At 60.8% G+C, this 115,343-nt stretch carries 97 protein-coding genes and 4 pseudogenes (1 of these 101 running past the window's edge); 44 read left to right on the top strand and 57 right to left on the bottom strand.

The features are described 5' to 3' along the window. A protein-coding gene (locus M5B44_RS25935) for a glutathione S-transferase N-terminal domain-containing protein (RefSeq protein ID WP_248740990.1) crosses the window boundary here: on the bottom strand, positions 1-531 show its 5' portion. The gene continues 93 nt to the left of window position 1, outside the view; the window shows 531 of its 624 coding nt (coding positions 1-531); the start codon lies at positions 529-531; the stop codon falls past the left edge of the window. Positions 532-618: 87 nt separating this feature from the next. After that, positions 619-1,707: a DUF1615 domain-containing protein gene (locus M5B44_RS25930; protein ID WP_248740989.1), complete on the bottom strand. Its 1,089-nt coding sequence runs from the start codon at positions 1,705-1,707 to the stop codon at positions 619-621. A gap of 184 nt (positions 1,708-1,891) precedes the next feature. Here M5B44_RS25930 and M5B44_RS25925 point away from each other — a divergent pair, with 184 nt between their 5' ends. Next, a complete protein-coding gene (locus tag M5B44_RS25925; RefSeq protein WP_248740988.1) occupies positions 1,892-3,427 on the top strand; it encodes an FAD-dependent oxidoreductase in 1,536 nt (511 codons plus the stop codon). A gap of 4 nt (positions 3,428-3,431) precedes the next feature. Here M5B44_RS25925 and hemB read toward each other — a convergent pair whose 3' ends face one another. Beyond that, positions 3,432-4,406: a porphobilinogen synthase gene (gene hemB, locus M5B44_RS25920; RefSeq protein WP_085648205.1), complete on the bottom strand. Its 975-nt coding sequence runs from the start codon at positions 4,404-4,406 to the stop codon at positions 3,432-3,434. Between the two features lie 144 nt (positions 4,407-4,550). Beyond that, entirely contained in the window at positions 4,551-5,249 is a 699-nt protein-coding gene (locus tag M5B44_RS25915; protein ID WP_248740987.1) for a glutathione binding-like protein, read from the bottom strand. Positions 5,250-5,533: 284 nt separating this feature from the next. Between M5B44_RS25915 and M5B44_RS25910 the strand changes: the two genes are divergently transcribed. Continuing rightward, positions 5,534-6,208 carry a histidine phosphatase family protein gene (locus M5B44_RS25910; RefSeq protein WP_134827463.1) on the top strand — a complete coding sequence of 225 codons (675 nt, stop codon included), beginning with the start codon at positions 5,534-5,536 and terminating at the stop codon, positions 6,206-6,208. A gap of 31 nt (positions 6,209-6,239) precedes the next feature. Here M5B44_RS25910 and mnmH read toward each other — a convergent pair whose 3' ends face one another. The 3 genes from mnmH to M5B44_RS25895 form a co-directional block, all read right to left on the bottom strand. Beyond that, complete coding sequence (mnmH, locus tag M5B44_RS25905) at positions 6,240-7,343, bottom strand: tRNA 2-selenouridine(34) synthase MnmH (protein WP_248740986.1); 1,104 nt, start codon at positions 7,341-7,343, stop codon at positions 6,240-6,242. Then, positions 7,343-8,377 carry a selenide, water dikinase SelD gene (gene selD, locus M5B44_RS25900; RefSeq protein WP_248740985.1) on the bottom strand — a complete coding sequence of 345 codons (1,035 nt, stop codon included), beginning with the start codon at positions 8,375-8,377 and terminating at the stop codon, positions 7,343-7,345. Before selD ends, mnmH begins: the two co-directional genes overlap by 1 nt. Before the next feature lie 98 nt (positions 8,378-8,475). Continuing rightward, positions 8,476-18,996 (bottom strand): autotransporter-associated beta strand repeat-containing protein, encoded by a 10,521-nt coding sequence (locus M5B44_RS25895; RefSeq protein ID WP_248740984.1) that lies wholly within the window; start codon positions 18,994-18,996, stop codon positions 8,476-8,478. Between the two features lie 408 nt (positions 18,997-19,404). On the opposite strand from M5B44_RS25895, the gene M5B44_RS25890 reads away from it, so the two are divergent. Both M5B44_RS25890 and M5B44_RS25885 read left to right on the top strand, forming a co-directional pair. Next, positions 19,405-20,364, top strand: a complete 960-nt coding sequence (locus M5B44_RS25890; RefSeq protein WP_102622591.1) for a nucleoside-specific channel-forming protein Tsx — start codon at positions 19,405-19,407, stop codon at positions 20,362-20,364. 14 nt (positions 20,365-20,378) lie between these two features. Then, positions 20,379-21,401 (top strand): purine-nucleoside phosphorylase, encoded by a 1,023-nt coding sequence (locus M5B44_RS25885; protein WP_248740983.1) that lies wholly within the window; start codon positions 20,379-20,381, stop codon positions 21,399-21,401. 66 nt (positions 21,402-21,467) lie between these two features. Here M5B44_RS25885 and M5B44_RS25880 read toward each other — a convergent pair whose 3' ends face one another. The 3 genes from M5B44_RS25880 to M5B44_RS25870 form a co-directional block, all read right to left on the bottom strand. Continuing rightward, positions 21,468-22,424 (bottom strand): quinone oxidoreductase family protein, encoded by a 957-nt coding sequence (locus M5B44_RS25880; protein ID WP_248740982.1) that lies wholly within the window; start codon positions 22,422-22,424, stop codon positions 21,468-21,470. 30 nt (positions 22,425-22,454) lie between these two features. Continuing rightward, on the bottom strand, positions 22,455-22,628 hold the full coding sequence (locus M5B44_RS25875) for a DUF1427 family protein (protein WP_085712525.1): 174 nt from the start codon (positions 22,626-22,628) through the stop codon (positions 22,455-22,457). A gap of 89 nt (positions 22,629-22,717) precedes the next feature. Further along, entirely contained in the window at positions 22,718-23,506 is a 789-nt protein-coding gene (locus M5B44_RS25870; RefSeq protein WP_248740981.1) for an AraC family transcriptional regulator, read from the bottom strand. A 137-nt stretch (positions 23,507-23,643) separates the two neighbouring features. Here M5B44_RS25870 and M5B44_RS25865 point away from each other — a divergent pair, with 137 nt between their 5' ends. Continuing rightward, the gene (locus M5B44_RS25865) at positions 23,644-23,871 is read left to right on the top strand and encodes a DUF6555 family protein (RefSeq protein WP_064597962.1); all 228 of its coding nucleotides are present in this window, start codon (positions 23,644-23,646) and stop codon (positions 23,869-23,871) included. 38 nt (positions 23,872-23,909) lie between these two features. Then, positions 23,910-24,182, top strand: a complete 273-nt coding sequence (locus tag M5B44_RS25860; RefSeq protein WP_248740980.1) for a hypothetical protein — start codon at positions 23,910-23,912, stop codon at positions 24,180-24,182. A 23-nt stretch (positions 24,183-24,205) separates the two neighbouring features. Here M5B44_RS25860 and M5B44_RS25855 read toward each other — a convergent pair whose 3' ends face one another. From M5B44_RS25855 to M5B44_RS25845, 3 genes are all read right to left on the bottom strand, one after another. Further along, entirely contained in the window at positions 24,206-24,373 is a 168-nt protein-coding gene (locus tag M5B44_RS25855) for a metallothionein (RefSeq protein WP_085686659.1), read from the bottom strand. Between the two features lie 408 nt (positions 24,374-24,781). Further along, on the bottom strand, positions 24,782-25,237 hold the full coding sequence (locus M5B44_RS25850) for a DMT family transporter (RefSeq protein WP_248740979.1): 456 nt from the start codon (positions 25,235-25,237) through the stop codon (positions 24,782-24,784). Between the two features lie 4 nt (positions 25,238-25,241). Beyond that, complete coding sequence (locus M5B44_RS25845) at positions 25,242-25,730, bottom strand: DMT family transporter (protein WP_114884216.1); 489 nt, start codon at positions 25,728-25,730, stop codon at positions 25,242-25,244. Positions 25,731-25,841: 111 nt separating this feature from the next. Here M5B44_RS25845 and M5B44_RS25840 point away from each other — a divergent pair, with 111 nt between their 5' ends. Next, positions 25,842-26,777, top strand: coding sequence for a LysR family transcriptional regulator (locus M5B44_RS25840; RefSeq protein ID WP_248740978.1), 936 nt, complete (start codon positions 25,842-25,844; stop codon positions 26,775-26,777). Positions 26,778-27,002: 225 nt separating this feature from the next. On the opposite strand, the pseudogene M5B44_RS29130 reads toward M5B44_RS25840, so the two are convergent. The 3 genes and pseudogenes from M5B44_RS29130 to M5B44_RS25830 all read right to left on the bottom strand — a co-directional run. After that, positions 27,003-27,596 (bottom strand): annotated as a pseudogene (locus M5B44_RS29130) (methyl-accepting chemotaxis protein); the annotation flags it as partial. Between the two features lie 312 nt (positions 27,597-27,908). Continuing rightward, positions 27,909-28,685: pseudogene (locus M5B44_RS29125) on the bottom strand (cache domain-containing protein); the annotation flags it as partial. Positions 28,686-28,811: 126 nt separating this feature from the next. Beyond that, positions 28,812-30,131 (bottom strand): Na+/H+ antiporter family protein, encoded by a 1,320-nt coding sequence (locus M5B44_RS25830; protein WP_085712531.1) that lies wholly within the window; start codon positions 30,129-30,131, stop codon positions 28,812-28,814. A gap of 314 nt (positions 30,132-30,445) precedes the next feature. Here M5B44_RS25830 and M5B44_RS29120 point away from each other — a divergent pair. Next, positions 30,446-31,735 (top strand): annotated as a pseudogene (locus M5B44_RS29120) (HAMP domain-containing protein); the annotation flags it as partial. A 102-nt stretch (positions 31,736-31,837) separates the two neighbouring features. Further along, the gene (locus M5B44_RS29115; RefSeq protein WP_371321017.1) at positions 31,838-32,593 is read left to right on the top strand and encodes a methyl-accepting chemotaxis protein; all 756 of its coding nucleotides are present in this window, start codon (positions 31,838-31,840) and stop codon (positions 32,591-32,593) included. Between the two features lie 200 nt (positions 32,594-32,793). On the opposite strand, the gene M5B44_RS25820 is transcribed toward M5B44_RS29115, so the two are convergent. From M5B44_RS25820 to M5B44_RS25805, 4 genes are read right to left on the bottom strand one after another with little or no spacing between them, the layout of a single operon-like run. Then, positions 32,794-34,107, bottom strand: coding sequence for a sensor histidine kinase (locus M5B44_RS25820; protein ID WP_248740976.1), 1,314 nt, complete (start codon positions 34,105-34,107; stop codon positions 32,794-32,796). Further along, complete coding sequence (locus M5B44_RS25815) at positions 34,104-34,772, bottom strand: response regulator transcription factor (protein ID WP_114884224.1); 669 nt, start codon at positions 34,770-34,772, stop codon at positions 34,104-34,106. The genes M5B44_RS25820 and M5B44_RS25815 overlap by 4 nt, the downstream gene beginning before the upstream one ends. A gap of 3 nt (positions 34,773-34,775) precedes the next feature. Then, entirely contained in the window at positions 34,776-35,102 is a 327-nt protein-coding gene (locus tag M5B44_RS25810; protein ID WP_085712535.1) for a PepSY domain-containing protein, read from the bottom strand. After that, entirely contained in the window at positions 35,102-35,413 is a 312-nt protein-coding gene (locus M5B44_RS25805; RefSeq protein ID WP_085712536.1) for a PepSY domain-containing protein, read from the bottom strand. The genes M5B44_RS25810 and M5B44_RS25805 overlap by 1 nt, the downstream gene beginning before the upstream one ends. 147 nt (positions 35,414-35,560) lie before the next feature. On the opposite strand from M5B44_RS25805, the gene M5B44_RS25800 reads away from it, so the two are divergent. The 6 genes from M5B44_RS25800 to M5B44_RS25775 all read left to right on the top strand — a co-directional run bounded on the left by M5B44_RS25800 (position 35,561) and on the right by M5B44_RS25775 (position 41,443). After that, on the top strand, positions 35,561-36,640 hold the full coding sequence (locus M5B44_RS25800; protein ID WP_192552053.1) for a patatin-like phospholipase family protein: 1,080 nt from the start codon (positions 35,561-35,563) through the stop codon (positions 36,638-36,640). Positions 36,641-36,726: 86 nt separating this feature from the next. Next, positions 36,727-37,083 (top strand): 6-carboxytetrahydropterin synthase QueD, encoded by a 357-nt coding sequence (queD, locus tag M5B44_RS25795; protein WP_007955941.1) that lies wholly within the window; start codon positions 36,727-36,729, stop codon positions 37,081-37,083. Positions 37,084-37,167: 84 nt separating this feature from the next. Next, complete coding sequence (locus M5B44_RS25790) at positions 37,168-37,980, top strand: alpha/beta fold hydrolase (RefSeq protein ID WP_248740975.1); 813 nt, start codon at positions 37,168-37,170, stop codon at positions 37,978-37,980. Positions 37,981-38,150: 170 nt separating this feature from the next. Next, positions 38,151-39,422 (top strand): cytosine permease, encoded by a 1,272-nt coding sequence (gene codB / locus M5B44_RS25785; RefSeq protein WP_248740974.1) that lies wholly within the window; start codon positions 38,151-38,153, stop codon positions 39,420-39,422. Between the two features lie 14 nt (positions 39,423-39,436). Further along, positions 39,437-40,672, top strand: a complete 1,236-nt coding sequence (gene codA, locus M5B44_RS25780) for a cytosine deaminase (RefSeq protein ID WP_248740973.1) — start codon at positions 39,437-39,439, stop codon at positions 40,670-40,672. Between the two features lie 114 nt (positions 40,673-40,786). Continuing rightward, on the top strand, positions 40,787-41,443 hold the full coding sequence (locus M5B44_RS25775) for a carboxymuconolactone decarboxylase family protein (protein WP_134827481.1): 657 nt from the start codon (positions 40,787-40,789) through the stop codon (positions 41,441-41,443). A 153-nt stretch (positions 41,444-41,596) separates the two neighbouring features. Here M5B44_RS25775 and M5B44_RS25770 read toward each other — a convergent pair whose 3' ends face one another. After that, on the bottom strand, positions 41,597-42,589 hold the full coding sequence (locus M5B44_RS25770) for a diaminopimelate epimerase (RefSeq protein WP_248740972.1): 993 nt from the start codon (positions 42,587-42,589) through the stop codon (positions 41,597-41,599). Between the two features lie 196 nt (positions 42,590-42,785). On the opposite strand from M5B44_RS25770, the gene M5B44_RS25765 reads away from it, so the two are divergent. Beyond that, a complete protein-coding gene (locus M5B44_RS25765; RefSeq protein WP_248740971.1) occupies positions 42,786-43,937 on the top strand; it encodes an MFS transporter in 1,152 nt (383 codons plus the stop codon). Positions 43,938-43,979: 42 nt separating this feature from the next. Here M5B44_RS25765 and M5B44_RS25760 read toward each other — a convergent pair whose 3' ends face one another. The 4 genes from M5B44_RS25760 to M5B44_RS25745 form a co-directional block, all read right to left on the bottom strand. Continuing rightward, positions 43,980-46,403, bottom strand: coding sequence for a TonB-dependent siderophore receptor (locus M5B44_RS25760; protein WP_248740970.1), 2,424 nt, complete (start codon positions 46,401-46,403; stop codon positions 43,980-43,982). Between the two features lie 98 nt (positions 46,404-46,501). Then, a complete protein-coding gene (locus M5B44_RS25755) occupies positions 46,502-47,485 on the bottom strand; it encodes a FecR family protein (RefSeq protein ID WP_248740969.1) in 984 nt (327 codons plus the stop codon). Between the two features lie 40 nt (positions 47,486-47,525). Further along, a complete protein-coding gene (locus tag M5B44_RS25750; RefSeq protein ID WP_045121794.1) occupies positions 47,526-48,026 on the bottom strand; it encodes a sigma-70 family RNA polymerase sigma factor in 501 nt (166 codons plus the stop codon). Between the two features lie 110 nt (positions 48,027-48,136). Further along, positions 48,137-48,850, bottom strand: coding sequence for a class I SAM-dependent methyltransferase (locus M5B44_RS25745; protein ID WP_248740968.1), 714 nt, complete (start codon positions 48,848-48,850; stop codon positions 48,137-48,139). A 180-nt stretch (positions 48,851-49,030) separates the two neighbouring features. Here M5B44_RS25745 and M5B44_RS25740 point away from each other — a divergent pair, with 180 nt between their 5' ends. Genes M5B44_RS25740 through M5B44_RS25730 form a run of 3 tightly spaced genes read left to right on the top strand, consistent with a single transcriptional unit; the run spans position 49,031 to position 52,949 of the window. Beyond that, the gene (locus M5B44_RS25740) at positions 49,031-50,200 is read left to right on the top strand and encodes an aromatic ring-hydroxylating oxygenase subunit alpha (protein WP_248740967.1); all 1,170 of its coding nucleotides are present in this window, start codon (positions 49,031-49,033) and stop codon (positions 50,198-50,200) included. Between the two features lie 39 nt (positions 50,201-50,239). After that, a complete protein-coding gene (locus M5B44_RS25735) occupies positions 50,240-51,901 on the top strand; it encodes a choline dehydrogenase (RefSeq protein ID WP_248740966.1) in 1,662 nt (553 codons plus the stop codon). Between the two features lie 13 nt (positions 51,902-51,914). Then, complete coding sequence (locus tag M5B44_RS25730; protein ID WP_248740965.1) at positions 51,915-52,949, top strand: GlxA family transcriptional regulator; 1,035 nt, start codon at positions 51,915-51,917, stop codon at positions 52,947-52,949. A 1-nt stretch (position 52,950) separates the two neighbouring features. Here the strand turns inward: M5B44_RS25730 and M5B44_RS25725 are convergent, their stop codons facing one another. From M5B44_RS25725 to M5B44_RS25710, 4 genes are all read right to left on the bottom strand, one after another. Continuing rightward, positions 52,951-53,679 carry a class II aldolase and adducin N-terminal domain-containing protein gene (locus M5B44_RS25725; protein WP_248740964.1) on the bottom strand — a complete coding sequence of 243 codons (729 nt, stop codon included), beginning with the start codon at positions 53,677-53,679 and terminating at the stop codon, positions 52,951-52,953. 145 nt (positions 53,680-53,824) lie between these two features. Further along, the gene (locus tag M5B44_RS25720; protein WP_248740963.1) at positions 53,825-58,294 is read right to left on the bottom strand and encodes a hemagglutinin repeat-containing protein; all 4,470 of its coding nucleotides are present in this window, start codon (positions 58,292-58,294) and stop codon (positions 53,825-53,827) included. A gap of 94 nt (positions 58,295-58,388) precedes the next feature. Continuing rightward, positions 58,389-60,116 carry a ShlB/FhaC/HecB family hemolysin secretion/activation protein gene (locus tag M5B44_RS25715; protein ID WP_248740962.1) on the bottom strand — a complete coding sequence of 576 codons (1,728 nt, stop codon included), beginning with the start codon at positions 60,114-60,116 and terminating at the stop codon, positions 58,389-58,391. A 105-nt stretch (positions 60,117-60,221) separates the two neighbouring features. Continuing rightward, positions 60,222-61,355, bottom strand: coding sequence for an MFS transporter (locus M5B44_RS25710; protein WP_248740961.1), 1,134 nt, complete (start codon positions 61,353-61,355; stop codon positions 60,222-60,224). A gap of 97 nt (positions 61,356-61,452) precedes the next feature. Here M5B44_RS25710 and M5B44_RS25705 point away from each other — a divergent pair, with 97 nt between their 5' ends. The 3 genes from M5B44_RS25705 (at position 61,453) to M5B44_RS25695 (ending at position 65,024) form a co-directional block, all read left to right on the top strand. Beyond that, a complete protein-coding gene (locus M5B44_RS25705; protein WP_248740960.1) occupies positions 61,453-62,217 on the top strand; it encodes an AraC family transcriptional regulator in 765 nt (254 codons plus the stop codon). 96 nt (positions 62,218-62,313) lie between these two features. Then, the gene (locus tag M5B44_RS25700; protein ID WP_248740959.1) at positions 62,314-63,435 is read left to right on the top strand and encodes an HlyD family secretion protein; all 1,122 of its coding nucleotides are present in this window, start codon (positions 62,314-62,316) and stop codon (positions 63,433-63,435) included. After that, positions 63,432-65,024, top strand: coding sequence for a DHA2 family efflux MFS transporter permease subunit (locus M5B44_RS25695; RefSeq protein ID WP_248740958.1), 1,593 nt, complete (start codon positions 63,432-63,434; stop codon positions 65,022-65,024). Before M5B44_RS25700 ends, M5B44_RS25695 begins: the two co-directional genes overlap by 4 nt. A 4-nt stretch (positions 65,025-65,028) precedes the next feature. On the opposite strand, the gene M5B44_RS25690 is transcribed toward M5B44_RS25695, so the two are convergent. Further along, complete coding sequence (locus tag M5B44_RS25690; protein ID WP_248740957.1) at positions 65,029-65,469, bottom strand: carboxymuconolactone decarboxylase family protein; 441 nt, start codon at positions 65,467-65,469, stop codon at positions 65,029-65,031. 229 nt (positions 65,470-65,698) lie between these two features. On the opposite strand from M5B44_RS25690, the gene M5B44_RS25685 reads away from it, so the two are divergent. The 4 genes from M5B44_RS25685 to M5B44_RS25670 all read left to right on the top strand — a co-directional run bounded on the left by M5B44_RS25685 (position 65,699) and on the right by M5B44_RS25670 (position 70,065). Then, positions 65,699-66,205 (top strand): sigma-70 family RNA polymerase sigma factor, encoded by a 507-nt coding sequence (locus tag M5B44_RS25685; RefSeq protein WP_192552064.1) that lies wholly within the window; start codon positions 65,699-65,701, stop codon positions 66,203-66,205. Beyond that, positions 66,205-67,164: a FecR domain-containing protein gene (locus tag M5B44_RS25680; RefSeq protein WP_248740956.1), complete on the top strand. Its 960-nt coding sequence runs from the start codon at positions 66,205-66,207 to the stop codon at positions 67,162-67,164. The genes M5B44_RS25685 and M5B44_RS25680 overlap by 1 nt, the downstream gene beginning before the upstream one ends. A 99-nt stretch (positions 67,165-67,263) precedes the next feature. Next, entirely contained in the window at positions 67,264-69,687 is a 2,424-nt protein-coding gene (locus M5B44_RS25675; protein ID WP_248740955.1) for a TonB-dependent receptor, read from the top strand. 81 nt (positions 69,688-69,768) lie between these two features. Then, on the top strand, positions 69,769-70,065 hold the full coding sequence (locus tag M5B44_RS25670; RefSeq protein ID WP_134827502.1) for a hypothetical protein: 297 nt from the start codon (positions 69,769-69,771) through the stop codon (positions 70,063-70,065). A 58-nt stretch (positions 70,066-70,123) separates the two neighbouring features. Here the strand turns inward: M5B44_RS25670 and M5B44_RS25665 are convergent, their stop codons facing one another. The 3 genes from M5B44_RS25665 to M5B44_RS25655 form a co-directional block, all read right to left on the bottom strand. Further along, positions 70,124-71,695: a diguanylate cyclase gene (locus M5B44_RS25665; RefSeq protein WP_248740954.1), complete on the bottom strand. Its 1,572-nt coding sequence runs from the start codon at positions 71,693-71,695 to the stop codon at positions 70,124-70,126. Positions 71,696-71,883: 188 nt separating this feature from the next. After that, positions 71,884-72,657: an aldolase gene (locus M5B44_RS25660; RefSeq protein ID WP_248740953.1), complete on the bottom strand. Its 774-nt coding sequence runs from the start codon at positions 72,655-72,657 to the stop codon at positions 71,884-71,886. Positions 72,658-72,688: 31 nt separating this feature from the next. Then, positions 72,689-73,393: a haloacid dehalogenase type II gene (locus M5B44_RS25655; RefSeq protein WP_248740952.1), complete on the bottom strand. Its 705-nt coding sequence runs from the start codon at positions 73,391-73,393 to the stop codon at positions 72,689-72,691. Between the two features lie 110 nt (positions 73,394-73,503). Between M5B44_RS25655 and M5B44_RS25650 the strand changes: the two genes are divergently transcribed. Further along, entirely contained in the window at positions 73,504-74,361 is an 858-nt protein-coding gene (locus M5B44_RS25650; RefSeq protein ID WP_248740951.1) for a LysR substrate-binding domain-containing protein, read from the top strand. Positions 74,362-74,382: 21 nt separating this feature from the next. Here the strand turns inward: M5B44_RS25650 and M5B44_RS25645 are convergent, their stop codons facing one another. The 3 genes and pseudogenes from M5B44_RS25645 to M5B44_RS25635 form a co-directional block, all read right to left on the bottom strand. Then, the gene (locus tag M5B44_RS25645; protein WP_248740950.1) at positions 74,383-74,718 is read right to left on the bottom strand and encodes a hypothetical protein; all 336 of its coding nucleotides are present in this window, start codon (positions 74,716-74,718) and stop codon (positions 74,383-74,385) included. A gap of 188 nt (positions 74,719-74,906) precedes the next feature. Next, positions 74,907-75,011: pseudogene (locus M5B44_RS25640) on the bottom strand (PAAR domain-containing protein); the annotation flags it as partial. Positions 75,012-75,149: 138 nt separating this feature from the next. Next, positions 75,150-75,815 carry a ribonuclease T2 gene (locus M5B44_RS25635; protein WP_085712570.1) on the bottom strand — a complete coding sequence of 222 codons (666 nt, stop codon included), beginning with the start codon at positions 75,813-75,815 and terminating at the stop codon, positions 75,150-75,152. Between the two features lie 170 nt (positions 75,816-75,985). Here M5B44_RS25635 and M5B44_RS25630 point away from each other — a divergent pair, with 170 nt between their 5' ends. The 6 genes from M5B44_RS25630 (at position 75,986) to M5B44_RS25605 (ending at position 81,263) form a co-directional block, all read left to right on the top strand. Next, positions 75,986-76,468, top strand: coding sequence for a hypothetical protein (locus M5B44_RS25630; protein WP_114884309.1), 483 nt, complete (start codon positions 75,986-75,988; stop codon positions 76,466-76,468). 95 nt (positions 76,469-76,563) lie between these two features. Then, entirely contained in the window at positions 76,564-78,276 is a 1,713-nt protein-coding gene (locus M5B44_RS25625; RefSeq protein ID WP_248740949.1) for a copper resistance system multicopper oxidase, read from the top strand. A gap of 11 nt (positions 78,277-78,287) precedes the next feature. Further along, positions 78,288-79,145, top strand: a complete 858-nt coding sequence (locus M5B44_RS25620) for a copper resistance protein B (RefSeq protein ID WP_248740948.1) — start codon at positions 78,288-78,290, stop codon at positions 79,143-79,145. A gap of 31 nt (positions 79,146-79,176) precedes the next feature. Continuing rightward, a complete protein-coding gene (copC, locus tag M5B44_RS25615; RefSeq protein WP_248740947.1) occupies positions 79,177-79,551 on the top strand; it encodes a copper homeostasis periplasmic binding protein CopC in 375 nt (124 codons plus the stop codon). 3 nt (positions 79,552-79,554) lie between these two features. Beyond that, entirely contained in the window at positions 79,555-80,418 is an 864-nt protein-coding gene (gene copD / locus M5B44_RS25610; RefSeq protein ID WP_248740946.1) for a copper homeostasis membrane protein CopD, read from the top strand. A 59-nt stretch (positions 80,419-80,477) separates the two neighbouring features. Beyond that, complete coding sequence (locus M5B44_RS25605) at positions 80,478-81,263, top strand: transporter substrate-binding domain-containing protein (protein WP_248740945.1); 786 nt, start codon at positions 80,478-80,480, stop codon at positions 81,261-81,263. 48 nt (positions 81,264-81,311) lie between these two features. On the opposite strand, the gene M5B44_RS25600 is transcribed toward M5B44_RS25605, so the two are convergent. The 3 genes from M5B44_RS25600 to M5B44_RS25590 form a co-directional block, all read right to left on the bottom strand. After that, complete coding sequence (locus M5B44_RS25600; protein ID WP_085712578.1) at positions 81,312-81,527, bottom strand: hypothetical protein; 216 nt, start codon at positions 81,525-81,527, stop codon at positions 81,312-81,314. A gap of 111 nt (positions 81,528-81,638) precedes the next feature. Then, entirely contained in the window at positions 81,639-82,337 is a 699-nt protein-coding gene (locus M5B44_RS25595) for a hypothetical protein (RefSeq protein ID WP_248740944.1), read from the bottom strand. Between the two features lie 108 nt (positions 82,338-82,445). Next, positions 82,446-82,808, bottom strand: a complete 363-nt coding sequence (locus M5B44_RS25590) for a DUF6124 family protein (RefSeq protein ID WP_248740943.1) — start codon at positions 82,806-82,808, stop codon at positions 82,446-82,448. A 1,093-nt stretch (positions 82,809-83,901) separates the two neighbouring features. Here M5B44_RS25590 and M5B44_RS25580 point away from each other — a divergent pair. After that, complete coding sequence (locus M5B44_RS25580; protein ID WP_248740942.1) at positions 83,902-85,215, top strand: hypothetical protein; 1,314 nt, start codon at positions 83,902-83,904, stop codon at positions 85,213-85,215. 107 nt (positions 85,216-85,322) lie between these two features. Here the strand turns inward: M5B44_RS25580 and M5B44_RS25575 are convergent, their stop codons facing one another. Next, positions 85,323-85,616, bottom strand: a complete 294-nt coding sequence (locus M5B44_RS25575; RefSeq protein ID WP_248740941.1) for a hypothetical protein — start codon at positions 85,614-85,616, stop codon at positions 85,323-85,325. 899 nt (positions 85,617-86,515) lie between these two features. Between M5B44_RS25575 and M5B44_RS25570 the strand changes: the two genes are divergently transcribed. Next, the gene (locus M5B44_RS25570; protein WP_248740940.1) at positions 86,516-87,070 is read left to right on the top strand and encodes a hypothetical protein; all 555 of its coding nucleotides are present in this window, start codon (positions 86,516-86,518) and stop codon (positions 87,068-87,070) included. 439 nt (positions 87,071-87,509) lie between these two features. Here the strand turns inward: M5B44_RS25570 and M5B44_RS25565 are convergent, their stop codons facing one another. Further along, a complete protein-coding gene (locus tag M5B44_RS25565) occupies positions 87,510-88,007 on the bottom strand; it encodes a DUF6392 family protein (RefSeq protein ID WP_248740939.1) in 498 nt (165 codons plus the stop codon). A gap of 151 nt (positions 88,008-88,158) precedes the next feature. Continuing rightward, positions 88,159-88,860: a hypothetical protein gene (locus M5B44_RS25560; protein ID WP_248740938.1), complete on the bottom strand. Its 702-nt coding sequence runs from the start codon at positions 88,858-88,860 to the stop codon at positions 88,159-88,161. A gap of 176 nt (positions 88,861-89,036) precedes the next feature. Between M5B44_RS25560 and dusA the strand changes: the two genes are divergently transcribed. Together dusA and M5B44_RS25550 are read left to right on the top strand one after the other, a co-directional pair. After that, positions 89,037-90,032 (top strand): tRNA dihydrouridine(20/20a) synthase DusA, encoded by a 996-nt coding sequence (dusA, locus tag M5B44_RS25555; protein ID WP_248740937.1) that lies wholly within the window; start codon positions 89,037-89,039, stop codon positions 90,030-90,032. 75 nt (positions 90,033-90,107) lie between these two features. Further along, a complete protein-coding gene (locus M5B44_RS25550) occupies positions 90,108-90,488 on the top strand; it encodes a DUF2388 domain-containing protein (protein WP_248740936.1) in 381 nt (126 codons plus the stop codon). Here M5B44_RS25550 and M5B44_RS25545 read toward each other — a convergent pair whose 3' ends face one another. Continuing rightward, the gene (locus M5B44_RS25545) at positions 90,489-91,319 is read right to left on the bottom strand and encodes an undecaprenyl-diphosphate phosphatase (RefSeq protein ID WP_248740935.1); all 831 of its coding nucleotides are present in this window, start codon (positions 91,317-91,319) and stop codon (positions 90,489-90,491) included. A gap of 506 nt (positions 91,320-91,825) precedes the next feature. Between M5B44_RS25545 and M5B44_RS25540 the strand changes: the two genes are divergently transcribed. The 3 genes from M5B44_RS25540 to M5B44_RS25530 all read left to right on the top strand — a co-directional run bounded on the left by M5B44_RS25540 (position 91,826) and on the right by M5B44_RS25530 (position 95,280). Further along, positions 91,826-92,566: a winged helix-turn-helix domain-containing protein gene (locus M5B44_RS25540; RefSeq protein ID WP_248740934.1), complete on the top strand. Its 741-nt coding sequence runs from the start codon at positions 91,826-91,828 to the stop codon at positions 92,564-92,566. 292 nt (positions 92,567-92,858) lie between these two features. Continuing rightward, a complete protein-coding gene (locus tag M5B44_RS25535) occupies positions 92,859-93,503 on the top strand; it encodes a winged helix-turn-helix domain-containing protein (RefSeq protein WP_085713181.1) in 645 nt (214 codons plus the stop codon). Between the two features lie 382 nt (positions 93,504-93,885). After that, positions 93,886-95,280: an undecaprenyl-phosphate glucose phosphotransferase gene (locus M5B44_RS25530; protein ID WP_085713180.1), complete on the top strand. Its 1,395-nt coding sequence runs from the start codon at positions 93,886-93,888 to the stop codon at positions 95,278-95,280. 289 nt (positions 95,281-95,569) lie between these two features. Here the strand turns inward: M5B44_RS25530 and M5B44_RS25525 are convergent, their stop codons facing one another. The 6 genes from M5B44_RS25525 to galE form a co-directional block, all read right to left on the bottom strand. Further along, the gene (locus tag M5B44_RS25525) at positions 95,570-97,648 is read right to left on the bottom strand and encodes a YjbH domain-containing protein (RefSeq protein WP_248740933.1); all 2,079 of its coding nucleotides are present in this window, start codon (positions 97,646-97,648) and stop codon (positions 95,570-95,572) included. Continuing rightward, positions 97,645-98,409: a capsule biosynthesis GfcC family protein gene (locus M5B44_RS25520; protein WP_248740932.1), complete on the bottom strand. Its 765-nt coding sequence runs from the start codon at positions 98,407-98,409 to the stop codon at positions 97,645-97,647. Before M5B44_RS25520 ends, M5B44_RS25525 begins: the two co-directional genes overlap by 4 nt. Beyond that, positions 98,406-99,071 (bottom strand): YjbF family lipoprotein, encoded by a 666-nt coding sequence (locus M5B44_RS25515; RefSeq protein WP_139831917.1) that lies wholly within the window; start codon positions 99,069-99,071, stop codon positions 98,406-98,408. The genes M5B44_RS25520 and M5B44_RS25515 overlap by 4 nt, the downstream gene beginning before the upstream one ends. 12 nt (positions 99,072-99,083) lie before the next feature. Continuing rightward, positions 99,084-100,199, bottom strand: coding sequence for a polysaccharide export protein (locus tag M5B44_RS25510; protein ID WP_114884344.1), 1,116 nt, complete (start codon positions 100,197-100,199; stop codon positions 99,084-99,086). An 89-nt stretch (positions 100,200-100,288) separates the two neighbouring features. Next, a complete protein-coding gene (locus M5B44_RS25505) occupies positions 100,289-100,525 on the bottom strand; it encodes a hypothetical protein (protein ID WP_003226528.1) in 237 nt (78 codons plus the stop codon). Between the two features lie 228 nt (positions 100,526-100,753). Continuing rightward, positions 100,754-101,770 (bottom strand): UDP-glucose 4-epimerase GalE, encoded by a 1,017-nt coding sequence (gene galE, locus M5B44_RS25500; protein ID WP_248740931.1) that lies wholly within the window; start codon positions 101,768-101,770, stop codon positions 100,754-100,756. Positions 101,771-102,151: 381 nt separating this feature from the next. Here galE and galU point away from each other — a divergent pair, with 381 nt between their 5' ends. Further along, on the top strand, positions 102,152-102,985 hold the full coding sequence (galU, locus tag M5B44_RS25495) for a UTP--glucose-1-phosphate uridylyltransferase GalU (RefSeq protein WP_007951629.1): 834 nt from the start codon (positions 102,152-102,154) through the stop codon (positions 102,983-102,985). 32 nt (positions 102,986-103,017) lie between these two features. After that, a complete protein-coding gene (locus M5B44_RS25490; protein WP_134827554.1) occupies positions 103,018-103,428 on the top strand; it encodes a mannose-1-phosphate guanylyltransferase in 411 nt (136 codons plus the stop codon). A gap of 4 nt (positions 103,429-103,432) precedes the next feature. On the opposite strand, the gene M5B44_RS25485 is transcribed toward M5B44_RS25490, so the two are convergent. From M5B44_RS25485 to M5B44_RS25450, 8 genes are read right to left on the bottom strand one after another with little or no spacing between them, the layout of a single operon-like run. Continuing rightward, on the bottom strand, positions 103,433-104,569 hold the full coding sequence (locus tag M5B44_RS25485; protein WP_248740930.1) for an SGNH/GDSL hydrolase family protein: 1,137 nt from the start codon (positions 104,567-104,569) through the stop codon (positions 103,433-103,435). After that, entirely contained in the window at positions 104,569-105,621 is a 1,053-nt protein-coding gene (locus tag M5B44_RS25480; RefSeq protein ID WP_248740929.1) for an acyltransferase family protein, read from the bottom strand. Before M5B44_RS25480 ends, M5B44_RS25485 begins: the two co-directional genes overlap by 1 nt. Before the next feature lie 12 nt (positions 105,622-105,633). Continuing rightward, the gene (locus tag M5B44_RS25475) at positions 105,634-106,737 is read right to left on the bottom strand and encodes a hypothetical protein (protein ID WP_248740928.1); all 1,104 of its coding nucleotides are present in this window, start codon (positions 106,735-106,737) and stop codon (positions 105,634-105,636) included. Further along, positions 106,728-107,960 (bottom strand): phosphoribosylaminoimidazole carboxylase, encoded by a 1,233-nt coding sequence (locus M5B44_RS25470; protein ID WP_248740927.1) that lies wholly within the window; start codon positions 107,958-107,960, stop codon positions 106,728-106,730. Before M5B44_RS25470 ends, M5B44_RS25475 begins: the two co-directional genes overlap by 10 nt. Continuing rightward, a complete protein-coding gene (locus M5B44_RS25465) occupies positions 107,957-109,069 on the bottom strand; it encodes a polysaccharide pyruvyl transferase family protein (protein ID WP_248740926.1) in 1,113 nt (370 codons plus the stop codon). Before M5B44_RS25465 ends, M5B44_RS25470 begins: the two co-directional genes overlap by 4 nt. Positions 109,070-109,083: 14 nt before the next feature. Beyond that, complete coding sequence (locus tag M5B44_RS25460; RefSeq protein WP_318653959.1) at positions 109,084-110,166, bottom strand: glycosyltransferase; 1,083 nt, start codon at positions 110,164-110,166, stop codon at positions 109,084-109,086. 41 nt (positions 110,167-110,207) lie between these two features. Next, positions 110,208-112,436, bottom strand: a complete 2,229-nt coding sequence (locus M5B44_RS25455) for a polysaccharide biosynthesis tyrosine autokinase (protein ID WP_248740924.1) — start codon at positions 112,434-112,436, stop codon at positions 110,208-110,210. 38 nt (positions 112,437-112,474) lie between these two features. Then, a complete protein-coding gene (locus tag M5B44_RS25450) occupies positions 112,475-112,915 on the bottom strand; it encodes a low molecular weight protein-tyrosine-phosphatase (protein ID WP_085713166.1) in 441 nt (146 codons plus the stop codon). Between the two features lie 303 nt (positions 112,916-113,218). Here M5B44_RS25450 and M5B44_RS25445 point away from each other — a divergent pair, with 303 nt between their 5' ends. Together M5B44_RS25445 and tal are read left to right on the top strand one after the other, a co-directional pair. After that, positions 113,219-114,163 (top strand): glycosyl hydrolase family 5, encoded by a 945-nt coding sequence (locus M5B44_RS25445; RefSeq protein ID WP_248740923.1) that lies wholly within the window; start codon positions 113,219-113,221, stop codon positions 114,161-114,163. Between the two features lie 192 nt (positions 114,164-114,355). Beyond that, positions 114,356-115,282 carry a transaldolase gene (gene tal / locus M5B44_RS25440; RefSeq protein ID WP_114884366.1) on the top strand — a complete coding sequence of 309 codons (927 nt, stop codon included), beginning with the start codon at positions 114,356-114,358 and terminating at the stop codon, positions 115,280-115,282. Positions 115,283-115,343: the final 61 nt, after the last annotated feature.

Here is a 115,343-nt window from a genome sequence, read left to right as displayed (position 1 = left end):
CAAGTGTTCGCGGGTGCCGGCCCAGCGCGTGACCACGGCCGCCAACACATCCAGCGCGCCCGGTGTTTCATCGTCCAGGTACAGCTCGGCGGAAAACTGGTCGGCGAACACTTCCCACATCCAGTGCAATCGCTCCCGGGCGCCGGCCATCAGGTTCTGCCGCGATGCTTCGTCCGGCATCACCAGCCAGCGCTCGGGGTAATCGATGACGCCGATGACTCCGTAGCAATTGCTGACGATGTACACCAGTCCGCGAATGGCCTGGTCACGATCAGCGGTATCGGCCGGCAGCAGGCCTGACTTGGGAAAGCTCAGCCCCAGGTGAATCAGGATCGCCGCGCTTTCGGTCAGGGCGCTGCCATCGGGCAGTTGCAGGGTCGGAATCTGCTTGAGCGGATTGAGCCTGGCCAGTTCCTGCGCCGCTTCGGCGCTGGCTTCGGTGTCGATGAAGCGATAAGCGATCTGGCACAGTTCGAGCGCGGCCTCGATGGCCGCTGCCCCTGAATTCCTGTGGCCGTAAAGTTGATACATGTTCCCCCCTCGAAATAGCGACTCCCGTCTGCTCAGGAGTGTAGAAGGCGCGGCGGATATCGCCGCCGCGAGCCGATGACCGAGTCGTCAGTCCCGGGCCATGCAACGCCGATAACGCTCGTCGACCCGTTTGGCGAACCACGCGGTGGTCAGTTTGCGGGTGATCTTCGGGCTTTGCAGGACAATCCCCGGCAGCACCGCTCGCGGCAATGATTTGCCTTCGGCCTTGTCCGCCAGTTCGAAGACCCGTTGATACAGCTTGGTCTCTTCGAATCCCAGGGTGTTGCCCTTCTCTAACTGATCGCGGATCTGCGGATTTCGCATGCCCAATGACTTGCCTAGCGTGCGCACCGCCATTTCGGTGGTGCCCGGCATGATCGAGTCGTAGCGGATCAGGTCGCCATCCAGCGCCAGCGGCACACCCGACACACGACTGACCGCATTCTGAAACGCCGCGTTGCGACTGGCGTACCACCCGGCGTTGAAGTCGGCGAAGCGGTACAGCGGCTCGCGATAACTCACCGGATACCCCAGCAAATGAGCGATGCCGAAGTACATGCCGCCTCGGCGGGTGAACACTTCGTGGCGAATCGTGCCGTTCACCGGATACGGATAACCCTTGGCGTGCTGCTCGGCGAATTCGATGCTGACCTGCATCGGCCCGGCGGTGTGCACCGGGTTGAAACCGCCAAACAGCGTGCGCCCCATCGGCACCATGCCGATGAAGTCATCGAAAATGGCGCTCAGGTCTTTCTCGGTACGTGCTGCGCTCAGGCGTTCGCTGTAGCTCTTGCCGTTGGGCGAGCGCACCTGCAAGGCGCCACTGACCAGCAGGCTCGGGATGTGCACTTTGGCGGCACGCCGGTCGATCTCGTCGCGGGCGATCTTGCCCAGGCCGGGTACCGGCGGATCGACCTGAAAGGTGGACTCCTGCTCGGCGACGGCCAGCACCGAACACAGGTTTTGCGTGGTCGGGCTGATGCCCTGGGCGGCGAACGCGGTGTAGATGTCCGTGGCCCAGCCCTGGCGGTCGGCGGTTTTCGCCGGCAGCAGGCGCACGATCTGCGCCTTGACCTCGGCCGGTGCGCGCGGGGCCGGCTCCTGGCTGCGCTGCCCGGCGCAACCGGCCAGCACCAGCAGCGCGGCGAGGCTGAGAAATAATCGAGGGCTTTGCATAACGCTCCATAAAGTCCGTTGAGCCGGGTTTACCCTACGCCCAATCCCGGGTTGCAGGATAGGACTGCGGGCCGGCGGCGCTGTTCCATCGCCCCGTTTGGCAGGCCAACTGGCCGTGCCCGCCCGCTGATCCATACTTGCTGCTGCACACTCAGTGGCAAAGGGCACGCGAGGAGGACAGACCATGAACCGCAGTGACGTTCTGATCATCGGCGCGGGCCCCACCGGACTGGTACTGGCCCTGTGGCTGAGCAAACTGGGCGTGCGCGTGCGCATCCTCGACAAGACCTCCGGCCCAGGCACCACCTCGCGAGCGCTGGCGGTGCAGGCGAGAACGCTTGAACTGTACCGGCAACTGGACCTCGCCGAAGCCGTGGTGCGCAACGGGCATCGGGTGGCGGCGGCGAATTTCTGGGTCAAGGGCAAACCCGTGGCGCAGCTGCCGCTGAACCGGATCGGCGAAGGCCTGACGCCGTATGCCTTTCTGGAAATCTACCCGCAGGACGAACACGAGCGGTTGCTGATCGACCGTCTCGAAGACTACGACGTGACGGTCGAGCGCAACACGACGCTGGAGAGCTTCACGGAAAACGGCGACGGCCTCACCGCCCATTTGCGTCTGCCGGATGGTGAACAGGAGATTTGCCAGGCCTGTTACCTGGCCGGTTGTGACGGCGCCCGGTCGGTGGTGCGCAAGACCCTCGACACCGGTTTCCCCGGTGGCACCTATCAGCAGATTTTTTACGTTGCCGACGTAAAGGCCAGCGGCCCGGCACTCAACGGCGAATTGCATCTGGATCTGGACGAAGCAGATTTTCTCGCGGTGTTCCCGCTGGCCGGCGAAGGTCACGCGCGACTGATCGGCACCGTGCGCGACGAACGTGCGGATCGCGCCGAAACCCTGGAATTTTCCGATGTCAGCAGCCGCGCCATCGAACACTTGAACGTGCACATCGAGGACGTCAACTGGTTCTCCACCTACCGCGTGCATCACCGGGTGGCGGATCACTTTCGCAAGGGCCGGGCGTTTCTGCTTGGCGACGCGGCCCACGTGCACAGCCCCGCCGGCGGTCAAGGCATGAACACCGGCATCGGCGATGCAATCAACCTGGCGTGGAAACTCGCGGCGGTGCTCGGCGGCGCAGCCACGCCAAAGTTGCTCGACAGCTACGAAACCGAGCGCATCGCCTTCGCCCGGCGCCTGGTGTCGACTACCGACAAGGTCTTCAGTTTCGTCACCGCCGAAGGGCGAATGGCCGATCTGTTGCGCACACGGCTGGCACCGTTCGTGATCCCGAAAATGGCCTCATTCGAGACCAGCCGCGAATTCCTGTTTCGCACGGTGTCGCAAATCACCGTCAACTATCGGGGCATGGCACTGAGTGAAGGCGTGGCCGGGCACGTCCACGGCGGCGACCGCTTGCCTTGGGCCCATGATGGCGAGGGGGACAATTACGAACCGTTGCGCAACCCGTGCTGGCAGGTGCATGTGTACGGCGACACCAGCGACGAGATGATCGCCTGGTGCAATGAGCATCACTTGCCGCTGCACGTGTTCGACTGGCGCCCGGCGTTTGAAACGGCGGGACTGGGGCGCAACGGCTTTTACCTGCTGCGCCCGGACACCTACGTGGCGATTGCCGACAACAGCGCGGATCCGAAGGTGATCGAGCGGTACTTCCGTGATCACGGGATCCGGCCGTTTTTCAATTGCCCCTGAAAGATCAGATCCCGGCCAGCGCCAGGTCCATCGCAAAGTAAGTGAAGATCAGATCCGCACCGGCGCGTTTGATCGCACCGAGGCTTTCGCGTACCACGCGGTCTTCGTCGATGGCCCCGGCCTGGGCGCCGAACTTGATCATCGCGTACTCGCCGCTGACCTGATACGCCGCCAGCGGCAGGTTCGAGGCTTCGCGGATGTCGCGGATGATGTCGAGGTACGCGCCGGCCGGTTTGACCATCAGCGCATCGGCACCTTCCTGCTCGTCGAGCAACGATTCGCGCAGGGCTTCGCGGCGGTTCATCGGGTTCATCTGATAGCTTTTGCGATCGCCCTTCAGCGCGCTGCCACCGGCCTCGCGGAACGGGCCGTAGAGCGCCGAGGCGAATTTGGTCGAGTAGGCCATGATCGGAATCTGCGTGAAGCCGGCATCGTCCAGTGCCCGGCGAATCGCCCGCACCTGGCCGTCCATTGCCGCCGACGGCGCGATCACGTCGGCACCGGCACGGGCGGCGGCCACGGCTTGCTTGCCGAGGTTGATCAGGGTCTGGTCGTTGTCGACTTCATGGTTGTGCATCACGCCGCAATGGCCGTGGTCGGTGTACTCGCAGAAGCAGGTGTCGGACATCACGATCATTTCCGGCACCGCGTCCTTGGCGATCCGCGACATGCGCGACACCAGACCGTTTTCGCGCCAGGTGTCGCTGCCGTTGGCGTCCAGGTGATGGGACACGCCGAAGGTCATCACCGACTTGATCCCGGCACGGGCATAACGCTCGATCTCGCCGGCCAGTTTGCGCTCCGGAATGCGCATCACACCGGGCATGCTTTTGATCGGCACGAAGTCGTCGATCTCTTCTTCAACGAAGATCGGCAGCACCAGATCGTTAAGCGAAAACTCGGTTTCCTGGAACAGGCTGCGCAGGCTCGCATTGCGGCGCAGACGGCGTGGACGTGCTTCGGGGAACTGACTGGACATGGGGCCTTTCCTGAAAAACGGGCAGATGAGACGAAAGTCGTAGGGGGCGAAGCTTATGCCTTGCGGGGGACGGGGTACAAACCTGGATCAATCAACAGTGCATTACCGGGCACGCAATAATGTGCGCACCCGGCTCACACCGACTTATGAAGGGATGGTCAACCCGCGCACCACCGCCGGCCGTGCCAGAAAACGCTCCAGCACCCGGGTGACGTTCGGGAAGTCCTTGATGCCGACCAGATCGCCCGCCTCATAGAACCCGATCAGGTTGCGCACCCACGGGAACGTGGCGATGTCGGCGATGGTGTAGCGCACGCCCATGATCCAGTCGCGCCCTTCGAGGCGGGTGTTGAGGACGCTGAGCAGGCGTTTGCTTTCGTCGACGTAACGGTCGCGGGGACGCTTGTCTTCGTAATCCTTGCCGGCGAATTTGTTGAAGAAACCGAGCTGGCCGAACATCGGGCCGATGCCGCCCATCTGGAACATCAGCCACTGAATGGTTTCGTAACGCAGCGCGCCTTCCTGGGCCAGCAACTGGCCGCTTTTGTCGGCGAGGTAAATCAGGATCGCGCCAGACTCGAACAACGGCAGCGGTTTGTCCTCCGGGCCGTGAGGATCGAGGATCGCCGGGATCTTGTTGTTCGGGTTCAGCGACAGGAATTCCGGGGACATCTGATCATTGGTGTCGAAGCCCACGCGGTGCGGCTCGTAGGGCAGACCGATCTCTTCGAGCATGATCGAGACCTTGACGCCGTTGGGGGTCGGCAAGGAATAGAGCTGAATCCAGTCAGGGTATTGCGCCGGCCATTTCTGGGTGATCGGGAACGCGGACAGATCGGTCATGTGTAGCATCCAGTCACAAAATGAAAGGCCTGAGCATAATCCACGTTTTCCGCGCTGGCTCGGGTTCTTTTTGTCGCTTTCTTAATTCCGCAACATCCTGTCGCTAACCTCCACTCAAGCCGTTCAGCGTTGCCTTTAGAGTGCGTCCCGGCAATCGGATCGAACCAAAAGGCCTGTGAGGGCTCCAAGAAAGCCAATCAAGACAGGGAAGACACCCGGCTCCGGCAGCCCGTGGTGCAGAGGTTTGTCAGCCTTAACCAAACACGCTGAAGAATCCTTATCTCATGACGAACTTGATGAAAGTCGCCAGACGCTTCAAACATCGCGCCTACGTTGCCCTGCCCTCGCTGCTGGCGATGAGCGCGCTGTTCCTGTCCCTCGAATCCAGCGAAAGCCGCGCGCAACCGGTGGACGGCACCCAGACCCTGATCTTCCTGCGCCACGGGGAAAAACCTGCCGGGGGCCTCGGCCAGCTCAACTGCCAGGGCCTGAACCGCGCCATCGAGCTGTCGACCCTGCTGCCGGAGAAATTCGGCAAGGCCGACTACGTGTTCGCCGCCAACCCGACGCGCAATGTCGAGGAAGGCGAGCTGGACAACTCCTACAGCTACATCCGCCCGCTGATGACCATCAGCCCCGCCGCGATCAAGCTCGGCCTGCCGGTGAACATCGAGTTCTCGGCCAATGACACCAGCGACCTGGCCCGGGAACTGATCGCCGACAAGTACCACAACTCGATCATCTACACCGCGTGGTCACACGGCTACCTGCCGGAGCTGATCAACAAGGTCGCCGGCAAGGCGGTGGGCGAGAAACAGACCATCACCGAAGACTGGGAATCCGGCGACTATGACTCGCTGTACGTGCTGACCCTGACCTGGCACAACGGCAAGGCCAGCCTGCAGAGCCACAGCTACAAGCAGGGGCTGGACAACGGCAAGGTCACTTGCCCGACCTGAGTTTTGTGGAGCCCCTGCCGGGGCTCTCGCTTCAAGGCTTCTGATTCAACCGCTGGCGCAGATACTCGATCACTGCCCCGCACTCCCCGGCAAACTCGATCCGCGCGCCCTTCTTCTCGCGCTGAAACACATACATCGGGTCGTAATATTCACGCAGCAACCCCTCGATCCAGCCCCGGTGCAAGTCCACCGAACCGCTGCGCCCCTGCTCGGCCAGTGCGTCTTCCATCAACAGCAGCATCCGCCGATGGCGTTCGCCGCCCAGACGTTTCTGCACATTGTTCAGGCTCTCGAGCAGGCGTTCAGAGAACAGCGCAAAACCCTGCTCGCCATGCACCGTCGAAAACTCGGCCGACAGGTCCACCACGTAATCGCGCAGGATCCGCTGCACCCGATCCTCGAAGCTGTCTTCCAGCCAGACCATCGGGTACTGCTGCATACCCTGATACAACGGCAGCGGCAGCGCGCAACTGCCCACCACCCGGCTCTCGTCTTCAAGGACGAACTGATCGATACCGGCGTCGCGTTTCTTGAGGAGGTCGATGGCCAGGCGGTTTTCGAAGTCGATGTTCGACGGCTGACCGGTGGCGCGCTTGCCGAAGCTGGAGCCGCGATGGTTGGCGTGTCCTTCCAGATCCAGGCTGTTGCGCAATTGCACCAGCAGTTCGGTCTTGCCGGTGCCGGTCATGCCGCCCAGCAGCACGAAATCACATTGGGTCAACGCTTGTTCAAGGGTGTCGATCAGGAAGTTGCGCAGGGCCTTGTAGCCGCCACCGATGCGCGGATAGTCGATCCCGGCCTCGCTCTTGAGCCACTGCTGGGTGATCTGCGAGCGCAGGCCACCGCGAAAGCAATAGAGATATCCGTCTGGATGGGCCCGGGCGAATTCGGCCCAGGCCTCGATGCGTTCAGCCTTCACCGCACCGGACACCAGATGGTGGCCCAGTTCGATGGCGGCCTGCTGGCCATGCTGTTTGTAGCAGGTGCCGATCTTTTGCCGTTCGAGGTCATTCATCAGCGGCAGATTGACCGCCCCGGGGAACGCGCCCTTGTGAAACTCGACCGGCGCGCGGGCATCCATCAGCGGCCGGTCGTTGAGGAAAATGTCGCGGTAATCGGTGCAGTCGCGGAGCATCAAATCACCTCGACTGCGTGGGTCTGTCGCTCGACCATTTCGCCGATCGGCGACAGGTTCAGGCCCAGCTCTGCGGCCACTGCGAGGAATTCGGCGTTGCCTTCCGGGGTCACGGCCAGCAGCAGGCCGCCGCTGGTCTGCGGATCGCACAGCACCCGCTTGTGCAGTTCCTGAACGCGCCCGAGCTTGCTTGAATAGCTGCCGAAATTGCGCAAGGTGCCGCCGGGGACACAGCCCTGATCAAGGTAGTACTCGACGCTGTCCAGACGCGGTACGCGGTCATAGGCGATGCGCGCGGTGAGGTGGCTGCCGTCGGCCATTTCCACCAGATGCCCAAGCAGCCCGAAACCGGTGACGTCGGTCATCGCGGTAACCCCGGACAACTTGCCGAAACGACTGCCGGGCTTGTTCAGCGTACACATCCAGTCCCGGGCCACGCCGATGTCGGCGTTACGCAGCTTGCCCTTCTTTTCCGCGGTGGTGAGGATGCCGATGCCCAGCGGTTTGGTCAGGTACAGCAGGCACCCGGCGGTGGCGGTGTCGTTGCGCTTCATGAAGCGCTTTTCCACCAGACCGGTGACGGCCAGGCCGAAGATCGGCTCCGGCGCATCGATCGAATGGCCACCGGCCAACGGAATACCCGCCGCGTCGCATACCGCGCGACCACCGCGAATCACTTCTCGCGCCACTTCCGGCGCCAGCACGTTCACCGGCCAGCCGAGAATCGCAATGGCCATCAACGGGTCACCGCCCATGGCGTAGATATCGCTGATGGCGTTGGTCGCGGCGATACGGCCGAAGTCGAACGGGTCATCGACGATCGGCATGAAGAAGTCGGTGGTCGACACCACACCGCGTTCGGCATCGATTTCATACACCGCCGCGTCATCGCGCGAGGCGTTGCCGACCCACAGTTTCGGGTCGAGGTTCTGCGCGCCGCTGCCGGCGAGAATCACTTCCAGCACCTGCGGCGAAATCTTGCAGCCGCAACCGGCACCGTGGCTGTATTGGGTCAGACGGATGGGTTCGCTCATGGGGCAACCTCTGGCTGGGAATGGGGCGGATTCTAGCAGAGGGGATTGCCGAGCAAAAAAAACCGCCCTTTCGGGCGGTCAAAGTGCTTCGACCACGATCAGAAGCTTTGGCTGAAGCTGATGGTCATTGCGCTGTCGTTGTTGTCGCTGGACACCTGGCCCGAATAGCCGATGCCGAGCTTGCCGGTCGGGCTGATCTGGAAGTCCACGCCGGCTTCGAGCAGCGCACTGTCCTTGGCGATCGGCACACCCTGGGTGCTGAACGACGCGCCGCCGTCGATGAAGGTCAGGTCGGCATCCGGCTTGGTGTCGCCGTAGGCATGCCGCCAGCCGATGGCTGCGCGCGGGGTCAGTTGACTGCCGTTGGCCAGGGTCACCAACTTGCCGATGCGCACACCGAGGGTCGAGTAGGTGATGTCCTGATCGGCATCGCCTTTCAGGCGCCCCACTCCGCCTTTTTCCTTGGCGGTGTCGCTGTCGTAGTTGACGTAGGCCAGGCCGGCGAACGGTTCGATGGCCACGCCGGCTGCATTGATGGCGTAACCCACTTCACCGAACACCTGGGCACTGCGGGCATCGTAGTCAGCCTTCAGACGGTCGTTGTAGGCACCGACGCTGACGTCGCGTTTGGTCTCGATGCTGTGCCAGCTGTAAGCCGCGCCGAGGCGCACGGCCAGGGCATCGAACTGCGAACTCAGATACGCCGCCAGGTGGTAGCTGTCGACCTTGGCATCGGAGTTGCGATCATGGGCGTTGAGGTTGCCGCGGGTGTAGCCCGCGGCCATCCCGGCGCGCCATTGATCGTCGAGCTGCTTGTCGGTGCCGAGCATGAAACCGCCGAGGCTGCGATCGACTTTCGCCGTGTTGCTGTCGCCGCCCATGTCGCCCCAGGCACCGATGGCACGGGCCCAGCCGACCATTTCACCGTGGCAACCGTTGCTGCTCAGCTGGGTGTCGCTCGGTGCCAGGGTCCGGCGTGGATCGTCCGATGCGCTGCAAGTCGGTTGACGCATCCGGTCATTGACCGCTTCACGCACGAAACGTGAATCCTCGAGGACCGCGCTGGCGGTGCTGGCATGGATTTCCCCCGACAGACTGTCGAAAGCGTGACGCGCACCGGCCACGCTGAGGTTGACGATTTCGTTCTGCAACGCAGCGCCCGCCGGACCGTTGCGCATCAACGCCGAAGCGGTGTTGCGCTGGTTGCGGGTGGCGGCAACGTCGGCGAACGAATTGCCGTTGCGGCTGACCACCAGGTTCACCGCGTCAGGGCTGTACACCAGCGCCGTATCGAGGAACGCGTATTGCGGCAGATCCGCGGCGCTGAACGTGCCATTCACGCCACCGCCGGCGGTGATCAGCGAGTACACAGTGTTGCCGGTGAACGGCGCCAGGCTGTTCACCTGCAGGCCACCGCCCAGGGTTGCCGTGCCGCCGACGGCCAGAGGCGTCGCGGTTGGCGAACTGACCGTCAGGGCCAGCACGCCGTCCGGGGCGTTGGTCAGGTTGCCCGCCACACTCAAGGTACCGTCACCGCCACCGGAGGCCACCACACCGTGGTTGACCACCGAGCCGACGCTGCCGTTACCGCTCAGGGCTGCGCCGTTGGCCACGGTCACTTGTCCGCCCAGCGATGCCCGTGCCGCACGGCTGCCGACTTGCAGCACGCCTTGATCCACCGACACGGTGCCGCTGAACGGTTGATCACCGGTCAACAGCAGCCGCGCCACGCCACGTTTGGACAGTGCGCCGACGCCACTCAAACGACCGTTCAACTTCCCGTCGGTGTCCTGTTGGAACACCAGCGAAGCATTGTCGATGATGTTGCCTTGCAGGCTGGTGGTGTTACCGATCAGCGTACCGCCGCTGACGGTGGTGCCACCGCTGTAAGTGTTAGCCGCGGTGAGAATCAATGTGCCGGAATCGAGTTTCTCGATCCCGCCAGTGCCAATCAGCGGCACATCGATTTGCGTGGTGGCACCGGCATTGACGCGGATCGGCGCCGGGGTGCCGCCAGGCCCGTTGACCGGGGTCAGCGTATCGCCGGCATCCGGCACCAGGCTGTAGCCGTTGACGAGGAATTGCAGCCCAGTGAAGTTCTGATTGCCCTGCACCGTGACCGTCCCGCCCTGCCCGCCGAACACCGCGAACTGGCCATTGGAGCCCAGTGCCTGAGTGCCGGTCGGGTCAGTCCAGTTGGTGCTTGGGCCCCACACGCCGCTGCCGCCACCGATGCTGCCGTCCGGGTTGGTCTTGCCGCCGTTCCAGAACTGCACTTCGCCCGGCGTGTTCTGTACCAACAGGTTGACTTGGTTGGCCAGCGCGGTTTGCAGGGTCAGATTGGCCGCCGAAACCGGCAGGCTGCCGTACACCAGACCGTTGTCGGTGAGCGTGCCGCCGTAGCTGAACAGTTGATACACACCGGTGCCGAAGCCGCCGGCGTTAGTGATGTTCAGCGTACCGTCGAGGGTCAGGTTGCCGGCGACATTGACCACGGTTGTGGAACTGGTGGCCGAGCCGAGGGTGAAGTCCAGATTGGTCCCCGAAGACAACGCCAGGGATCCGACCGACAACGGAGTCGCGCTGCCGCCACCCAGCAGGGTCGCACCGTTGGCCAGTTGCACGGCGCCACCGAACTGTCCGCTGCCGCCGATCTTCGCGCCGCTGGCGACATCGACGCTGGCGCTGTTGAGCACACCATTGACGTTCAGCGTACCGGCCTGCACCGAGGTGTTGCCGGTGAAGGTGTTGTTGCCGGTCAACAGCAAGGCGCCGGTGCCGGTTTTGTTCAGGATGCCGGCGCCGGTCAGATTGCCGGTGTAGCTGCCGTCGCTGTTTTGCTCGAAGGTCAGCGTCGCGTTGTTGACGATGGCGCCTTGCAGGCTACTGGTGTCGCCACGGGTGCTGCCGCCGTTCAGCGTGGTGCCGCCGCTGTAGGTATTGGCGCCGCTGAGCAGCAGATCGCCATTGCCATTTTTCACCAGACTGCCGCTGCCGGTGATCGCACCGATCAGCGTGGTGTTCTGGTTGCCGGCCAGGGTCAATTGCGCACCCAGGTTGATGGCGTTGGCCAGTTGCAGCGCCGAGGTGCTGTCGAGGGTGCCATTGCCCGACACACTCAGTGCACCGCTGCTGATCGCGCTGTTGTTGCCCAGAACCAGCGTACCGCCAGCGAGTTGGGTACCGCCGCTGTAGGTGTTGCTGCCGTTGAGCGTCAGGCTCGATGGGCCGGTCTTGATCAGGCTGCCGCTGCCGCTGACCACGCCGCCGAGGGTCAAGGCGTTGGAACCGGCAACGGTGAGTCCGCCATTGAGCACCACATCGTTGGCCAGGCTGACTGCCGTGTTGCTGTCCAGCGCCGTGCCGTTGGCGGCGGTCAATACGCCAGTGCCGAGGGCGGCGTTGTTGCCGACCACAATCTTGCCGCCGTTGAGCGCGGTGCCGCCGGTGTAGCCGTTGGCGGCGTTTAGCACCAGGGTGCCGGTGTCGTATTTGCCCAGTGTGCCGGCGCCGTTGAGCGCGACGCCAATGGTCGCTGTAGCGTTCGGATCGACCCGCACGGTGGCATTGCCCAGCGAACCGTTGACCAGATTCAGCGAACCGGCCGTACCGTTCTGCAGGCTGTAGCCATCGGTGACGAACTGCATGCCGGTGATGGTTTGCGCGCCGTTGACGGTCACGGTGCCCGCCGCGCCCTGGAACACCGCGAAGCTGTTGGTCCAGGCCTGGTTGGTGGTGCCGTTGACATCGGTCCAGTTGGTGGTGCCGGTGCCCCAGGTGCCGCTGCCGCCATCCACCGAACCGTTGGCGACGAGCTGGTTGCCGTCCCAGAACTGCACGGTGACGCCCGGTGCGGTGACCAGCAGGTTGATCTGGTTGGCCAGTGCAGTTTGCAGGGTCAGGTCGCCCGGGGTGACGCTGCCCGGCACGGTGCCGATCAGCATGCCGTTGTCGGTGAGGCCGCCGGTGTAGTTGATCAACCGGTACACGCCGCTGCCGAAACCGCCGATGTCGCTGACGTTGAGGGTGCCGTCGAGGGTCAGGTTGCCACCGACGTTGACCAGCGCGTTGCCGCCACCGGACACCGGTGCGCCAAGTCCGACGTCGAAGTTGGAGTTGGCGTTGAACACCAGCGAATTCACCGACAGCGTGCTGCCGGTGGCGCCGGCCAGATGACCGCCATCCGCCACGGCCACCGCCCCGCCGAGCGAGCCGCCGCCGGTCAGGGTACCGCCGCTGTTGACCAGTACGCTGGCGCTGTCCAGCGAGCCACTGACGTTCAAGGTGCCGGCGTTGACCGTGGTATTGCCGGTCAGGCTGTTGAGGCCGGTCAGGGTCAGCGTACCGGTGCCGAGTTTGCTCAGTTCGCCGGTGCCGGTCAGCACGCCGTCGAAAATACTGCTGGCGTTGTTGCCACCGATGCTCAGGGTGTTGCCGCCGCCGATCAGTGCGGTACCGCTACCGGTCAGGCTGGCGAGGCTGCCGGAACCGCCGAGGTTGAGGGTTGCCGCAGCGCCAAGATTAACCCCGGCGTTGCTGCCCAGTGCCGAGTTGCCCAAGGTGGTCAGGCTGCCGGCCTGCACGTCGAAGGTGCCGCTGAAGGTGTTGTTGCCGGTCAGCGTCAGGTCGGCCAGACCGTTCTTGATCAGGGTGCCCGCCCCGGCGATCACGCCACCGAGGGTCAGGTTGTTGTTGCCCGCCACGCTGAGGTTGGCATTGACGTTGAGGTTGTTGGCCAGCACCAGCGGCGCCGTGGTGTCGAGGGTCGAGGCGCCCGCCACGGTCACCGCGCCGGAGCCGAGGCCCGCCGAGGTGCCGAGGGTCACGGTGCCGGCGTTCAGCGTGGTGCCGCCGCTGTAGGTGTTGATGCCGTTGAGGGTCAGGTTCGAGGCGCCGTTCTTGATCAGTCCACCGGTGCCGCTGACCACGCCGCTGAGGGCCACATCGCTGTTGCCGGTGTTGGTCAGGTTGGCGTTGAGCACCACGTTGTTACCCAGCGACACCGAGGTGTTGCTGTCCAGCGCCGAGGCACCGGCCACGGTCAGGTTGCCCAGACCGAGGGCGCCGTTGCTGCCGGCGGTCAGGGTGCCGGCATTGAGGGTGACGCCACCGAGGAAGTTGTTGGCCCCGCTCAGGATCAGGTTGGCCGCGCCGTTCTTGGTCAGGCTGCCGGCGCCGTTGATGGCACCGCTGAGTGTCAGATCGTTGCTGCCGACGATAGCGAGGTTGCCCGCCAGGTTGATCGCGTTGGCCGCGCTGAAGGTGCCGCTGGCATCGAGGGTGGTGCCGTTGGCCGCGTTCAGGGTGGCCGAGCCCAGCGCGCTGTTCGACGCCAGGATCAGACCGCCCGCGTTCAGTGCCACCGGCCCGAGGAAGGCGTTGTTGCCGCCGAGGGTCAGGCTGGCCGAACCGTTCTTGATCAAACCGCCGGTGCCGGAGATCACACCGTTGAGGGTCAGCGCATTGCTGCCGAGCACGGTGAGGTTACCGTTCAGCGTGGTCGCATTAGTCAGGGTCACGGCGGTGTTGCTGTCGAGTTGCGTGCCGGCATTGGCGATCAACGCGCCAGTGCCCAGCGCGGTGTTGCTGCCGACGACCAGGGTGCCGCCATCCAGTTGGGTGCCGCCGGTGTAGCTGTTGGCGCCGTTGAGCACCAGGGTACCGGCATCAAGTTTGTTGAGGATGCCGCTGCCGTCGATGTTCACGCCGACCGTGGCGGTCACGCCCGGATCGACCCGCATCGCCGTGGTGCCACCGCTGCCGTTGACGGCGGTCAGCAGACCCGACGTACCGTTGACCACGTTGTAGCCATTGGTGAGGAATTGCATCCCGGTGAACAGTTGCGTGCCGTTGACCGACACCGTGCCGGCCGTGCCCTGGAACACCGCGAAGTCGCCGGCCCAGGTCTGGTTCAGCGTGCCGTTGGAATTGGTCCAGTTGGTGCCGCCGGCATCCCAGGTGCCAGTGCCGCCATCCACCGTGCCGTTGGGGATTGTCTGGCTGCCGTCCCAGAAACGCAGGTTGGTGTTCGGCGCAGACACCACCAGGTTGACCTGGTTACCGAGGGTCTGCACGAGGATGTCGCCGAGGCCGTAACCCACCGGCACGCCGGCCACGGTCAGGCCGTTGTCGGTCAGCGCGCCGATGTAGTTGAACAGGCGATAGACACCGACACCGAAACCGCCGGCATCGGTGACGTTGAGATTACCGTCGAGGGTCAGGTTGCCGCCGATGTTCATCAGCGAGCTGGTCGATGGTGTGGCCAGGCTCGCGTCGACATTGCTGTTGGCGGTGAGGATCAGCGACGAGGTGGACAAGGTATTGCCCGAAGACAACGCCAGATGACCACCGCTGTTGACAGTGATGACGCCAAGCGCCGAACCGGTACCCGTGAGAGTCGCGCCGTTGTTGACGTTGAGCTGGGTGCTGGCCAGCGAACCGGTGAGATTCAGCGTACCGGCGTTGACATTCGTGTTGCTGGTAAGGCCGTTGCTGCCGGTGAGGTTCAAGGTCCCTGTACCGACTTTGGTCAACACACCGCTGCCACCGAGGTCGCCGTCAAAGGTGCTGGTATTGCTCAGGCCGCCCACGGTCAGGGTGTTGCCGCCGGCGATCTGCACACTGCCGCTGCCGCTCAAGCCATTGAGGCTGGCGCTGCTGTTGAGATAGAGATTGGCACCGGCGCTGATGTTGGCGCCGGAGGTATTGCCCAGCGCCCCGCTGCTCACGGTGGTGACGCTGCCGGAGGCGATGTTCAGCGCACCGGTGAAGGTGTTGTTGCCGCTGAGCGTCAGGTCGCCGAAGCCGTCCTTGGTCAGGCTGCCGGCGCCATCGATCACGCCGCTGAGGTTCAGGGTGTTGCTGCCGGCCAGGGTCAGGCCGGCGTTGAGGGTGATGTTGTTGCCGACACTCATGCCGGTGCTGGTATCCAGCGTCGAAGCGCCACCAACGGTCAGGCCGCCACTGCCCAAGGCAGCGGCAGAGCCCAGTGTCAGCGTACCGGCGTTGAGGGTGCTGCCACCGCTGTAGGTGTTGGTGCCGTTGACGGTCAGGTTGGCCGCGCCGTTCTTGATCAACTGGCCAGCGCCGCTGATCACACCGCCGAGGGTCAGGTCCTGGGTGCCGCCGACGCTCAGTGCCGCATTGAGCACGACCGCGTTGGCCAGGCTGACCAGCGGCGAACTGCTGTCGAAGGTTGCTGCGCCGCCGACGGTCAAGGCGCCGGTGCCGAGGGCCGAACTGTTGCCGGCGGTCACTGTACCGGCGTTCAGGGTGGTGCCGCCGACGTAAGTGTTGGTGCCATTGAGGTTCAGATTGGACGCACCGTTTTTCACCAGACTGCCGGCTCCGGCGACAGTGCCGGTGAGGGTCAGGTCTGCGCTGCCACCCACGTTCATCGCACCGGCCAGGTTGACCTGATTACCCAGCGTGACGGCGGTGTTGGTATCCAGCGTGGTGCCCGCCGCGGCGTTCAATGCGCCGCTGCCGAGCGCGGTGTTGCTGCCGACAATCAGCTTGCCGACGTTGAGTGCGGTGTTGCCGAAGTAAGTGTTGGCGCCGTTGAGAATCAGGTCGGCGGGGCCGCTTTTGGTCAGGCCGCCGACACCGGAGACCACGCCCGCGAGGGTCAGCGCATTGCTGCCGCCGATGGTCACGTTACCGCCGAGGTTGACGTTGTTGGCCAGGCTGGTCGCGGTGCTGGCGTCCAGCGTGGTGTTGTTGCCGGCATTGAGCACGCCAGTGCCGAGTGCGGTGTTGGAGCCGACGATCAGTGTCCCGGCGTTCAGCGATGTAGCCCCGGTGTAGGTGTTGTTGCCGGTCAGGGTCAGGGTCGAAGAACCGGTCTTGATCAGGTTGCTGCCACCGCTGATCACGCCGCCGAGGGTCAGCGGGTTGGCGCCACCGGCGGTGAGGTTGGAGTTCAGCGCAATGGCGTTGTTCAGCGTCACGTTGGCGCTGCTGTTGAGCGTTGCGCCCGCCCCGCCCACGGTCAGCGTGCCGGTGCCAAGTGCCGCACCGTTGCCTACGGTCAGGCTGCCGGCGTTGAGCACGGTACCACCGGTGAAGGTATTGGCGCCGTTGAGGGTCAGGTTGGCGGTGCCGTTCTTGATCAACTGACTGGCGCCGCTGAGCACGCCGCCCAGAATCAAGCCGTTGCTGCCGCCGATGGACAGGTTGCCGTTGAGGGCGACGTTGTTGTTGAGGATGACCGAGGTGTTGCTGTCGAGTGTCGCAGCATTGGCGACGGTCAGGGCGCCGCTGCCCAGTGAGGCGGCGTTGCCGACGGTCAGGGTGCCGGCGTTCAGCGTGGTGCCGCCGCTGAAGGTGTTGGCGCCGTTGAGAATCAGGTTGGCCGCGCCGTTCTTGGTCAGCCCGCCGCTGCCGCTGACCACGCCGCCAAGGGTAAGGTTGGCGTTACCGGCAATGTTCAGATTGCCGCCGAGGGCGACCGCATTGCTTAGCGCCACGGTGGTGCTGGCGTCGAGGGTGGTGCCCGCCGCCGTGGTCAGCGCGCCGGTCCCGAGCGCGGTGTTGGAGCCGACGATCAGCGTCCCGTTGTTCAGCGTGGTACCGCCGGAGAAGGTGTTGTTGCCGCTGAGGGTCAGGTTCGCGGTGCCGCCCTTGATCAGGCTGCCGGCGCCACTGATGACGCCGCTCAGGCCAAGCGCCTGGGTGCCGCCGATGGTCAGCCCGCCCGCCAGCGCCACTGCGTTGGCCAGGGTTACCGCCGTGGTCGCATCCAGTGTGGTGCCGGCCGCAGCGTTCAATGCGCCGGTGCCGAGGGCGGTGTTGCTGCCGACGAACAAGGTGCCGCCGTTGAGCGCGGTGGTGCCGCTGTTGGTGTTGTTGCCGGTCAGAGTCAGGCTGGCGCTGCCGCTCTTGGTGATCGCGCCGGTGCCGGAGACGATGCCGGCCAGGGTCAGGGCATTGCTGCCGAGCACGTTCAACGCACCGGTGATGCCGACGTTGTTGGCCAGGGTCACGTTGCCGGTGCTGTCGAGGCTGGTGCCGTTGCTGGTGTTGAGCACCCCGGTGCCCAACGCGTTGTTGTTGCCCACGCGCAAGGTGCCGGCGCTGAGGCTGGTGATCCCGGTGTAGGTGTTGATGCCGTTGAGGGTCAGGCTGCCGCTGCCGGTTTTGGTCAGGTTGGCGGCGCCGCTGATCACCCCGCCCAGGGTCAGTGCACCGGTGCCGGTCGCGGTCAGGGTGCTGTTGAGCGTGATCGCGTTGGCCAGCGAAATCGGCGCCGTCGCCGAGATGCTCGAAGAGCCGCCGACGGTGATACCGCCAGTGCTGAACGCCTGGTTGTTGCCCACCAGCACCACACCGCCGTTGAGCACGGTGTTGCCGGTGTAAGTGTTGATGCCGTTGAGGTTGATCTGGCCGCTGCCGATCTTGGTCAGGCCACCGGTACCGGAGATCACACCGTTGAGGGTCATGCCGTTGATGCCCTGCAGGGTCAGGCCGCTGGCGCCCAGATTGATCTGGTTGGCCAGGGTCAAACCGGCGTTGCTGGCCTGAAGGATCCCGCCATTGGACGTCAGCACACCGCTGCCAAACGCACCGTTGTCGTTGAACTGCGCGACACCGCCATTGAGGGTGGTCGCACCGCTGACCAACGGGCCCTGCAAAGTCCAGGTGCCGCTGTTGAGGGTCAGGTTGTTGAAGTTGACATAGACCGCGCTGGACGCCGTACCGGTCCCGGTGGTGCCGCCGCCGAGGCCGATCGGGTTTTGCAGGATCAGCGTGTTGGTCCCCGCCGCGCCCCCATCGATCGTGCCGGTCGGGGCGAAGGTCAGGTTGACGCCGATCAGGCCTCCAAGGCCGACGGAGACTTGCACGCCGTCACCGACGTTAACGCTGGAACCGGTGATCGCGTAGAAGGTGTTGGTGCTGCCCGCCCCCATCGACAAACCGCCGGTGATGTTACCAGCGTTGGTGAAGGTGTTGCCCGCCACTGACGTTTCGAACGCCATCCGGCCGTTGATCGTGCCGCTGGCGCTGTTGGTCATGTTGACTTGCGAACCGCCATACACCCCGACCACCGGGGTATCGGCCAGAGTGATCCCGCCGACCGACAGCCCGGTCGAGGTAATCGTGCCGTCGTTGGTGATGGTCGTCGTGCCCGACACCGAGTTGTTCACGGCAATCCCCAGACCGTCGATGCTGGTCAGGTTGAGGCCGAGCAACATGCCAGTGCCGCGAATGATCCCGGTGGTGTTGTTGGCGATGCTCACCGTGCTGGTCGCGCCGGTGCCGATGAACGCACCGCCACTGAGAATCGACACCAGGCCGAGCAAGGCCGGGTCGAGGGTGCCGGAGTTGTTCAGGTTGATGTTGGCCCCGGTCAGGTTGATCACCTTGCCGCCCAGCGTCGCGTTCATCTGCGCGCCGTTGGTGACGTTGACCGTCACGCCGCTGCTGGCGCTGCTGTAGTCATTGAGAAACAGCGGCAGAGTCGGAACACCCGAACAGGTGATCGTGGAGCCCGCGGCCGAGCAGGTGGCGAACGCCTGCTCGCTGACCCCGCCGAACAGAAGTCCGGCGACGCTCAGGTGCACTGCAAGGGAAAGTGGGGAAAAGCGCGAAACGAGGGCGACACCAAACCTTGCTTCCACGGGTTACTCCTTTCGTGGCCAATTTCATCCTTGAAGGCGTGCGACGGCGGCAAGATCCAACACGCGTATCAAGCGTATGACGGTCATCAGATAAACCGTCTATTCCAGACACACGCTAGTTGATGCCCTGCGATGGGGCATTGATTAAATAGTGTTAATACTTTTGTGCGATAAGGCGCTGCGGTGATACTTCCAGCCGTTCTGAACACGGTTTTGAGGGATTTGATACGGGCCAGGCCTACACCTGACCGAGGGGCCAGATAAACCACCGAATTGATCTATTTTTCAGGGCATTGCGAAAATTGGTACGGCTTGTGCAAACGTTTGCGAGTCGCTGTTGACCGCATTTTCGTAACAAAACCGTACAACCCCGAAAAACCGGGCCCTGATCCGCAAAAAGGACTTTGAATGCACGTCTCTTCCTGCCGCCGCCGTCGTGGTGCGCGCACCGTTGCTGTTTCCCTGCTACTGGCCGGCGTTACCGGAGTTCTCAGCCACACGGCGCTGGCGCAACCTGCCCTGCCCGAAGAATCCGCCCAGGGCGAAGCCTTGAGCCCCGAAGCCAGCCCGCCGAAAAAAGGCGCGTACCTGTCGGACTGGTATAACCAGGACCTGATGCTGATCGGCAGCAAGGACATCAGCTTCGGCCCGCAACCGGCCGACGATATCTACCTGGAATACGAATACTTCGGGCGCAAGGGCCCGTTCGAGCTGTACGGCTACATCGACATTCCGAAGATCTTCAACATCGGCAACAGCCACGACAAAGGCGTGTGGGATCACGGCTCGCCGGTGTTCATGGAGCATGAGCCGCGCATCTCCATCGACTACCTCGCCGGCCGCAGCCTGGCCATCGGGCCGTTCAAGGAATGGTACGTGGCGTTCGACTGGATCTACGACCACGGCAGCCGCAAGGAAAACCGCGCCAACACGCTGTACAGCGGTCTGGGTACCGACATCGACACCCACTCGCGGGTCAATCTGTCGGCCAACCTTTACGGGCGCTACCAGTGGGAAAACTACGGCGCCAGCAATGAATATTCGTGGGACGGCTACCGTGCGCAGCTCAAGTACATCGTGCCGATCGACAAATTCAGCAACGGTGCCTCGCTGACCTACATTGGTTTCACCAACTTCGATTTCGGCTCGGACCTGCACAAGGACAACCCGGCGCGCACCGCCAATGCCACGGTGGCGACCAACGTCTTGCTGTACTCCTTCACCCACCTGCGTTTCACCCTGGTCGGCCGTTACTTTCACAACGGCGGCAACTGGGAGGACGGCAGCGAGCTGAACTTCGGCGACGGCAACTTCCGTGCACGTTCCAACGGCTGGGGTTACTACGCCGGCATCGGTTATCAGTTCTGAATTCAGGAGCCATCATGAAAGCAATGACGCGTGTATCACTGGCCGCTGCGGCCCTGCTCTCCTCCACCGCCTGGGCGGCCGAGGCGCCGATTCAACCGAAAGTGGTGCTGATCACCATGTTCGCCCCGGAGGCGCAACACTGGATCGAGCGCCTCGAACTCAAGCAGGAAATCCGCGTGCCGGGCCTGTCGGCCGAGTACCCGACCATCCGCTGCAACACACAGCAGGTGTGCCTGTTGACCACCGGCATGGGCCAGACCAACGCCGCTGCCTCGACCCTGGCACTGGCGCTGTCGCCGAAGTTCGACCTGCGCAAAAGCTACTTCCTGATCGCCGGGATTGCCGGCATCAGCCCGAAACACGGGACCATCGGCACCGCCGCCTGGGCGCACTATCTGGTGGAGTTCGGCACCCAGTGGGAACTGGATTCACGCGATGCGCCGTCGAGCTGGCCGACCGGTTACCTCGGCATCAACACCAAAGGCCCGAACGAAAAACCGCCGCTGGACTACAAGACCGAGGTCTTCGAACTCAACCCGAAACTGCAGGCCAAGGCCTTCGCCCTGAGCCACAAGGTCGAACTGAGCGAGAGCAAGGAATCGGCCGCGTGGCGCCTGAAATACCCGGCAGCACCGGCCAATCAGCCGCCGGTGGTCACCCGCTGCGACACGCTGGCCGGCAACACCTGGTTCTCCGGCACCCGCCTGAGCGAACGCGCCGAGGTCTGGACAAAACTGCTCACCGACAACAAGGGCGAATACTGCACCACCCAACAGGAGGACAACTCCACCTACGAGGCGTTGTTGCGCGCCAGCCGCGAAGGTCTGGTGGACGTGCAGCGCCTGGCCGTGGTGCGCGCCGGCTCCGACTTCGACCGCCCGGTGCCGGGCGGCAGCGAAGTGGACAACCTGCTCAAGTACGCCGATCAGGGCGGATTTGTGCCAGCCCTGGAAAACCTCTACCGCACGGGGAATCTGCTGGTGCAGGACATCCTGAAGCACTGGTCGGCGTGGGAAAACGGCGTGCCGCAATCCTGAGAACCGAAAAACCGTGGGAGCGAACTCGCTCCCACGGTTTTTTGATGCCCTGAACAACAGTGCCCGTCAGGGGATAAGAATCACTTTGTCGCCGCTGCCCTGATTCACATCGGCATAGCGCGCCAGCCCTTCGGCCAACGGTGCTTCGATCAGTCCTTGCGGCAGTGGCAGCAGGTCTTCGTCGAAGAACCGGCCGAACTGCTCGAGCATCGCCGCACAGGCTTCAACGCCGTACAGCAACGAGTTGATGCCGACCACGGAGCCACCCTTGCGATACAGGGCCAGCGCCGGCAGTTGTACATGACCGTCCACCGGCGCAGCGATGATCGCGATACGCCCGAACGGCGCCAATGCGGAAACCGAAGCCGGCAGCCAGAACCCGGTGGTGTCGAAGATCACGTCGGCACCGCCGCGGTATACCGCGTTGACCTGAGCGCCGAGTTCTTCAGGCCTGTCCAGCTGGATCGTCTGATAACCCTGCGCCTGCAAATCCTTGACCTGCTCCGGTCGCCGCGCCGCCGCCAGCAACTGCGCGCCACGCACCTTGGCCAGCGCCAGTGCCGCCGTCGCCACCGCCCCGCCGCCGATCACCAGCAAACGGGTTTCGGCATTCACCAGACTGCGCTCCAGCGCATCCCACGCCGTGGTGTAAGGCACGCCGAGGCTCGCGGCCTGGGTGAAACTCAAGTGCGAAGGTTTGTGCGCCACGCCATTGGCCGGCAGTTTGACGAACTGCGCATGGGAGCCATCGGCGAAAAAGCCCAGCTCGCGCCCGGTGCCCCAGACTTCCTGACCGATCAACGCCTGCGGCCCTTCGACCACCACCCCGGCAAAGTCCCGACCGGGAATGCGCGGTAGCGTGGTGTACGGGAAACGCCCGAGCACGTTCTTCACGTCGCTGGGATTGAGGCCCGCTGCCTTGATCTGCACCAGCACCTCGTCGGTCCCCGGCACCGGCGTCGGCACCTCGACGAAGCGCAGGGAAGACAGGTCGCCGGTTTTATCGAATTGCAGTGCTTTCATGAGTTCATCCACCGAATGAAAAAAGGAAATTCAGGACAACCAGCCGCTGACCAGTTGCCGGCCCAGCGGCCACAACTGCTCGCCCGCCAGCATGCCCAACAGACCGACCAGCGCGATGGCCGGTGGCGCCGGGGAACGGAAATCCAGCGCGCCATACAACAGACCGACGCCCAGACCGATGCCCAGGGAGATCAGGTAGTTCATGGGATCACTCCGCCACATAAAGGGAATGGGCAAAGTCTAGGGAAGGCTGTGCGAAAGCACCGGCCAAGGACTTCTGAATTTCGGCCAAATCAGCCTGGAAGCTGCCCAGCACCGAACTGCGAAGGCGCGACACCCAGCTCGCGGCGGAACATGTCGCTGAAACTGCTCGGCGAATAACCCAGCTCCCGGGCAATCGCGCTGACCGGCACGCCCTGAATCAACTCGGCCACTGCCGTCGCCAGTTGCACCTGCCGCCGCCATTCGGCGAAGCCCATGCCCAACCCTTCCTTGAATAGCCGTGCCAACGTCCGCACGCTGGCCCCGGCGTTCTCGGCATGTTGCTCGAAAGGAATCTCCAGCGACGGCGCGGCCATCACCGCCTGACACAGACTCATCAGCCGCCGGTCGGCGTCGTCCGGCAGCGGGATCTTCAACTGTGAACGCCTTGCGCGTTTCAGCTCCAGCAGCGCCAGCCCGACCAGCGCTTCGTAATACTCGGCATCGCCGCTGTCGCCCTGATCCACCAATCCGACGATCAACTCACGCAGCAGACCGTCGACCTCGATCACCTGCACCGTCTGATCCAGCGTCGCCGCCAGCGCCGGGCGCAGGTAGATATTGCGCATCTGCAAGTCCGACACCACGCGAATCCCGTGGGGCACTCCCGGCGGCAACCACACCGCCCGTTGCGGCGGCACCACCAGCGCCTCGTGTGGGGTTTCGACCCACATCACCCCGCTCATCGCATACAGCAACTGCCCCCAGACATGCTCGTGCGGCTCAATGAAAAGCCCACGCGGATAGGTGCGCGCCAGCGGCTGCACCGGCACATCGGTATCACTCAGATCGGGGGGCGCGGCGAGGGCCATGGCGAACATTCATCAGGGTTGGCGAAGGCGTCATGGTAACCAGTGCACCCGGTTCCTCGCCATTGATAGATACCGTCGGACAATCCGAGTGAATTTTCCCGGTGCGCAACGATCCTTCTATTACCACAGGGAGGAAGAACGGCTTTATGAACAACGCAAAACTGTACGTCATCGATTACACCCTTCACGGCACGCCAAAGTCGTTCATTATCCGCTCGGACAAAATGGACAACACCGAGGCGTGGCACTGGGCAAGCTGCGACGCCGGGGTGGGCCGCATCCCGCGCTTCGGCCGGGAGAAAGTGCAAAAGACCAGCAAGCCGATGGCAGAAAAATTCGGCGTGGAAAATGTGACGTGGCGACCGGCAAGCTAAGCTTGCGCGCAGGCGGGGACTCTTTCGGGGGAACACACATGACAACCATCAGCAGCCCGGCGCATCTGGACTACAGCCTGGACACTGCCTCCGGCCGGGTCACCCGAAGCATCGACTGCCCGGTTGGCCTGGAACCCGTCGAAAACGATCCCTACTGCTTCGCCCTGCGCATCCCGGCCCCGCAACCGGCTGACCTTGAACAGGCCACAACCGTCGACGTCCGGGTCGAAGGCCGACGCCTGCAAGGCACCGTCCGCCACACCGAACGCCTGGAAGACGACAGCCTGAAACTGCAAGTGGAGCCTGACTAGGCTCCACTTTTTCATGCAGCCCGTTATTTCGGGTGCGCGCAATGGCAACCCTTGCCGGAACACTCTTCACCGCCCTTGTGATGATGAGCGCAAGCCTCACAGCAATAGTGCTTGCCGTGCGCCACGTAGGAATGCTCGCCTTCCTTGATCTTGCAACTACATCCCGGGCAATCGCATTTTCTGTCGGCCATGGAACAGACTCCTTTGGTAGTGGTTGTCTGAGGCTGAAGGAACAAGCCGTGCTACCAGTGTAGAAGCTGAAAAGCACTCAACAACCAAACCACTCACCACTCACCACGATGAGCGTTAGCTCGAGTACCGCTTTTGATCGCGAGGCCCGTCGGCAGGCTGAGTGGAGGGATTGATCCGGGGGTGGGAGCGCAGCGACCGTGCGGCGCAGCCGCATGCATCGAGAGGAGGTGCAGCGAAGCAAACCGTAGGTGATGCCCCCGGATCGATCCCGGAGCGAAGGAACCCGAGCCACAGCGAGGGCCGTACGTCAGGGCCTAAGACCTTTGGTTACTTTGGGGCGTTTGCCAAAGTGACCCGCCGTAAGGGCGGAACCCTAAGAAGCCGTTACCGCAGCAACGGATATGTACTCAACCCACCTGCCGAACACTACTGCGATACATGAATACCAACGCCAACCCCAAACACCCCATCGCCAAAACCCGGCTCGAAGACAGCTCAATAGCCGGATTCCCCAACCACCCAAAATTATCGATCAGCATCCCCATTCCAAGCTGCCCGACAATCACCGCCACCGTGGCCACGGCCGTACCAACGCGCGGTACCGCACCGACCATGACCATCATATAAACCACACCGAACAAAGCACCGCTGAGCTGCCATTTCGGCACGTCCAGCAGGCTGACGGCATGAGCAGGCTCGAAAAACAGGATCAGCAGCCCCGTACTCACCGCGCCAACCACGAAAGTCAGGAGGCTACTGCGCAACACACCAACGGTTTCCCCAAGGCGCCCATTGATTGCCGCCTGCACACTCAACACCGCACCGGCCAACACCACCACCGCCAACAAAATCACCAGACTCATCTCATCAACCCCGCGCAATCAAAATCAGTGCCGCCACAATCAACCCGAGCGCCAACCACCGCTCGCCGTTGACCTTCTTGCGCGTAGCGCCAAACCAGCCGAAGTGATCGATCAGCACACTCTTGCCCACCTGCCCCGACAGAATCGCGATCATCGTCATCGCAATCCCGATATGCGGCGTCGCCAGCGTCAACACCACCACATACATCGGCCCCAGAAACCCGCCGATCAACTGCCAGCGCGGCAGATCCGTCAGCGCCGGGCCTTTCTGTGGCCCCGCAAACAGCAACAGCAAAAACAGAATCGCCGAGCCAACCCCGAAAATGCTCAAAGTCGCCCATAAGTGCCCGACCTGCTCACCCAAGGGCCCGAGCAACCCGGCCTCCACCGACAAACCCATGCCGGCCAGAATCACCAGCGGCAACAGCAACAAGCGCAAACCCGGCCGGGCGACCGGGGCCGGCGCCGCACTCACTTCATCAAACGACTGCATCAACAAAACCTCTGAAGGAAACGATGGCGCGGATTATCGGCTGGCGCAGCTGTGCGATAAATGGCAGCATCCGGACAACACTTTTGCGCAACTCGCACAGCAGGATCGACGATGTACGGGCTCAACGAACTGGGATTCAAGGCGCTAAGGCTGTTTGTGGCGGTGCTCGACCACGGCAGCTTTTCCGAAGTCGCCCGCCGTGAAGGTGTGGCGCCCTCCTCGATTTCCCGACAGATCCAGTTGATGGAACAGGCGCTGAACCAGCAACTGCTCTACCGCCACACCCGCGCAGTCACGCCGACCGAAGCCGGGCGCATGCTCGGCCACCATGCACGACTGGTGCTGGTGCAACTGGAGGAAGCTGAACAGGCGTTGCAGGAACAGCAAAGCGAGCCCACCGGGCTGGTGCGGATCAATGCTCCGGTGGTCTTCGGCCAGCGCCATCTGACGCCATGGCTGGGCCGCTTGTGCGAGCGCTATCCGAAGCTGCAGCTGGACATCCAGCAGACCGACCACTACATCGACCCGCTGCTGGAAGGCGCCGACCTGCTGTTCCGCATCGGCCCGCTGCACGATTCGAGCATGCAGGCACGGATCCTCGCGCCGCACCGCTTTCAGGTCGCGGCCAGCCCGGCGTATCTCAAGCGTTTCGGCACGCCGCAGCATCCCGAAGACCTCGCCCGCCATCAGTGCCTGGCGTACAAGGGCGCGACCGGTCAGCAGCGCTGGTTTTTCCGTCAGGATCAGGGCGAGTGGACGCCGTATTCAGTGAAAGGCCCGATCACCGGCAATCATGCGGACACCCTGACCCAGGCTGCCGAACAGGGTTTGGGGCTGGTGATGTTTCCGTCATGGCTGATTGGCGAGGCGGTGCGTGAGGGCACGCTGGTGCCTGTGCTGGGGGATTATCAGGTGTCGAACAGTGTGGAGCCGCAGCAGATTGCGGTGCTGTGGCCGGGGAGTCGGCGGTTGTCGGTGAAGGTGCGGACGGTCATCGACTTTTTTATCGAGTGCTTCGGCGAAGTCCCCTACTGGGACAGGCCCTGAGCTCGCCAAAGTCAAAAGCCCACCCTCACCCTAGCCCTCCCGAAACGTCGGACCGCCCGGAGGGAGAGGGGACCGATTGGGGGATATTGGAGAAGTACGCCGACCTGAAAGATTTGCTTTGAATCCATAGTCGACTCGGTCTTTCCGGTCGGCGTTTAGCGCAAGACAACTCGGTCAGTCCCCTCTCCCTCCGGGAGAGGGTTAGGGTGAGGGGGCCTTTGGGGATCAGATACGGAACTGGCCCACCAACTTGCCCAACCGCTGCCCCAAATCCGCCAGACTCCGCGAAGTCTGCGCCCCCAACTGTGTCTCATCCGCCACGTTATCCACCGCCACCGCAATCTGATGCACGCTACGGTTGATCTCTTCAGCCACCGCCGTCTGCTCCTCGGCAGCACTGGCAATCTGCGCGTTCATCGAGTTGATGGTCGCAATCAGATCCGCCATCGCATCCAGCGACGCACCTGCCTGATTGGCCTGGGCCGATGTGCCGTCACCCGCCTCGCTGGAACGGCGCATCGCTTCAACCGCCGACTGCGTACCGGCCTGCAAGCGATCAATCATCCCCTGAATTTCCTGAGTGCTGATCTGCGTGCGTGACGCCAGCGCCCGCACCTCATCCGCCACCACCGCAAACCCGCGCCCGGCCTCACCGGCCCGGGCCGCTTCAATCGCGGCGTTGAGAGCCAGCAGGTTGGTCTGCTCGGCAATCGAGCGGATCACCCCAAGCACGCCGACAATCGATGACACGTCCTGCTGCAGGCTGTCGAGGGACACGCCGCTGCTGCGGATGTCGTCCACCAGCGCATGAATCTGCTTGATGCTGCCGGCCACCACGCGTTTGGCGGTCTGGCCTTCTTCGTCGGTCTGCTGCGCCGCAACGGCGGCGTTCTGTGCGCTCTTGGCGACTTCTTGCGCGGCGGCGGACATTTCGTTGATCGCCGTGGCCACCTGATCGGTCTCGTGGCGTTGACGCTCCATGGCCTGATCGGAACGCTGGGCCTGATCCGAGACTTGCGTCACCAGCCCGGTCAGTTGTGTGGTCATCTCGGTGATCTGCCGCACCAGGCCGTGGATCTTGTCGACGAAGCGGTTGAACGAGCCGGCCAGTTCGCCGAGTTCGTCCTGACTGGTGATGGTCAGACGGCGGGTCAGGTCGCCCTCGCCTGCGGCGATGTCGTCGAGGTTGGCTTTCATCAGGTTCAGCGGCCGCAGGATGGTATTGGCCAGCACCAGCCCCGCCACCGCGATTACCAGCAGCACGACCACCGCCACGCCGACGATGCTCAGCACCACGCCCTCCATGCGTTCCTGAACCTGGGCCTGGACCAGCGCCACTTGCGCCTCGATGCCGTCGAGGTTGACCGAGGTACCGACCGCCATGTCCCACTTCGCCAAATATTCGGTGTAGCCGAGTTTCGGCACCAGCACCTGCGCATTGCCCGGCAGCGGCGAGCTGTATTGCAGGTAGTGAGTACCGTCCTTGGCCACTTTCACCAGGTCGCGGTTGACGTAGACGCCGTTCGGGTCGCGGTTGTCCTTGAAGCTCTTGCCCACGCCTTCGGGATCGGTGGACTTGAACAGACGCACGGTCTCGGAGTCGTAGCCGAAGAAGTAGCCGTCCTTGCCGTACTTGATGCCCGACAGCAGCTTGATCACCTGCGCCCGTGCCTCGGTGTCACCGGGGGCGGCAGCGTCGTAAAGCGGTTTGATGGTGGTCATGGCCACCGCGACATAGCTGGCCAGAGTGGCCTTGGCGTCGCCGAGCAGGCGCTCGCGGGTCTGTTCGACTTCCTTGTGCGCCTGTTCCTGGAGAATGAACAGCGTGGTCAGGCTGATCACCAGCGCAAAGAGCAAGACCGGGAGGACGGCAAGGGACAGGACTTTAGCCTTGAGACTCAGGCGCATGGGTGCTCACTCTTTTGGTTTTATTGGCGTGGTTAAAGGCGTTAACGGCACGCGAAAGCAAAAGTTGAGCTGAGGTCTAACCAGATCGTTACCACGTTCTGAGCAGTAACGATCCGGTTTTGGGTGTTACAAGACCATTGCGGCCATCCAGCCGGCCGCCAGCAGTGGCAGGTTGTAGTGCAGGAAGGTCGGCACCACGGTGTCCCAGATGTGGTGATGCTGGCCGTCGATGTTCAGGCCGGAGGTCGGGCCGAGGGTCGAGTCCGAAGCTGGCGAACCAGTGTCGCCCAGGGCCCCGGCTGTGCCGACGATGCAGACGATCGCCATCGGGCTGAAACCCAGTTGCACGCACAGCGGCACGAAAATCGCCGCGAGGATCGGCACCGTGGAGAAGGACGAACCGATGCCGATGGTCACCATCAGCCCCACCAGCAACATCAGCAGCGCGCCAATGGCCTTGCTGTGATCGATCTGCGCCGCCGCGCTTTCGACCAGCGTGCGCACCTCACCGGTGGCCTTCAATACTTCGGCAAAACCCGAAGCGGCGATCATGATGAAGCCGATCATCGCCATCATCTTCATGCCTTCGGTGAACAGGCCGTCAGTCTCGCGCCACTTGACGATGCCCGACGCCGAGAAAATCAGGAACCCGGCCAGCGCCCCGATAATCATCGAGTCCAGCAGCAGTTGAATAATGAAGGCTGCAGCGATCGCCAGACCGGCAATCCCGATGGTCATCGGATTGTAGGCGACGCTGACTTGTTCAACCTGTTCGATCTTCTCCAGATCGTAGACACGCTTCTTGCGGTAGCTGAAGAACACCGCCATCAACAAACCAAACACCATGCCTGCGGCCGGAATGGCCATCGCATGCATGACGTTGACCTGGCTGATGTCCACGCCAGCCTTGCTGACGTTGGCCAGCAGGATCTGATTCAGGAAGATGTTGCCGAAACCCACAGGAAACACCATGTACGGCGTGATCAGGCCAAAGGTCATGACGCAAGCGATCAGCCGGCGATCCAGTTGCAGCTTGGTCAATACATATAGAAGCGGCGGCACCAGCAATGGAATGAACGCAATGTGGATCGGCAGGATGTTCTGCGAGGCAATCGCCACCACCCACAGCAGGCCGATCAGCAGCCATTTGACGCTGCCGCCACCGGATGCGTGCTGACGATCGACCATCGCCAGGGCCTTGTCGGCCAGCGCATGGGCCAGGCCGGACTTGGCGATCGCCACGGCGAAAGCGCCGAGCAACGCGTAGGACAACGCCACCGTCGCCCCGCCGCCCAGGCCACTGTTGAAGGCCTTGAGCGTGGCGTCGATGCCCAGGCCGCCGGTCAGGCCACCGACCAGCGCACCGACGATCAACGCGATCACCACATGCACCCGGGACAGGCTGAGGATCAGCATGACGCCGACCGCAGCAATCACTGCATTCATTTCACTACCTCAAAAACACGACGGTAAAGCCATTCACCGCCAGACAGGATGAGTCCGGCCGACAAGCCACGAAGGTCGCCAGCGGATTTGCATAGAGGGTCTTATTAGAAGGGCGCGCACTGTGCCGCAGAGCGGGCGCAGTGTCAAAGCGACCGGTCGCGTCACTGTGTAACTTTCGATGATCAAACCGGCGACAACGGCATATCCGCCACAAAGTGCGTCAATTCGCCATATTGCGTTTGCGCCATAAAGAAAGTCGAAACGCGGCCGTTACAGTGCAAAGTCTCAGATATTTATCGAATAAGGACGTCTCCATGTCGCTCAGACAACTTTCCATCCAATGGAAAATCACCCTGCTCGCCGGCCTCTGCCTGGCCGGTATCGTGACCCTGTTGGTGGGTCTTTCGCTGTATCGCATGGAGCACAGTTCCGAACTGGTCAAAGCCTCCAGCATGGAGATGCTCACCGAATCGGCCCAGGCGCGCATCGAATCCCAGGGCGAAGTTCAGGCGGCAGGCATTCGCCAACAGTTCATGGACGCCTATCAATATGGCCACGGCTTCTCGCGTCAGGTGCTGTTCCTGCGCGAACAGGCCGAGAAGCGCTTCCTCGATGCCTTCGACCTGCGCGAAGACATGACCCGTCAGGTGAAATCGGCGCTGCAGGCCAACCCGGAATTGCTCGGCCTGTCGCTGGTGTTCGAAGCCAATGCGCTGGACGGCAAGGACGAGCTGTTCGCCGGGCAAAGTGAATTAGGCAGCAACGACAAGGGCCGCTTCGCCCTGTACTGGTCGCAGCCGACGCCGGGCAAAGTGACCTCGATGGCGCTGCCGGAAAGCGACATGGCCGACACCAGCACCGGCCCCAGCGGCCAGGCCGCCAACGCCTGGTTCACCTGCCCGCGCACCACGCTCAAGCCGTGCGTGATCGAACCCTATTTCTATGTGATCGACGGGCAAAAGGTGCTGATGACCAGCATCGTGTTCCCGCTGATGGTCAACGGCAAAGTCATCGCCTCGCTGTCGGTGGACATCAACCTCAACAGCCTGCAGGCGATCAGCCAAGGCGCCAGCAAAAAGCTCTATGACGGCCAGACCGCCGTGAGCATCATCAGCCCCGCCGGCCTGCTCGCCGGTTACAGCCCGGACGCCAATAAACTCAGCCAGCGCCTCGATGCCGTAGACACCACCAGCGGCGCCGAACTGCTGCGTCTGCTGGCCTCGAGCAAAACCGTCAGCAGCCTGCACAGCAATGCGCAGCTGAAAGTGCTGTCGCCGTTCCAGCCGATTCCCGGTGGCCCATCCTGGGGCGTACTGCTCGATGTACCGGAGAAAGTGCTGGTGAGTCGCGCCGAAGCGCTCAAGCAGCAACTGGATGCCAGCAACACCTCGGGCACCCTGATCGAACTGAGCCTGGGCGTGCTTGCAGCACTGCTTGGTCTGCTGCTGGTGTGGCTGATGGCACGCAGCGTGACCAAGCCGATTCTCGGCGTGGCGCACATGCTGGAAGACATCGCCAGCGGCGAAGGCGATCTGACCCGTCGTCTGGCCTATGACAAGAAAGACGAACTCGGCCAACTGGCCGGTTGGTTCAACCGTTTCCTCGACAAGCTGCAACCGATCATCGCCGAGGTGAAACGCTCGGTGCAGGATGCGCGCAACACCGCCGACCAGTCTTCGGCCATTGCGACCCAAACCAGCGCCGGCATGGAGCAGCAATACCGTCAGGTCGATCAGGTCGCCACCGCGTCCCACGAAATGAGCGCCACCGCCCAGGACGTCGCCCGCAGCGCCGCGCAAGCCGCCGAAGCGGCCAAGGATGCCGACCGCGCCACGCGTCAGGGTCTGACCGTGATCGACCGCACCACCGCCAGCATCGACACCCTGGCCGCTGACATGAGCGCGGCGATGGTTCAGGTCGAAGGCCTGGCCGCCAACAGCGAGAAGATCGGCACGGTGCTGGAAACCATCCGCGCCATTGCCGAACAGACCAACCTGCTGGCCCTCAACGCTGCCATCGAAGCCGCCCGTGCCGGTGAAGCTGGACGCGGTTTTGCGGTGGTCGCCGACGAAGTGCGCAACCTCGCCCGCCGCACCCAGGAATCGGTGGAAGAAACCCGCCAGGTGATCGAGCAACTGCAAAGCGGCACCCAGGACGTGGTCGGTTCGATGGGCAACAGTCATCGTCAGGCCCAGGGCAGTGTCGAACAGGTCGGCCAGGCCGTGACCGCGCTGCGCCAGATCGGCGATGCGGTAACGGTGATCAGCGACATGAACCTGCAGATCGCCAGCGCCGCGGAAGAGCAAAGCGCGGTGGCCGAAGAGATCAACAACAACGTGGCGACGATCCGAGACGTGACGGAGTCGCTTTCGGGGCAGGCGAATGAGTCGGCGCGGGTGAGTCAGTCGCTCAATAGCCTGGCGAATCAGCAGCAGAGTTTGATGGATCAGTTTCGGGTTTGACTCGGGATTGCTGAAGATCAAGAGCTTACCCCCTCACCCCAGCCCTCTCCCCCAAGGGGGCGAGGGGGAAAGGGAGCCGATCTCGATTGCTATCGGTACCGGAGTACATCTCGGTATATCACGTCGGTGTAACTCGAACATTCAACTCGGTCAGTTCCCTCTCCCTCTGGGAGAGGGTTAGGGTGAGGGCTTCTACGGGCTCACCGCCGAGGCAACTGAATCTCCACCTTCAACCCACCCCACTCACTCTCCCCCAACACCAAACCCCCACCCCACGTCTCGACAATATCCCGCACAATCCCCAGCCCCAACCCATGCCCATGGGTCTGCTCATCCAGCCGCGCCCCCCGACTGAACACCTGATCGCGCTGCGCCTCGGGAATCCCCGGTCCATCGTCTTCCACGCTCAGCACAAAACCTGCAGACGTCTCGACCACGCTCAGCCGCACCTCGGCATCCGCCCACTTGCAGGCGTTGTCCAGCAGGTTGCCGAGCAGTTCCAGCAGGTCCTCACGATCCCACGGCAATTGCAGCCCGGTCGGCGCGACGTAGCTCAACGAAAGGTGTTCGCCGTGGATCATGTTCAACGTCGCCAGCAACCCCGGCAGCTCCGCATCGCAATCAAACAGTGCCCCCGGCAGTGCATCACCGGACAGCCGCGCACGGTTGAGCTCGCGGTTCAGCCGTTGCTGCACCTGTTCCAGTTGTTCCTTGAGGATCTTGCGCAACTCGGGATGGGGATCGAGTTTTTCGTTCGAGGCCAGGCTCAGCAGCACCGCCAGCGGGGTTTTCAGCGCGTGCCCCAGATTGCCCAGTGCATTGCGCGAGCGCTTGAGGCTGTCTTCAGTGTGCGCCAGCAGATGGTTGATCTGCGCCACCAGCGGTTCCAGTTCTGCCGGCACTTGCTCATCGAGCTGTGAACGCTGGCCTTGCTGTAACTGAGCGATCTGTTCGCGGGCCTTTTCCAGCGGACGCAAGGCGCGGTGCACGGTCAGCCGCTGCAGGATCAGGATCAGCAGCAACCCGGCCAAACCAAGGCCCAGACCGATCTGGCGCATGCGCTGGAAGCTTTCGCGCACCGGGGTGTAATCCTGGGCCACGCTGATCGAGATCGACTGACCGAGCCGTCGGTAATCCGAGCGCAGGACCAGCAGTTGCTGCCCGTCCGGCCCCAGTTGCAGATTGCTGTGCAGACCGGGCTCCGGTAGCAGCGGCAGATCCTGATCCCACAGCGAGCGCGAACGCCAGTGACTGTCGGCAAAGTCGATGCGGAAATAATGGCCAGAAAACGGCCGCTGATAAGCCGGCGACAGGTGTCGCTCATCCAGTTGCAAGCCTTGCGGACCACGGACCAGCGCCACCAGCAGGCTTTCACTGTCATTACGCAGGCCGGCTTCGAGGTAACGCTGCAAACCCACTTCGAACAGCCACAGGCTGGTTTGCGCCAGTATCACGCCGACAACCACCATCACGCTGATCAGGCCGAGACTCAAGCGGCGCTGGATCGATCTCACGAAGCCTGTCCGCCGAACAGATAACCCTGGCCGCGCCGGGTTTCGATCACGCTTTTGCCAAGCTTGCGCCGCAGGTGATTGACGTGGACTTCGAGGACGTTGGAGTCGCGTTCGGTCTCGCCGTCGTACAGGTGTTCGGCAAGGTGGCTTTTGGAAAGGATCTGCTCCGGGTGCAGCATGAAGTAACGCAGCAGGCGGAATTCAGCGGCGGTCAGTTGAATGTCCGCGCCGTCTCGCACCACGCACTGTCGGCCCTCGTCCAGATGCAGCCCTGCGGCCTTGAGCGTCGGCTGGTTGGCCTGCCCCTTGGAACGGCGCAGCAGCGACTGGATGCGCAGATGCAGTTCTTCCGGGTGAAAAGGTTTGGTCAGGTAATCATCGGCGCCGGCCTTCAGGCCCTCGATGCGTTCGGCCCAGGAATCCCGGGCCGTGAGGATCAGCACCGGCGTCGCCAGCCCGCCGGCACGCCATTGCGCCAGCACTTCAAGGCCCGGCACGCCCGGCAGGCCGAGGTCGAGCACAATCAGGTCGTACGGTTCGCTACGGCCCTGATAGACCGCATCGCGACCGTCCGCCAGCCAGTCCACGGCATAACCCTGACGTTGCAGGCCGGCGATCAGCTCATCGGCCAGGGGGACGTGGTCTTCCACCAGAAGCAAACGCATCGATCAATCTTCCTTGTCTTTCAGCAAACGGCCGGTGGCGGCTTCGAAATGCAGCTCGCGGGCCTCGCCTTCAGCGGTCAGGAGCTCGATTTCATAGATGTACACATCGTGTTTCTCTTCCAGCTCGGCTTCCAGCAATTTGGCACCGGGGTAGCGTTCCATCGCGTTATGCAGCACCTGCTCCAGCGGCAGAATCACGCCTTGCTGACGCAGGCGCAGGGCTTCGTCCTGATTCAGGTCGCGAGCAAGCGTCACCGAGCAGAACGTAACAAGCGCCAGGGCCAGAAGTCCCGTGGCGCGCGTCGATGAATACGGCAAAAACAGTTTCATTAAGTGTCCTGATGATCCCTGCGCAGCAGCCCGTCGCTCGCGTCCAGTTCCATTTCCCATTCCACGCCTTGCGAATCTTTCAGCTCGATCTGGTACAGATAAATGCCGTAACGCTTTTCCAGTTCGATATCGATGACGGTCGAATCCGGATGGCGAGTCATGACCGTGGCCTTGACCGTTTCAATCGGCACAATGGTACCAGCGTCGATCAGTTTTCGGGCTTCATCCGCCAGCAGATCGCGGGTATGGGCGAGGTTCGAGGTCAGACCGTAAAGAAGGAGCGCGATGAACAGGGGCGCGAGAATTTTCATGGGTTTTCCTGATGTCCGGTGTTTCTTCCTGAGCGCCACCTTAGTGATTCGAACTTAACTGAAACTGAATGGCCATCACCGGGCCAGTTTCAGCAAGGCCGGCAACATGTGCTTATAATCTTTCGCTTGCTAACGATCGAGACCGGTATGACAGCCATCCACATCAAGTTCCCTGCCCTCACCCTCAAGGCTGGCCCGCGTGCCATGGCACGCATCCGCGCCCAGGGCCTGAACGCTGCCGACGTCGGCACCCTGCCCGGTGCGGCCGGCGGACCGAAGGCGCTGGGGATTCAGGGTCTGGATCTGGCGCTGTTCGGCGAGTGGCTGCCGGCGGCTCCCCGTGAGCGTTCGCTGATCGGTGCGTCGGTGGGCTCCTGGCGCTTCGCCAGCGCCTGTCTGCCGGACGCCGCTGAAGGCATTCGCCGCCTCGGTCACCTGTACACCGAGCAGAACTTCAACAAGGGCGTGACCATCAGCGACGTCAGCCGCAGTTCGCAGCGCATGCTCGATGACCTGCTCGACGGCCGCGATGCGGTATTGCTCGACAATGCCCATTACCGCTTGAACATCATGGTGGTCAAAAGCCACGGAGGGCTGGCGGACGACCATCGTGGCCGGCTCGGGCTGGCGCTGGGTTCGGTGATCGCCGACAACCTGCGGGGCCGGGCGCGGCTGTCGCGACACTTCGAACGGCTGATCATCCACGACCCGCGCCTGGCGCCGCCGGTGCATGCGCTGAACGATTTCCCGTCGCGCTTCGTCACCCTCAATGCCGGCAACCTGCGTCAGGCGCTGCTGGCCTCGGGGTCGATCCCGATGGTCATGGAAGGCGTGCGCGACCTGCCGGGCGCCGGTGCTGGCACCTTTCGTGACGGTGGCCTGCTGGACTATCACCTCGACCTGCCCTACAGCGGCGACGGCATCGTGCTTTACCCGCACTTCACCGACCGGGTGATCCCGGGCTGGTTCGACAAGACCCTGCCGTGGCGCAAAGCCTCGACCGAGCGCCTGCAAGACGTGCTGCTGCTCGCGCCGTCCAAGGAATACCTGACGCGCCTGCCCTACGGCAAACTCCCCGACCGTAACGACTTCAAGCGTTTCATGGGCGATGCACCGAGCCGGCAGAAATACTGGCGCGCGGCGATGGACGAGAGCCGCCGGCTGGGCGATGAATTCCTTGAACTGACTGCCAATGGTCGCCTCGCCGAGCGCTTGCTGACCCTTTAGTCAGCACAGCCGGGGACAAGCTGGTAAACTCGCCGCCTGCCCGAATTCGCTGCGGCGAACGCCATCTGAACAGAGCTGAAATCACTGTGGAAATCTTCAAGGAATTTACGTTCGAATCCGCCCACCGTCTGCCCCACGTACCGGACGGCCACAAGTGCGGACGCCTGCACGGTCACTCGTTCAAAGTGGCGATTCACCTGAGCGGCGACCTCGACCCGCACACTGGCTGGATCCGTGATTTCTCCGAGATCAAGGCGATTTTCAAGCCGCTGTACGAGCGTCTGGACCACAACTACCTGAACGACATTCCGGGCCTCGAGAACCCGACCAGCGAAGTGCTGGCCAAATTCATCTGGAATGAATTGAAGCCCCTGCTGCCGGAACTCAGTGCGATCCGCATCCACGAGACCTGCACCAGCGGTTGCATCTATCGCGGCGAGTAACTCCCACGACACAAAAAACCACCGAGACCGGTGGTTTTTTTACGCCTATGCTTTTTGGCTCGAACCCGCCAAGAGGACAGGCCCATGACGGACTGGCTGCTGGATCAGGTCTTTGATTTCAACGGGCGACAGATTCGCCACGGAGTGCGCGGCGACGGCCCGCCGCTGGTGTTCGTGCATGGCACGCCCTTCTCTTCCTGTGTGTGGCACCGCATCGCGCCGCATTTTTTCGCCAGCCATCGGGTGCATTACTTCGACCTGCTGGGCTACGGGCGCTCCGAGCAACCGAACGCCGACGTCTCCCTCGGCGTGCAGAACGAATTGCTCGCGCAGTTGCTGGATCACTGGGGCCTGCAACGCCCGGACGTGGTTGCCCACGACTTCGGCGGCGCCACCGCCCTGCGCGCGCACCTGCTCAACGGCAAGGATTACCGCACCTTGACCCTGATCGATCCGGTGGCGCTGACGCCCTGGGGCTCGCCATTCGTGCAGCACGTGCGCCAGCATGAAGCAGCGTTCAGCGGCCTGCCGGACTACATCCAGCGCGCCATCGTGCCGGCCTATATTCGCGGGGCCATTCACCGGGACATTCCCGAGGATGAACTGGCGCCCTACGTGGAGCCGTGGCTGGGTGATCCGGGGCAAGCGGCGTTCTACCGGCAGATCGCGCAGATGGACCAGCGCTACACGCTGGAAGTACAGCCGCTGTACCCGACGATCCGCTGCCCGGTGCAGATTCTCTGGGGCGAGGAAGATCAGTGGATTCCCATTGAACGCGGCCGGGCCTTGCACCAGATGATCCCCGGATCGCAGTTTCATCCGATTCCGAATGCCGGGCATCTGGTGCAGGAAGATGCGCCGGAAGCCATTGTCGCCGCGCTGCTGCGTTTTCTCTGAGCCGAAAAACAACCGGCCTGATGGCTCCCTCATTGTGCTTCAGCGGAGGCAGGCGCACCGCTTTCGCGCCAAATCCGCTCCCTCGTCTATACATAACCTCGCCAATCGGTAACTGGCACGACCGCTGCAACCTCCTCGCGTCCTCCCCTTTCCAGCAAGGAACGCCCGCCATGACGCAGAACGATCCCGGCAACGACTACCCCCTCAGCGAAGTCCCTATGCACGCCCGCAAAGGCCTGGCCTCGACGGCCATGGTGCTGCTGGGTTTCACCTTCTTCACCGCGACCATGTTTGCCGGCGGCAAGCTCGGCGTGGCGTTCGACTTTGGCGAGATGATGGCCGTGATCATCATCGGCAATCTGCTGCTGGGCCTGTACGCCGCGGCCCTGGGTTACATCGCCTTCAAGAGCGGCCTGAACTCGGTGTTGATGGGGCGTTTCTGCTTTGGCGAAGTCGGCAGCAAGCTCAGCGACCTGATCCTGGGTTTCACCCAGATCGGCTGGTACGCCTGGGGCACCGCCACGGCAGCGGTGGTGCTCGGCAAATATTTCGCCCTGGACGACGGTACGGTGCTCGGGCTGATGGTGCTGTTCGGCCTGGTGTTCTGCGCCACGGCGTATGTCGGGTATCGCGGACTGGAGATTCTGTCGTACATCGCGGTGCCAGCCATGATGTTGCTGCTGATGCTGTCAATGTGGGTGGCCACGGTGAAGGTCGGCGGCCTTGATGGTTTGCTGGCCGTGGTGCCGACCGGTTCGCTGGACTGGTCGACCGCCATCACGCTGGTGTTCGGCACCTTCGTCAGCGGCGCGACCCAGGCCACCAACTGGACGCGTTTCTCCCGTTCGGCGCGGGTAGCGGTGCTGGCCAGCCTGATCGGCTTTTTCATCGGCAACGGTCTGATGGTGCTGATCGGTGCCTATGGCGCGATCGTCTATCAGCAGCCCGACGTGGTTGAAGTGTTGCTGCTGCAAGGTTTCGCCATGGCCGCGATGGCCATGCTGTTGCTGAACATCTGGAGCACCCAGGACAACACCATCTACAACTTCGCCGTCGCCGGCTGCAACCTGCTGCGCACCGGGCGCCGCAAGACCGTGACCCTGGCCGGTGCGGTGATCGGTACGCTGCTCGCGCTGTTGGGCATGTATGACATGCTGGTGCCTTATCTGATCCTGCTCGGCACCGTGATTCCGCCGATTGGCGGCGTGATCATGGCGGACTTTTTCTTCCGCTGGCGCGGGCGTTATCCGCGTCTGGCCGACGCACGGCTGCCGGCCTTCAACTGGCCGGGGCTCGGGGCCTACGCGGTTGGCACCGTTGCCGCGTTTCACTCGCCGTGGATCGCGCCGCTGGTGGGGATCGCCGCTGCCGCGCTAACGTATGTCATCGTCACCGGCCTGCTGGGCGCCCGCCGCGCCAGCGCGCCACTACAAGACCTATAAGAAGGATTTGCCTGATGCACATCATCAACGCCCGCCTGCGCAACCAGGAAGGTCTGCACGAACTGCACCTGGAAGGCGGCCTGATCCGCAGCATCGCGCGCCAGACCGAAGCGCCGACCCTGGGCCCCGACGACCTCGACGCCGGCGGCAATCTGGTGGTGCCGCCCTTCGTCGAGCCGCACATTCACCTCGACGCCACCCTGACCGCCGGCGAGCCGCGCTGGAACATGAGCGGCACGCTGTTCGAAGGCATCGAATGCTGGGGCGAGCGCAAGGTCACCATCACCCAGGAAGACACCAAAACCCGGGCGAAAAAGACCATTCAGACCCTGGCCGCCCACGGCATCCAGCACGTGCGCACCCACGTCGACGTCACCGATCCGCAGCTCACTGCGCTCAAGGCGATGCTCGAAGTGCGCGAGGAAAGCCGTCACCTGATCGACCTGCAGATCGTCGCCTTCCCCCAGGAAGGCATCGAGTCGTTCCGCAATGGTCGTGAGCTGATGGAAGAAGCGATCCGCATGGGCGCGGACGTGGTCGGCGGAATTCCGCATTTCGAATACACCCGCGACCAGGGCGTCAGCTCGGTGAAGTTTTTGATGGACCTGGCCGAACGCACCGGCTGCCTGGTGGACGTGCACTGCGACGAAACCGACGACCCGCATTCACGCTTCCTTGAAGTGCTGGCCGAAGAGGCCCGCAGCCGCGACATGGGCGCACTCGTGACGGCCAGCCACACCACCGCGATGGGCTCATACGACAACGCCTACTGCGCCAAACTGTTCCGCCTGCTCGGGCATTCGGGCATCAGTTTTGTCTCCTGCCCGACCGAAAGCATTCACCTGCAGGGCCGCTTCGACAACTTCCCGAAACGCCGTGGCGTGACCCGCGTGAATGAATTGCTTGAGGCCGGGATGAACGTCTGCTTCGGCCAGGATTCGATCGTCGACCCTTGGTATCCGCTGGGCAATGGCAACATCCTGCGCGTGCTCGAAGCCGGGCTGCACATCTGCCACATGCTCGGTTACCGCAACCTGCAAAGCGCACTGGATCTGGTCACCGACAACAGCGCCAAAGCCATGCACCTCGGCGAGCGTTATGGCCTGGAACAGGGTCGCCCGGCCAATCTGCTGATCCTGTCGGCGGACAGCGATTACGAAGTCATCCGCAGCCAGGGTCTGCCGCTGTATTCGATCCGTGACGGAAAGGTGTTGGTGAAGCGGCAGATGCCGGTGGTGGAGTTCGTCTAAGGTGTAGAGGTCGGCGTCGCAACGGCGCCGACCTTTCCCGATGGACGCCCTGTCATGCCGTAGTTCGCGCGTAGTTGCTCCGCTGCCATCCTCATTGCTGCATGAGGACGCGACATGAACCCCAAAACTGCTTCCGATCCCATGGCCACGCTGTATCGCGAAGGCCGTCATACGTTCATCGATCTGGTGCCCGATGGCGGCGCCCGGCTCGATGCCTTGTTTCATACCGCTCCCGCGTTGGGCGAACTGGCCGTTGGCGTGGTGTACGGGTATTTGCACGCGCGCCCCGGTCTCGACCCGCGATTGCGCGAGGCCGTGTCATTTGCCTCCGTTGTGGCATCGGGCATGGTGGGGCCACCTCTGAGCGTGCACCTCAAGACCGGGCTCGCATCTGGCCTGGCGCCCGGCGAAATGACAGAGGTGCTGCTGCAAGCCTCAGCCTTTGCCGGTTTTCCGCGAGCCGTCAGTGCGGCGGAGCAGCTCAATCATTTATTTGCAGAAGCAGGCCTGGCTTCACCGTCACCGCCCACACCAAGAGAAATCTCCCTGAAATTCTGCACAGCGGTTCGCGAGGGCCACCCACCGATCCCGGTCAGTGCGGCGGTGAAACGGCAGCTGCGCGACGCTGACCGGCTGGCGATACAGGCCTGCGCGGCGCAAGCGGTCATCGTCGAATGTTTCAAGGATGCTCAAACCACTCCGCAGGCACTGCTGCATTTGACGGTGGACACCACTGCCGTGGTTGCAGTGAAACTGTTCAAGGCTCACTGAATCGAGGAATTAGAAGGTTATGGTTCGCGGCGGCCTTATCGCAAAACGATAGAGCCGCCCTGTCAGATCTGACAGGCGACAACCACAGCGAACCGGCTCACAGTGAAGTCCAAGGGATCCATCGTTCCCGGGGGGACGATCATGAAAGGGACTTCATCTTTTTGTCTGATGCGCGGTGCCGAACAGACGCACGCCAGTCAGTTCACCGCCCTCTTCTTCCAGTAATACCGGTGCCGTCCCGCCCGGCATGACCACCTGTACTTCTCCCGCCGACACCCAGCCCGCCCGCCATGCCGCACACGCCACCGCACTGGCGCTGGTGCCGGAAGACGCCGTCGGCCCCTCGCCCCGTTCGAATACTCGTGCGGCGATGCGTTGATCGCCTGCGTGCATCGCCCACTGCAGATTGATCCCGGCCGGGCACGGCTGGCCGGCGCCGACGGGCATGGCGTACGCGATGGCGGTCAGGCTGTCAGCCAGCGGCGATTCAAGCATCTGCGCGTCGCCCGGCAATGCGGCTTCATCCTGTACCAGCGTCACACAATGGGGATTGCCGATGCGCACGAACTGGCTGTGTGCCCACGCAGGATCGATTTGCGCCAATGGCCTTACGCGACTCACTTCCACGTTATTGAACCGCACCGATTCAACGCCGACTGCGCCAACTGCATTCGGGCCGAAACCCGGTTTCCCGAGATCCAGCCAGAAGCCTTGCACGCCGGCCACTTCTGCCGGTTTGACGGAAACGGGCACTGGCGACGACGCATCCTGCTTGTCGTGATGCACCTGCAACGATGCACCCTCTTCCGGCATCAGCCCTTGCTCAAGCAGGGCCTGAGAGAAAATCGTCAAGCCGTTGCCACTGCGCTCGGCCAACGTGCCGTCGGTGTTGACGATCAGCAGATCGAAAGGAGGCGAGGATTGAAACGGACCGATCAGCAAGCCATCGCTGCGGTGAGCCTTGCTGCCGGCAGGTCGCTGACCGTCGGGCCAGTCACAACACAGGGCGATCGCGGCGCGGCTCCACGCCTGTCGAGACAAGGCACATTGCGCGGCATCGATGGGCAGATCGATGCCCGACTCCCGCAGCGCCCGGGGTGAGACCACTCCGTAGATATTGCCCCGTGCATCGTAGAACTGCGTCATGAACCGCCCCTTGGTTTCAAATTGCCAAAGGTGTCACTGTAAAACGCAACTCCCTGTGGGAGCGAGCTTGCTCGCGATGGCGGTGTATCAGTCAATGAAAGTCCGACTGACACGACGCTATCGCGAGCAGGCTCGCTCCCACTGATGAGCTGTGCAAGGATGTCTCCTGCTGAAACGTTTTTTGCCAAGGATTCCCATGACCAGTCTCACGCCCAACGACACCTTCGTCCCCGGACGCCTGCAACAGATGTCCACGCGCATCGCCTTCTTCATCGCCGGGCTCGGCATCGCGGCGTGGGCGCCGCTGGTGCCGTATGCCAAGGCGCGGGCCGGGCTCGATGAAGGGACGCTGGGGCTGTTGCTGTTGTGTCTGGGTGTGGGTTCGATTCTGGCAATGCCGCTGGCAGGGATTCTGGCCACGCGGTTCGGCTGTCGGCGCGTGGCTACCGGCGGCACGTTGCTGATCTGTGCAGCGTTGCCGTTGCTGGCGACGGTGTCGTCGATCCCGGCGCTGATCGCCACGCTGTTCATGTTCGGCGCCGGACTCGGCACGGTGGATTCGACGGTGAACCTGCAAGCGGTGATCGTCGAGCGGGCCAGCGGCAAGAACATGATGTCGGGGTTTCACGGCCTGTTCAGCCTCGGCGGGATCGTTGGCGCGGCGGGCGTCAGTGCCTTGCTCGGCCTCGGCTTGTCGCCACTGGCGGCGATGCTGGTGGTGGTCGCGGTGCTGATCGCGGCGCTGTTCAAGGCTGTGCCGCACATGTTGCCTTACGGCAGTGAAAGCTCGGGGCCGGCGTTCGCAGTGCCCCACGGGATTGTGCTGTTCATTGGCGGGATGTGCTTCATCGTGTTCCTGACCGAGGGCGCAGCGCTGGACTGGAGTGCGGTTTTCCTGGCGCAGGAACGCGGGATCGATACAGCCTATGCGGGGCTGGGTTATGCCGCGTTCGCGCTGACGATGACTGCGGGCCGTTTGACCGGTGACCGGATCGTTCGCGCATTGGGTGCGACCCGGATCATTCTGTTTGGCGGTCTGCTGGCGGCGGCGGGACTGTTTCTGGTGACGCTCGCCCCGAGCTGGGAAGCCGCGCTGGTCGGTTATGCACTGGTCGGCGCCGGGTGTTCGAACATTGTGCCGGTGCTGTACACGGCGGTGGGCAAGCAGACAGTGATGCCGGAAAGCATCGCGGTACCGGCGATCACCACGCTGGGTTACGCGGGGATTCTGGCGGGGCCGGCGGTGATCGGGTTTGTCGCCCATGCCAGCAGCCTGAGTTTCGCCTTCGGGTTGATGGCGACGCTGCTGGTGGCGGTGGCAATTGGCGGGAAAGCGCTGAAGGTCTGATCCAGCTCGTTCCCACTCAGCGTGGGAACGAGCCATACAGCGTCAGAATCCGACGCTGGCCTGCACGAAGAACGTACGCGGTGCGCCGACATACATCCCCGAGTTGTTGTCGCTGGAGCGGGTGAAGTACTGCTTGTCGAAGATGTTTTTCACCCCGGCGCCGAGCTTCAGGTTCGACAGCTGCGCACCGAAGTCATAGCCGCCGCGCACGTTCCAGGTCACATAACCCGGGATGTCGCCGTACTGCCCATCCGCCGTGCCTTCGGTGATGTAGTTGTTGCTGAAGCTGCCATCGGCATTCACGCCGGTGCCCGGTGAACGCTGCTTGGACTGGGCGAAACCGTCGATGTTGTAGGTCCAGCGGTTGATGTCGTAGCGCAGGCCGACGGTCGCCACCTGACGCGAGTAGAACGGAAGGTCGCGGCCCTTGAAGCCTGGAATCTCGCCTTCATACGTGGCGCGGGTGTAGGTGAAACCGGCGTTGGCGGTCAGGCCATCGAGGCGCGGATCGAGCGCCGCCATGTCGTAGTGCACCGAAGCTTCGATGCCCTGGTGCTTGGTGGCGCCGAGGTTGGTCCAGCCCACGTCGTTGCTGATGTATTGCAGTTCGTCATCGAAGTCGATGTAGAACAGCGTCACTTCACCGCCCCACACGTCATCGTTGTAGCGGGTGCCGATCTCGTAGGTCTTGGCCTTTTCCGGCTCCAGGCCATTGGCCGTCTGGTCACCCGAGCCGCCCTGCCCCAGCTGGAAATACTGCAGGCTGCCGAACGAGGTTTCGTAGTTGGCGAACAGCTTCCACGCATCCGACAGGTGATACATCACGCTCAGCGCCGGCAGCGGTTCGTTGCTCTCGATGCTGCGGTTTTTCTCCGGCACGCGTTTGCCGGCGGTGTCGAGCACGGCGCGATCATGCCAGTCGGTGTTGATGTGCTCGAAGCGAATACCCGGGGTGATGGTCCAGTTGCCGACGTCGATCTTGTTGTCGACGTAGACCGAGTTGGCCTCTGTGCCGCCGGTGCGGTCCTGGAACACATGGCCGTCGGACGTCTTGGTGACCACCGGCTCATTGTTGACCAGCGCCAGACGGCTCGACTGCTCGTGCATGGCCTCTTTCAGGTAGCGATAACCGACGCTGACTTCCTGAGTGGTCGGGCCGACATCGAATACCCGCGAGACACGTGGCTCGATACCCAGCGTGTAGTAGGAACGCGGGTACGAGCTCAGGGTTTTCAGGTCGCGGGCGGCGATGGTACTGCCGCGGAAGCTGTCGGTGTAATAGGTCAGCACTTCGGCCTGGGTGCGCTCGTCGATCTGACGGATCCACTTGAACGACACGTCTTTGCGACGGCCACTGAAGTTGTCGTAGTCGCGCACCGAGTCATACGGCTTGTCGTCGTACTGCTTCTGCGTCAGGCCGCCGGGCATGTCGGCGCTGGCGTCGTAGTAGTGAAAATTGAGACTGAAATCGTCCTGATCGGTCGGCGCCCAGTGGGTCTTGAGCAGCACGTCGTCGATGTCGTTGCCGTTGTTGCGCTCGCGGTAACCGTTGCCGTTGACGCCGGAGTACAACAGCGCCACGCCCATGCCGTTGTCGGCGGTACCGCCGAGGAAAGCGGTGTCGATGTGTTTCCAGCCGCCGTAGCGAGTGGTTTCCAGGGTGGTGCCGATTTCACCGGTGGCTTTTTCCGGGATGGCACGGGTCACGAAGTTGATCACGCCGCCGACGTTCTGTGGCCCGTAACGCACGGAACCGGCGCCGCGCACGACGTCGATGCTGTCGAGGTTGCCGGAAGAAATCGGTGCCATCGACAGTTGTGGCTGACCGTACGGCGCGAATGCCGCCGGTACGCCATCGATCAGCACGGTGGAGCGCGGCGACAGGCGCGAAGTCAGGCCACGTACGCCGACGTTCAGTGAGATATCGCTGCCGCCGGTGCCGTTGGAGTCCTGCACCTGCACGCCCGGCACACGCTTGAGGACGTCGCTGACGTTCATCGCGCCCTGCTCGACCATGGCCTCGCGGCGGATCACGGTCCGCGCGCCCGGGTGGTTCTGTACCACGGCGGCATCGGCGTCGCCGAGCCAGTCACCGACCACCTTGATGTCGGTCACGCCCAGTTCCAGCGGGCCGTTGGCGGCTGCGGTCGGCGCTGGCGAAAGGGTCACCGAGCCTTCATTGATCTGATAGTTCAGGCCGCTGCCCTGCAGCAACTGGCGCAACGCGTCTTCCGGGGAAAGATTGCCATCGACGGCCGGGGCCTGTTTGCCGGCGACCAGGTCTGGGCTGAAAAACACTTGCAGCGAGGTTTGCTGACCCAGTTCGCTCAGCGCCTGGCCCAGTGGCTGCGCGCGGATATGAATGGCGTCGGCGGCGAATGCCAGCGGCATCGCAGCGTTGACCGCCAGCGCAAGCGCCAGCGGCAACCAGGGGGATTTTTTGTTGTTGGCAGAGGTGTTTTTCACGTCGTACGGAGTCCTGTGGATCGCAAGAGTGTGCGGCTGTTAATGCAAACCAGTTGCAGTTGAACAGGAAGACGACGAACTCGAAAAAAACCTGAATTTTATTTTGAAATTATTTCCTGACTGCCGTCGGCGTGGGTACGCACGGCCACCGGAAGGATGCTCGGCAAGGCCTTGAGCAAGGCGTCGGTGTTGTCGGACTTGAACACGCTGGTCAGGCGCAGACTGGCCACGGCCGGGTTGGCGACGGTCAACGGCTTGTCGCGGTATCGGGACACTTCTTCGACCACTTCGCTGAGACTGGCGTTGTTGAACACCAGTTTGCCGCTGCGCCAGGCCGTCAGCTCCGCCGGGTTGACTGCGTAGGCCTGAGCCACAACGCCATGGGCATCGACATGGGTGCCGAGGCCGGCCGTCAGGTTGATGAATTCGTTGTCCGGTGCATGACGCCCCTGAACCTTGACCGTCCCCTGCTCCACCGCGACCCGGGTCTGGGTCACGTCGCGGCGCACATCGAAGCGCGTGCCGGTGACCGTCACCTTGCCACTGCCGGCCTCGACCACGAATGGCCGCGAGGTATCGTGCTCGACGCTGAACATCGCCTCACCTTCGCTCAACTCGATCAGGCGCCGATCCTTCTCGAAACGCACCTGCAAACGGCTGCGGCTGTTGAGATCGATCACCGAGCCATCCGGCAATGCCACATGCCTGCGCTCGCCCAGAGCCGTGACGAATTCCGCGCTGTAACCCGCCGGGTGATTCAAGCCACTGAACAGACCGAGCCCGAGAGCCACCGCGACCACACTGGCCGCCACCGCATAACGCAGCAACGGACGGCGTTCGCGACGCGCTGGCGGAGTGTCGCACAGGGCCTTGAGCCGTGGCGCCGGCAGCAGATCCGCCGCCGTCCACAGCCCTTGCAGCAACTGGAATTCGTCACGGTGCTGCGGATGCTCGTTCAGCCAGGCTTCGAAGTTCCGATATTGTTCGGCGTCGACAGCAGGCTCCTGCAAACGCACAAACCAGCGTGCCGCCTCATCGCGCACCGTTGTTTGCCCGCACGCGCAATCACGAGTATCCATCATGGAATGTCCTGTTTGGCTGGGGATGAAAAGACGCCGCGGCTCATGATTGCGCCCCGTCCAGGCGATCACGCAGATGCCGCAGGGTGCGGATCATATACTTTTCCACCATGTTCTTGGACAGGCCCAGGCGCTCGGCGATTTCCGCCTGGGTCAGGCCTTCGATCTTCTGCCAGACGAAGATCCGCCGACAGTTGACCGGCAATTCGGTGAGCGCCCGTTCGATGGAATCGGCCAGCTGGATCGCATGCATGTAATGCTCCGGGTCACCGGTCGGCGACTCACTGAGATCGATCGCCTCCGACTCCATGGCACCCCGCCGGTCCTCACGCCGATAGCCGTCCACCGCGATGTTGCGCGCCGTCTGGTGCAGATACGCCCGGGGTTGCTGCACCGCCGACGAATCGGATTCGAGCACCCGCACAAAGGTGTCGTGCGCCAGATCCTCAGCCTGCGAGCGATTGCGCAGGCGACGGGTCCAGGTGCCGATCAACTCTTCGTAATGCTCGAGAAAGCCGGGTCTGCGGGGCAGCATGGGGATCATTGCGGCGTGCTGAGGAAAGGGGTGTGAATAGTAATGCTTCCTATTAAACCGAAGCAATGGATTCCTCGGGAATGCCGATCAAACTGTTTTCCCCCAATAACTTCAGTGCTCTAACTCGCGCCAATTGCTGCCGCGCGCGAGCAAAACCACCCATGCATCAAACCCGCCTGAAAGAACTGCACCGGCGCCTCGAAACCGGCCGATTCGATCAGTCCGGCGACCTGTGGCGCCGGCAGGATCGCCACATCGCTGGCATACGCCGCACGCGCTCGCTCAAGCATTTGCGGCGGCACCTGGGCCGATGCCATCAGCGTCATCCAGTGAAGCAGCAGTGCTTCGTAGGCCGGTGACGCGGTGTCAGAGGCAAGATCAGCATTCGCCAGAACCCCGCCCGGCAGCAGACGGCGGGCAATCTCGTGAAAAAAGCCGATACGGGCCTGCGGGTCGAGCAAAAACTGCGACACCAGAAAACAGGTCGCCCCGTCGTAAGCGGAGTCATCCGTCAGCGTATCGAGATAACCTTCGTGAAAACGGCAACGGGCCAGGAAGCCGCCTTCGGTCGCTCTTTGACGGCACACATCGAGCATCGCGCCCGAAGGATCGATCCCGGTGAATTGCCAGCCGGGAAACCGCCGCGCCAGGTGCGCCATTTCCACGCCGGTGCCCACGCCGACACAGAGAATCCGGGCATTTTCCGGCAGGCCCGCGAATACCGAATCCAGCAGCAAATAAAGCGCATCACGAATGGGCGCCATGCCGCTCCACTGTTTGTCATAGACAGCGGACTGCTGGTCGAACAAAGCCTTGAGCGCTTGATTGTCCATGAAGAAATTTCCTCTGCATCATGATCGCGGTGAAGTTTCATTATCGCAGGGCTGTCAAGGCCTTCCCGGTCCAGCGTGCGATTGATCATTCCGTCCAGCAACTGGTCGCAATCCATCAACCCCCACAACGCCCCGCACCCTAGATTAGATCCCACAACAACAAGCCGTGGAGATCGCCTCATGCACAGTTTCCAGACCCGCAAGCAGCACAGCCCGGTCGATGCCTGGGATCAGCAGGATCCGGAGCAGGCCTTCACCCTGCCCTCGCGCTATTTCTACGACGACAGTCTGTTCCGTGCCGAGCGCGACAACATTTTCATGAAGGCCTGGCATGTCGCCGGGCATGTCAGTGAGTTCGCCGAACCGGGGCAGTTCGTGGTCACCGATCTGTTCGACCAGAGCGTGGTGGTGGCGAAGAACCGGCAGGGGCAGATCCATGGTTTTCACAACGTCTGCCAGCATCGCGGCAATCGCTTGCTCGAAGAACGCCGTGGCACCACCGGCGGCGTGGTGCGCTGCGCCTATCACTCGTGGTGCTACGAGATGGACGGCAGCCTGCGCGGTGCGCCCCGTTGCGAGCGGATGAAGAATTTCGAGCTGGCACAGTTCAACATTCCCCAGGTACGCACCGAAGAACTCGGCGGTTTCATCTACTTCAACCTCGACCCGAATGCGCCGTCGCTGCGGGATCTGTTCCCCGGTGCCGACGAAGAAATGCGTCGGGTGTTCCCGGATCTGGCCGACATGCACCTGATCGAGGAACAGGACGTAATCGTGCCGGCCAACTGGAAAGTGATCATGGACAATTCCATCGAGGGCTATCACTTCAAACTGTCCGGCCCGTGCCACATCGACCTCGCCCGGTTGATCGACTTCAAGGGTTACCAGTTGATCAAACGCGACAACTGGTGGACCTACGCCGCACCGGCCAACCTGTCGGCGACCGAAGCCTATGGCGTGCCGCTGAAAAGCGAGCTGAACCCACAGGAATGCTTTTTCAACATCGGCCTGTGGCCGAATAACACCTTCTACACCTTCCCGTTCTCCGAGTTTCTCGGCTCGTTCATCATGATTCCGCTGGACGCCGAGCGCTCGCTGCTGCGCTTCGGTTACTACTCCAGCAACTCCGAGACCGCCGCCGTCAGCACGGCGTGCATGAAGTGGATGAACGAAGACCTCGGCCCCGAAGACATCGCCCTGAACATCTCGGTGCAAAAAGGCCTGCGCTCGCTCGGCTATGACCAGGGCCGCTACATGATCGACGCCCAGCGCAGCAACGAAAGCGAGCATCTGGTACATCACTTTCATCGCCTGGTGTTCAACGGCATTCACGGCCATTCCGTGGACTGATCCGCCCTTCCCTCGTCATTTGTCAGAACGGAGCAAACCATGGACGAAACCGGGTTTGATTACCTGATCGTGGGCGCCGGCTCGGCCGGTTGCGTGTTGGCCAATCGCCTGAGCGAAGACCCGAACGTGCGCATCCTGCTGCTGGAGGCCGGGCCCGAGGACAAGAGCTGGACGATCGACATGCCGTCCGCCGTGGGCCTTGTGGTGGGCGGCTCGCGCTACAACTGGCGCTATCAGTCGGAGCCCGAGCCGTACCTCGACGGCCGGCGAATCGGCACGCCGCGAGGCCGCACTCTCGGCGGTTCATCGTCGATCAACGGCATGGTCTACATCCGTGGCCATGCCCGGGATTACGACGGCTGGGCCGAACAGGGGTGCACCGGCTGGAGCTATCGCGAGGTGCTGCCGTACTTCAAGCGTGCGCAGACTCACGCCGATGGTGGTGATGACTATCGCGGCGCCAGCGGCCATTTGCACGTCACTCCCGGCGATGTCGAAACACCGTTGTGCGCAGCGTTCATCGCGGCGGGGGCCGAGGCCGGTTATGGCGTCAGCGAGGATCTGAACGGCTATCGGCAGGAGGCTTTCGGCCCGGTGGATCGCACCACGCGCAACGGTCGGCGCTGGAGCACTTCGCGCGGTTATCTGAGCGAAGCATTGGCGCGGGGCAATGTGCGGGTGGTGACCGATGCATTGGTGCTGCGCATCCTGTTCGAGGGTCGGAGAGCGGTCGGGATTGACTATGAACAGAACGGCGAAACGAACACCGTCCGCGCCCGCCGGGAGGTGTTGCTGACTGCCGGGGCGATCAATTCGCCGCAATTGCTGTTGCTCTCGGGCGTGGGCCCGGCGGCAGAACTGCGCGACCTCGGAATCAGCGTGATTCACGATCTGCCCGGCGTCGGTAAACGCCTCAACGATCACCCGGACGCGGTGGTGCAATTTCGCTGCAAGCAACCGGTGTCGCTGTATCGCTGGACCACCGCGCCGGGCAAATGGTGGATCGGTGCACGCTGGTTCGTCCGTCACGATGGTCTGGCGGCGAGCAATCATTTCGAGGCCGGTGCATTCCTGCGTTCTCGGGCCGGGGTCGAACACCCGGACCTGCAACTGACCTTCATGCCGCTGGCCGTGCAACCGGGCAGCGTCGAACTGGTGCCGACCCACGCGTTCCAGATCCACATCGACCTGATGCGTCCCACCAGCCTCGGCAGCGTGACATTGCACAGCGCCGAACCCCGGAGGCCGCCAAGGATTCTGTTCAACTACCTGAAGACCGCGCAGGACCGTGCCGACATGCGCGCCGGCGCACGGCTGGTGCGCGAGATCCTCGACCAGCCGGCCATGGCCTCGTTCAAGGGTGAAGAACTGGTGCCGGGCCGTTCGGTGCAGACCGACGCCGAGCTCGACGCCTGGGCGCGGCAAGTCACGGAAACCGGCTACCATGCCAGCGGCACCTGCAAGATGGGGCCGGTTGGTGACCCTGAAGCCGTGGTCGATCCACAACTGCGAGTGCACGGCCTCGACGGCTTGCGGGTAGTGGACGCATCGATCATGCCGGTGATCGTCAGCGGCAACACCAACGCACCGACGGTGATGATCGCGGAAAAGGCCAGCGATCTGATCCGCAACCTCGCCCCGCTGCCAGCCGCCGATGTACCGGTGTGGACCCATCCGCACTGGCAGACCGAACAACGATAAAGCAGAGATGGCGATGACCCGATCCGCTGAAGCTGTACCGCGTCATGAAGCACCGCTGCGAGTGGCGGTGCTGTTGTTGCCGGCGTTTTCCAACTTCGGGCTGGCGGCGGTGCTGGAACCGCTGGCCATCGCCAACTGGCTGAGCCAGCGTACGCTGTTCGAGTGGACGCTGTTGTCGTTGCAGCCCGGCCCGGTGACGGCCAGCAACGGTCTGGCGAGCATCGCCGAAGACGGTTTGAACAACGAGCAGGCCTTCGACGCCTGCGTGGTGCTGGCCAGTTTCGAGGTGCATCAACACAGTCGCAACCCGGCGCTCAAGAGTTGGTTGCGCAAGCAGGCGCTGTTCGGGGCGGTGTTGATCGGCGTGGAAACCGGCACTGAATTGCTGGCGGCTGCCGGTGTGCTCGACGGCTACGAAGCGGCGGTGCATTGGGACAACCTGCAAGGCTTTCAGGAAAGTTACCCCAAGCTCCGCGCCCGACCTCAGCTTTACACCCTCGAACGCCAGCGCCTGACCTGCGCCGGCGCGACTACCATTCTCGACATGCTGCTGGGCTGGATCGGCCAGCGCATCGATCCTGATCTGGCCCGGGAAATCGGCCTGCACCTGCTGATGGGCCAGATGCGCGCCCCGGCGGACAATCAGCTCGACGGCGGCCTGGGCAACAGCGGGATGTACGGCAACAAGATCCGCCGCGCCGTGCAGTTGATGGAAAAGGCGCTGGAAGAACCGCTGGACTGCGAGGCGATTGCCAGTGAAGTCGGTTTGTCGCGGCGGCAACTGGAGCGCCAGTTCAAACATCAGACCGGGCTCTCGCCGCTCAAGTACTACATCACCCTGCGCCTGGCCCGGGCGCACAACCTGTTGCAACAGACGCAAATGAGCGTGGCCCAGGTGGCGGCGTGTTCGGGGTTTGGCTCGCTGGAGCATTTCTCCCGCACCTACCGCGCGCGGTTTGGCTGCCCGCCGAGCGAGGACCGGCGTCAGGCGTGGAGCGCACCGGTGATGCGCCAGCCGTTGAGCAAGGCGCATTCGTCACAGGAGTGAGTCACTGTCGGTACGCCGGCTCTTCCTCATCGAGGATGCCCATCAAAGCGTTGAAATGCTTGTCGGCAAACCCCGGATAATCCAGCCATTGCCGACAGGTCTTGCGCGCCACTTCATCGCTGACCACACGCAATTCGCGCCCGGTAGCCAACGCCGTGATGTAAACCTCGCAAGCCCGCTCGAAGTAATACAGATCATCAAACGCCTGGGCCACGCTCGGCGCCGCGACCAGCAAGCCGTGATTGCCCATCAGCAGGATCGGCTTGTCGCCGAGCAGCCTGCTGACTCGCTCCGCTTCGTCTCCAAGGCCCATCCCATCAAAACCGTCATCAATCGCCACCCGCTCGAAAAAACGCATGCTGTTCTGCTCGATCGGTGGCAGTCGTGAGTCCTTCAGGCAGGCCAGGGTCGTCGCGTATTTGCTGTGGGTGTGCAGGATGCAGCGGGCCTGGGGCTGGTTGCGGTGCAAAGCGCTGTGCAAGGCCCAGGCGGTGATGTCCGGCGCGTCCGGGCGGTCGAGACTGGCCGAATCGTCGGCGTCGAGCAACAGCAGATCACTGGCGCGGATCCGCGAGAAATGCTTGCCGTAAGGGTTGATCAGAAACTCGCGGCCGTCCGGTGAAGTGGCCACGCTGAAATGATTGGCGATGGACTCGTGCAGGTTCAAGCGCGCGGCCCAGCGCAGGGCGCAGGCCAGCTGGATTCTCAGGTGTTGGACGTTGTCGTGCATGGCGCGGCCTCCCGGTTTCATCCGAGTGTAGAGCGCATGCATTCATCGACTTGACGGGAAACGACAGTGGCTGCCGTTTTGAGAGAGGCGCACATCAGAAGCGGGAGCGAGCAGGCTCGCTCCCGCCGGTTTCACTGACGGTGAATCAACCTTTTTCGTCAATCCCCGCTTGCAGGGACTGACTGTCCAGATGCCCGCTCAGGGTCACCGGGCCGACTTTCAGGTTGCCATTTTCAAGGGAAACCTTCGGTGCGTTTTCTTCGGTTTTGTGTGGCAGGTCCAGGCCGGCTTTCACGCCGTAGTCGCGGTTGCTCAGATCGGTGCTGCTGACCTTCGAACCACCCAGATCGACCTTGCCTTCAGTGGCGGAAATCCGCGCGCCGGTCAGCTGCGTAGCGCCGCCGACGGTCAGGTTCACACCCTGGCTACCGCTGATGCCGGCAGCCTGTTTGACGCTGTCCTTGTGCGCGTATTCGCCTTCGGCTTTCAGTGTCGGCTTGTAGTCGGTGCCCGCGAGTTTTCCCTTGTCGTCGGCTGGAGTTTTCTTGGCAGTCAGGCCCAGATCGACATCGACCTTGGCATGAGTGCTGGAGTCCTGACGGCTCTCGACCGACAGATCACCGGCCACGTTGCCGCTGACATTGCGCGCATCGATCCGCGCACCGCTCAGGCTCGCATCACCGGCGCTGTTCAACACCACAGTTTCAGCCTTGATCTGGCTGTTCTGCTGGGTGGTGCCTTGCAGGTAATCCACGCCGACCTTGGCCCCGGCATTGAAGCCGTGATCGCTGCTGACTTTTTCATCGGCGGCGGTCGGCGTGCTTTTGCTCAGATTGCCACCGGCGTTGAGCGCGACGTTCCAGTTGTTACGGTTGTCAGTGGACTGCGCGGACTCCTGAACGAAACCGCCCTTCTGCGCGTCGATGCTGACGTTTGGCGCAGTGACCTGAGTGCCTTTCAGGCGCACCGAATCACCGCTCAGCGCGATGCCGTTCTGGCTGTTGAGTTGTCCACCGGTGAGGGTCTGCGTGTTCTCGTTGACCCGGCCGATGTTGAAGTTGCCGCTGAGGTTGCCGCCCTGATCGCGGCTCTTCTCGCTGCTGGTCTTGCTGCCGCCAGCCTTCAGGCCACCGCCGAGATTACTGCCGGTGGCGACGTGGGTGTCGGTGGCCGCTTGCAGGTCGAGCTTGCCGTCGGCCTTCAGGTCGATAGCGCCAGCGCTGTCGATCTTCGTGCCTTGCTGAACCTGATTACCGCCGCTGCTCAGTTGCACCGGACCGTTGCCGCTGAGGCTGGCGACATGGGCCTGGGTGTCGGTGGTCTGGTTGCCTTTGTGATCGAGCTGGAACCCGGCGCCGAGATCGACGCTGGTGCCATCGGTACCCGGCAAGGTACCGACGGTCAGCGAGCCGTTGCCGCGCAGGCTGGAGCTGTCGCTGCTCTGACGGTCGCTGGCCTGGTTCAGCGCCAGATCACCGCCGGTCTTGACGCTGACACCGCCCTGCCCGCCATCGAAACGGCTGCCTTCGAACTGTGCGTCGCGGCCGACAATGATGTTCACGCCCTGGCTACCGGCATAACCGCCGACCACCGCCGTGGAACTGTCCTTGCTCGACTGGCTGCTGCCACCCGCGCCGCTGCCAGCGACGTTCACGTCTTCACCGGTCTTGGTGTAGACGCGCACATCGACCTTGGCATCCACTGAATTCTCGGTGCTGCTGCGGGTGTTGCTGGCCGCGTCGGCCACCAGTTTGTCGGCGCTGATGTTCACTTTGCCGGCGCTGGCGTTGTACTGGGTGCCCTGGTCGTGCAGCGTGCCGCCGACCTTCACGTCCACGGTCTGGCCGTCGAACCGGCTGACCACCGCGTTGCTGCCCTGCCCGGTTTTATCGGCGCTGGCATGACCGACCGCCACGTCGATACCGACGTTCGGCTGACCGAGATTGGCCAGTGCGTCCTTGTCCGGCACCTTACCGTCGAGCACATCTTTCACCGCGCCGGCAATCGGCCGGGCGATGTCTTTGTATTCGACGTTGGCGCCGATGTCCGCCGACCAGTTGCTCTCGCTGTGGATGCTGCTTTCGGTGTTGCTGGCGGCACGGTTGTCGACTTCGTTGGCGGCGACGTTCAGACCGTTGCCGGACTTGAGTTGCGCGCCTTCGGTGGCGAGTTTGTCAGCGTTGATGTTGAGGCTGCCGCTGCTCTGCACGCCGGTGGTTTGCGCAGTGTTTTTAGCGGTGGTGTCTTGCGAGGTGCTGTGCGAGAAATCCACGCCGCTGCCCGCGCGGTCGAGGCCGCCGGTGTAGTAGAAACCGCCGCCGGTGCTGCGGGTTTCGGTCGAGGTGCTGTGGCTGTCCTGCTCGGCCAGCAACGAAACGTTCTTGCCGCTCAGCGTGGTGTCGCCAGCGGTGGATTTCACCTCGGCGCCCTTGAGCGTCACGTCGCCGCCCGCCTTCACCTGCACGGTGCCGCCGCTGAGGCTGGAACCCTGCTGCGTGACGTCGTTAGCAGTAACGGTCTGGGATTTGTCTTCGTAATGCACGCCGGCGCGATACTGCTCCGCCGTCTGCTCCTTGGCGTAGGCGTCGAAGCCTCGGGTCTGGGTGCTGTTGCTGCTGTCGTGGGTGTTCTGCGTCGAATGCACATTCACATCACCCGCCGCATCCGCCGTCAGCGAACCGCCGGCCTTGACCGTGGAACCGGCGACTTCGATGTCCTTGGCACTTTTCAGCTTGAGGTTGCTGTCGGACGCCAGCTCGCTGCGCACCGTGGTGCTGTCCTTGCTGTTCTGCCGGGACTCGTCCTTGGTGATGCCGAAGAACTTGCTGTCCTTGTCGTGATTGTTGCTATGCGAGGTGTCCTGCACGCCGTCGATGGTCAGCGAACCGTTGTCGCTGATCACGCTGGCGTCCTTGGCGCCACGCACCTGGCTGCCGCTGATGCGCACGTCGTCAGCCTTGACCAGCAGCTTGCCGGCGGCGTTGATCTTGCTGCCCTGATGCTGGGTCTGGCCCTTGTCGGCGTCGCCGGTCTTGCCGAAGAAACCGCCACCGACCAGATCGCCGGAATAACGGTTGTCGCTGCTGCGATTGGTGCGGGTCGCGGTGGTGATTTCCACCTGTTTGCCGGCCAGTTGCAGGTCACCGGCGCTGTCGATTTCGGCGCCTTCGGAGCGCAACAGTGCAGCGGTTTGCAGGGCGATGTTGCCGCCCTTCAACTGGCTGGTGACGCTGTGCTGTTCTTCGCTGCTGCTGTCCCAGTCGGCTTTCCACAGGTGTTTGCGGTGCTTGCCCTGATCGGTTTGCACATGGCTTTCAGTGGCGGCGGTCAGGCGCAGGTCGCCGCCGCTTTGCACGCTGAGGTTGTTCTTCGCGTCGACCTTGGCGGCTTTCAGTTCGGTGTCTTTGCCGGACGACAGTTGCGCGTCACGGCTGGCAATGATCTGGCTACCGTGCTGGCGCGAATCGCTGTCGGTCTTGGTGCGCTCGTAGGTTTCCCAGGTGATGCCGATGGTGCTGTTGTTCCAGTTTTCGCGCTGTTCCTGGAGCTTGCGGCTTTCGACGGTGGTCAGGGTCAGGTTGCGCTTGGCATCGACCTTCACGTCACGACCGCTGACATCGGTGGCGGCCAGCGTCAGGTCCTTGCCGCTGTGCAGGCCGACGTCGCCCTGGCTGCTGCGAATGCCTGCACGGGTCACGTCGAGGCTGTCCGGGATCGCCTGACCGCTGACGCTCAGGTCGCCAGCCGAACGGATCTGTACACCGTCACGCCCGGCGACTTGCACCGCGCCGACCTTCACGCCCGCGCCTTCGGCGGTGCTGACGATGTTGATGCGCCCGGCCTGCATCGCGCCAAACAGGCTGGCGTCGATTCGTTGATCGGTGGTGTTGCCCGCCGGGTCCACGGCTTTCACCTGGCCGCTGGCGTAGTCGATCTGATTGCGCCCGACCGTGAGGTTCAGTTGATCACGGGCAGTGATCGCACCCTGGCTGTCGATACGCGGCGCGATCAGGTTGATCGAGCCTTCGCCGTTACGCAGGCCGCCGCCCTGAATCTGCAACTGACCGGTGGCGTCGCGGGTGCTCAGGGCTTGCAGCTTGCCGTCGTTCAGCTCGGGGCGGCCGACCACCAGATTGGCGTTCGGCGTGTTGATGAAACTGCCGCCGTTCACCGAAATGCCGTTCGGGTTGGCGAGTACATAGTCGGCGGCGCGACCGAAGATTTCCTGGGCGCCGTTGATGGCCGACGGGTTGCGGCTGATCACTTCGTTGAGGATCACGCTCGCCGCCTGGCCCTGCAATTGCGGGTTGGCCGCCAGTTGCCCGGCGAGCTGCGATTGCCCGGCCTGCAAGGCGTTGTTCAGGACCAGGCCCTGGCGGTCGACGTTGTAATCGAGGAACTGGTTATGCGACAGGCCAGAGCCGTTGGGCGCGACGATGTTGACGATCGGGACGCCGCCCTGGGTCTGCAATTGCGCGGTGCCGCCGGGGCCGGGTGCAACCACCACACCGCCGGCCATGGCGCCCGGCAGGTGAGCGACCAGGAACAGGCTGGCGATGGCCCAGCGCAGTTTGCCCCGTGGGGAAAGATGAAACGCAAAGGTATTCATTGGCATAAAAAACTCTCCATGTAGTGCGGCATCACGTTGCGCGTTGAGTTGAAGGCCACGGCTGTCGCGCTCAGGTCCGATGGCTGTTGTTCACTGACGTTCATATCTGTATTCCGACTCGCATCAGCCAGGTTTCAGGCTCGCGGTGCAGGCCGGTCGGGGTGTTCAGGCTGCGTTGGTAATCGACATCCACCTGCAGGTTTTTCCAGCCCAGATTGAGGCCGATGCTGGCGCCGCTCAGGCGTTGAAGCGGAGCGCCGTGATCGGCCTTGATCCAGCCGTGGTCGAGGCCGACACGCGGGGTGAGCTGCACCGGCAAATCGGTGCGCAGCGGCAGGCGCAGAGTGTTGCGCCAGATCGCGCCGCTGGCGCCGGACGCGCTGCTGACCCGGTAACCGCGCACGGCGGAATCGTCGGTGCCGAGCAGTTGTTCGATGGCCGGCAGCGGATCCGGGCTGTACTGCACGTTCAGTTGGCTCTGCCATTGCCAGGCTTGCGCGCCGAACTGGCCGTTGCGCCATTGGCTGAGGCCGGCGCGGTACTTGCGAAACTGTGCCTTGGGCAGGTTCCTGACCTGGTGATCTGCATCGTCGTCAGCACCCAGCCAGCGCAGGCCCTGGGCGTAGTTGAAGTCGAGGTTCCACACTGCGCGGTCGAGCCAGAACAGATTGAGCCCGGCCTCGGCCACGGTCAGGGTCGGGCTCTGGATGCCAAGGCGAACGTTTTCCAGATAGCTGTCGACATCCTTGTGCGCCAGTTGCAGGTTGGCACTGAGCTGATGGCTCTGGTCGCGCCACAACACGCGGTCGGCGCGCAGGCTGAGTTGATCGGTGATGCCGGTGCTGTACAGCGTCGTGCCCGGCAGTTTGAACGGCGCACGGTATTCGGCGTGGCTGGCAAACGTACTGAATGTCCAGTAGCCATAAGGAATTGCGTAATAGAGGCTGGCGTTACGGTTGTAGCGGTCGCCTTGGTTGAGGGTGTCGCTGGCACTCACGCTCAACAGGTCGTTGAGTTCGAGCGGGCTGTCGAGGCTCAGGCTCAGCGTGTTGCGGTCGCGCCCGGTGCTGGCGCTGCCGAGGTTGTCGAAACCGGCGCCGAGGGCCCAGCGTGACTGCCCGGAAGTACGCGAGCGCAAGATGATCTTTGAGGCGCCGGGCTGGCTGCCGGGGGCGATGTCGGCGGTCAGATCGAGGGAGCGCAGACGGTTCAACTGATCCAGCCCCTGCTCCAGATCCCGCAGGTTCAACGGTTTGCCGAGCATGCCAGGGAATGCGCCACCGAGAGATACCGGCAGGCTCTGGTCGGCCAGTTCGATGGACTCGATGTAGCCTTCGTCGATCAGGATATCCAGCGACTGCCCCGCTGCCGGCGCACTGCTCAGGTACGGCCGGCTGGCGATGTAGCCCTTCTCCACGTAGAGCGCAGTGATGGTCGCCAGCAGATGGTTGATCTGGCCGACACCCATGCACGGCGCCAGCAGCGGTTTGATCCGGGCGTTGAGCTTGTCCTTATCGATCAGCGTGACCCCGCCGATGCGCGTGCCGCTCAGGGGCCAGCAGCGTTCGTCGGGTTTGATCGAATCGGGAATGGCCGGGGTGGCAGGCGTCGGGCCGAACGCGCCGCGCTCCAATTGCCGCTTGCGCTGTTCAAGCTGCAGTTGTTGCAGGTCGCGCTGTTGCTGTTGCTGCTGGCGCAGCACTTCCTGGCCTGGATTCGACAGTTCGGCGGCGAAAAGGCTGGGCGCACACACACTCAACAACAAGGCCGACAACAGCGGACGAGGCAGATAACTACGACGAGAAACAGCGCGAATCGAATACGGCACTCAACATCCTTGCAATCAAATGGCTTAATGCCATCCCATCAATTGCAGTGATAGTCAGAGCCTTCCTACACAAATGCAAGACGCTTCCTACATCGCTTACATTTCTTAAACAAATGCGTTTTTAGCGCGGATCGCCAGCGATAACGCCAGCAAGTTGCAGATCATCAGGGTTTCCCCGAGGGCCTGAGACCACGCCGCCAACATCAATCCCGCCCCGATCAGCAGGTAATAAAACAGCCCCAGCAATGCACCGGCGGTGCCCAAACGATCCGTGTAATTGCGCAAGGCTGCACCGAGGATATTCGGGATTGCCATGCCGAACGCCAGTACCACAAGGAGCATCGGCAGCACGAACCAGACGTGCGCTTCCAGCAGCCACACGCCGATGCCACCGAGCAAACCGGTCAGCGCAGCCAGGCGAATCAACTGCAGTGGACGGCAACCGGTTTGCAGCAATTTTTTGTTAAGCCATGCTCCAAACCCTGAGGCCAATGCGAGCATCACGCCGCTGTAGCCGAACCACTCGCCGCTCAGGCCGAGACGTTCGAACCGGAAAGGTCCGAGGCTGTAATAGCTGAACAACGCGACGTTGAACGATGCGATCCACAGCGCCGAACGCCAGATGCCGGGATCGCGCAACATGTCGCCCATGGTTGCGAACAGGCCGACGGAGGTGAGTTGCGACGGACGGGTTTCCGGCAGGTTGCGCCAACTCCAGATCCACAAGATCGACGCCAGCAGCAACAACGCAACGAGCACGCCACGATAGCCGAAGCCTTGAACCAGACTCGCCCCGCTGAACAGACCGATGGCCGGGCTGGCCGCCAGCGCCATGCCCACCAGAGAAAACACCTGGGCCAGTTCGGTCCCGCGAAAACGATCGCGCAATAAAGTCTGTGTCACCACCGAGCCAACAGCAGCGCCGAATGCCGCCAGTGCCTGGGCCATCAACAAGCCGTTGAAGCTGCGAACGCTCAAGCCCAATGCGCAGGCAAGTGCATAAATCGCCAGACCGGCGAGCATCGAAGGCCGTCGGCCAATCCGGTCACATACCCGGCCCCACGTCACCACGCCGAAGGCAAACGCCAGGAAGTACACCGACAATGTCTGCGCCGCCACTTGCGGACCAACATCGAACGCACGGCCGATATCCCCCAGCGCCGGGCTGAACAACGTCTGGGCGATCTGCGGAAACATCAGCAGCGCAATCGCCAACACCAAAAACTTTCTATGGTTCATCACCATGACTCCTCAACAAAAACGCCGAGGAGTTTAAAAAGCCGTAGCTGGCGTATTATCCGAACCCTGACAATTTATCGTTGAAATCGGACAACCCATGGCCTGGCTCGAAGCCCACGACCGTTTTGACCCGGATCGCTTCCCGGCGCCGGTAGTCGGCATCGCTTCCACCCTTGGCGATCACGACTCCGGCCTGCATCGGCATCAGCGCGGGCAACTGCTCTACACCCGACAGGGCTGCACCCGCATCACCCTGGCGCAGCAATTGTGTCTGCTGCCGCCATCGCGGGCGGCGTGGATTCCCGGTGGCGTCACGCATCGGGCGGTGATGCAGCAAAGCGTCGATTACCGCTCCATCTACCTGACACCCGAGTTGTGCCGCAAGCTGCCGCAACAGGTTTGCGTGATCGAGGTCAGCCCGCTGCTGCGCTCTGTGCTGGAGCCAATGGCGATTGCCGATTTCGATACCGATTGGCAGCAGGGCAAATTCGTCCATCTGCTGGGGCTGTGCCTGAGTGAAATCCGCGAGGCGGCGCAGCAACCGATGCTCCTGCCTCTGCCCCGGGACAAACGTCTGGCGCCGCTTCTTGCCACACCCGAAAAACTCCCCCCGGAACTGCAAGTGCTCGAGCAACAGATCGGCGCCAGCAGCCGCACCATCGGCCGGATCTTCCAGCGCGAAACCGGCATGAGCTATCAACAATGGCGCCAGCAGTGGCGAATGATGCGTGCCATGGAATTGCTCGCCACCGGGCGCAACCTCGGCTATTGCGCATTTGAACTGGGCTTCGCCAGCGACAGCGCATTCATTGCGTTCTTCAAATCCATGACCGGCAGCACACCCGGCACCTGGCTCAGGTAAGCAACTGACGACTGGCGATAAAAATCAATTGCCACAAAATATTACTCGCGTCATATTATAGCCGTAATAACACCCTCGCTTCGCAGGTATTACGCCATGACCAGCATGCCCACCGTTGAACCCGACCTCGCCGTTCCGGTCAGCGCTCCCAAACCTCCCCTGCTCAAACGCCTGCTGTTGCCCACTGCGGGGCTGACCGCGCTGGTGCTCGCCGGGCTGTATGCCGTGCATTGGTGGGGCGCCGGACGCTTTCTCGAAGAAACCGACGATGCCTACATCGGCGGCGACGTCACGGTCATCGGTCCGAAAGTCGCCGGTTACATCGAAGAGGTGCTGGTCAGCGACAACCAGTCCGTGAAGGCCGGCGACGTGCTGATCCGCCTCGACGCCCGGGACTATCGCGCCAATCTGGCCAAGGCCGAAGGTGCGGTCGCCGCTGAAGAAGCACTGCTGGCCAACCTCGATGCCACCGAACAATTGCAGCAAGCAGTGATCGGTCAGGCCCGCGCCGGCATCGATGCCGCCGGCGCCGAAACCGCCCGTTCCCGGGACGACAACGCGCGCTACAAACGCCTGGTCACCACCAATGCGGTTTCGGTGGAAGCCGCACAACGGGCCGACGCCACCTTCAAGACTGCCCAAGCCCTGAGCGCCAAGGCCCAGGCCGAACTGCTCGCTGCGCAACGCCAGCTCTCGGTGATCGAAACCCAGAAACAACAGGCCCGCGCCGCCCTCCAGCAAGCCCGGGCCGAACGGGATCTGGCGCAACTCAACCTCGGCTACACCGAGCTGCGCGCCCCGGTCGACGGTGTGATCGGCAACCGCCGCGCGCGGGTCGGCGCTTATGCCCAGGCCGGTTCGCAACAGTTGTCGGTGGTGCCGGCCAGCGGTCTGTGGGTCGATGCCAATTTCAAGGAAGACCAACTGGCGCGGATGAAACCGGGCCAGCGCGTAAGCATCCGCGCCGACGTGCTGTCCGGCCAGGAATTCCATGGCCGCCTCGACAGCCTCGCCCCGGCCACCGGTTCGCAGTTCAGCGTGCTGCCGCCGGAAAACGCCACGGGCAACTTCACCAAAATCGTCCAGCGGGTGCCGGTGCGGATCCTGCTTGACCCCGCCGACAGTGTGCTCGGCCACCTACGCCCGGGCCTGTCAGTGACCGCTGAAGTCGACACCCGCGCCCAGCCTGAAACCACCGCCGTGGCCAGCGCGCCATGAGCCGCGCCCTCGCCGTCCCTGCGCAGCCGTTCAATGCCGCCGAGATGGCGACGGCGACCAAAGTGTTCGCCTTCGCCACCATGTGCATCGGCATGTTCATCGCGCTGCTGGACATTCAGATCGTCTCGGCCTCGCTGCGGGATATCGGCGGCGGGTTGTCCGCCGGCACCGATGAAACGGCGTGGGTGCAGACCAGTTACCTGATCGCCGAGATCATCGTGATCCCGCTGTCGGGCTGGCTGTCGCGAGTGTTCTCCACGCGCTGGTTGTTCTGCGCCTCTGCGGTTGGTTTCACCCTTGCCAGCCTGTTGTGTGGCGCGGCCTGGAACATCCAGAGCATGATTGCCTTTCGGGCGCTGCAAGGGTTTCTGGGCGGCTCGATGATTCCGCTGGTGTTCACCACGGCGTTCTTTTTCTTCACCGGTAAGCAACGGGTGATTGCTGCCGCCACCATCGGCGCCGTGGCTTCGCTGGCGCCGACACTGGGCCCGGTGATCGGTGGCTGGATCACCGATGTTTCGTCCTGGCACTGGCTGTTCTACATCAACCTGGTGCCGGGGATTTTCGTCGCCGTGGCGGTGCCGATGCTGGTCAAGATCGACCAGCCGGAACTGTCGCTGCTCAAAGGCGCGGACTATCTGAGCATGGTGTTTCTGGCGCTGTTTCTCGGCTGCCTGGAATACACCCTCGAAGAAGGCCCGCGCTGGAACTGGTTCAGCGACCAGACCATCCTGACCACCGCGTGGATCAGCGCCCTGGCTGGCGTGGCGTTCGTCGGCCGCACGCTGCACGTGGCCAATCCGATCGTCGACCTGCGCGCCCTCAAGGATCGCAATTTCGCCCTCGGCTGTTTCTTTTCCTTTGTCACCGGCATCGGCCTGTTCGCGACGATTTACCTGACGCCGTTGTTTCTCGGCCGGGTGCGCGGCTACGGTGCGCTGGACATTGGCCTGGCGGTTTTTTCCACCGGGGTGTTCCAGATCATGGCGATTCCGCTGTACGCCTTTCTGGCCAATCGCATCGACCTGCGCTGGATCATGATGGCGGGCCTGGCGTTGTTCGCTTTGTCGATGTGGGAATTCAGTCCGATCACCCACGATTGGGGTGCCGGGCAGTTGATGCTACCGCAAGCCCTGCGCGGGATTGCCCAGCAACTGGCGGTGCCGCCAGCGGTGACGTTGACCCTTGGCGGTCTGGCCCCGGCGCGATTGAAGCACGCCTCGGGCCTGTTCAACCTGATGCGCAACCTGGGCGGTGCAATCGGGATCGCCGCGTGCGCGACCATTCTCAACGACCGCACCAACCTGCACTTCACCCGGTTGGCCGAGCATCTGAACAGCAGCAACGAAGCCTTGAATCAGTGGCTGGCCCAGGTCGGCGGCAACTTCGCCGCACTGGGTCAGAGCGGTGACGTGGGCATCACCGCCGGCCTGCATCAGTTATGGCTGCTGACCTACCGCGAGGCGCAGACCCAGACCTACGGCGATACGTTCCTGATGATCATGGTGTGCTTCGTGATCGCCACGGCGATGGTGCCCTTGATGCGCAAGGTGCAACCACCGGCCGCGCCGAGTGCCGATGCACATTGACCGATCAGGCTTGTGGGGTTTTGCGAAAGCCCACGGCCAGACGGTTCCAGCTGTTGATGGTGCTGATCGCCACGGTCAGGTCGACCATTTCCTTGGCCGAGAAGTGAGCGGCGACCGCATCGTAATCTTCGTCCGGGGCGTGGGTCAGGCTCAGTTGGGTCAGGGACTCGGTCCACAGCAGCGCGGCGCGCTCGCGGTCGGTGAAGAACGGCGCCTCGCGCCAGGCCGTCACGGCGAACAGCCGGCGTGGGGTTTCGCCACCCTTGATCGCGTCAGCGGTGTGCATGTCGATGCAGAACGCACAGCCGTTGATTTGCGAAGCGCGCAGTTTCACCAGTTCGATCAGGGTCTTTTCCAGCGGCAGTTTCGAGACGGCGGTTTCCAGGGCGATCATCGCTTTCAGGGCATCTGGGGAAGCGGTGTAGAAATCGGCACGAGGTTTCATGGTGGTTCTCCGGGGCGAGTGAATGTGTGGCTACGTTAGTCCCGGGACCGGACCAAACAAATAGCCAATCTCCCGGAAGACGGGTAGGCCACTCCTTTCTGGCGCCAGAAAAGAAAGTGCAACAGGGCAATTGCCAGCGCTCGTTCCGCGCCACTAGAATGCGATCCATTCTTAATTGCACTCTAATTGCAGCCAGGCATCGGATGCCCGCAACGAGTATCTGCCGCCCATGTCGTCTTTCGATCCGCCATTGAATCAGCAAGTCCAGACGCTCTACAGCGAACACCACGGGTGGCTGCAGGGCTGGTTGCAGCGCAAGCTGGGCAATCGCTGCGATGCGGCCGACCTGGCGCACGATACGTTTTTGCGTCTGCTCAGCCGTCAGGTGGTCAAACCGCTGGGCAGCGAACCCCGGGCACTGCTGACGCACATCGCCAAAGGTCTGGTGATCGACCGCTGGCGGCGTCAGGACATCGAGCGCGCCTACCTGGAAACCATCGCCAGCCTGCCCGCCGCCGAGGTGCCGTCGCCGGAAACCCGCTACCTGATTCTCGAAACCCTGTGGCGCATCGAAGCGTTGCTGCGCGAGTTGCCGGCGCAGACCCGCGACACTTTCCTGTTGTCGCAGATCGAAGGCCTGACCTACGCGCAGATCGCCACGCGCCTGAACGTTTCGCTGATTACCGTCAAACGCCACATGCGCGCCGCGTTCATTGCCTGCTTGAGTGTCGCCTGATGAGTTCGTCGATGATCAATCCGCAGATTCTTGGTGAAGCCGCCGACTGGCTGGTGCAGCTGCATTCGGGCACCGCTTCGCCGTCCGATCATCAGGCCATCGCCCAATGGCGCAGCCGCAGCGCCGAACACGCGATCGCCTGGCAACGGGCCGAAGCCTTGCTCGGTGATTTGCGCAGCGTGCCGGCCAACGTCGCGATCCAGACCCTGCAACGGGCTTCGCGCAAGGAAGGTCTCAGCCGTCGCCAGACCCTCACCCGCCTCGGCCTGCTGTTGATGGCCGGGCCGTTGGGCATGGCCTCGCAACATGTGCCGTGGCAGCAATGGACCGCCGACCAGCGCACCGCCGTCGGCGAGCAGAAGAACCTGCAACTGCCGGACGGCACCCAGTTGCTGCTCAACACCGACAGCGCGGTGAACATCGCTTACAGCCCGGTCGAGCGCCGGGTGCTGCTGCTCAACGGCGAGGTGCTGATCAATACCGCCAGCGATGCTGCCGCCCGCCCGTTCATTGTCGAAACCCCACAAGGCCTCGCCCGCGCGCTCGGCACGCGGTTCTGCGTTCGCACCGAGGGTTCGCGCAGCCTGGTGTCGGTGCTGGAGGGGCAGGTGCAAATCACCCCCGAATTGCTCAAGCAAAACGCGATCATCAAGGCCGGCGAGCGCCAGCGCTTCAAACTGAACGGCTTCGACAGCGCCGAAACCTTCGACACCGCCAGCCTGGCCTGGGACAAGGGCATGCTGCTGGCCAGCAACATGCGTCTGGACGAATTGCTCGGCGAACTGAGTCGCTATCGTCGGGGCGTCTTGCGCTGTCATCCGGACGTCGCGGCGATGCGCGTGTCCGGGGCGTTTTCCCTGCGCGACACCGAAGCCAGCCTGCGTCTGCTGAGCGACACCCTGCCGCTGAATATCAACAGCCTGACCCGCTATTGGCTGTCGGTGGAGCCTCGCGTCTGAGCCATCGGAAAATAATTTCAATGTTCACTGATACCTTTTCGCGCCTCGTCCGGTGAGTGGATAGACCTTTCAATTCCACGCGCCCGACAGGATCGCCGAATGACCGCATTGCCCTCGTCCCGCCCCGCCACTTTTCCATTCAAGGCCCTGAGCCTGGCCCTGGCTTTCGGCGCACTGTTGCCGACTGTCGGCCACGCCGCTGACAGCATCAGCGAAAGTGCCAGCCAGAACGTCAACATCGGCCCGGGCTTGCTCAGCCATGTGCTGGCGCAGTTTGCGGTCAGCGTCGGCGTGCCGCTGTCGTTCGACCCGGCGCAATTGGGCAATCGTCAGAGCCCGGGCCTGCAAGGCAATTACACCGCGCAAAGCGGTTTTGCCCGGCTGCTGGAAGGCAGCGGTTTCGAACTGATCAGCACCGGTGACAACGGCTACACCGTGGCGCCGAAAGTCGCGGCGGACGGCGCGCTGGAACTGGGCGCCACCACCGTCAGCGCCCTGCACGACAACAGCGACGACACCTACGGCGGCGAACAGGTCGCCCGCCGCGCGCAGGTCGGCATGCTCGGCAATCAGGCGGTCAACGACCTGCCCTTCAGCGTCACCAGCTACACCGCCAAGACCATGGCCGATCAGCAAGCGCAAACCATTGGCGATGTGTTGCTTAACGACGCCTCGGTGCGCCAGTCCAACGGCTTCGGCAACTTCTCGCAGATGTTCATGATCCGGGGTCTGCCGCTGGCCTCCGATGACATTTCCTATAACGGCCTGTACGGCGTGCTGCCCCGGCAGATCATCGCCACCGAAGCGCTGGATCGCGTCGAGCTGTTCAAGGGCCCGAATGCCTTCGTCAACGGCGTCACCCCGAGCGGCAGCGGCATCGGCGGCGGGATCAACCTGCAACCGAAACGCGCCCTGGACACCCCGACCCGCAGCGTCACCCTCGACTACAGCGCCGACGGCCGGGTCGGCACGCATCTGGACCTCGGCCAGCGTTTTGGCGAAGACAACCGCTTCGGTGCGCGGGTCAACCTGATGCAGCGCGAAGGCGACACCGCAGTCGATGAAGAAGACCAGCGCTCGTCGCTGTTCAGCGTCGGCCTCGACTATCGCGGCGAGCGCCTGCGGGTCTCCACCGATTTCGGCTATCAGAAGCAGGTGATCAATCAGGGCCGCTCGGTGATCTACGTCGACTCAAGCCTGAGCAAAGCCCCCAAGGTGCCGCACGCCAATGCCAGCTACGCCCAGAGCTGGAGCTACTCGCAGCTCGAGGACACCTTCGGCATGGCCCGCGCCGAATATGACCTCAACGATAACTGGACCGCCTACGTGTCCGGTGGCGCCAAGCACACCCGGGAAAACGGCGTGTACTCGTCGCTGACCGTCACCGACCTCAACGGCAACGCCCGTGGCGGCATGCTTTATCCGCCCCACGACGAGGACAACCAAAGTGCAATGGCCGGCCTCAACGGTCATTTCGACACCGGCCCCGTCAGCCATCAGTTGAATGTCGGCTGGGCGGGCATCTGGGGCGAGCAACGCTCGGCGTTCGAAACCATCGGCAACGCCTCGCGCTACTCCACCAATCTGTACAACGTCACCGACAAGCCGCGCCCGCCGGCCACCTCGTTCGCCGGAGACATCAATGATCCGCGCGTCGTCGGCAAGAACACCCTGCGCAGCGAAGCGATTTCCGACACCCTCGGTTTCCTCGATGATCGCGTGCTGCTGACCCTCGGTCTGCGCCGCCAGCAAATGAAGGTCGATGGCTGGGCCACGGCCACCGGGGCACGCACTTCGAGTTACGACGAATCGATCACCACTCCGGTCTACGGTCTGGTGATCAAGCCGTGGGAACACGTGTCGTTCTACGCCAACCGCATCGAAGGCCTGGCCAAGGGCCCGACGCCGCCGACCAGCGCAATCAACCGCGACGAAACCTTCGCCCCGGTGCGCAGCAAACAGGTCGAGGCCGGCGTGCGGCTGGACATGGGCAGCTATGGCGCCAGCCTCGGTGTCTACCGCATCGAGCAACCGTCGAGCTACACCCAGGACGGGATCTTCCGGGTCGACGGCCAGCAGACCAACAAGGGCGTCGAACTCAACGTCTACGGTGAACCCGTCGACGGCCTGCGCCTGCTCAGTGGCGCGACCGTGATGAAGACCGAACTCGACGGCAGCAGCAACGGCGTCAACGACGGCAACCGCGCCATCGGCGTGCCGCGCTTCCAGTTCAACATCGGCGCCGACTGGGACATTCCAGGACTCGAAGGCGCAGCCCTCAGCGCCCGCATGTTGCGCACCGGCGGCCAGTACCTGAACGCGGCCAACACCCAAAGCATCCCGTCGTGGAACCGATTCGATCTCGGCTCGCGCTACGCCTTCAAACTCGATGAAAAGCAGATCACCCTGCGCGCCAATCTGGAAAACGTCGCCAACGAAGCCTATTGGGCCTCGGCCAATGGCGGCTACCTGACCCAGGGCGCACCGCGCACGTTGAAGGTTTCGGCGACCGTGGATTTCTGAGTACCGCTGGTCACCCGGTCGGCACCAAGCGATGCGCGCTTCAGACCAATATCAGGTAAATCCCCTTTCTGGAGACGTACCATGAAGACGCGCACATTGACCTCGATGCTGCTGGCCGGTTTGTTGGCCACAGCGTCCGCCGCCAGTTTTGCCGCCAATGACGGTGCCAACACGTCGGGCACCCAGTCCGGCGCCAACGGCGGAACGAGCATGCCGCCGGACAACACCACTAACCGACCTAACGACGGCCCTTCCGACGGGATGAAAACAGGTACCGGAACCAACGGCAGCGCCAGCGGCTCAGGTTCGGGCGCGGGTGGTGGAACGGGCGCAGCGGGTGGCGGAACGGGTGGTTCCGGAGCCGGTACCGGCGGCTGAACGAACAAGAACAGGCCATGGTGAACGCATCATGGCCTGTGTCTGAATCATTTTTCCGTCAGCGATCCGAACGCATCAACTCACCAATGCCGCCGTCCATGGACAACACGGCCGCACGGTTACGGCCCGCGTTCTTGGCCTGATACAGCGCCGCATCGGCGCGCTGGATGAACAGTTCCGGGCTGTCGTTGCCCAGCGGAATGAACGAATAGCAGCCCAGGCTCACGGTGAGATAACCGGTGGGCGAGCCGCTGTGGGTGATGTGTTTGTCCATGACGCTGCGGCGAATCTGCCCGGCAATCGCCAGCGCGCCGTTGATGTCGGTGTCCGGCAACAACACCGCGAACTCTTCGCCGCCGTAGCGCACCGCCAGATCGGATTTGCGCTGGCAGCAGTTCTTCACCACTTGGGCAACCTGGGTCAGGCAATGGTCGCCGGCCACATGGCCGTAGGCATCGTTGTAGCGTTTGAAGAAGTCGATATCGAGCATGATCAGGCTGACCGGGCTCGACTGCCGGGCGCCCCGGGCGAACTCAATCTCCAGAGACTGCTCGAACAGGCGCCGGTTGGCCAGCCCGGTCAGGCTGTCGTGGGTGGCAATCAGCTCCAGCGCCCGCTGGGCCTTGATCAGGTTTTTCTCGATCCGCTCGCCGTCGCGCACCTGATGGATGAACACCCAGCCAAACAGCCCCACACCGAGCATCACCAGCGCCACGATCACGCTGGACTGAAAGGCACGGTCATGCCAGCCCTTGAGAATCGTGTCCCGGGATGAAGAGGCAGACACCACCAGCGGATAGCTGTCGAGCTGCCGATAGCCGTAAAGACGCGTGACCCCGTCGACCACCGAATCGATCATTGCCGTGCCGGCCGAGGCGTTGGGGAGCAACGTCTGATAAATCTCGCCCTTGGCCAGCGAGGTGCCGATCAAGGACTCGTCGAACGGCCGGCGCGCAAGCAAGGTGCCGTCGGTCAGGCCGAGGAACATGGTGCCGTTGTCGTCCAGGCTGAAGCTTTTGAAGAACTTGTCGAAGTACGACATCTTGATGCCGGCCATCAGCACGCCCTGAAAATTGCCGGCGTGGTCGTTCACTCGCTTGGAAATCGGGATGATCCACTCACCGTTTTCGCGACTGCGGATCGCCGGGCCGATGTGCGCCACGGAAGACACGTTCTGCTGGTGATATTTGAAGTACTCGCGATCCGCCACACCGTTGCCGCGTGGCAGATCAGGAAATGAGGTGATCACCCACTGCCCTTCGCGATCGAACAGAAACATGCCGTGCAACTGCTCCAGCTGCTGCACCCGGCGCGCGAAAGTCCTTTGCAGCCTCGGTCTCTGCGCCGCGCCATAGCCGTCTTCCTGAATCCAGTCGACCAGGCTGGTCATCACCAGATCAGCGGCCAGAAAAGTGTCTTCGGCCTGCTGCGCCATTGCCCGGGTCAGGTTGGCCGAGGCCATCTGCGCATTCGCCAGATCCTGCCGACGTGACTGTTCGATCTGCAAATACAGCAGACCGGACAGGCACAGACACACGGCAACGATGAACAGCACCGCCGCCTTGCGCAGGGGCAAACGCTTGAGAGTGCCGCCGGGGGCCTGATGCGGATCGTGAATGGGGATAGGCAAAAGCGTGTCCTGGGCAGGTACGACAGGGGCAAAGGCCCGAAACCCTTGTTTTTTGTGAGCGTAGCCCACCGGGTTGTAGGGGGCAACCAAGTGCCACCGAGACAATCCCGACCCCGTTGATATCGGCGCGCAGTGGAAATGGATGACCTGCGAGACGATTTATTTTTGCCTGCCCGTTTTCCTCGCCTTCACCCCCGGCTCGACAACCGCCGCATTGCACTGTGCAGATGCGCCCGCGCACTTTCGGGATCGCCTTCGCGCATCTGCTCGTACGCCCGTTGCGCAACCGCGTGCGGCACCGGTTTCAGTACCCGTTGCGTGGCCATCGCCAATAGCTGCACCTGGGCGGCACGCTCCAGGTAATACAGATCGTCCCAGGCCTCGGCGATGGTCGGGGCGGCGACGATCACGCCGTGATTCTTCAGGAACAGAATGTCGGCGTCGCCCATGACCCCGGCGATGCGGTCACCTTCACGTTCGTCCAGCGCCAGCCCGTTGTAATGCTCGTCCACGGTCGTGCGACCGTAGAACTTCAGTGCGGTCTGGCTCAGCCACAACAGCGGCGGCCCCTCCAGCAGGCACAACGCCGTCGCGTTCGGCATATGCGTGTGGAACGCGACTTTGACTCGCGGTAACCGCTGATGCAGGCGCGCATGAATGTAAAACGCCGTAGCCTCTGGCTGGCCCTCGCCGTCCACCACATTCCCTTCAAAATCGCAGACCAGCAGGTTATGCGCCGTGACTTCGGAAAACGCATAGCCGTACGGGTTGACCAGAAACAGGTCATCGTGCCCCGGCAACATCGCCGAAAAGTGATTGCAGATGCCCTCTTCCAAACCGTGCAGCGCCGCCAGTTGAAAGCACGCCGCCAGCTCCTGGCGGGCGGTGATGATGGCTTCGCTGTCGAGGTTCATTGAGGTGAACCGTGCAGCTCGGGCGCTGCCGGTCAGGGTATGGGCCATGGCGAAACTCCTTGATGACGGGCGAGGTTCATTACCAGCCGAGGGACGAGAACAGCGGCAACACTTCGTCCAGCGTGTTGAGGATCGCGTCGGGCCGATAGTCCGGCAGCAACTGACGACCGGTCCCGCGGTCGATCCATACGCAGCGAAAATGCATGTCGCGGGCTGCCGTGTGATCGAGCATAGGGCTGGCGCAGATGTGCACCACCTGCTCGCGGCTGACGCCCAATTGCTCATGAGCGTAGTCGAACAGCCGGGGCGCCGGCTTATAGGCGCCGGCCTGTTGCGCGGTGATCACACGGTCAATATGGCCGCCCAGTTGAGCGACATTGCCGGCGATGATGTCGTCATCGGTGTTGGAGACAATGCACAGCTTGAAACCCCTAGCCTTGAGCTGCGCGAGGGTGTCGACGACTTCGGGAAACGGCGGCATCTGCGGAATCGCGGCGGCCAGGCGCTGGCTGTCTTGGCTGGCACTCGCCAGCCCCAGTTCCTCCAGGGCCAGTTGCAGGCCGAGGGTACTCAACTCGCGGAACGAGCGGTGTGGCGGCGTCTGCTCCAGACGATGTTCGTGGCGGTCGTAGACCTCGATCAGGCGCCCGGCATCGACCCGGTGTTCGCCCTTCTCGCTCAGGATCCGCCCGGCCACGGCGCGCAGGCCTTCGTCCCATTGAATCAAGGTGCCGTAGCAATCGAAGGTCAGCCATTGCGGGCGCGGTGTGTTGATCAACGTCATGGGAGCATTCCTCTGCAAGTGAGGGCTTCAGCTTATGAATTCGGGGTGATAGTTTGAAATTAAATAAATAGCCAACCGTAAGTTGCCAAACAAATATCGAGACTGCTGCCATGCTGGATCTGGAATTGCTGAAAACCTTCGTTTGCGTGGTCGATGAAGGCAGCTTCACCCGCGCCGCCGAACGCGTCCATCGCACCCAATCCACGGTCAGCCAACAGGTACGAAAACTCGAAGACCTGGTCGGCCATGCCCTGCTGTTACGCGACCGCACCGGGCTGAACGTCAGCGTCACCGAACACGGCGAACTGCTGATTCATTACGCGCGCCGTTTGCTGGCCTTGTCGGCCGAGGCCAGCGAAGCCCTGGCCAGCGATCTGGATCTGGAAATCCTGCGCATCGGCATGCCGGAAGACTTCGACGCCCGGCGCATGGCGCTGATCCTCGCCGGCTTCACCCGCAGTCATCCGCAAGCGCGACTGGAAACCATCAGCGGCATGAGCCTCGATCTGCGACAACGCCTCGACAGCGGCGAAATCGACATTGCCCTTATCAAACGCGAACCCGACAGCGGCCCCGCTTGGGCCACATGGCCGGAACGACTGGTTTGGGTCAAGGGTGCGGAGTTCGATTCATCCGGTGGCGTACTGCCGCTGGCGCTGTTTCCCCAAGGCTGCCTGTACCGGCAACGGGCGATCCGCCTGCTCGACGTGGCGCAACGCCCTTGGCGCGTGGCGTTCGGCAGCCACAGCCTGACCGGCATTCAAGCGGCGGTGGCTTCCGGGCTCGGGGTTTCAGTACTGCCGGCATCAGCGGTATTGCCGGAGCATCGGGTGTGCACAGACTTGCCGCCGCTGCCGCCGACGGAGCTGGCGCTGGTCAGCCGCGAGGGGGTGTTGAGCGGGTTGCAGCGAGGGTTGGTGGAGTTTTTGCGTGGGGAACTGGGGGTAGATGCAGGGGGATTTGCTTGATCCCCCCGATTGGCGCTGAGTTCAGGGTTTGTTGACTTCGCGCAGCAGGTCTGCGACCGGGAGGTTCATGGTGTTTGAGTAGTAGGGTTTGTAGCCGTAAGCGGTGACGACGACTTTGCAGGGGATTTGTTGTTTGCCTGAGAGAAGTTGGTTGATTTCTGCCACTGACAAGTATCTTTCCGAGCTTCGATCGCTAGAGGTCTCGGAAATGAAAGCATGGGTCAGATAAGAGTAGCCCGCTGGGGCTCCGTCTCTTTTATCGGGCAATATCAGGCCAAACGCTGAAAAGCGAATCGCTTTGCCAACCGAGAAATCCTGATCATCAGCCAAAGCACAATGAAGCATGCCTGAAGCCATTCCTACCCTTTCTCCCCGGCCAAAAAGATCCAAGACATCAACATTCGACTGATATCTGATTACATATAAAGACCTGTCTCTCTCAACTGAGACATAGCTCAAGTTCGCTGGAGGCCATGCATGGTCTTTTGCACAACCAGAACAAATCACGATTAGCAGGCAAACGAACAATCTAAACATCAGGAAAATTCGAAATTCACGTTCGGCGAACCACTGACAATCGGGTTGGTGCCATGTCCCGGTAATGGGCAGGCTGTCGGGTCGGTCACTCGGGCAGCGGGTTTTCCGCTCATGAAAAAGCTCCTTGCAGTATCGCGTCATCATCCGTGGGGCGCGCAGCATGAACAAAGTCGTGGCGCTGATCAAATCTGCACGCAAAAAAACAGGCGCCTGAAAAGGCGCCTGTTTTTTATGGCCGGTAACCGATTGCGTTATCGCGACGGCGGAACCCGGATATCCCCCGCCCGGCATTGGGTTTTCACGCCCTTGCCGCACGCACCGAATTGCAGGTCCTTGCCCATGCACACCCGCACTTCCGAGAGTTCCGGGCCACTGCAGATGACGGCGATGCCGTCGGCCGGGATGCCCGGATTGCTCTTGCGGAACAGGTCGGCGATTTCCTGTGCTTCGAAGTAATAAGAGTTGCTGAACGGTTGCAGCTCTTGCGGGATTGTCACCGCCGCCACGGCTTTGTCCGCTTCGTCGAAGTAGCCCATCGCACCCAGGCCGCTGCAGGTGCCGTGCTTGCTCCATTCGTGGTCGAGGAGTTTTTTCGTCGGGAACAGCGTCATGCCCTTGGCTGTTTCAGCGGCCGAGAGCGTGGTCACTGGCGGGCAGGATTCCGGCCAGCCGCCCTTGGCGTATTGCGGCCACAGGCCGTGCAGGACAAAACCGTAGCCCTTGCCGGTGCATTGCGGGTCGTCCTTGTGGGTGAGGCAGAACGTCGGCGACCAGGACAGCGTCAGCAGGTAGTAATCGAACACCCCCGCCACCGATTCTGTCGGTGCCTTGTTGGCGTGTGACTGGCGCGCCGAACTCAGGCCGATGCTACCGACCGTCAGCGCAATCAGCGCCATAATTGTAAAAAGCTTTTTCATGTTCCCGTTCCTTGGGACGCGTGCGTCCGTGGTTTTTGTGGTCTGACCGTCAAATGGTCAGGGGCTGATTGAGTCATGCCAGTGTTGCAAGCGCATGACGCAAGGCAAAGCTGTACTACGTTGAAAGGTCTACGATTAATAAGCAGACACCACAAACAGGGATCCCCGAAATGAGTAAAGCAGACGAACTCGCCGCGAAGCTCAAGCAAACCCGGCACACTCACGCGGACGACATCACCTGCGCCGAACTGGAAATCGATTGCTGGCCGGCGGTGGTCTACGACCTGTATCACCGCATCGAGGGCTGGTTGCAACCGGTCACCGAGGTGGGACTGAAGATTCGGCGAAATCCTACCCATGTTTGCGAAAGTTCACCGGACGGCGAGCCCCACGACTACGCCATCGACCAGTTGATCATCGAAGCCAACCATCACAGCCTGACGTTCGATCCCATTGCGCGATTCACCGAAGACGGTGCAGGGCGTGTGCAAATTGTCCTGCCGGGCAAGGAAACTTCACTGCTGCGCACCGTCGATGAACACGGCGAGAGTCACTGGTGGTTGCAGACCATCGAGACCGGGCAACAACTGGATGCGATTGCGCTGACGGAAAACAACCTGTTGCTGGTGGTCCAGGAGGGACTCGGATTGTAGGTTGAACCTGACGCAACTGTAATCCGCGCCTCAGCCAACTGAAAGCTGCCGCTGGTTAGCCTCCCCGTCATTGGTCAAACGGGGACTTCCAGCGCATGCTTTCCAACACCTCAAGACGCACCTTCGTCAAAGGCCTGGCCGCCGGCGGTCTGCTCGGCGGCCTCGGCCTGTGGCGCACGCCGGTGTGGGCACTCAACAGCCCCGGTCAACTCAACGAACTGACCGGCACCGACTTCGAGCTGTTCATCGGCGAAACCCCGGTCAACTTCACCGGCCAGCCACGTACCGCGATGACCATCAATGGCGGCGTCCCCGGTCCCCTGCTGCGCTGGCGCGAAGGCGACACCGTGACGCTGCGGGTGCGCAACCGGCTCAAGGCCGACACCTCGATCCACTGGCACGGCATTCTGCTGCCGGCCAACATGGACGGCGTGCCGGGCCTGAGCTTCAAGGGCATCGAACCGGGTGGCGTGTACGTCTATCAATTCAAGGTGCGCCAGCACGGCACCTACTGGTATCACAGCCATTCCGGGTTGCAGGAACAGGCCGGCGTCTACGGGCCGCTGGTGATCGACGCCCGGGAGCCGGAGCCGTTCCAGTACGACCGCGAGCACGTGGTGATGCTCAGCGACTGGACCGACGAAGACCCGGCCAGCCTGATGAAAACCCTGAAAAAGCAGTCCGACTACTACAACTACCACAAGCGCACCGTTGGCGATTTCATCCAGGACGTCGGCGAAAAAGGCTGGGGCGCCACCGTTGCCGACCGCACGATGTGGGCGCAGATGAAGATGAATCCCACCGACATCGCCGATGTCAGCGGCGCCACGTACACCTTCCTGATGAACGGCCACGCGCCTGACACCAACTGGACAGGGCTATTCCGGCCCGGTGAAAAACTGCGGCTGCGGCTGATCAACGGCTCGGCCATGACTTACTTCGACGTGCGCATTCCCGGTTTGAAAATGACCGTGGTCGCCGCCGACGGCCTGCACGTCAAACCGGTGACCGTCGATGAACTGCGCATCGCCGTGGCGGAAACCTATGACGTGATCGTCGAGCCCGCCGCCGACGCCTACACCCTGTTCGCCCAGGCCATGGACCGCACCGGTTACGCCCGTGGCACCCTCGCCGCCCGCGCCGGTTTGTCGGCCCCGGTACCGGCGCTGGATCCGCGACCGCTGGTGACCATGGACGACATGGGCATGGGCGGCATGGATCATGGCTCGATGGACATGAGTGACATGAGCGGCATGGATCACGCCAGCATGAACATGGGCCCGATGCAGTCGCACCCCGACAGCGAAAAGGACAACCCATTGGTGGACATGCAAGCCATGACCACCGCCGCGAAACTCGACGACCCCGGCCTCGGCCTGCGCAACAACGGGCGCCGCGTGCTGACCTACGCCGACCTGCGCAGCACCTTCGAAGACCCCGACGGCCGCGATCCGGGCCGTACCATCGAACTGCACCTCACCGGCCACATGGAGAAATTCGCCTGGTCGTTCAACGGCATCAAGTTCTCCGACGCCGAGCCCCTGCGTTTGAAGTACGGCGAGCGCATCCGCCTGGTGCTGGTCAACGACACGATGATGACCCACCCCATTCACCTGCACGGCATGTGGAGCGATCTGGATGACGAAAACGGCGACTTCCAGGTGCGCAAACACACCATCGACATGCCCCCCGGCACCCGCCGCAGCTACCGCGTCACCGCCGATGCGCTGGGCCGCTGGGCCTTTCACTGTCATCTGCTTTATCACATGGAAATGGGCATGTTCCGTGAAGTGCGGGTGGAAGAATGAGGACGCCGACCATGACTCGATTTGCCGTGTTTTCGTTGTCACTTCTGTCGCTGTCTTCGGCGTTCGCCGCCAGCGACATGCAGGGCATGGACCACAGCCAGATGGGCGATCTGCAAAGCATGGACGACGGCATGATGCAGCCCGCCGCGCCGACCGAAAGCCGCACGCCGATCCCGAAGTTGACCGACGCCGACCGTGCCGCCGTGTTCACCAGTCACGGCGGCCACCAGGTGCACGACAGCGCCCTCAACACTTACTTCCTCGCCGACAAACTCGAATGGCAGAACGGCGACGACGCCAGCACCCTGGCCTGGGATTTGTCCGGCTGGATCGGCGGCGACATTGATCGCCTGTGGCTGCGCTCCGAAGGTGAACGCAGCAACGGCAAGACCGAAGACGCAGAGATCCAGGCGCTCTGGGGCCACGCGATCTCGCCGTGGTGGGACGTGGTCAGCGGCGTGCGCCAGGACTTCAAACCCGGCGCCCCGCAAACCTGGGCCGCGTTCGGTCTGCAGGGCATGGCGCTGTACAACTTCGAAGCCGAAGCCACGGCGTTCCTCGGCGAAAACGGCCAGAGCGCGGTGCGGCTGGAGGGTGACTACGACATCCTGCTGACCAACCGGCTGATCCTGCAGCCCACCGCAGAACTCAACGTCTACGGCAAAAACGATCCGCAACGCGGGATCGGTTCAGGCCTTTCGAACACCGAAGCCGGCTTGCGTCTGCGCTATGAAATCCGCCGCGAATTCGCGCCGTACATCGGCGTGACCTGGAACCGCACCTACGGCCACACCGCCGATTACGCACGGGAAGAAGGCGAGGATCGCAGCGAAGCGCGACTCGTCCTCGGCGTGCGGATGTGGTTCTGAATCCCTTCAAAAAACAACACAGAGGTCTTGCATGCGCACACTGAAAATCTCCCTCGTCCTCGCCACCGGCCTGCTCCTGAGTACACTGGCCCAGGCCCACCCGAAACTGCTGTCGTCGACCCCGGCCGAAGGTGCGGACGGCGCGTCTCCCGAGAAAATCGAACTGCATTTTTCCGAGAACCTGATGACCCAGTTCTCCGGCGCCAAACTGGTCATGACCGAAATGCCCGGCATGGCCCACTCGCCGATGCCAATGAAGGCCAAGGTCAGCGCCGGCAGCGATCCGAAAACCATGCTCGTCACCCCGCTCTCGCCTCTGCCCGCTGGCACCTACAAGGTCGAATGGCGCGCAGTGTCGTCGGACACTCACCCGATCACCGGCAACGTCACGTTCAAAGTGAAGTGACCGATGGCCGACCTGATCAACATCCTGCTGCGGATGGCGTTGTACGTGGATTTGCTGTTGTTGTTCGGGGTGGCGTTGTTCGGGTTGTACAACACTGACGCGTCGCTGCGGTTTCGGCCGATGCTGCGCGGGATGGCGTTGATCGGAGCACTGTTGTCAGTGGCGGGCCTGGTGCTGATGACCCGCGCCATGAGTGGCGAAACGGAATTCGCAGCGCTGTGGCCGCATCTGCAAATGATGCTGTTCGAGACCGATGTCGGCGTGGCGTGGGCGGTGCGGATGATTGCGCTGATCGCCGTGATGATCTGGCCAGGGTTGTGGCTGGCGTCGATAGTCGGCGCACTCGCCCTCGCCTCTCTGGCCTGGAGCGGGCACGGCGCGATGGATGGCGCGTGGCACCTGCTCAGCGACATCCTGCACCTGCTCGCGGCGGGTGCATGGATGGGCGCGATGTTGGCGTTGATCTTGATGTCGCAGCTCGACGCTCTGTGCAGCGAAGCGCGCATTCGTTCGCTGGCCGATGCCGTCAAACGTTTTGAAGGCGTGGGCGCGGCGATTGTGCTCATCCTTTCGGTGACCGGTGTGGCGAACTACCTGTTCATCGTCGGCCCGACGTTGGGCGACGTCTTGCTCGGCACCTACGGGATACTGCTGGCGATCAAGGTCGTGCTGTTCGCCGGCATGCTGGTTTTAGCAGCGTTGAACCGCTTTCACCTCGGCCCGTTACTGGAGCAATCGTTGCGCGACGGCCAGCATCAAGTGGCAGCCAATGCGCTACGACGCAGTGTTGCCGTGGAGCTCGGGATGGCGCTGTTGATCGTAGCGCTGGTGGCGTGGCTGGGAACGCTCGGGCCGGACGCGGGATGACACCCGGCAAACCCTTTCACTACACTGGCCCGCACTCCCACTGCACAAGCCCGATCACAATGACAATTCAAAAAAGCACGATGATCTTCTGCGGTTTGCTGGCGCTGGCCGGCACCGCCCAAGCGCAAGAGCCAGCCTCACACCTGGACACCATCCAGCAACAGGGCCAGTTGCGCGTCTGCACCACCGGCGACTACAAGCCCTACACCTTCAAACGCGAAGACGGCGGTTTCGAAGGCATCGACATCGCCATGGCGCAATCGCTGGCCGACAGTCTCGGCGTGAAGATCGAGTGGGTGCAGACCACCTGGAAAACCCTGATGCCGGACATGCAGGCCGGCAAATGCGACATCGGCATGGGCGGGATTTCGGTGACGCTGGAACGGCAGAAAAAGGCCTATTTCAGCAACACCCTCGACGTCGACGGCAAGATCCCGCTGGTGCGTTGTGCCGACCAGTCCAAGTACCAGACCATCGAGCAGATCAACCAGCCGAACGTGCGCCTGGTCGAACCCGCCGGCGGCACCAACGAAGCCTTCGTCCACGCCTTCCTGCCCAAGGCGCAACTGGCGTTAAATGACAACGTGACGATCTTCCAGCAACTGCTCGACAACAAGGCCGATGTGATGATTACCGACGCTTCCGAAGCGCGGTATCAACAGAAACAGAAACCCGGTTTGTGCGCGGTCAACCCGGAGCAGTTCATGCAGTACGGGGAAAAGGCCTACCTGCTGCCCCGTGATGACATGAGCTGGAAGCTGTATGTCGATCAGTGGCTGCACTTGAGCAAGGTGACCGGGAAGTATCAGAAGGTCATTGGCGAGTGGCTGGCAGGGCCGCAATAAAACGCTTCAAGACGAAAAAAGGGCGCCTCGATGGGCGCCCTTTTCTATTCAATCGTCATGCAACATGCCGGAGCTGTACTGGTTGAGACTGGCGCCAATACCGGTGCCGCCGAACTTCAGCGTATTGGCGCTGGCGCGCCCTTCCGGCGACTGGCAATCCGAAGAAAAACAACTGGTGGTGGTCAACCCACCGGAGCCCGAACAGGCACTCAATACCGAGACAGCTGCAGCGATCAACAGCACTTTGACGACATTGGCACTCATGGCACGGCTCCCCTTGGATGAAACGATCTTATCGCTGCATCCTAGGCGCCCCCGCGCGCCGACAACATGAAACTTTCGCCATCGACAGCGCGGGTTCAGGCAGAACGGTGATTACTCGTTCAGATCCTTGACCAGATAAGTGCCAACAATCTGCGAAACACCGGTCAGCGCCTCACGGACCAGCTCCGGCTCGGTGCGATAACGCAGCGGCTCGTAACCATAGGTGTTGGCGCCGTTGAACGGCGTGATGGGTTCCTTGCGCTGCCAGATCAACTCATCGCCACGCTTCAGGGCACCGTTCACGGCAATCGTCGGATACACCACGCTGCTGAAACCTTGCGTCAGCGCAAAGCCCCAGGTGACCACCGTCAACTCGATCTGCGCATCGGCGGGCTCGTTATCGGCGACGATCTTGAAACGACCGCTGGCCGCCAGTTGATCCTCGAACCCCTTCTTGACCAGTTTGCCCAGGTCGATATCAGCACTCGTCATGTTGTACTGAATCGCCTCGACCGTAGACATCGACGCCAGATCCCCGGCCTTCAACCCCGCCGCAAACCCGGCCCCACTGAGTGCCGCCGTGCCCAACTTCCCGGCATGGGACGCCATCCCGACACCCGCGCCGACACCGGCCCCGATTGCAGCGCCCCAGGCCTGCTCGCGGCCCATGTAGGTCATTTCTTTGTTGCTCCACGTCACCGGGAGAATCTTCACGGTGTGGATCTGGGTGCGGTATTCGGGTTTGAACTTCTGATTGGCACAGCCTGCGAGGAACAGGACGGCGAACATCACGACAACTAGTTTTTTCATGGACGACTCAAGACGCGGAATGGAATGCGTAAGTTGTCGTCCATGTTGAAGAATTCTGAAGAAACACTGCCCTCCCGTGGCGGCATTCGCCACGGAAGGTGTTTGCACTTACGACTTCGGCTCGACGTGATCCAGCGCCTGATTCACCGCCAGCCCCGCGACCATCACCACCTGCGCGATGCCCAGCGCCGTTTTGCGGTGACCGGGTTCCAGGATTGCGGCGAAGTTGCTGAGCATTTCACTGGCGGAATCGAGGGACTCGCTGGCGTTGGCCAACAGGGATTCGCTGGTGTAGGCAGGGTTGGCCAAGAACATGGGGTCGTGTTCGGTGTGACTGCCCATGATGCGTTGTTGCGGGGTGAGGTAATGGTCGAGGGCGCGTTCGGCGGCTTCGTTGAGTTTTTTGGAATCTGGGAATTGATAAGGTGAAACCGGATCGGTTTCGGGTGGGTTGGGTGTTGGTTTGAACATGGATGAATCCTCTAGCGCGATTACCAAAAGGAACCATCACCCTTCGCTACCAAACGTTGGGTGGCGGCCATACGCGGGTTGGTAGACCGGTCGCACTAGAACCCGGCGCCCACGAATGGGCCCCACGCATGACCACCATGAAATCCGAGCCCTGAAAAGGACTGCGCATGGAGACGCCATGAGTCTAGAACGAAGCAGGCTACCAAACCCGATCACTGGTTTTCAGTGACCCGAGAACGATAAAAGCCACTGCCTAGACGCACAAGCCGGCGGATTCTGTCTTAGGTGTAGGGGGTGGCGCAAGGATGTGTAGGGTTTGGATGACTACGGCAAGGCTCACATAAACGAGTGAGAATTCAAAATAAACAAATCCGTTCATTTTTGTTTACGGGGATCATCACGTACTACCGCGATAAGACGATCGGCAAAGAGAAGACGGTGACGGCTGAGATACAGAGCAAACTGCGACGACTGCGGTGCCTATCTGCCTCAGAAAAATCTGCAAAGAACAATGGGGACAGATTTATTTACCACCTAGAAGTCAAAAACAAATAAATCTGTCCCTTTGGTCCCGTCTCTTTTGTCCCAAATCCGTTGACAGGACGTCACACATGGCAAAGCCCGCCGCCCGCACCAGCGATCCCACCAGTTGCCCCATGCCCGGACACGGCCCAAAGCCATCGCCTTTGGATTAAATAGATCTGTCCCCCCTATTGTTGAGGAACATGGGGTCGTGTTCGGTGTGGCTGCCCATGATGCGTTGTTGCGGGGTGAGGTAATGGTCGAGGGCGCGTTCGGTTGGAGGGAGTCAGCAATACCGGCATGGCAACACAACCCCAAAAACTGGAAAGCAATGGCTCATTCGGAACAAAGTAACTGCCCTTCCTCTTGGTAATCACTGCATCAGACTAGTCGAGAGCTTGCCGGCTGGTCTGAAAGACTTGGGCGATGCGTAGGCGTTTCAGCATCACTTTTTTTTGAGAAGGGTATCGACTACGATCGTTCCTCCAAAAATGCCGTTTACAGGAAGTTCTTCGTGCGCCCGATTTCGAACCAGCGTTTCAATGCATTCGCCGCATACTGCAGAGACCCCATGACCTTGTTTATTGCGGATGAAATCCATTGGTACGAAGCAGATGGCGCACGTATCGTCGCAACGATTATCAAAGATAGGCCGGACAGTGAGTTCTCTGGAATAATATTAGCTCGCGATGAAAAAGAACGTTATCGTTGGATTTCATCTACCGATTTTTTTAAATCAAAGATAGAAGCCAGGGCCGCCCTTCGCAGTAAAATAAACGAAATAATCCCAAACCTTGAAAGAAAAAGATTGCAAGGCGACAACAATCTTAAGCCAGTAGACTTTTTCACGCCGTTAGAAAAAACCAAGCAACCACTGAACCCGTCGTTTTTGAGCCTCACAACACTTGAAGGGTATTCCCCTGCAAAAGAAATTATCGAGCCGATGATGCGATGGTATGAGGACGCAGATGGAAATTTTATAGAACAGTTTCAGACAACAGGATTCGACTCAAGAATATGGGAACTATATTTGTTCTCTCTATTCACTGAAGCCGGTTACTCCATTGACAAGTCGAGTGCAATACCTGACTTCTGCTGCTCCGGAATCCCGGGAAAATTCAGTGTTGAAGCAACCACAGTAAACGCTTCCCGTGACAAAAAAGGCAATATAGTTCCGCCGCCGACCATTAGCACGAAAGAAGAATTTATGGCGGTTCAACGTGACTACTTCCCGATTAAATTCGCAGGCCCACTCACTGACAAACTAAAAAAGCGCTATTGGGAGAGAGAAAACGTAAGCGGCAAACCATTCATCCTCGCAATACAGGATTTTCATACACCTATCGCAATGACCATTTCCCGTGACGCATTGCCTACTTATCTATACGGGATCCGTGAAGCAGAAAATTCCACTCAAGAAAATCCAGCTTACGAAACAATCGAATTTCATAAATGGGGTGAAAAAACAATCCCGTCGAACTTCTTTAGCTTGGATGGAGCAGAAAATATCAGCGCGGTTATTTTTAACTCTAGCGCTACCATTTCAAAGTTTAATAGAATCGGACTACAATCCGGCTTCGGTTCTAACCGTACACGACTACAGCGTTTTGGCACCGCATATATAAACGGCACGGTTACTGAATACAACCATCGTGTATCGGAATACTCTAAGCCTGAAATGTGGAGCGAAGGGCTTGAAGTCTTTCACAACCCTCGCGCAATCCACCCGCTAAGAATGGAAATGTTACCGGGAGCAGCTCACCACTTCTTAATGGACACAGGTGCAATTGAATCTTGGCTACCGGCGTGGCAACCTATTCAATCTTTCATCAAAATCACGGTAGAACAAACACCTGAAGAGACCGAGAGCAATTTAACAACATAAAACAATGGGGACAGATTTATTTATTGTCAATTTTTGGCTCGTTCAGCCACCCTAACAAAATAAATAAATCTGTCCCCTTTCAGTTATGATATGTCAAATCAGAACTTTTATAGCGTTGAAGTAGCGTTTCCAGGAATGCAGTCACAGTCGAATCGTCCTGCAAAAACGCTTTCACTTTTTTTGATTTCGTCTTTTCCCAGATCCGCTATGTCTTCATCAAGCGTGCCCGCCCAATCCGAAAGTATGTCCTGCCACTGTACATCTTCCTCTTCCGATATCTCGAAGTTCTCTTTCAGCCACGCATAGGCCTCAAATTCACCGCCAAAACCTTCCATCCCCCAGACGCGATCCATTTCAGCAAGAATTGATTCAATTAACTGCAGTCTGGTTAGATTTGCCATGGTTTGATTCACCTTTTCGATCCATAGGGCAAAACATACCCGATTCCTATTGCGAAGCCCGCTACGATTGGTGCGATTAAAAAGGGGAGACAGGGGATTTATTTACAGTCTAGAACCAGAAACAAATAAATCTGTGACCTCACCAGCCACCACCCAGCCGCAAATTGACTTCAGTAATAAGAAGAAAAAAGAGGGCAGACTTATTTGCATTGTAGAAAACAAATCAATTATACCCGCCCTCTTTCACTTGATACTTACTTACATTCGCAAGTAGGGGCTGAGCTACCAGTACCATTAGAACAACTTGCAGTCTGCCCTGCTTGACAATTGGTTTGACATTGCTGGTCGCCATTCGTGTTTGTAGCGGTGCAAGCTTGGGAAAGACCACTAAAGCCGAAGAAAACCAGCAAAGTTAATGCCATAGCCACATTTCTTGTTTTCATAATCGTCACCTTTCATAGCCATACGCGTGATGCGCCCGCACCAAGCAGTGTTCAATATAGTTCGCATTGATTACTGCGCTATCTTTTTTTCAGCGCGAATGGCTCAGATTCCCATCTACAACGCATCTAGCAGTCTTTTTTTAAAAAAACATGAGAATTCCTACATGGCACGTTGGTAAAAACTTACATAAATCTACCAATGACACATCTACCAAACCCGTCATACACGCCACGAAAGCGCTTGAACCCTAACACCAAATATCACAAAAAGATCGCATAATAGCTTTTGGCAACAACCATTATTAACAAAAAATATAACAACCAACTTATCCACAACCACAGAACCGACCTAAACTCCCAAAAAAACACAAAACAACATAAGAACTTTGCCAATCTGACTTACAACAAACAATTCCTTACATGCAGGTTCATGACTCGACCACAAAGGCATTCAGAATGAAAAATATAGCCAGAGAACCAGCAAAGCCACCAACCGAAAAAAATCTTAAAAAAATCAAATACATATCACACCTAACACTATTCATAGCTATAACTTTAAGCAGCAACTTTGCTAATGCCGAAACATCGACAAAGGCGCAAAAAGCTGCCAATTTCGTTGAAAGCTTTCAGAAAACTTGCACAGCATACAATCAGAGCGGCTCAATATCGTTTAACCTTGCAACGTTTGCTTATATTCCAGAATCCGGAGAAGTGATGGTAGGTGTAATAATAAAAAATGACCATACAGGCCAAGGCTTCGGCACACTAACACAAACTTCACTTTCGGAGCTTGATCCGCGGCCTTCTTTTGAGGACTTCACAAGAGGAAACAGCAGCGTGCCAGTCATAAAATTCCAATGTGCAAATAGCGCTTGCGCCAGAAACATCGGGGGTGCTGGAGAAGGTACAATAGGATATATAATGATACCCGACTGTAGCGGAGGAAACAAACTTGCAAATGCATTTAGTCAGTTAATAAAAGAATCTGGCGGAAAGGCATCAGCATACTAATGCAGTAATGAGTTCAAAGTTAAGCCCCCCCCGGGCAAACAATTAGAATAAGGAATAACGGGGACAGATTTATTTATTGAACGCTCAGCGGCCGAACTAAAAAAAGGTACTCCTTCGCGAACTATCATCACAATCGGAGAGAAGTATAGCGTGCGTTACATATACCGTTTCAAAGCATGCTGGAGCCATAACGAGATGAGCTAACAAGCTAACAATGGGAACAGATTGATTTATCACCTAGAAATCCAAAACAAATAAATCTGTCCCCTGCCCCATTGTTCATTGTTCATTGTTCATTGTTCATTGTTCATTGTTCATTGTTCATTGTTCATTGTTCATTGTTTGTCCCTATTGTTTAGTTCTTGCCTGCGTCCAGCATACGCCTAGTATGCATTGTTCCGGCTTGAGTGGTTTATATCTAGATTATCTTTGGGCCTGTTCAAGCCGATGCGTCGAAAAGAGAAATTGCTATAACGTTCAATTTCTCATCTTCACCATACTGCAAATCCATCAGTGCTGCAGGATGTAAATCCGTATTCAGTTGAAAGTGGTCGGAAGTGGGGAGTCCCTGAGTGTTATCCGCCTCAGTGCTGGACAGCGGCATGCCAACGTACTTATATGAGTCATTTCTTTGCTGAAACTGATCAAAAGGCTTGGGTAGCGGGTCGGAATATATAGTTAGATTCAGTCCTGTATAATTCCTTAACCTGATGTAGATCGATTCAAGTCTTTGGGCAATTGGATCAAAGACCAGCTCTAGGCCAGGAATGCTCTCGATTTCAAGTGAGTAGCTATCCTCATACTGAGATTCGCGGAGGGAGTTTTTCTCAACCAGCCCAAGCTTCACAAGGTCGTGATATGACTTTCCAATATTGTTGATCAGTAACTCAAGCAGCGCTTTCATTGGCGTTTCCAGTTGCACGCTTTCATCAATCATTTAGTTTTATGAATTTTGAAACCGTTAACATGCTTTAGTCCAAGGGAATAATGGACAGACTTATTTATCGCCAAATAATTAGCAAATAAATCTATCCCTTTTCTATTTTTTCTATTACTGGCGAGGTGTATTACACGCCAAAGCATCAAATTTAGAAAGATTCGACCGGCTTTTTGGTCTGCTCAACAAGCTTGTTCTCGTCAAGTTTCGGGAAAGAAAACTTGATCATGATGACCGATTCCTCGCCCTCGCCCGTGACAATCAGATCAGCCCCCCTGACATTCGCAGGCGCGGCTGCCATCAAACCAGAAACACTAGGTGTCCCTTTGATCGAGGCGGCGCCCTCAATAAACGAGTAGGTCAGGTTATTGGCGTTTAGAGCGACACTTTCGTAGTTGGTGAGTTTAGCGGTGTACTCATCCTTGCTTTTAGCTTTAGCCGCCAGATCGACGAGATCCAGCATGGACTTGCCGTCAGCCAGTGCGACCAGACCGAACGACTTGGCCAGCGCACCGATGGCACGCCCGAACAGTTCACGCTCATAGGGCGCGAACAGTGAAACCATAATCAGCTTGTCACTGCTGAACACCAAACCAGCGGTGAATTTCTGGTCAATGAAATCCACATCGTCAATACACCGGGCGGGAGCGCCCACCTCTGCCGAGCAGTCATAGTAACCACCAGCCTCGGTGTATTTCGTGATAGGCGTGTCGTAAGCGTAGGTCTTGAACAGGTTGTCGGCCGCAACGGCATTCTGCATAGCGCCAACGAGGCCGGCCACACAAAGCATTAACGCATGGATTTTTTTCGACATGGATTCCGTTCCTGCAAGGATGTGGACATTGATAGCCACATGCTATCAATCCTGCGGCGGATTTGTCTCGCTCAATCCAGTGCAGGTTGAGCCAGCTCAGCACTTCCAGAAGTCGGACGCTGTAAACCCACTCTGCCATTCCTACCCCCCAAGCTCCCTCCTCCCATTCCTGATAAACTCCCCCACCTCCCAGCCACACCGATTCCGTACCCCCAATGCCCCCAATCACCGCCACACCCGCCCCACTCTCCCGCCGTTTCTCCGTCGCGCCGATGATGGATTGGACGGACCGCCATTGCCGGCACTTCCTACGCCTGCTGTCGAAAAACGCCCTGCTCTACACCGAGATGGTCACCACTGGCGCTCTGCTCAACGGCGATCACGAACGCTTCCTCCGTCACAACGAAGCCGAACACCCTCTGGCCTTGCAGTTGGGCGGTAGTGTCCCGCTGGACCTGGCCGCCTGCGCCCGTATGGCGCAGGAGCACGGTTACGACGAGGTGAATCTGAACGTTGGTTGCCCGAGTGATCGGGTGCAGAACAATATGATCGGTGCGTGCCTGATGGGGCATCCGCAGTTAGTGGCGGATTGTGTGAAGGCGATGCGGGATGCGGTGTCGATTCCGGTGACGGTGAAGCACCGGATCGGGATCAATGGGCGGGACAGTTATGAGGAGCTGTGCGATTTCGTCGGCACGGTGCGGGATGCCGGATGCACGAGTTTTACGGTGCATGCGCGGATTGCGATTCTGGAGGGGTTGTCGCCGAAGGAGAACCGTGACATTCCGCCGCTGCGTTATGACGTGGCGGCGCGGTTGAAGGCGGATTTTCCGGAGCTGGAGATCATTCTGAACGGCGGGATCAAGACGATGGAGGCCTGCCATGAGCATTTGCAGACCTTTGACGGGGTGATGCTGGGCCGCGAGGCTTATCACAATCCGTATCTGCTGGCCGAGGTGGATCAGCAGTTGTTCGGCAGTTCGGCGCCGGTGATTACGCGGGCCGAGGCGTTGGCGCAACTACGGCCTTATATTGCCGAGCATCTGGCGACTGGCGGGGCGATGCATCACATCACGCGTCATGTGCTGGGCCTGGGCACCGGTTTCCCGGGAGCGCGCAAGTTTCGGCAGTTGTTGTCGGTGGATATTCACAAGGCCAAGGATCCGCTGGCGTTGCTGGATCAGGCGGCGGAGTTGCTGGCGGGTCGTTGATCGAGGCGTTGATTGTGCGGACAACGAATGAGCGTTGCCCGGTGTTTTGTTGTACTGACAGGATGTCTTTTGGTTATGCCCGCGTTCAGCCGCGTTTTATTCAAGCGTTTCACCCTCCTCGCTTTACTCTCGACTCTCTATGCAAGCGCCTATGCATCCTGTGATTTTTTGAAGGGGTGCGGTGAGGGAGGAGATGGCCCTTTTCAATCGACCCAGATGTCTGGTTTTCTGGTTTTCACGACGACGATGGTCACGGTCGACGGGATGTCGGACATTTCCGGACTGAAAAAACGTGTGTATTCGGTAGAGGAAATGGAAGCGGCACGTTATTTCCTCGCCAGCGACGGCATGCTGCAAGCCGCATATTTCACGTCAGCCTTGCAGCGTTTTCGTCGGGAATCACCTGATACAGCGTTGAGCGACCTCGCCGTCGCCGCGCTGATCAGCAGTCAGTGATCAAGCCGCCGCTTCCGTCCAGTTCACCCAGCCAAACACCCACGTCGCCAAAATCAGCAAACCAAACGCAATCCGGTACCAGGCGAACGCGGCGTAGCTGTGGTTCGCAATGAACTTGAGCAGGCCGCGTACGGCGATCATGGCGAAGACGAATGCGGTGACGAAGCCCAAGGCGAAGACCGGCAGGTCGCCTGCCTGAAACAGGTCGCGGTATTTGTAGCCGGAATACACCGCCGCACCGACCATGGTCGGCATCGCCAGGAAGAACGAGAACTCCGTGGCGGCTTTGCGCGACAGGCCGAACAACAGGCCGCCGATGATGGTGGAACCGGAGCGCGAGGTGCCGGGAATCATCGCCAGGCACTGTACGAAACCGATCTTCAGCGCGTCGGACCAGGCCATGTCGTCGACATGCTCGACACTCACCACATGATTTCGTTTTTCGGCCCACAACATCACGATACCGCCCACCACCAATGCGACCGCCACGGTGATCGGGTTGAACAGGTAATGATGAATGGCGTCGGCGAATAACACGCCGAGAATCACTGCCGGGAAAAATGCTATCAGCAGATTAAGTGTGAAGCGTTGTGCATTGCGCTGGGTCGGCAGGCCTATGACGATCTCGAAGATCTTCGGGCGAAACTCCCAGACGACGGCAAGAATGGCGCCCAGTTGAATAATGATGTTGAACGCCATCGCGCGTTCGCCACCGAAGTCGAGCAAGTCGGCAACGATAATCTGGTGGCCCGTACTGGAGATGGGCAAGAACTCGGTGAGACCTTCTACCGCACCTAAAACCAACACCTTGAACAAGGTCAGTAAATCCATTAATCCTCCGTCAGAACGCTCTTCAAGAGCGCCCGGTCAACTGCATTCAGGCATTGAGTATCTGCAATTAAACAATTGGCAGATCTACAGTCATTGCCCGATTTGGTGACGGAGAATATGTCTTATCAAAAGACACACTCAAGCCATGTTAATAATCGTCTGTCTGTGAACTTGTTCACTTAGTGGCAAAAATAACCTTGCGCCCCTAAAATGTGACCCACCTCACACTCCCCTGATTCTGGCGGCGAACCATACTGGCCATAGGACATAAAAACCGGTCGCCATACTTACAAAATAGTGGCACCATTGCACATCGCCACCATCTAACGACGTTCGTTTCGTTAGTTCAGCACCCCGAGAAAATCAACTAAAAGCTTGAAAAGCTTAATTATTGTTAAAAAACTCGGGAGCCACGTCTAAAAATCGCGCGAATGTTACCAATTGTCAGTCACAGATGAGAACCGGTGCTTTAACATCCCGATGTCCGCACTTTTTCGAGTCAAGGCATGATGCTTACAGGGAACTTAGCGACTAGAAGCTCGCACCAGACAAACGACGCGCCAGGTGTTCTTGCCCTGGCGCGTACCCGTGCTGTGGCCGAACACTTCAGAGCGCTAATCGCCAAACATGTGCAGACCGGTCTGGCGCTGGAAGCCGACTCTTTCACTAGTTCATATCAGCCAAACGAATATCACGGCGCCTATCGCGCCATTTTCATCGTCATCGATACTCCGCAAGCACTGGAAGACAATCTGGCGCTGGTGGAGAACCTGCGTACCGAGAACTTGAAGCCGATCATTTGTGCGGTGATTACCGGTCGCGGCGCCCACAACAAGATCAAATACCATCTTGCCGGGGCAGACATCTGTATCAAGCTCAATACCCTTTCCGATGAGGGCGGCGAGTTGCTGAGTGAGTTCTTCAGCAGTGAAGAATGGCTGCGTGACATTGATCTGATACTGGACCCGACCCGTATCTGCCTCTCCGACACCAGCAAGAAACTGGACATTTCCTTTGCCGAGATGAAGATCCTGGAAGCGTTTTCGCAAACCAGCAATCACATTCTCAGCCATGACGAAATCGCCGGCATCATGGGGCTCAACACGCACTTCTACGACCCTCGCGCACTGGAAAAATCCATCAGCCGCTTGCGTGGGAAAATCAAGGACGTGTACGGTACGAACGCCATACAGAGCATTCGCGGGTATGGCTACCGTCTGATGAGGGGGTTGATCTCGACCGCCTGAGTCAGGGAAATCACCATTTGCAGCATACGAGGGAACGTCTGATGCAACGCTACAACAATCCACGGTCTCACCGTTTTATTTGCATTATCCATCCAATAAAAAGCTGTCAATTGAATGAGCGCTGCAACACTTAAACATAACAATAAATCATTACTCTAAAAGCAGACCCAGTGGAACTTGTCGCGGGCCATAATCGGGCCCAGACCCTGCCTGTCGATTATTTCCGAGCACGTTATAACTCGTCTGCCGATTACCTTTTAGCCAAATTTGGTGCGTTATTCAGGAGAGAGACATGGAAACCAGTACAACCCTCCCACGAAAATATTTTGTTGTCGTGACCAATAACTCTGCGTCGCAACGTGAACTCGAGAGCATTCTCTCCAGTGAGCGTTTCAATTCGTTCGGTACGTCCCAGGCACAAATGTTTGTTGAAGGTGTTGCTTCGCCCTCTTCCACTCCCACGCTCATGGAGTTCACTTACCCACGCGGCACAAGGAAAAGCGTCGCTCGCAGTATTGAACACGATACACAGCGCATATTGGCCACCCTCGAATCCGAGTGGCTGGCGGCACAATCGGTAAACTCGCTCCAGAACTCACCTGCAATAGAAGACACCGGCTCCATTGAAGGCAATGTTCCCTGCACAGAGGCCTGGCATCTGGACAATGACCAGGGCGCACTCGTCAAGGAAGGTGTCGAGATCAGCCTCACCGGCCTCGAAACCGCACTGGTCAGAAAGATGCTGCACCACGAAGAACGTGTTGTCAGTCGCGACGATCTGATCCTCAGCATCGGCCGGGAACCGGAACAATATCGCGGACTGGAAATGTGCCTGAGCCGTCTTCAAGACAAGTTCAAAAGTGCCAGCAATGGTGAACGGCTGTTTCGTGCCGTGCGCAATCGTGGTTATTGCCTGATCCAGGAAGTTGTTGCCTGAGCACAGCCTCCATATCCAGAAATTGAAGCAAGTGCAATAACAAAAATAAAAAAGCACTTTGCTTGTTTGAACCTCCTTTTCAGTAATGCTTCCCTCCTCACCCTTCCTACGATAGCAAACAGATTATTGTTTGTTCACCCTTTGCCCTTTGACCTTTTCTAACGTTCGATTATTTCCCCAATCAATTGCTTGGCACTTTGCCATCTTGTTAGAACTCGTCAGACAGCTTCTTCCCCAATAACTTAGTCTATTGATTGACGACAGTTCGGCATACCGATGTTGTTACCTCAGAACATGGGCACCTAAAACAAAAACAACTCTGCTTAACAACTCGGATTTCAACTGTCGAAACCTGAATGGAAGTCTTTTGGGGATATCGCATATGGATCTCACTCTACGTATCAACCGAAACACCGGCCTCAAGGGACTTACCTTCTGGGGCCAATGGGCGCTGGCACAGTGCTTTATTGTTTCACTGTTATTTGTATTGGCTGAGCAGCACACGGGAACGGTCGAGTTCTATTACCGGATGTGCACCATGCTGGCCGTGCTGGCTTCGGTTCCGGCCTACACGTTCAGCGGCGCCTACCGCAAGCGTGACAACTACCTGACCGGCCTCGGACGGCTGCTGATGGGCTGGTCGATGACCATGGCCGGGCTGACGTTCATTGCGTTCATCTGCAAGGCCGATGAGCTGTTTTCCCGCCAGGTGATTCTTGACTGGGCGGTGTACGGTTTCCTCGGTCAGGCGCTGCTGTATGCGCCGCTGCATGCGTTTTCGAAGTACTACCAGCGTTCACGCAAAAGCGAGCACAAGACCCTGATCGTCGGCACCGGCGAACTGGCCCTGGGCCTGGCGAAGAAGCTCAGCGAACACGAAAACCTGCCGCTGGTGGGACTGGTCAGCAACGGCACCCTGCCCGCTCTGGACGCCGATGCTCCACGGGTCGTCGGCGATCAGGAAAACTTGCTGGAGCTGATCAAACGCCACGATATTCGCCGTCTGTACATCACGCTGTCGCTGTCTGAAGCGGCGAAGATCGAAGCGATGTATGTCGATCTGCTGGACGCCAACGTCGATGTGGTCTGGGTGCCGGACCTGAACAGCCTGACGCTGCTCAATCACTCGGTAAAAGTCGTGGACGGCCTGCCGGCGATCTACCTCAATGAAAGCCCGCTGACCAGCCGCCCGACCGCCGCCCTGAGCAAGAGCCTGATGGAGAAAAGCGTCGCGCTGCTGGCGATCATCCTGTTGAGCCCGGTGCTGCTGCTGATCTCGCTGGCGGTGAAACTCAGCTCGCCGGGTCCGGTGTTTTTCAAGCAGGATCGCCATGGCTGGAACGGCAAGGTGATTCAGGTCTGGAAGTTCCGCTCGATGCGCGTGCACGATGACCGCGACGTCAAACAGGCCAGCCGCAACGATTCGCGCATCACCGCCGTAGGGCGCTTTATCCGCCGCACTTCGCTGGATGAACTGCCGCAACTGTTCAACGTGCTGCAAGGCCACATGGCACTGGTTGGCCCGCGTCCGCACGCCGTAGCACACAACAACTACTACTCGGGCAAGATCCTCGCCTACATGGCGCGTCACCGAATCAAACCGGGCATCACTGGCCTGGCGCAGATCAGCGGCTGCCGTGGTGAGACCGACACTCTCGACAAGATGGAAAAGCGTGTAGAGATCGACCTGAAGTACATCAACAACTGGTCGCTGTGGCTGGATGTGAAGATTCTGGTGAAGACGCCGTTTACCCTGTTGTCGAAGGATATTTACTGAGACGCAGAGCTTCACAACGCAAGACCGCAAGGGGACGAAAGTCCCCTTTTTTGTGGGCGGGATTTGGGGGTTGGCGGGTAGCTTGCGAGTACGGTGGGTCAGTTGAATTGATGTCGACAGGACTCACGCCAATCGCGAGCAGGCTCGCTCCCACAAGGTTCCGGGTAATGCTGAAGATCAGGTATTACCCGATAACCTGTGGCAACGGTGGATGGATCAAGATCAGCATCCACCCCAAACCAAAACGGGAGCCAACAGGCTCCCGTTTTGACTTCCCCGTCTCCCGGACCTACTCGGTAATCTTCCCGAAGTTGCGATAGAACATGTCGTCTTCACGGCTATCGGTCATCGAGTGCAGCTGGAAGCTGCGGCTGAGCCTCGCACCACCGTCACGGGTCAGTGGCGCCCAGACCAGGTTGGCCCGGCGCATGGTCGACATGCTCATCATCTCGTCGAACGGAATCGACAGATAGATGCCCTTGTCGAAGCTACCTTCGCCGTATTCCGTACTGCCCGCCGTGGTGATGGTCGCCCAGGCACCGAAGCGCACGCCATTGGAAAACTCCCGGGAGATATCCAGCGTGCCGCCAAAGTCGCCCGCCAGATAGCGGCCGACGCTGACAGCCGCCAGTGTTTCGTAAGGCAGGTCGGTGTAACCGGTGATATGACCGGTCAGCACCGAATAATCACGCAGGCCGAAACCCTGATCGAATTCACGCTGACGCACGTAGTTCAGATCCGCACCAATCGCCCAGCGCTCACCGGTCGGACGGAACAGCACTTCGCCGCCGACACCGGCAAACATCGACTCCAGATAGCCGCCGTAGACCATGCCGTACAGATCCTTGTCCAGTTGCTCGGCGTGGCTGACCTGAAATAACGGCATGGTGGTGTCGGACGTGGTCAGGTACTGACGCAAGTCCGTGCGCACACGCGGCAAGCCGCTGGGTGCGTCGTATTTGAACTTGTCGAAGTTGTTCGTCAGGTTCTGGCTGAGCATGCCGCTCCACCAGGTATTGCGGTTGAAGCGGAACTCGGCGTCGAGGTCGGCACTGAATTGATAGAGCAAGCCATCCGGGCCACCGACGTTCTGCTTGAAGCCCAGGCCGGCGCCATAGCTGAAGTGTTGCAGCGGCTGGGTGTAGAGCGTCTTCTCGTTGTGCGGCATCGCCGGGTTGACCTCGGTGGTGCGGTGCAACGTTTGCAGCGGCTCTTCGTTGTTGATCACTTCGCGGAAGGTCTGACGCGGCACGCTGGTTTCTTCCAGCGGCAGGTCGTAACGCTTGTTCACCAGGGTGAACCAGTCGATGTCGTCGTTGACGCTGTTGTCCAGCACCCGGCTCGCGCGCCCCACCGCTTTGGAGGAATGGAAGTAGCGCTGCTGCTCGCCATACACGATCAATTCCGAATCACGCTGGGCAATGCGCTCGACCCGGTAGCCCGCATTTTGCTGCAGGCGTTGCGACACATTGGCCCAGTCAACCTGATCCATCGACGTGGTCGGAGCCTTCGCCGGCAGCGGCTCCGGCGGTGGATCGAAATTCTTGGCCGGCGCCTTGCGGCTGACGAAATTGGTGTGAAAGGTGACGCCGAACATCGCCGTGTTGCCCCGCTCCCACGCGGCGCTCACGTCGAGGGAGTCTGTCACCTTGAACACCGCGCCGAGGTTGATCGGCGAGTCCTGCTTGATCACGTTGTCCTTCGGTTCGTGCTTGTAATCGTTGCCTTCGTATTCGAGTTTCAGGCTCAGACGATCCCAGGGCGTCTGGTAACTCACGCCGCCGAAGAACGATGGCTGGCCGCGAAAGTACGAACCGGCGTTGACGTCACCGGTGCCTTTCAGGGACGGGCGCGTCTTGAAGCGATCATCGAGATAGCCGAACGGGTTGTCGATATCGCCGCGATTACCGATGTAGCCCCAGGCGATGCCGGCGCTGAAATCCAGGTTGTCGTAGCGCTTGTTGGCCACCAGAAATTCACTAGCGAACAAACCCGTACCGCCGACGTCTCGGAAGCCCAGGGAAACATCGGGGGCCCAATGGGTTTCCTCCCAGAGCCGGACTTTGACGTCGACCGCCTTGTCCTTATAGCTCTGGTTGCCGCTCATGGATTCCGGGCCGTAGGGACGGTTGGTAATGGCGGTGTAGCGAAACGAGCCTTCGAGCCAGTCCAGCGGCTGTAACGAAACGCTGTAGCGGCTGTAGGGCTCGGTGCGGTTGGCATTGACGCTCAACTCGCCGGCCGGGGACATGCGCGCGGTGGGTGTCTGCAACAGACCGGTGCCACCAAAATCGCCCTGGGTAATTCGCGGCTCGGCATGGACCAGGCCGCATGGCAATAACAACACAGCTGCAAAACGCAAATTCAACGAACCACCTCAGCCAACTGCGTGGCAATAAATTCGGCCAACTGCTGATTCAGTTCAGGGATAGGCGGATCCAGATCATCGTTTTTCAACGGCACCAGAATCTTGCTGCCGGCAACGGGAAACTGCCCGCTCTCACGATTCCAGTGAGCGATGCCGACGCGCCGCGAAACACCGTTGGGCTGGATCAGCCACAGGTAATCGGCGTCGGCATCGTCCTCCAGCAGCACGCAACTGCTGAGGTATTCACGGGCCTCGAGCAATGGCTGATAAGGCAGCCGGCAGGTCCCGGCGACCGCGCCGAGCACTTCCACTTCATCGACCCGTTGCGGGTAGATCAGGCGATCGCCGTCATCCAGACGAATGTTGCGGGCGAAGCCGACTTCCAGCGCCACCGGGTCCAGGTCCGCGATCTGGCGCCCGGTGACCGGCATCTGCCGCACGTCCTCGGCCATGCGCACCGCCAGGGCTTTGCGGCTCGGTCGATCGAACAGATCGGCCATGCGCTGCAACACCTCCAAGTCGAACAGCACGCCGACCTTGAGCCGGGTCTGCTCTTCCAGCAGGGACTGACGCAGCAGCACACCGGCCAGCCAGTAACCCTCGGCGTTAGGCACAGCCTCGCTGATCACATCGGTCAATCGGCCGCCCGGCGGCAACGTCACCGGCCCGGGGTTGGCCACATCGCCGGTGACCGTGACCGCTGCCTGACTTGCGCCGGCGAGCAACATCAAACCCGCCGACAGAACCCTCAAGCGCTTCATGGCAGATGCCTGCGATCAGGGGTCAGCTGCACGATCTTCACCCGCAGTTGCGAGGTCAGTTGCTGCTCACTCTGCACAATGAAACCGTCCACCGGATCGACCCAGTAACGATTGGTCGCCCGCAGGCCGATGGCCGGGACGTCGATACGTTCATCGACACGCAGCACGGCGTATTCCTTGTTCAGAATCTTCAGGGTTTCCACGGATTTGCGGGTGAAGCGGCTGTTGACGATCAACCCGACTTCCTGGCCCTTGTAGAGATCGATCCAGCGCTGGCTGGTCTGGCCATCGGTAACGTGTTGCAGACCGCGCTTGAACGGCGAGGCATCGGACAGACGCGTGCCGTCCAGGTCGCCCTCCGCGCCCAGGCCGATGCTGCGCACCGCAAGACCGTCGCGCAGCAGCAGGACCTGCTTGCCGGACGCCACCCAGAACTGCAGGTCATCGCGCTTGCGCACCAGCGCCAGCACACCGGAACCGGACGGCGTGGTGAGTTTGAGTTGCGGATAATTGACCTCGGCCACCTGGGCCGGCGTCACGTCGATATCATCCGGGCCGACCACCGCCGACTTCAGGTTGGTCACCGAGGCAACCATCAGCGGATTACAGCCACACAGCAACAAGGCCGCCATCAGGCAGACGCCAACATTCAAGGTTTTCAAAGTCGGCGGGCCTTATTTGCTGTTGTTGGTGAATTCGCTCCAGTTCTTCGCAGCGGAAGCGCCGGTGCCGACAATCGATGCCGACGGCACCAACTGGCTGATCAGACGGTTCCAGCGAGTCACGTTGGCAGGCCCTACATAAACGACGTCCTGGGGGCGCACTTCGAAGTGCGTGGCAAGGACCATGGCAGTCGGCGATTCGGCTTCCAGTTGATAGATTTTTGCCGGCTCGACATCGAGGTTTTCCACCCCGCGAATGACGTACACGGCATTGCCGTTGGCGGTGGTCTGGCTCAGGCCGCCGACCGAGCCGAGCACGTCGGACAGGTTCATGGTCGCCGTCTTGAAGCTCAGGGCGCGCGGCTGGTTGACCTCGCCCATCACATAGATGCGCTTGTTGTCGTTGTACGGCAGATACAGTTTGTCGCCACCCTGGAGGTAGACGTTCTGCAACTCGGAATCCTGTTGATTGAGGGTATCCAGGTTCAGTGGATAGACCCGTCCGTTGCGCGTCAGCAACAACCCGGACAAGTCGGCATTGTTGGTGTCGATGCCCGCCGAACCGAGGGCTTCGACCACGCTCAGCGGGTTGGTGGAAATCGCTTGCGGGCCAGCCTTGGCGACCGCGCCGGTGACCACGACTTTCTGGCTGGCGAAACGCAACACGGCGACGTCCACTTGCGGCTCGGCGATGAACGCCGACAGCCGTTGCTCGATGTCGTCGCGCAGTTGCTGGATGGTCCGGCCGGCGGCCTGGACTTCCTTGATGTACGGGTAATACAGCGTGCCGTCGGAGCGCACCAGACGGCCGTTGGCGTCGATCTGCTGCTGCGCGCCCGACGGCGCGGTCAGCTCGGGGTGATCCCACACGGTGATGTACAGCACGTCGTTGTTGCCGATGCGGTACTCGGCCGGCGTCGCCAGCAATTCCGTGGGCACCGACTCACGCTTTTGCGTGGCGCGGTTCATGGAGATCAGCTTGGGGGTGATCGGAATCAACTCGACCCGGCTGCTTTCACTGGCGCCCTGGCGAGTGATGCCAAAGGTGCTCAGGTGTTGACCGGGGGAAAACATGCAACCTTGCAGAGCGAGACTTGCCAGCATTAAAAGAGAAAAACTACGAGTCATAATGGCACTACGCTATTCAAGGGCGAATCCAAAACAAAGTCACCCGACTTTCGTCGGGCGACCTTGTACTGCACCAACAGTTACTTCAGTTAGTTGTGCGTGCCGGTTGTACCCGTGGTACCGGTGGTACCCGTTGTACCGCCGTTGGCACTTCCACCACTGTTGGACGCCGCTACGGCACTGGCAACCATTGCAGTACTGGCAGCAGGCGCTGTAGAAGCCGCGACACTGCCCGATACATTGGTCACCGCAGTAAGCGGCGCTTCAGCTGCGGATGCCCAGTTGCTCAACATCGTCAACAAGGCAATCGCCATCACTTTTTTCATATCAACTCCTTTCTAACATTGCACCGTTACATCGGGTGTTTCGTTAGAGGTGGTAGAGTTCAAGTCGCAAAAAGCGCGAACAAGATCCGTTGTTCTTTCACAGTCCTACGCAACTGATAAAAGTCGAACGGCAGGTTTATATCTACGGACTTGCAAAAGGCATTGCCAGTGTAATTTCCCGACGATATCTAACAACCTGACCGAAAATAACATTGGACTAAAAGGCCATCATTCCTGATAGCCGTTGGGATGATTCGATTGCCAGCGCCAGGTATCGGTAACCATGTCCTGCAAGTTGCGTGTGGCTTTCCAGCCCAGTTCTTTTTCCGCTTTGGAAGCGTCGGCCCAACTCTCGGCAATATCGCCCGAACGCCGTGGCATCACCCGAAACGGCACTGGCTTGCCGCACGCCTGTTCGAAGGCTCGCAGCACTTGCATCACGCTGTAACCGTCGCCGGTGCCGAGGTTCCAGGTATGAATGCCGGTGCGCCCGTCGATGGCCTGCAAGGCCTTCAGGTGCCCGTCCGCCAGGTCGACGACGTGGATGTAATCACGCACGCCGGTGCCGTCTGCCGTTGGGTAATCGTCGCCGAAGACCGACAACTCCTGCAGGCTGCCGACCGCGACCTGGCTGATGTACGGCAGCAGGTTATTGGGGATGCCGCTCGGGTCTTCGCCCATATGGCCGCTGGCATGGGCGCCGATCGGGTTGAAGTAGCGCAGCAGCGCGATGCTCCAGCGCGGCTCGGCCTGGCTCAGGTCGCGCAGCACGTTTTCGACGATCAGCTTGGATTGGCCGTAGGGATTGGTCGGAATGCCGGTAGGAAAATCCTCGCGGATCGGCATCTGCTCAGGCTCGCCGTACACCGTGGCCGAAGAGCTGAACACCAGCCGGAAGACCCCCGCCGCCGCCATCGCCTGGCACAGCGTGATGCTGCCGCTGACGTTGGTTTCGTAATACTCCAGCGGCTTGCGCACGCTCTCGCCGACCGCTTTAAGCCCGGCAAAATGCAGGACGGCATCAATTGAATGCTGCTGGAATATCCGGTCCAGCAACGCCCGGTCGCACACATCGCCGCGAATCATCAGCGCACTTTTGCCGCAAATGCCTTCCACGGCGTGGAGTGCCGCGTCGCTGCTGTTGCAAAGATTATCCAGAACGACAACTTCATAACCTGCTTCAAGCAATGCGAGTGTGGTGTGCGAGCCGATATACCCGGCGCCACCCGTTACCAGAATCTTCATAGCGCGGTCCATAGTGGAAAAAGTGCCAACTAGCGTGTCAAGCCCAACTTGTTTAATGTGTGTCTTGCTTCACACAAACAGGGCGACAACAACCCAAAACAAAAACAGTTCCATCGCTGGCCAAAAATATTTTTAAGGGCCAAACTGTATTGCCCGGTACTTATTAGCACTCCCGCACTTTCACCACTATCAACGGATACCGACTAAAAATAACTGTTATTTATCAAGCCGACATCTAATAACATTACCCCCTTTTACACTAAGCTAACGTTGTCACTCATAACCTGACTCAGGTATTAAAGTACAGCTTCATCAACTTGCAACTTTTCCTTATTGCAATGTAACCGATGGCTGTATGCCATGAATGTCCAGGAAACTTCTATGATTCGTAAATGTTTGTTCCCCGCTGCCGGCTACGGCACGCGTTTCTTGCCGGCCACCAAAGCCATGCCGAAAGAGATGCTGCCGATCGTCAACAAGCCGTTGATCGAATACGCCGTTGAAGAAGCGCGGGACGCCGGCCTGCAGCACATGGCGATCGTCACCGGTCGGGGCAAGCGCGCACTGGAAGACCACTTCGACATCAGCTACGAACTCGAACACCAGATTCGCGGCACCGAAAAAGAGAAGTTCCTGGCCGGCACTCGCGAACTGATCGACACCTGCACCTTCTCCTACACCCGTCAGGTGGAAATGAAAGGCCTGGGCCACGCGATCCTCAGCGGTCGCCCGCTGATCGGCGACGAGCCCTTCGCCGTGGTGCTGGCCGACGACCTGTGCCTGAACCTGGAAGGTGACGGTGTGCTCACGCAGATGATCGAGCTCTACAAGAAATTCCGCTGCTCGATCGTGGCCATCCAGGAAGTCCCGCGTGACCAGACCCACAAGTACGGCGTGATCGCCGGCGAGGCGATTTCCGAGGGCATCTACCGGGTCAATCACATGGTCGAAAAACCCGCGCCGCAGGACGCCCCATCGAACCTGGCAATCATTGGCCGCTACATTCTGACGCCCGACATCTTCGACCTGATCGCCGACACCGAGCCCGGCAAGGGCGGGGAAATCCAGATCACCGACGCCCTGATGAAACAGGCGCAGAACGGTTGCGTGCTGGCCTACAAATTCAAGGGCCTGCGCTTTGACTGCGGCGACGCCGAGGGTTACCTGCAAGCGACCAACTTCTGCTACGACAACGTCTACCTCAAGGGCCGCTGAAAGGCGCCCCACCCACATCCGGCGAGGCAACCATGAACATCGCACAACATTCGACAGACATTGAACGGGAGGTGGATAACCTCGGGGTGATGAGCTGGTTGTCTCGTCATCAGCCGTTGCCCAGCGCCAACGAATCCTGGCTCGGAACCATCCTGCTGGTGGAGCGGATCGGCATGTTTCCATCGTCCGGGGACATTCGCCGGCCGCTGCGCGATCCCTATCCCCTGCTCGCTCATTTGAAACGGATCTATGGTGAGCAGGCGCTGGAGGTCGATGACCGCGACGGCCTGAAAGTGATTCTCGGCGACTGGCGATTCCGCGTGCGCCTCTGCTGCAACGAGCCGGCGATCATCATCAATGTGGAGACCCGTTGCCTGACGCAGTTGATGCCGCAGAAGACCGCAGAGCTTCTGGGTCACGTGGACACCTTCGACAAGGGTTGAGTTCTTATTCCGAGGCGGCGCCGCATGAAGTCCCGTGGTTGCCGCCGACGATCATCCGATAGAAGTAATCGGCAATCACCTTCCCTCCAGTGGCCGGCACCGGATGTATTTTGTCCGGGCCGATCATCGCCGCCGCATAACGTTTGACGTCCGTACCGAACGCGCATTGCAGATTGGCGAAACCCAGATGCTGCTCGCGAGCCCAGGGCTCCAGAACCTGCGCGTAGGCCGACATTGGATAGGCGCTGGAACGCGTGGTGTCCTGGCGCATGATCAGGTTGACGCTTGCTGCCGGCTGAGTCTCGCGGATCATTCCGACCAGCCCCTGAACGTTCTTCAGGTACTGCTCGGGCTTCACGCCGAAACCCTGATCGTTGCCGCCGAGCATGATCAGGTAGATGTCAGCCGGAATCTTCGAGACCACCGTTTTCCACTGGGTCTGCCACTGACCGTCGGCATGATAGAAATCGCCGGATGCGGCGCCCGACGCCGCCAGTTTCGACACGCGCAAACCTGCCTGATCGTTGCTCATCCACAGACCGAACAGGGTTGGCGCGCCTTTCACCACCTCCAGCCTGAAGGACCAGTCCGTCGCGGCGGATGTACCTGACAATGGGACTTCCTGAACACCGACGCCGCTTAACTTCAACGGCTGCCAGGATTGCGAGGGTGCCCAGCGATAGCGCAGTTCACTGGATTCGCTGCTGCCCAGATAAAGTAACTTTGCCTGGGTGACAGCGGTGTTTATCGCTTCGCTCGGATGCGCATCGACCTGCAGCCATGCACCGGGACTTCCGGTCACGGTACGGCTGTCGGGACTGGCCGCGCCGAGGTTCGACACCTTCCAGTCGCCGCCGAAGTATTTTTCACTGCTGCGGGTGTACTTGAAATGGCTGCCGCCCAGCGCCGCGCCATGGTTGAAACCGACATAACCGGGGCCGGCAAAACCGACCTCGCCGACCAGCCGCTGCACCAGTTTGTTCAGGTAGAAATCCTGCCCGGCGCTGTAGCTGTCGCCGATCACCGAGACCGACAAAACCTTTCCGGCCTTGCCTTCACGCCACTGGGCAAAACGCTCGCGAGCATCGCCGACTTCAACCACCGACGCCGCGACCGGCGCTGCGTCATCCACTGCAACCATCAGGCACTTCCTTTAGCCGAAACCTGTGCCGGGGAGACATTCCCCGCCGTTTTTTTCGTCGCCGCACGCTCACCCAGAAACAACACCGAAGTGAAGTTGAACCGGCTGAAGATCGTCGACAGCAGCACCGGCCCGAGCAAGCCGCACGCCACGCCGCAGAACACCAGCACGCTTTCGTCCTTGATGCCCAGACGCCCGAGCACCGAGCGCGAGGTGGCGGCGAACAACACATGAAACAGGAAAATCGCGTAAGAGTAACCACCGAGCCAGGTCAGCGCCTTCGAACGCATGTCACTCGACAGCAGTGCGAAGCAGGACACGCATCCAACCGTCAGGCCGATCAGACTGCGGCGATCGATGATCAGCTCACGGTCCAGCGATGCGATGTACAACAGCGTCAACGAAATCAGCACGAACACCAACGGGCCGACGACTTTGAACCGTTGCTTCAACGCACTGACATTTTCCTGGCCGATCATCCCCGCCACAAAAAACGGCAACAGATAGGTCGCACCGTTGATGCCGAACGCATCGAACTTGAACGGCGGCAACAGAAATACTGCGGCGGAAAACGCGAACAGCAGGTACAGACGCGTCGCCGAGCGCAACAAACCACGCCACTCCAGCAGGCCGACAAACATGAAAATGATGAACACCGCCTGCAGGAACCAGAAGTGGTTCACCGGTACATAGAACGACAACAGCGCATCGATCACACCGACGTCCTTGTTGACGCCCGGGCCCACCGCCTGCAACACCGAGAACGGCACACCCACGCAAAACAGCGGCACGATCAGCCGCCGCACCTTGCCGGTGAAGAACGCCGAAAAGTCATTGCCGCGAATCTTGTAGATGGAATAGATGTAGCCCGAGATAAAGGTGAACAGCGGCATGCGCACGTACACCATGGAATCGGCGATGACCCGGAACGGCGAGCCGATATCGATCTTCAAACCGCCGCCCAGCGGGCCGATCACGTGGTAGAGCACCAGCAACAGGCAAGCGAGCCCGCGCAGGGTTTCGATCTCCAGCGACTTTTTCTTGCTCGACATAAAGCACCCGCCTCAATTCAGAATTCTTGATTCGACCCGCACCGGTTTGTTCGCCCGCAGCATCAACCCCAAGCCCACGAACAACACCGGCACCACCATCGAGAAGTGTCGGGCGAACGAGCCGAAGTCCGGTTCGAACAAGCCTTGAACCAGCAGAAACGCCAGGGGAATCGCGATCAACTCCTTGGGTTTGGTCTGGATCGGCGCGCCTTTGTAATCGGTCGAAGTGATGACTTTGAACAACAACAGCGCGGTCATGATCATCAGCGCCACGAAGATCACCTGGCCCGGCCCGGAGAGCAGGATCAGCTCCACCGGGAACGACAGGCGGAAGAAGATGATCATCGAGTCCAGGGCCTGCGAAACGAAGTCACTGCCGCTGAGCCACGAGACGATCAGCGACTTGGAACCCTCCTCGCCCGCCGTGCGCAGCTCGTTGTTGCTGGCACGAATCGACGACACCGGAAAGCCCAGCGCCAACTGGATGGCCATGGCCACCGCCAGGTAGAACAGGAACAGCATCAGGAAGAAGGTCATGCGCGACACGTACTTCTTCATCATGCAGACGCCGACCCAGGACAGCGAAAACAGAATCCAGTAGGGCCGGATCAGTACGCCGTAGATCACCGCCGACAGGAAAAACCCGCCACGATATTTGCGCGTCAGCGAGCTGAACAGAATGCTCAGCACCGCCACCGACACGATGATTTCCTTGGTCAGGTTCTCCAGGAAGAACGAGCGCACCACGCCCCACAGGCACAGGGTGCCGAAGATCGCCAAAGGCATGCGCCGGAACACCACCACCGGAATCGCCGTGAGGAAGAAATTGCAGAACATCCCGTAGGCCCAGGCGTTGGTCAGGTTGATCCCGGTGGGCCGCAGCAGGAACGCCGAACACTCGTAGGACGAGCGATCCGGCGAGAACGGGTTCCAGAAATTGCAGTTGTCGGCCCGGGCATAGGACGACCACAACGTCATCGCATCCGGGCCGGGATCCCGGGGGATCAGCAGCGGCATGGCCACCGACAGAAACAGGCCGGTGAACAGGATCAGGAACGACAGCGACGAATCGAGTTTCCTGCCGCGAAACTCGATGCACGGCAGTTTCAGGCCCATGACACGACAGCCTTTTTCGCACGCGTGGCACGGGTCAGCAGCGCAATCACGCCGAGCTGCACGATGATCCCGAAGACGTTGCCCCAGGCCGCGCCGTAGATCGAATAGTGCTTGATCAGCACGTAACTGACCGGTACCGAAATCAGCAGGCAAAGGGCCGAACTGGCGAGGGATACCCGGCTGTTTTTCGAAGCGATCAAACCACCCCAGACGATGTCGCCGATGGCGCGTAGGGCGAAGGAAAAGATCAGCACGCCAAGAATCCCATTGTCCGGACGCGGCACCGCTGCACCGACGTAATCGAGCACGACATTGAAGAACAGATAAATCGCCACCGCGACTGCCACTGAAACCACCAGCGAACGCGCGACCCATTTGTTCACGAACAACTGCCTGACCGTGAACGGTTGCTGATCGGCCTGATAACGCTTGGCGAGCACCGGAATGCCGACCACCGCCACCACCGCATAGGACAGCGCCTGCAAGGTGTTGGCCGCCGACCACGCGTACACGTATTTACCGAGGCTGGCGTAAGGTTCGAGGTCGATGATCAGAAAGCGCTCGGCATACTGACTCACGGCGATCAGGCCGGTGCCCAGGTAGAACGGCAGCCCGGCTTTCCACACGGTCGCCGTCGCCAGCGTCCCCTCTTCGCGCCCGCGATGGACATTCACCACAATCAGGTAACCGGAAACGATCACCAGCACGTTAGCGATTACCCACAGCCATAACACACTGGCGATCCCCGACACCCAACCGAGCATCATCCCGCCCACGGCCAGCAGTGCCCAGAGGCCGGTCTTGATGAAGAACAGCAGCGCCCCCGCCGTGGCTTTCTGCGCGGAAAACACGAACGAGTTGATCTCGAAGGACAGGTGCTCGGTCAGCAGTACCAGGGTCACACAGGCGATCAATGCCGCCGTCGCCTCGACCTGCTGGAACAGTGAATAGATCAGCACCGTCAGCACCGACAACAGCAACCCCACGGCCAGATACAGCAGCAGAACCTTGTCGACCACGCGCTTCGAACTGCCGCCGACACTGATCAGCCGATTGATCTCGGAACTGAAACCGACGCTGTAGAACTTCGACGCGATCAACGACGCCGCGACCACCACGCCGTAAAAGCCCAGCGCCTCGTAACCGAGGTAATGGGTGATGGCGAGCACCAGCAGGAACTTCGCGCCCAGTGCTCCGCCGCGCAGCAACAAGCGGAATATCATCGAATGACGCCCTTGATGATGTCGTCCATGGCCACGGTTTTGGCTTCGATTTCACGGCAGGTGTCGGTCAGGCGCTTGCCGAAATCCGACAGCGCATTCGGTGCGTAAACCGTGTCGATGATGGTGTCGACATCGATGTCGCCACCGTTGATGACCCAGTCCTCGACGCCCATGTCCTGATAGGCGCCGAAGCCTTTGCGCTCGTAGCTGATGTGGTACGCCGGCACGCCGGAGAGCAGCGATTCGATCGCCCCGTGCAGGCGCACGGAAATCACCAGGTCCGGCTGATATTTGGCAATCGTCGCCTTCAGCGACAGCAGGTCTTCGGTGATGCCCAGTTCGCGATAGAACGCGCCGTCATCGTTACCGCGCACAGCGCTCTGCACCGCGCAGACCACTTTGCTTTTGTTCTTCAAACGCTGCAGCAGCACCTTCAGGTTGGCCACGTAGGCGAGCTTCTTTTCCTTGCTCCAGGCCGGCGGTTTGCGCAACACCACGCACACCGTGGCCGGCGTCGAGGCGCAGCGGGTGAACTTGGGTTGCTGCAGGATTTTGCCGGCCAGGGCCTGCACCGCCAGGTCCGGTGCGCGGTAGACATTTTCGCAGGCATCGAACAACGCCGAGGAGCGGTTATCGCGCACGAACACCGCATCGGCGCTGGCGTAGTGGCCGACAATCTTGTCGCTGTCGCCGTGGAACGGCCCGATGCTTTGCGGCAGGTACACCGACGGCACTTTGCTGAGAATCGCCGTTTCCAGTTGCTTGGCGTGGCCCAGTTTCAGCTTGATGTGTTCGAAGGCGCTTTTGGAGCGCATATAGCCGCCGCCGACGCCGACGATCAGATCGGTTTTCTTCAACAGATCTGCCAACCCGGCGTAGGACTGATTGAGGAATACCGCCTGCTTGACCCGGCCCAGGCCCTTGGCGGCCATGACCGGCGCGTCAAAGCGCGGGTGCGGCAGGTATTTGAAGGAATCCGGATCGGAGGCCACCACGCTGATCGAAGTGTCTTCGCCAAAGTTGCGCTGCACCAGCGCAATGGCCAGGTCGACCAGCAGACCATCACCGGAATTGGAGGCACTGTAGCCATGCAAAATCGTTACGTTCATGAGCGGCGTTCTACTTAATAAGAGGGAGCGGAATACACGTCGTAGGTCTGGCGGATCATCAACGCGGCGCTGAAGCGCTCGCGGACGATGCGCCGGCCTTCGATGCCGAGGGCTGACAATGCGGGTTTCTGGATCTGCTTCAGGCGATCGGCCAGCGCGTGGTGGTCACCGGTGGGGAACACGTAGCCGGATACCCCGTGGGTCACCAGCTCCGGCAGCGACGTGCAGTCGCTGGCAATCACCGGCAAGCCCAGCGCCATGCCTTCCAGCGGCACCATGGCAAAGCCTTCCCAGCGACTCGGGACGATCAGCGCATCGGCCTGCTGATACAGCGCGTTGACCTCGGCCGGCGTGACCCACGGCAGGTACTGAACGCCATCCATTGGCGGGCACTCGACCGTTGCCTCGTTGACCGCACTGCCGACCACCGTCAGTTTCAGGTCGTTGCGTCCGGTCTTGGCGTAGGCCTTGAGCAGCACGTCGAAGCCTTTCTGATAGTCGAGCCGGCCGACGAACAGGAGGTGAATCGGCTGTGGATCCTCGGCCTTGCGCTGGTCATCCTTGGGATGAATACCGTTGTAGATCAGCCGCATGCGTTTGCGCTCGATGCCGAACGCTGCGGCTTTGTCCAGCTCGTACTGGCTGACGCAAATGATCGTGTCGGTGACCTTCTGCAACACGCGTTCGATCCACGCATAGACTTTCTGCTTGATCGGCGAGCTTTCCATCAGGAACGAAAAGGCATGCGGGCAGTAGACGATTTTCGGTTTGCGCCACGGCCGCAAAAGCACGCACACGCAACGGCCGATCACCCCGGAAAACGTGCTGTGCAGGTGCACCACATCAGGTTTTTCCTTGAGCATCACTTGCATCAGTCGCCAGGCAAAACGCAGCAACGACGGCACATTGCGCCCGGTTCGCTCGAAGGTGCGGATCTGCTGCGGGGCGATGCCGTGCAGTTCCTTTTCCTGATCCTGCGGCACCAGATACACCAGCTCGTAGTTGGCTTGCTCATCGTCCGGGGACGCCGAAATCGTGCGGATCACCGTCGCGACGCCACCTTTTATCGTTTCAGCCACGTGCAGTATTTTTTTCACAACCCACCCACTTTGTTGCCTGTAAGAACAATCGCTGACACTCAGGATTTGTCGGACGCGTATTCGTAGTTGTAATAGCCGTAGCCGCCGTTGCCGTAATAACTGGCGGCACGCTTCTCGACGCCGTTGAACACCGCGCCTTTCAACTCGATGCCGTTCTGGGCGAAGCGGCGAATGGTCAGTTCGACTTCTTTGGCCGGGTTCACCCCGAAGCGCGCGACGATCAGGCTGATGCCCGCTTCACGGCCGACAATCGCCGCGTCCGTTACCGCCAGCAGCGGTGGCGTATCGATGATCACCACGTCGTAACGCTCGCTGAGTTCTGCCAGCAGTTCGCGGAAGTTGGCGTGCATCAACAGCTCGGATGGATTGGGCGGCACCTGACCACGGCTGATGAAATGCAGGTTGTCGACTTCGACCTTGTTGATCGCCTGCTCCAGGGTGCAGCGCTTGACCAGCAAGTCCGACAAGCCGTTGGTAATCGGTGTGTTCAGCGATTTGTGCAGATGCCCCTTGCGCATGTCGGCATCGATCAGCACCACGCGCTGGCCGCTCTGGGCCATGACCGCCGCGAGGTTGGAAGACACGAACGTCTTGCCGACCTGCGGGCTCGGGCCGGAAATCATGATGCGGTTGTTGGTCGAATCCAGCGCCGCAAAGTGAAGGCAGGTGCGCAGGCTGCGGATCGACTCGATGGACAGGTCCGTCGGATTGCGCAGGGCCAGCAGATAGGCCGGTGTGTCCGCCGTGACTTTGGCGCGGACTTTCTTGGTGTCCTCTTCCTGTTGCAGGGCGCTGTAAGGAATCGATGCGTAGACCGGCAAGCCGAGCTGCTCAATGGCTTCCGGCCCTTCCAGGCCCTTGCTCAGGGACTTGCGCAACAGCACCAGGGCGACGCCGACGAAGGCACCGAGGAAGGTCGCGATCAGCACGATCAGGGCTTTCTTCGGCTTGACCGGACTGGTCAGGTCGACATCCGCCGAATCCACCAGACGCACATTGCCCACGGCGCCAGCGCGGATGATGTCCAGCTCCTGGGACTTGTTCAGCAACTGGGTGTAGATCTGCGAAGCCACTTCGACATCGCGGGTCAGGTTGAGCAGTTCCTGTTGCGTGGCTGGCAGGTCGCCAACCTTGCCTTCCAGGGACTTCTGTTGCTGGGTCAATTCACCGATCTGGGTCATCAGTGCCCGATAGGCCGGATGCTGTCTGGTGAATTTGCGATCCATTTCCGCCTGCTGCATTTTCAGCTCGGAAATCCGCGTTTCGAGGGCGACGGACTGGCCGAGCACCGATTGGGTTTCCAGGGAGATGTTCACGGTCTTGCCGCGCGTCTGGTAGGCGTTTAGCGCATCACTGGCCTTGGCCAGGTCGCGTTTGACCTGCGGCAACTGGCTTTGCAGGAAGGCCAGGCTCTGCGCGGCTTCAGCCGAGGTGCGGCGTACGTTCTGGTCCACGTACAGCGAGGCGATCTTGTTGAGGATCTTCACCGCTTCGGCAGCGTCGGTGCTGGCCAGGGCCAGACGGATAATCCCCGACTCCTTGCCCTGCTCGGAAATATCCAGCGCGTCCTGATAGCCCTGAATGGTCACGATTCGTGGGTAGCGCACCACTTCGAATCGGGTGCCGGGGTTGGCCTGCAAATGCGTGATCTGCCCCTCTACGCCATCCTGTGCGAAGGCTTCACCGGCAGTACCTTCTGCCAGCAGATTGTCGTTGTCGTCGAACAACTGGAAGCGCTGCTGCTCGCCGGCGATCAGGCTGAGTTTCTTGCCCAGCAGTTCTTTGGGCAGATCGAGCCGGGCGAACTCCAGACGCTCACCGCCCCAGGCGTAGCTGCTCAGCCCGAAACGTGGCGGCGCGACGCTGAGTTCGGTTTCACCGCGATAGCGGCGCGAGAGAAAGCCGCCAATCACCGGGAAAGTATTGGGGGTGACGTCGATGTCCAGGCGCAGATCGTCGACGGTCTTGCCGATCACCGCGCGGGATTTGATGATGCCGATCTCGGTCACGGACGGCGACTGACCGCCGAGCATGCTGTTGAGATCGGAGAAGCCGAGCATGTCGTTCTTTTTCGGCTCGACCTGTACCAGCGCGTTGGCCAGATACACCGGTGTGGCCAGAATCGCATAGGCGACGCCGGTCATCATGAACGCGCCGGTGAAGGCACCGATCAACCATTTCTGATCAATCAAACTGCCGAATATGCCGAGAAGATCAATACTGTCTTGATCGTTGTCACGGGTGCCGACTACTGACGGTAACTGCATAAGTCTTTCTTACCATTCACTGTTCTGAAGAATATTCATCAATGCCCGAGGCGCTGTGCCCAGGAGCCAACAGCATCTTCAATCAATGCATGGGCATGAATAAAAGCGGCCTGCCCTTGACGATACGGATCCTGTATTTCTCGTTCGTTCTGCCACTTGCCGAGAAGAAACACTTTGCCTCTGGCGTGAGAGGCAATCTTCAGTACTTGTTTTACATGCTCTTTTTCCATGACCAGAATCAGGTCTGACTCATTGACGATGTCCGCTGTCAGTTGCCGCGCCTTGAAGCCTTCGGCGCACTGCCCACGGTCTTCCAGCACCTTGCGGGCCGTTGCCTCCATGGACTCGCCAACCCTTGCGGACAAGCCTGCGGAGGCGACCGTGATCGTCGAGGGCGCCAGTGCGTTACGCAGCAACAGTTCTGCTGTCGGACTTCGGCAGATATTGCCGACGCAGACGACAAGGATCTTTTTGAACAAGGTTTACTTTCCCGTGTAATGTCAATCGGCCAACATGTCCCGTGGACTTAAATGAATCCACAGGACTTTCCTGCACTCGGAAACAGTTTCGCCTGTTAGTACCGGTGCATTAAGTACCACGGGGTCCAAAAGTCACCCAACCAGAATTACCGGACTAAAAATAACTGTGATTTTCGGCGCTTCTTTCACTGAAAGTTTTCCGACAAAAAATAACATTCGTGCACTTTTCGGCCTTTTCGGCATCGCATGAAAGTAACGAGATAAACCATTGGCTAGATGTCACGTCTCATCAGGAGAGCAGGCATGAAAGCAGCACATCTCAAACGTCTCGGCGCCCTTTCCCTTTTATTGTTCGGCACAACGGCTCAGGTTGATGCCAGCGAGTTGTTCCCCGCCCTGCCCCACCGAACGGTCGGCATCCAGGTCAAGGTCCAGAGTTTTTCGGCTTCCGATGCCGCGCAAATCAAGGCTGCCGGCTTCAGCTTCGTGCGCCTGGGCGCGTGGAGCGACAGCCTCGGCGACAAGACCTATCAGAAACAGCTCGGCGATGCGTTTGCCGCTGCGGGATCCGCCGGGTTGCCGGTGCTGATGACGGTACGCGCCATCAAACCGCTGTCGACAGACCCGACCACGGCGGGCACGGCGTTTGCCAGCGCAGTGAACAGCCTCGAGCAGACCTATAGGTCTCAACTGGTCGCGATTGAAGTCTGGAATGAACCGGATCTGGACACGTACTGGCCCACGGGTAATTTCAGCACCACGTTTGCACCGTTCATGAGCGCCATGTGCAAGGCGCTGCAAGACAATCCCACCAGCACTCCCGTGATCGGTTTCGGCTTCGCCCGGCCACCGAGCGCCGGTTCGGCTTCAACCGTGGCGCTGAACAGCATTCTCGGTGCGTACCCCAAATGCCTGAGTGCCATTTCCTACCATCCCTATGGCATGACGGCGACGCAGATCGGCAATGCGCAGACCTTCATCCAGCAGAATTTCCACCTGCCGGGCGTCATCAGTGAATGGGGGATTTCGGCACTGGCCTCCAACGGCGGTCCCGACGGGCAGGCCACCAAAGTCGCGGCGTTCATTGCCGATGTGAAACGGCTGCAGATTCCACTGACGTCGATCTACGAGTGGAAAAACAATGATGCGGGCAGCGATGACCGGGAAAAGAACTTCGGTTTGCAGACCGCAGGCGGGCAACCAAAACCGGCGGAAGCGGCCGCCAGGACGCAACTGGAGTCCGAGTAGCGTCCACATTCATCAGTCAGTTGCTTTGAACCTGTGCCGCGATTTGGCATCGTATCTATCGATACCGCGCCCCGCCCTTTCAAACAGCCGTTTTCAGGTTGTTGCCTGCGGGGCTATCGATACATCCACATGCCCTTGAGTGGCTGTCAGCGCTCGGGTAATGTCGTCAGACCCATAGGACAGAGCACGCTCATGACTTCCAAGCTGGAACAACTCAAACAGTTCACCACCGTGGTTGCCGACACCGGCGACTTCGAAGCGATTGCCCGGGTCAAGCCGGTCGACGCCACCACCAACCCTTCCCTGCTGCTCAAGGCAGCGGCCATTCCGGCCTATGCCGAGCTGCTGAACGCCGCTGTTCGCGACTGCAAGGGCGATGTTGGCCTGGCCAGCGACCGTTTTGGCGTCGCAGTGGGTCAGGAAATCCTCAAAGTGATCCCGGGCCGCATCTCCACCGAAGTGGATGCCCGCCTGTCGTTCGACAAGGACGCGATGCTCAAGCGTGCGCACCGTCTGATCGAGCTGTACGACAAGGCCGGCGTTGGCCGCGACCGCGTGCTGATCAAGATCGCTTCCACCTGGGAAGGCATCCGCGCCGCCGAAGTGCTGGAGAAGGAAGGCATCCAGACCAACCTGACCCTGCTGTTCTCCTTCGCTCAGGCCGCCGCTTGCGCCGATGCCGGCGTGTTCCTGATTTCGCCGTTCGTGGGTCGCATCTACGACTGGTACAAAAAGGCCAACGGCAACGACTACACCGGCGCCGATGATCCGGGCGTGCAGTCGGTGACGCGCATCTACAACTACTACAAGGCCAATGACTACAAGACCGTGGTCATGGGCGCGAGCTTCCGCAACCTCAATCAGATCGAGCAACTGGCCGGCTGCGACCGCCTGACCATCAGCCCGGACCTGATCGACAAGCTGGCGGCAGACACCGGCAAACTGGAGCGCAAACTGGCTCCGGGGCACGCGGGCGAAGCACGCCTGAGCCTCAACGAATCGCAATTCCGCTGGTTGTCCAACGAAGATGCGATGGCCACCGAGAAACTGGCCGAAGGCATCCGTCAGTTTGCCCGCGACCAGGAAAAACTCGAGGCGTTGCTGCAAGCCAAGCTGTAACGGGCTGACGGCAAACGCAAAAAGGGCGAACCCTCACAGGTTCGCCCTTTTTTGTGCCTGA

Source organism: Pseudomonas sp. MWU12-2029 (assembly GCF_023242425.1).
GTDB lineage: Bacteria > Pseudomonadota > Gammaproteobacteria > Pseudomonadales > Pseudomonadaceae > Aquipseudomonas > Aquipseudomonas kribbensis.
Note: the sequence above shows the minus strand (reverse complement) of the source record. Positions and strands in the feature narration are given on the sequence as shown.

Excerpts from the sequence above, each read along its gene's own strand:
- M5B44_RS25485 (WP_248740930.1), bottom strand. The coding sequence starts at position 104,569 with ATGGTTGCAGTGGATGACGCAGCGCCGGTCGCGGCGTCGGTGGTTGAA.
- M5B44_RS25550 (WP_248740936.1), top strand. The coding sequence starts at position 90,108 with ATGCCCGCGTTCAGCCGCGTTTTATTCAAGCGTTTCACCCTCCTCGCT.
- galU (WP_007951629.1), top strand. The coding sequence starts at position 102,152 with ATGATTCGTAAATGTTTGTTCCCCGCTGCCGGCTACGGCACGCGTTTC.
- M5B44_RS25540 (WP_248740934.1), top strand. The coding sequence starts at position 91,826 with ATGATGCTTACAGGGAACTTAGCGACTAGAAGCTCGCACCAGACAAAC.
- M5B44_RS25685 (WP_192552064.1), top strand. The coding sequence starts at position 65,699 with ATGTCGTCTTTCGATCCGCCATTGAATCAGCAAGTCCAGACGCTCTAC.
- M5B44_RS25705 (WP_248740960.1), top strand. The coding sequence starts at position 61,453 with ATGGCCTGGCTCGAAGCCCACGACCGTTTTGACCCGGATCGCTTCCCG.
- M5B44_RS25650 (WP_248740951.1), top strand. The coding sequence starts at position 73,504 with ATGCTGGATCTGGAATTGCTGAAAACCTTCGTTTGCGTGGTCGATGAA.
- M5B44_RS25575 (WP_248740941.1), bottom strand. The coding sequence starts at position 85,616 with ATGGCAAATCTAACCAGACTGCAGTTAATTGAATCAATTCTTGCTGAA.
- M5B44_RS25855 (WP_085686659.1), bottom strand. The coding sequence starts at position 24,373 with ATGGCCGACAGAAAATGCGATTGCCCGGGATGTAGTTGCAAGATCAAG.
- M5B44_RS25745 (WP_248740968.1), bottom strand. The coding sequence starts at position 48,850 with ATGGACAATCAAGCGCTCAAGGCTTTGTTCGACCAGCAGTCCGCTGTC.
- M5B44_RS25570 (WP_248740940.1), top strand. The coding sequence starts at position 86,516 with ATGAAAAATATAGCCAGAGAACCAGCAAAGCCACCAACCGAAAAAAAT.
- M5B44_RS25600 (WP_085712578.1), bottom strand. The coding sequence starts at position 81,527 with ATGAGTGCCAATGTCGTCAAAGTGCTGTTGATCGCTGCAGCTGTCTCG.
- M5B44_RS25860 (WP_248740980.1), top strand. The coding sequence starts at position 23,910 with ATGACAACCATCAGCAGCCCGGCGCATCTGGACTACAGCCTGGACACT.
- M5B44_RS25670 (WP_134827502.1), top strand. The coding sequence starts at position 69,769 with ATGAAGACGCGCACATTGACCTCGATGCTGCTGGCCGGTTTGTTGGCC.
- M5B44_RS25530 (WP_085713180.1), top strand. The coding sequence starts at position 93,886 with ATGGATCTCACTCTACGTATCAACCGAAACACCGGCCTCAAGGGACTT.
- M5B44_RS25590 (WP_248740943.1), bottom strand. The coding sequence starts at position 82,808 with ATGTTCAAACCAACACCCAACCCACCCGAAACCGATCCGGTTTCACCT.
- M5B44_RS25865 (WP_064597962.1), top strand. The coding sequence starts at position 23,644 with ATGAACAACGCAAAACTGTACGTCATCGATTACACCCTTCACGGCACG.
- M5B44_RS25880 (WP_248740982.1), bottom strand. The coding sequence starts at position 22,424 with ATGAAAGCACTGCAATTCGATAAAACCGGCGACCTGTCTTCCCTGCGC.
- mnmH (WP_248740986.1), bottom strand. The coding sequence starts at position 7,343 with ATGCTCCGCGACTGCACCGATTACCGCGACATTTTCCTCAACGACCGG.
- M5B44_RS25765 (WP_248740971.1), top strand. The coding sequence starts at position 42,786 with ATGACCAGTCTCACGCCCAACGACACCTTCGTCCCCGGACGCCTGCAA.
- M5B44_RS25470 (WP_248740927.1), bottom strand. The coding sequence starts at position 107,960 with ATGATATTCCGCTTGTTGCTGCGCGGCGGAGCACTGGGCGCGAAGTTC.
- M5B44_RS25915 (WP_248740987.1), bottom strand. The coding sequence starts at position 5,249 with ATGACCGATCTGTCCGCGTTCCCGATCACCCAGAAATGGCCGGCGCAA.
- M5B44_RS25830 (WP_085712531.1), bottom strand. The coding sequence starts at position 30,131 with ATGAATGCAGTGATTGCTGCGGTCGGCGTCATGCTGATCCTCAGCCTG.
- galE (WP_248740931.1), bottom strand. The coding sequence starts at position 101,770 with ATGAAGATTCTGGTAACGGGTGGCGCCGGGTATATCGGCTCGCACACC.
- M5B44_RS25480 (WP_248740929.1), bottom strand. The coding sequence starts at position 105,621 with ATGTCGAGCAAGAAAAAGTCGCTGGAGATCGAAACCCTGCGCGGGCTC.
- M5B44_RS25690 (WP_248740957.1), bottom strand. The coding sequence starts at position 65,469 with ATGAAACCTCGTGCCGATTTCTACACCGCTTCCCCAGATGCCCTGAAA.
- M5B44_RS25730 (WP_248740965.1), top strand. The coding sequence starts at position 51,915 with ATGACCCGATCCGCTGAAGCTGTACCGCGTCATGAAGCACCGCTGCGA.
- M5B44_RS25710 (WP_248740961.1), bottom strand. The coding sequence starts at position 61,355 with ATGAACCATAGAAAGTTTTTGGTGTTGGCGATTGCGCTGCTGATGTTT.
- tal (WP_114884366.1), top strand. The coding sequence starts at position 114,356 with ATGACTTCCAAGCTGGAACAACTCAAACAGTTCACCACCGTGGTTGCC.
- M5B44_RS25655 (WP_248740952.1), bottom strand. The coding sequence starts at position 73,393 with ATGACGTTGATCAACACACCGCGCCCGCAATGGCTGACCTTCGATTGC.
- M5B44_RS25580 (WP_248740942.1), top strand. The coding sequence starts at position 83,902 with ATGACCTTGTTTATTGCGGATGAAATCCATTGGTACGAAGCAGATGGC.
- M5B44_RS25475 (WP_248740928.1), bottom strand. The coding sequence starts at position 106,737 with ATGGGCCTGAAACTGCCGTGCATCGAGTTTCGCGGCAGGAAACTCGAT.
- M5B44_RS25790 (WP_248740975.1), top strand. The coding sequence starts at position 37,168 with ATGACGGACTGGCTGCTGGATCAGGTCTTTGATTTCAACGGGCGACAG.
- M5B44_RS25845 (WP_114884216.1), bottom strand. The coding sequence starts at position 25,730 with ATGCAGTCGTTTGATGAAGTGAGTGCGGCGCCGGCCCCGGTCGCCCGG.
- M5B44_RS25490 (WP_134827554.1), top strand. The coding sequence starts at position 103,018 with ATGAACATCGCACAACATTCGACAGACATTGAACGGGAGGTGGATAAC.
- M5B44_RS25815 (WP_114884224.1), bottom strand. The coding sequence starts at position 34,772 with ATGCGTTTGCTTCTGGTGGAAGACCACGTCCCCCTGGCCGATGAGCTG.
- M5B44_RS25695 (WP_248740958.1), top strand. The coding sequence starts at position 63,432 with ATGAGCCGCGCCCTCGCCGTCCCTGCGCAGCCGTTCAATGCCGCCGAG.
- M5B44_RS25755 (WP_248740969.1), bottom strand. The coding sequence starts at position 47,485 with ATGATGGATACTCGTGATTGCGCGTGCGGGCAAACAACGGTGCGCGAT.
- copD (WP_248740946.1), top strand. The coding sequence starts at position 79,555 with ATGGCCGACCTGATCAACATCCTGCTGCGGATGGCGTTGTACGTGGAT.
- M5B44_RS25850 (WP_248740979.1), bottom strand. The coding sequence starts at position 25,237 with ATGAGTCTGGTGATTTTGTTGGCGGTGGTGGTGTTGGCCGGTGCGGTG.
- dusA (WP_248740937.1), top strand. The coding sequence starts at position 89,037 with ATGCCCCCAATCACCGCCACACCCGCCCCACTCTCCCGCCGTTTCTCC.
- codA (WP_248740973.1), top strand. The coding sequence starts at position 39,437 with ATGCACATCATCAACGCCCGCCTGCGCAACCAGGAAGGTCTGCACGAA.
- copC (WP_248740947.1), top strand. The coding sequence starts at position 79,177 with ATGCGCACACTGAAAATCTCCCTCGTCCTCGCCACCGGCCTGCTCCTG.
- M5B44_RS25875 (WP_085712525.1), bottom strand. The coding sequence starts at position 22,628 with ATGAACTACCTGATCTCCCTGGGCATCGGTCTGGGCGTCGGTCTGTTG.
- M5B44_RS25605 (WP_248740945.1), top strand. The coding sequence starts at position 80,478 with ATGACAATTCAAAAAAGCACGATGATCTTCTGCGGTTTGCTGGCGCTG.
- M5B44_RS25675 (WP_248740955.1), top strand. The coding sequence starts at position 67,264 with ATGACCGCATTGCCCTCGTCCCGCCCCGCCACTTTTCCATTCAAGGCC.
- M5B44_RS25520 (WP_248740932.1), bottom strand. The coding sequence starts at position 98,409 with ATGAAGCGCTTGAGGGTTCTGTCGGCGGGTTTGATGTTGCTCGCCGGC.
- M5B44_RS25810 (WP_085712535.1), bottom strand. The coding sequence starts at position 35,102 with ATGAAACTGTTTTTGCCGTATTCATCGACGCGCGCCACGGGACTTCTG.
- M5B44_RS29115 (WP_371321017.1), top strand. The coding sequence starts at position 31,838 with ATGGAGCAGCAATACCGTCAGGTCGATCAGGTCGCCACCGCGTCCCAC.
- M5B44_RS25805 (WP_085712536.1), bottom strand. The coding sequence starts at position 35,413 with ATGAAAATTCTCGCGCCCCTGTTCATCGCGCTCCTTCTTTACGGTCTG.
- M5B44_RS25510 (WP_114884344.1), bottom strand. The coding sequence starts at position 100,199 with ATGACTCGTAGTTTTTCTCTTTTAATGCTGGCAAGTCTCGCTCTGCAA.
- M5B44_RS25565 (WP_248740939.1), bottom strand. The coding sequence starts at position 88,007 with ATGATTGATGAAAGCGTGCAACTGGAAACGCCAATGAAAGCGCTGCTT.
- M5B44_RS25770 (WP_248740972.1), bottom strand. The coding sequence starts at position 42,589 with ATGACGCAGTTCTACGATGCACGGGGCAATATCTACGGAGTGGTCTCA.
- M5B44_RS25645 (WP_248740950.1), bottom strand. The coding sequence starts at position 74,718 with ATGGCTTCAGGCATGCTTCATTGTGCTTTGGCTGATGATCAGGATTTC.
- M5B44_RS25800 (WP_192552053.1), top strand. The coding sequence starts at position 35,561 with ATGACAGCCATCCACATCAAGTTCCCTGCCCTCACCCTCAAGGCTGGC.
- M5B44_RS25725 (WP_248740964.1), bottom strand. The coding sequence starts at position 53,679 with ATGCACGACAACGTCCAACACCTGAGAATCCAGCTGGCCTGCGCCCTG.
- M5B44_RS25535 (WP_085713181.1), top strand. The coding sequence starts at position 92,859 with ATGGAAACCAGTACAACCCTCCCACGAAAATATTTTGTTGTCGTGACC.
- selD (WP_248740985.1), bottom strand. The coding sequence starts at position 8,377 with ATGAGCGAACCCATCCGTCTGACCCAATACAGCCACGGTGCCGGTTGC.
- M5B44_RS25885 (WP_248740983.1), top strand. The coding sequence starts at position 20,379 with ATGAAAGCAATGACGCGTGTATCACTGGCCGCTGCGGCCCTGCTCTCC.
- codB (WP_248740974.1), top strand. The coding sequence starts at position 38,151 with ATGACGCAGAACGATCCCGGCAACGACTACCCCCTCAGCGAAGTCCCT.
- M5B44_RS25890 (WP_102622591.1), top strand. The coding sequence starts at position 19,405 with ATGCACGTCTCTTCCTGCCGCCGCCGTCGTGGTGCGCGCACCGTTGCT.
- M5B44_RS25750 (WP_045121794.1), bottom strand. The coding sequence starts at position 48,026 with ATGATCCCCATGCTGCCCCGCAGACCCGGCTTTCTCGAGCATTACGAA.
- M5B44_RS25925 (WP_248740988.1), top strand. The coding sequence starts at position 1,892 with ATGAACCGCAGTGACGTTCTGATCATCGGCGCGGGCCCCACCGGACTG.
- M5B44_RS25700 (WP_248740959.1), top strand. The coding sequence starts at position 62,314 with ATGACCAGCATGCCCACCGTTGAACCCGACCTCGCCGTTCCGGTCAGC.
- M5B44_RS25735 (WP_248740966.1), top strand. The coding sequence starts at position 50,240 with ATGGACGAAACCGGGTTTGATTACCTGATCGTGGGCGCCGGCTCGGCC.
- M5B44_RS25910 (WP_134827463.1), top strand. The coding sequence starts at position 5,534 with ATGACGAACTTGATGAAAGTCGCCAGACGCTTCAAACATCGCGCCTAC.
- M5B44_RS25625 (WP_248740949.1), top strand. The coding sequence starts at position 76,564 with ATGCTTTCCAACACCTCAAGACGCACCTTCGTCAAAGGCCTGGCCGCC.
- M5B44_RS25720 (WP_248740963.1), bottom strand. The coding sequence starts at position 58,294 with ATGCCAATGAATACCTTTGCGTTTCATCTTTCCCCACGGGGCAAACTG.
- M5B44_RS25620 (WP_248740948.1), top strand. The coding sequence starts at position 78,288 with ATGACTCGATTTGCCGTGTTTTCGTTGTCACTTCTGTCGCTGTCTTCG.
- hemB (WP_085648205.1), bottom strand. The coding sequence starts at position 4,406 with ATGTCCAGTCAGTTCCCCGAAGCACGTCCACGCCGTCTGCGCCGCAAT.
- M5B44_RS25505 (WP_003226528.1), bottom strand. The coding sequence starts at position 100,525 with ATGAAAAAAGTGATGGCGATTGCCTTGTTGACGATGTTGAGCAACTGG.
- M5B44_RS25870 (WP_248740981.1), bottom strand. The coding sequence starts at position 23,506 with ATGTTCGCCATGGCCCTCGCCGCGCCCCCCGATCTGAGTGATACCGAT.
- M5B44_RS25545 (WP_248740935.1), bottom strand. The coding sequence starts at position 91,319 with ATGGATTTACTGACCTTGTTCAAGGTGTTGGTTTTAGGTGCGGTAGAA.
- M5B44_RS25635 (WP_085712570.1), bottom strand. The coding sequence starts at position 75,815 with ATGAAAAAGCTTTTTACAATTATGGCGCTGATTGCGCTGACGGTCGGT.
- M5B44_RS25455 (WP_248740924.1), bottom strand. The coding sequence starts at position 112,436 with ATGCAGTTACCGTCAGTAGTCGGCACCCGTGACAACGATCAAGACAGT.
- M5B44_RS25680 (WP_248740956.1), top strand. The coding sequence starts at position 66,205 with ATGAGTTCGTCGATGATCAATCCGCAGATTCTTGGTGAAGCCGCCGAC.
- M5B44_RS25840 (WP_248740978.1), top strand. The coding sequence starts at position 25,842 with ATGTACGGGCTCAACGAACTGGGATTCAAGGCGCTAAGGCTGTTTGTG.
- M5B44_RS25930 (WP_248740989.1), bottom strand. The coding sequence starts at position 1,707 with ATGCAAAGCCCTCGATTATTTCTCAGCCTCGCCGCGCTGCTGGTGCTG.
- M5B44_RS25775 (WP_134827481.1), top strand. The coding sequence starts at position 40,787 with ATGAACCCCAAAACTGCTTCCGATCCCATGGCCACGCTGTATCGCGAA.
- M5B44_RS25740 (WP_248740967.1), top strand. The coding sequence starts at position 49,031 with ATGCACAGTTTCCAGACCCGCAAGCAGCACAGCCCGGTCGATGCCTGG.
- M5B44_RS25445 (WP_248740923.1), top strand. The coding sequence starts at position 113,219 with ATGAAAGCAGCACATCTCAAACGTCTCGGCGCCCTTTCCCTTTTATTG.
- M5B44_RS25630 (WP_114884309.1), top strand. The coding sequence starts at position 75,986 with ATGAGTAAAGCAGACGAACTCGCCGCGAAGCTCAAGCAAACCCGGCAC.
- M5B44_RS25595 (WP_248740944.1), bottom strand. The coding sequence starts at position 82,337 with ATGAAAAAACTAGTTGTCGTGATGTTCGCCGTCCTGTTCCTCGCAGGC.
- M5B44_RS25465 (WP_248740926.1), bottom strand. The coding sequence starts at position 109,069 with ATGAACGTAACGATTTTGCATGGCTACAGTGCCTCCAATTCCGGTGAT.
- M5B44_RS25660 (WP_248740953.1), bottom strand. The coding sequence starts at position 72,657 with ATGGCCCATACCCTGACCGGCAGCGCCCGAGCTGCACGGTTCACCTCA.